The following is an 85,086-nucleotide window of genomic DNA, read 5'->3' as shown; positions in this document are numbered from 1 at the left end:
GTCAGAGCGAGAAAAAGAATTAACAAAACAAAAGAACTAGCATGGAAAATTCTTAGTTATAACATTGAACGATTGGGAAATAGCTTATTTAGGTTATGGGAAGCCATATCTCTCGGGACAGAGCCGATTTAAATGGCTCTGTGAGAATAACCGCGTAGACCACCGCAGGGACAAAACAAATAATCAATGTTATTCCCTTGTTCATCCAATGCCTGCCATTCCCAGCGGTCAGGATTTTCTTTTGATGGCCCCCGAAACACTGCAAGATTGCGGTCAATAATTGCATTGCTTTCTTTTTCAAGTTCAGGTAGTAATTCAGCGCAGCTCTTTTCCATGCAAAAATCAAATCTTCCTTTATCAGCTGCTACATTGCTGCCAATATAATTAGTAATGCCAGTTTTATGCTGAAATAAAAGCATCACAACATGGACTCCAGAATGCAAACACCGGATTTTTTCTCTCCTAATTGGATCAATCGCAACTTCAACCTTATCACCAACCTTTAAACCATGCCCTTCTTCAAGGATATAAATAATATCTTTCTGATCTTCGGAAAGAACTGCAGCAACTACTTTTTTGCCGCCAATAGTTCCTTGATCTGAAGCCTGACCACCAGCAAAAGCAAAGAATACTGTTTGATCTAATAAAATGTCATTGCCATTGACTGAAACAACATTTGCAGTGCAATGAGTCAGATAAGGATTTTCGCGAAACAGTTTTTTAGTTGACATAAAGAAAGAGTAAATAAGAAGGAATATTTAAAAGTAATGAAAAGATCATCCAATAATCACATCATCAGCATTCCTAGCACTCCTACAAAAATCACTAGTGCAAATGATTTCAAAGCTTTCTCAGCAAAACTTTGAGAGCCAAAAAAATAAGGAATAACTGCTTTCATAGCAGTGTTGATCATAACTGCGATGGTAATGCTGGTCGCTGCAACTGATGCAGATATATGAACATTTTTAAGAAGACTAACAATGCTCAGGGTGATGGCATTTAGTTCTGTAGTGCCTGAAATAGCTGATACCACATAAACTCCAATACTGCCATACAAAATTGAGCCTAATTTTGAAAGTAATAATATCACAATAAAAAATAAGGTGAACTTAAGGGCTGGAGCAAGAGCAAAAGGTGTTGATACTGTTAAAGGATATTTTTTAGTGGTATGGTCTTTAAGTGCAAAATAAGCATTGACAAATCCAGCAATCATCATTAATCCTAGAGGTATGATAAGAGTTTTAAATAATGCAGGGGATAAAATAAGAATAATGAATAAGATTCGTAAGAGCATCGTTGAAGATGAAATTAAAATCCCTACTAAAAGCAAATGATCCATTGATGTTCTTTTTTTAGATTGCATACTGAGAGCAAAGGTTACTGATGTGCTTGAAACTAAGCCACCCAGAAAACCAGTAATACCTAATCCTCTGCTTACCCCATATATTTTGATGAGAATATAACCAATAAAACTTATCCCAGTGATAAAAACTACCATCAACCAGATATTATAAGGATTGAATACATTTAATGCGCCAAGGAGCTGGTTTGATAGACCTAGATTAAGAAGCATATTGTTAAGATAAGGAATATCTAAAAGTGAATAGTTAACATTAGGAAGAAAAGGAAGAATTACTAATGAAATCAAAGCAAATTTTAAGGTTGCTGAAAGCTCAGTATACTCTATGCGTTTTGCAAATTGATGTAATGATGGCTTAAGCGCAAGGACAATAACAACAAACACGGTAAATACTACGGCTAACTTAACCATACCAATGGTGCAAAGTAATCCAAGAAAAAAAGAGATAATAGAAGTAAGCTCTGTTGTTGATCCTACACGTTTGAAGTGATAACCGGTGATAATATACCCTACAATAGCTAGGAGAAAAAAACCAAATGAGACAACACCTAATAATAAGACACTGTTAAATACTGTTGTAGTTAAATAACCTGTCAACCCGCCAAAAAAAGAGATAAGAATAAAGGTTCTAAACCCACCAAAATCAGTCAAATGGTTTTTTTGCAGTTCTACTTCGCGTTCTAAACCAATAAGAGCGCCTAAGCCTATGGCTATGACAAAATTAAGCAATACTGATGATTCAAACATATAAACCCTCTTTTTTAGATCGACTTATAATAAAGTATTATCTAAAAAAGAGAGTTTATATATTTTGCTTTATTTTGGGCTTCATCCAAAAATCCCAAAGATATATAAACAAATTATAATAAGCTTAGTAGATGTCATTGCAAAAACAGCAAATCGAAACACTAAGAAAAGCGCTTGAAGATTCAGTAAGGCCTTTGTTCTTTTTTGATGATGATCCTGATGGATTAACGGCATTTCTCTTATTATATCGTTTTAAGAAAGAAGGTCATGGAGTTATTGTAAAAAGTTTGCCATGTATAGATGTAAGCTTTCTTAAAAAAGTTGAAGAATATCAACCAGATACAATATTTGTGTTAGATGTTCCATCTATGGATCAAGATTTTATTGATAAAGTGAAAGTCCCTATATTCTGGATTGATCATCACAAGCCTCAAAATAACACTAAGGTATATTACTGTAATCCCAGAGTCTATGATGATACCGATAATAGGCCAACAAATTATTGGGCATATCAAGTAGTGCAGCAAGATACATGGATTGCATTAGTTGGCTGTATAGCTGATTGGTATCTGCCTGAATTTGCTCAAGAATTTCCAGCGTTAGTTTCCGATAATATTAAAAGAATCGAAGATGCATTATTTACCACAAAAGCAGGCAAATTAGCGAGAATTTTCTCATTTATTCTTAAAGGGAAAAATGATGATGTTATGAAATCAATAAAAGTGTTAACGAGAATTACTGATGCTGAAGAGATACTTGAGCAAAAAACTGCCCAAGGAAAATTTATTTACAAACGATTTGAGAAAATGAACAAGGAGTATGAAGCTTTGCTGGGGGGTATTGGAAAGAATAATATCATTGGTGATTTGCTGTTTTTCAGCTATCAGCAAAATAAGACTTCGATGACATCTGATTTGGCAAATGAACTCCAATATCGTTTTCCTGGCAAGGTGATTTTAATGTGCCGTGAACATGGTGGAGAGATGAAGTGCAGCTTACGTGCGCAATTTCTTGATCTGGCAAAAGTACTTGAAAAATCACTAGTTGGCATTGAAGGATATGGTGGGGGGCATAAACACGCATGTGGTGCTTGTATTAAATCAGAGGATTTCGAACGATTTAAGGAAAGTTTGAAAGAAAATATTACCTATGAATTGAAAAATCAAAAGTAAAAATATTTAAACTACTAAATAAAAAAATACTTCATGCTCTCTGCGTCAAATTCTAAACAAATTTTCTTGATAGCAATAACAGCGATTTTTACTATACTGTTAATGACCTTTATTGGCATTAATTCTACTAATAAAATTATTGATAGTACTGAAGATATAGCTGGCCATGCATTTAAAGCTGAACTATGTTCTAGTGACAATGATTGTAAAAAGCTAGGGACAACTTGCTATGAAAATAAAATTTGTTTAACGCAAGCGCAGATAAAAAGGATTGAAAACAACCCTCTTAAGAATCAAATTTTAGCAAACTTATTTGATCAAAGTATAAAAGCGAGCAAGGAAAAAGTAGGAGAAACAACTCAGCTGGGGTGTCAGGATTCTGATACAAGCAAGGTTAATTATTTTAATTATCCTTTTTCTCTTTATCAATTTATTAATGTGGACATAAAAGGTACTATACAAGGAATAGATCCTTCTACAAAAAAACCTTCGATGTATGAAGACCGGTGTTGGTCATCCACACGTGTCTTGGAATATTTTTGTGATTTGCAAACAGGAATGATTTCATGGAATTCTTTCGACTGCCCTGAGAAGACTGTTTGTGAAGATGGCTTATGTAAAAAAACTGATGAAACAATAACAATCACTGAAAAAGCAATTGAAATAGATAAAGTACTAGAGATTAATGTTAAACAGATTGGTGCAAGAGCAGATGGTATTACCGATGACGGTTCACTTTTTCAAAAAGCTCTTGATGAACTTTCAGAAAAAGGAGGAGGAAAACTCTTTATTCCTCAAGGGACATACCTTATAGATACGAGCTTGATAGTAGATAGTAATATTGAAATATATGGGCAAGGAGAAACATCTCTATTAAGACGTGGACCAACGCCATCTTATGTCCCTTTGTACCTCGGAGAGGATTGTGAAGAGAAATCTGCATTTAAAGGTACACCGCTTTTTTGGAACAGTAAATATAACTGTGGAAATCAAAATATCGTGATTAGAGATCTCCACATAGACGGTAGTTTGGTTGACATTAAGCAATTACCCAAAAACATGTATGCGGGAGGCCCCATGATTGCATTTTCTGCTATAAAAGACACTCATATTAAAAATATTAAGATTACCAATGCTCCCCAAGATGGTATTTTTTTCAGGAATGGAGGGGTAAGAACATCTATTACTGATTCAATTATAGACGGAGCTTTAATGCAATGGGGAAATGGAAGGTATATTAATATTGAAATGCATAGCAATGGGAATTTTCATACAGAAGAAGAGCCAGTTCATATTGAAAATAATCAATTAGTCATAAGAAGCCCTGGATTTTGCCATGAGGGTGGTGATGAAAGTCTTAGAAAACAATGCACGCAGGATAGTGACTGTAAAAGTAATAAATGTTCTTCCCCTTCAGAGATAGCAGGCATCGGTGCAACAGTAACAGCGATAAATGATATTCATGATTTTTATCCATCGTTAATAATAAAAAATAATGAGATTAGTATCTCAAATAAACATACTGCGATCAACTGTTATTCATGTAAAAATAGTATGATTGTTGGAAATAATATTAAAGCAATGAACCCTCTTAAAGATCAGATTAGTGGATTATATACGGGTATAAGCGTCAGTGGTGAACTCGTCATTAAAAATAATGAATTGATTGGAAGCAATAAACCAGATGATGGGAGAGGAATTCTTGTCGATGGAGGATCAAATAGCATAGTCGAAGATAATACTATTATCAACAAAGACATTACCTTTGGCTTAGCACAAATAGAACTACGAGGGCAGACTAATTTCCAAATAAAAAACAATAAGATCATGAATGGTGCTGGGGGGCATGGGATAGTAATAGGAAGTTGCCAAAAAGAGGTCACGACAGAACAAGGGATGATTAGTGGCAATGGAATTGATATGCCAAGAATAAGTGGCACCATCTCTATGCCCCTTGTATTAAGAAGAGCAAAAGATATGACAACTCAAGGAAACATAGTTACACCAAAACAAGAGATACAAATACAATGTTAATAAACTATGAAAACACAACTTATAAAAAGTAGGTTACTTCTAACTACAACATGGTATTCATAGCACCTTCCATTCTAACAGTTCCATTAGCTAACGTAAAAACTGCACTCGAAGAAGTAAAAACTGCAGATTTTATTCATGTTGATGTGATGGACGGTGAATTTGTACCTCAAATAACACATTTCTGGAACATAAAAAACGTGCTTTTTGTAAAAAAGAATACAAAAATACCTCTTATTTGCCATCTTATGGTTGAACATCCTCTAAAAGTGATCAGAGAATATGCAAAAGCAGGAGCTTCATGGTTGTCTCTTCACATTGAATGTAAAGATAATATCAACGATACTATAAAAGAATGCAAAAAATACAACCTTAAAACAGGCATTGCAATAAATCCTGAAACCTCATTAGAAAAAGTATTTCCTTATTTAAAAAAAATAGATTATATATTAGTCATGTCAGTTCACCCAGGTAAAGGCGGACAAGGCTATCTGGATGAAGCAACACAAAAAATTAAAAAACTTAATAATATAAGAATACAACAAAAGTTAGGATTCCTTATTGAAGTTGATGGTGGTATTAAAGAATATAACGCTTTTGCACCGATAAACGCAGGTGCAGATATCATTGTATCAGGAACTGGCATTTTCAATGCTAAAAACAAAGAAGAGGTTATCAAAAATATGAAAAACATTATTTTGCTTGGCGCAGATCATGGTGGTTTTAACTTTAAAGAAAAATTAAAACAGTATTTAACAAAAAAAGGACTGAGGTACAAAGATCTTGGCGCTCATAAAGAAGAAAGCACTGATGACTACCCTGATTTTGCCAAGAAAGTTGCTCAAGGGATTCTCAAAAAAGAAGGCGCCAAAGGAATTCTCATTTGTAGGTCAGGAGAAGGAATGTCAGTAACTGCCAACCGTTATAAGGGAATTTATGCATCACTTTGCTTAAATAAAAAAATGGCTCAACAATCACGGGAGCACGGCAATGCAAATGTTCTTTGTCTTGGTGCTGATCTTAATACTGAAAAAGAATTGCTTGAAATAGCCGATGTTTGGTTACATACTCCTTTTAGTAACGACAAACGACATGTACGAAGGTTGAAAAAGATAGATAAAAAATAATTTAGGTCTAGATTGATAGTTAATTAGTCTAATGCTTAGTATTACAGTTATATTTAAATATAAGTTAGATTCCCAAAAAGAGTATGAAATATATTAATTTCACACCTGAACAACAAATTGAATTCATGATCAAAGTAAAAAATAATAGCGCTCTGACATGGAAAACTATCATACAAGAATTAAAAATGAGTAGAGCTATGGTTTTCTGTTACCTTAATGGATCATCAAAAATTCCCGAACATAATTATTATAAGCTTTGCCAACTGGGTAATATTAAAACAGAAATTTTTCCTTTAATTGAAATTAAAAATAAAACTGAGCCTATTTTATTGCCAGGGAAAATTGATGAAAGACTAGCAGAATTAGTAGGCATTATAGCTGGCGATGGACATGTATCATCTATCAATTATGAGATTTCAATAACGTGCCACAAAATTTTGGATCGTCATTATATATTCGAGCATGTTGCTAAACTATTCAAAGAATTATTTGAAATAACTCCTAAGATACGAGATGCTAAGAAAACAAAAGGAATAAAATGTATAGTCAATTCAAAAATACTTTTTTATTTTATGACTGAGAAATTTAAGCACCCTGCAGGTAAGAAAAAAGGAAGGCTTTTAATTCCAAAAGAAATTGAAGAGAATAATCAATGGTTAAAAGCATATATCAGGGGATTATTTGATACTGATGGAAGTATTTATTTTAGAAGAGAAAAAAGCATGGTTATTTCAATTATTAGTGCGGATGCTATTTTTTTAGATCAGGTTAGACAAGCACTTAAAACATTAGGGTATAGTCCTTCAGTAAGTGGAAAAAATCTTTACATTTATGATCAATCTCAGATCAAGAGATTCTTCAATGAAATAAATCCTGCAAATAAAAAGCATAACGACAAATACATTAACTTTATAAAACAGAATTATGTTCTTACGCCTAACGCGTCGGTGGTCTAATGGCTACAATCTATAACGATTGCCATAAATGACTTCGGCCTTCCAAGCCGACTATCCGGGTTCGAATCCCGGCCGGCGCATACTTTATATATTCAAGGTAACATTCTCATCAAAGTTCATTCGTACAACCGAACGAAGTGAGTGTTGTACTTGCTGTGTTTTCCCGAGGCTTTTCTTAAAAGGCTCTCCGGCTTCGAATCCCGGCCGGTGTATATTATTTCAGTAGATTCGAAAGTAAAATCGAAAGATAAATAAATCATAAGATTCATAGAGAAAGAGTGTGGGATTTTAGCCCCAGCACTCTGTCTATGAATTACCATACCATAGACAAATACCTGAAAAGGTTTCTAAATGATATATTTTGTGGTGTTTCTTGCAAGTACGTATTAAGTCTGTGGTTTAGCGCCTACTTTTGTGAAGCTCTTAACATCAAGTTCTTGAGGATTTTTCGGAGTTCCAGAGAGAAAAATCCAATGTTAAATTACTTTTGAAGCTGAACTGGCGCTAAACCTGAAAAAGACTTAATACGTACGATGTTACTTTCGAATCTACTGTATTTACCGCAAACTTAATTAACTTCAATTCTCTCTAGCCGATGATGATCAAAAAAATTAAGCAAAACCCTAAATCCATTCTTGTTTTCTGTGCCCATAGCGATGACCAGATCATAGGAGTAGGTGGAAGTTTAGCTAAATATGCCCATGAAGGCTACGCTATTTACACCTATATCATGTCATACGGTGAAAAATCACATCCGCATCTCCAGAAAAATATCATTGCCAACATGAGACTAAAAGAATCAGAAGCTGCAAACAAAGTTATTGGAGGCAGAGAAGTATTTTGTTTTGGTGTGAGAGAAGGTAAATTTCCAGAACAATTTCAAAAATATCATGTTAAAGAGCGGATTATGAATGAAATCAAAGAACGAAATCCTGAAAAAGTATTTACCCACTCTATTGATGATCCTTTGCCTGATCATCATGCAACATTCGATTTGATTAAAGAAACAATAACAGAAATGAAATTTAAAGGTGATGCTTATTCATTTGAGATTTGGAATTTATTTACTGCGCGTGATAGAAAAAAACCAAGGCTTGTTGTTGATACCACAGAAACTTTCAAAAAAAAAATAGAAGGATTAAAATGCTTTAAAAGCCAAAAAGTTGCGTTGTTTTGGCTATTACCCGTAAGTTACATTCGAGCAATAATCAATGGTATGAACTACCGGATAAAATATGCTGAAACATTTTATAAAATAAATTAAACATGAAAAAATTATTAATTGCAACCGACTGTTTCCTCCCGCGTTGGGATGGAGTTACAAGATTTCTCATAGAGATATTGCCTTACTTAAAAGCAAAATATCATATTACCATTATTGCACCAGAATTTGAAGGAATATTCCATCAAATAGAGGGAGTGGAAACAATAAGACTGCCAACAATGAAGATGAGTTTTGGTGATATTCAATTCTCATGGTTTCATTATCGTAAAATAAAACACTTAGTAAGGGAGCATGATATTATCTTCAGTCAGACTATTGGCCCTATCGGAATATCAGCTATCAAAGCTGGCAAAAAACACAAGAAACCAGTTATTGCATTTATTCATAGTATTGACTGGGAATTAACGACAAAAAGTATTGATAAATTCAAAAGCATTATTCATGCTGGAACAAAATTTCTTGCAAGGCGAATGTATAACAAATGCAACTTATTAATAGTGCCTTTTGATGAGGTTGGAGATTTATTAAGAAAAAATGGCATTAAAACGCCATATACAACAGTACATCTCGGCACAAATTTGCAGAGATTTATGCCACCAGAGAATAAAGAGCACGCTAAAGAATTGCTTGACCTTCCAAAAGAGGCTATAATTATTGGTTTCCATGGAAGGTTCGGGCGTGAGAAAGATCTCATTACCTTATACCGCGCCTTTAGAAAATTAGAGAAAAAATACAACAAGATTAAACTATTATTAATAGGAAAAGGAGTTAAAAGTATTGAGCGTATGTTCACTTCAGAGAGAAATATCATATTACCTGGTTCAACAAATAACGTTATTCCCTATTTGCAGGCAATGGATATATATGTGCTGCCTTCTTTGACCGAAACAACATCATTAAGTACATTAGAAGCTATGGCATGCTGCTTACCGGTTATTGTTACTCCTGTAGGCTACGTGAAACAATATGTAAAAGAAAAAGAAAATGGGATGTTTTTTCCCTTTAGAAATTCACTTGTTTTAGCAATGAAACTTGAAATGCTGATCAACAACCCAAAACTGCGGGAAGCACTCGGGAGAAATGGGAGAAGAGCTGTTGAAAGATATTTCAGCTGGGAAAAAACAGCCAATGGAATAATGAAAGTGTTGCAACAGTTTTAATATAAATAAGCTAGATCATAAAGCTTAAATAACATAAAATAAACCTTTCTTTATGAGCCTTAATGAATTAGTTGAATATCTTTGTCTTACTGTTGATCAGAAATTAGCTTACCAAAGAGAACATCAAATTTCATTTGGTGATTTATACAGACGAGCGACGCAGATTGATTTAGGTTCAGATGAAGATATTGTAAGCATACCTTATGCATCATTAGCTTCTCTATTAGATGTTACCACAACTGATCTTTATAGGTTAACCGACCAAAAATATCTTAGGTGGATTAGAGGTGTTGAAGGAACAAAATCTGGATATGACGTTGAACAAATCAGAGAATTAGTTAAACAAAGATTCAAAAGTCTCTCATTAGAAGATGCACAATCATACTTTAGAAGGTATACAGAGATCACACCAGAAAAAAAAGCGATTTTTAAAGATTTAACTTTTGAATATTTACCGCAACGAAGAAGAATGAGAATAAGTAATTTCGGAGGCGTACTTTATGCTTTACGTGACCATGGCAATGAAAGTGCGAATTTAAAAAAGCTTGCGCAAAGAAAAAAGAAAAAAAGATCAAAAGGTAGAACAGCACAAAGATCTTTAGGAAATAGCCTTGTTTATTATGAAAAACATTATCCAGGATTAAGCAGGGGAAGAGTACAAATAGTTGATCCTTCACTTTATAAGGCTTTGTCAGATCAACATTATCTCAGATATGTACCTTTTGCAGATGGTAGTATTGAGGTGGCACTTGATCCATATCTATTAATTGAAAATAGGAGCTTACCTCTTGCTCAAGAGTGGCCAACTATTGATGATTATGCTAGAGAAACAAACAGATCAGCCAAAGCAGTAAAGCAATTAGTTAAACAAAGATGCATAACAACGCAGCATGTCATGAAGAGATATGGTCGAATATTTGTAGAAGAGATTGCTTTTGAACCTACAGATTACCAAGCGCACATAGAACGATTTAAATCTGCTGATTTTAAAAAGAAAAATTGGAAAACTGTAAAGGATGTTGCTAGGGAATTAGGCGTTACTAAGCAATATGTGAGTTATTTATTACTTAATGATTTTCTCCCTGGAGAACAAATTAATCGAAAAGCCCCAGAACGAGTGCATTCAACATCACTAAATTATAACAATTGGTATATAGATCCAATTTATCTTAACCATTTTAAAGCAACACGTCGCACAAGAACAAGAACGTCAAAAACTGCTGATTTAGAAATGCTTCGTGTAGAATCTTATGAAACAATAAGAGTAAGAAGATTTGAATCAAAAAGCATCGATACAAGAATTGAATCAATAGATGATATAACTAGGGATAAAGAAGATGAGTTAATTAATGAATATCTTACATCGCAAGATAAAGAAGCTTATGAAGTATTAAGCATATTATATCTTCCAAAAATTCGCGACATTGCTGAAGAAATTTATTTGAACATACCTCTACGAGATAAAATTCATTATGGAACCATTGGATTATTTAATGCTCTTATTACATTAGAAACTGTTGATCCAGCAATGTCAAGAAGAGATTATATCTTAAAATCAATTAAAGAGGGAATAAGCACATTGGTTAGGGAAGATAAATCTGTTTTCGATAAGCGAGTGATAAGTTTGGATCAGCCAAAACATAAAACTGGTGATTCACGGAAAACTCTTGGAGATACTATTTCTAGTACATAACAAAAAATAGTTCAAGTTCTGACTGATAATTATAACAATCTTTTTAAACATTCATCGTATTCTTTACTCTCATGGAACAACTCTTAATGATTAAACAGAAACCTAGAACTATGGGGAAAGAACAAGAGTTATCTCCACAAAAACAACGTGAAGATCTTGCTAAAAAAGCAATGATAAAACAAGGATATGACTTTGTCGGTAATCACGCAGCAGCTAAAGTCTGCTCTTGGACAAAAAATGATCTAATTGGCAAAGGCACTTGTTATAAAAACAAATTTTACGGCATTCAAAGCCATCGTTGCGTACAGATGACACCAACACAAACCTGCAATCACGCATGCACATTCTGCTGGAGGGATTTAAATTCACATACTTCAATCAGCATGGGTAATGACATTGATGATCCTGTACAGATTGTAGATGGCTGTATTAAATCTCAAGTCAGTAAATTAAAGGGTTATGGAGGGCATGAATTAACAGATTGGAAAAAATATCTTGATTCGAAAAAACCATTGCATTTTGCTATTTCATTAAATGGTGAACCAACAATATATCCAAAATTAGGGGAGTTAATCAAAGAATTAAAGCGAAGAAATATAACAAGTTATGTGGTAAGCAACGGAACATTTCCAGAGCGTTTAGAGAAGCTTTATCGAGAAGATGCAATGCCAACACAGTTATATATTTCTGTTGATGCTCCGAATGAAGAACTGTTCAATAAAATTGACCAGCCATTAACAAAAGATTGCTGGAATAAGTTGGTAAAAACCTTGAAGTTTTTACCAAAATTCAGAGAAAAAACAAGAACAACATTACGATTTACCCTGATTAAAAATCATAATATGATGTACCCAGAGCAATGGAGTGAAATAATTAAAATATCAAACCCTATGTTTGTTGAAGTAAAGGGATATATGTGGGTTGGATATTCCAGAGAACGACATGAACTCAGTGATTCTCCTCGTCATGAAGAAGTCAAAGCATTTGCTGAAGAAATTTGCAGATTTGCTGGTTATAAAATTATAGATGAACAAGAAGTTTCACGAGTAGTTCTCATCATGAAAGAAGATTTTGAAGGAAGAATAATGAAGTTTGAATAAATAGTTACAATCAGTTAAGGGCAAAAATCATCTGAGTTTAGATTTTTGTTATGGGGCTCTCTCATCGTTAGAAAGGGTGATAAGTAATTCTGTGTTCTCTCGTCACTTCGAGAATTTCGTAATCTTTAATTTCTGAAACAAAATAATCTCGTAGTATTTTCATTAACTCGTCTAATTCATCGTTGTTTGTTGTTTCTACCTCTAGTTCGATGTCATGGTCTCCGATGGTTTTAATGAAGATAATCACATTCTTATTGATTCTTACCAATGATTCTAATTTTGTATATTTCTGTAAATTCATGTTTTGTAATTTTAAGAATATCAGATGATAATGATTACCCAATTTTTTATAGTCTATTTTTACCCCAAATCCTGTAATAATCCCTCTCTTTTTGAGGTTATTTAGTCTATATTTGATGGTATCTGCGCTTACTTTTAGTTGTTTTGCAATATCAATTAACGATTTTCTTCCCTCTTTGTTGAGGAGTTTGAGAAAATCCTCGTCAGTTTTATCTAATTGAATTTCTTTTTCTTCGCCAATGCTGTAAACAATCTCCTCTGATTTTTGTTTTGGAATGAGATATGCTTTCGTGTATGTAAAAGCCATCTCAAGGACAATAATATTTCTTTCTAAGATATAATCTCCCCACTTCCCGAAAATTTCTTCATATTTTTTACTGAATTCTGCAATATTTTTAACATATATAGAAGCAACCAAATCATATTTTCCTCTCAAAGAAGAAAGCCAGTAAATATTTTTTTGAGAATTAATATCATTCAGCAACTCCTCTTCTTTCTCTTTAGTAATATTATGTAAACGCAAATAAATTTTAATGTGCATATAACCCAAAACAGAATGGTTAGTTTTGACCAAGAAATATTCAATAATCCCTAAATCCTGAAGCCGTCGTATTCTATTCCCCACAACTTGTTCTGATGATCCCACTATCTTAGCTATCTGTTTATTGGATTGGCGACTATTTCTATCCAATTCATAGAGGATTTTCTTGTCTTTCAGGTCAATTTTAATAGTCATCGGAGCAGTTCTTTTTGTAAGTCTTTTAGATCAAAAAGTAGAACATTCTTTTCCTCTATTCTTTTGGTAAAAGATTTAGCGAATAGGCAGAAATATTCTTCTCTTCCATTCTGCTGCCATTGGACATACTTGCTTTTTTCTTGAAGTTCTTTTAAGATTTCAATAGGATTGACGTTCTCTCGCCATTTGCACTCTGTGAAAAGTATTTTCTTTAATTTTTTATTTAATCCGATAAGATCAATTTCTATTTCTTTACGTTCTTCATTCTCTCTTGCAGAACCCCACCAGTTACTTAGATATTCTAGTTGGAAAGGGAGCTTATTCTTTTCATTGAGTTCTATGAGAAAATCTTTACAAGTTTCTTCAAAACGTCTTCCAAAAAAAGTATTAACTTGTTCTTTAATACTGTTCATTATATGTTTGGTGTCTCGTAATGAGTAATGCGAAAATTTATCATAGACAAAAGCAAACCAAAAAGCTATTAAGGGGTGGCTAAGGCAATAACGAGTATTTTTTTTGTTATCAATGGGGCGTAATGATCTAATGAGATTAAATTTGTTCTCTAATTCTAGTAAATGCCTCGTGATTGAACTTTCTTTCATATGAACCGCACTGGCAATTTCATTAAGCTTTGTTTTTCCAACAGCTATGGAATGAAGAATGGAATAATAGAGAGAACTTCGTTTACCAAATTCTTGTTTGAGAATGGTGATTACTTCTGCTTCAAGAGGAGCATTTTCTTGAATAAAGAGATATTCAACTACCTCAAGAGGGCTTTTCTTCTGGAGATCAAACTGCTCCATTGTAGCATAATATTTTGGAAAACCGCCGAAAACACCATAGATTTTAAACATCTCTTCCATTTCTGTGTACAGAAGAAGGCGCAATGTTTCTAAGCTGTAATGAAGCGTGAAAGGTTGCAGATGCAGTTTTCCAGCAATTCTTCCGTATAAAGGTTCTTTCTTATCTTCAAAGATGTTTTTGAACAGTCCGATGAGCGACCCTAAGATCACGATGTTTAATGGTATTGATTTATGCTCATCGCAGTTTTTCTGGAGAATGGAAAACACGCTTTTGTCAATAGTGTAGAAATTTTGGAATTCGTCAAAAATGAGAACATAATCTCTACAGCGTTCAAAAAGAAGATCAAAAAAAACTTTCCAAGACGCAACCATCTCAAGTTCAGTAATGATTTTGTGATGACGTAGTTCTTCAGTAAATTCCCTAAGCAATTCGGTAGAAGTCTTGGAATCGTAAACAAAAAGATAGAGTGCTTTCTTATTTTTGATAAATTCTTTTACTAAGGTAGTTTTACCTACTCTTCTCAGTCCGGAAATAGCAACAGTCATTAGTTGCTTATTTGATAGTCTGTAATATTCTTCCAGTTTTTGCAGTTCTTTATGGCGGTTTATGAATTTCATGGTTGTATTCACCTATTGAATATTCAGTTAGTGAATATTTATTAAGCTTTCGGTTTGTTTAGTTATTAGTTTATGTTTAACAAGCTTTTTTTAGTATAAAAACTTAATATATATTTAAATATTGCGTTTTTAGAAAGATAATTAGTAATAAGTTTTATATTATTATTGTATGGCATTAGCCAATGCCCTAATAAATAGTAATTATAAATATAGCTCTCCTGAAAAGAATCATGGTCTTCAAATTGATGAAGATACTTATCAATCTGTAACTTTGAAGAAAAGAGGAATTTTTCCAAGATTACATAACATTTACTCAGATGATTTAAGTCTTCTGTTGTATATTCTCATTTTTCTTTTGTTGATTTATATTATCTACAAAATATTAAAATTACAATGGAAAAAACCACCTTTGTTTTTATTTTTCTCTTATTGATTACTGCTCCTCTTGTTGCTGCTGAACCTGAGCAAGACGAATGCAGCTTAACAAATCTAGCGTCCTGCATTCCAGAAAAAATGTATAACTATATTCTCACGATAATTAATGCTCCTTTATTGCCGATGTTGATTTCAGTTCAGAAGTTGCTTACTGCTGATGTTTCCATTGCAATTTTTCAGCATGTATGGTCAGTTATTAGATATATTCTGAGTTTCTTTTACATTTTCTTTTTTCTCTATGTGGGTTTTATTTTTCTTACCTCAAACGCCAACCCAATTAAACGATCGTATGCAAAAGACATGCTTACGAATACTTTCATTATGATTGTGCTTATTCAAGGCTCGTATTACATTTATGATTTGATTCTGAACTTGAGCAATGTTATGAACAGCACAATTCTCTCTATGGTTGATCCACAATTCTTTTTATTGACAGCAGATAATCTTGTTAATATTGGTTTAGAATTTATCATGTCATTTGTTTATGCGCTGACATTATTTTTTACTATGCTGATGCTTGTACTACGTTATTTTGTCGTTAGTTTTGGAGTGGTGTTGTTTCCGTTAGGAATATTTCTCTATTTTATTCCGCCTCTAAAAGGCTATGGAAAGTTTATTCTCAATTTACTTGGAATATTCATTTTCACAACTTTTATTGACTTGCTGATTATTTTAGCATGTTCAAAACTGATTGAAGTCCCATTATCTGAAAATATAAAAATTCTTGTGATGATTACTTGTTTTGCTATTGTCAATTACACATTATGGCTTGCGATTAAATTTGCCATGAAAAAGTCAAGCAATGTTTCCATCAAAGATGACATTCAACAGGCAACGAAATATATTGCGTTGCTGGCAGGATGAATATTAGTTTTTTACTGTTACAATGATTGTTTTATCTCTCTCAAACTCTTTCCACGATACGTATTTTCTTTTTTCATATTCTGGAAGAACGCATATTTTCATATGGTTATTGAATAAATCCAAGAACTCTTTCTGTTTCATTGCTAATGTTGGATTCTGAGAAGCAAAATAAGTAAATTTCTGACTGCAAATTTCTCTTTGTTTTTGATTTATGTAACACTTTCTATAACAGTTTGTTATTTTATACCATTTAATGATTTGAAAAATGCTTTTCTTTCTATGTCTTGCTTTAACACTGGCAAGAACACAGTTAATTTCATTGAAAGTAACTGATTTATCGTTTACTTTCTGCATTATTTCTTTAAGCTTATCCTTTTCAGTTCTTATGCAGCGTTTTATCTTTTCTGCTTTTTCTTTCTGAATAACATCATAAACAAACAATTGATTGAACTCAATAAGCTGCGCAATATGCTCCCATACTGTTGCTTCTTTGATATTTCTTCCAAGCGCAATATCTTTGATAGAAACATTCTTTTTCAGTAATTGTAATGTTTTTTGCTGTGAAAATTGAAAGTTACTTTGTTCAACTTTCTTCGCAAAAGATTCATGCTTTTTAAGATTAATGATCTGAACTTTTTTGTCAATTGGAAAATCACGATTTATTATTTTTGTAATGCTACGCTTATATTTGTATGTGTCTGCATGGGAGATATATGCAAGCCATCCTTCAAAACGTTCTATTACTTTTTCTCGTTCGATTAGATTCTTTTCATGTAATCGCTTCATTTCTTTTAACTTGCCATGAAATTTTCTGATGTTTTTCTTTCGTATCAATTTATGATAATAAAAAATACGAAAACCAAGAAAAAGAATGCCAGAATGCAATTTGAGAATCTTTGATTTGTCTGGATGCAATTGCAGCAAAAGATTCTTGCTAAGAAAATAATCAATCTTTTCTCTGTACTTCTCCAATACTTCTTTTGAGCTATCTAAAATTACGAAATCATCAACATATCTTATGTAATATTTCGCTTTTAATGTATGCTTAATAAATTGGTCAAGTTCATTAAGGTATACATTTGCTAAGAATTGAGAAGTAAGATTTCCTAAAGGCATTCCTTTACCTTGTTCTGTTGTGTTGTGATTTGAAAGAATTATTTTAATTAATTGCAAAATCCTTTCATCTTTTATACTCCTCTTAATAATTAACATAAGAATAGAATGATCGACTGTATCAAAATAATGTTTAATGTCTGCTTTGAGAATATATGCAATTCTGTTGTTATTCTTTGATACTTTTCTTTTGAATTCGTCAAACCGTTCAATTGCTTTAAATGCTCCTTTGCCTATTCTGTTTGCATAATTATCAAAGATAAATTGCTTATCAAATAATGGTTCAATAATATTGCAGAATGCATGATGGACAACACGGTCTCTAAAATCAGATTTGCTAATCTTTCGTGTTTTTGGATCTCTAATAATAAAAGTCTCTAATGGTTTTGGTTTATAGGTATGAAACAGAAGTTCATTTCGAAGTAGCATTAAATTTGCTTTGAGACTTTGCTCAAATTCAATAATATAAGGCTTAAGCGTTTTTCCTCTTCTTGCTTTGGAAAAAGCAAGCTCAAGGTTCTCATAAGAGCAAAGAATATCAAAAGAAGGTTGAAAATCCATTGTGTAACTGACACCAAACATCATTATAAATACTTAGTGTCAGTTAAATAGTAAACGTACGTAAAAAATATAGATTATTTGGTACGTTTACTATATCATCAAAAGTAAAGTCCCAGCAATTTGTTAGCTTGCCTATTCCGAGAGAGCCGCCATTATTGTTGAGGTTATTGTTGCCATTAAGACCATTGTCATGATTGTTCAACACAACCAAGCGGCCGCCCGGAGTAGCCCTTCCACTTACGAATTCACTGCCCCTTCAGTGCAGAGCATCAAGTCGGAGCTGTATTTTATAGCAACAAAGTTGCCAACGTGAAAGAGCGTGTAGTTCCAAGCCACTTTCGCAGCTGGGACAAAAGAAAAAGAATAATAAAATATTAAAATGTTTCTATTTTGAAGCGTACGCTGAAAGTCTTCGCATAAGTTCATCAACTTTTGATGCATTATAACCAATGTCTTCAGTTAATAATCTACGAACATTATTTTCAGGAACCATTCTTTGTTGTGCTTCTTGTGCAACAGTTTTTTCTAAATTGATTTGTGGCACTGAACCTACAATTTTTTGCCGCGCGACGAGCGCCTCCGGCGCTACCCCGAGAGAGCCGCCATTACTGCCGAGGTAATCGCTGCCATTAAGACCACCGTCATGATCGTCCAACACAACCAAGCGGCCGCCATTTTCTATAGTAAAACCGTCATGGTATGAACCAAATTGTGTGTAGCCTAATGCTTCTGCTGCATCCATCAATTTTCCTAATTGTTTTTTACCGCCAAAATCAACTACTAAATTTTTATTACCTCTTTGTTGGCTAACTGCGTAACGTCCAGAAGGAACTGTTCTTGCTTCTTCTGCCTTTTCTACAACAACGTATGCAGGCATATCAGCTAAGAATCCGTCCTTACTGGAAGCGTCATTAAATTCATTAAAACCATTTTGTCCTTTGAAAACATATACTGGACTTCCTTCATTCTTCACCCAGTCATGTTGTTTAAATGTTGCTGTTGGATTAGCATCTCTCAGTGCTTCTAAGAATGTATCTACTTCTGGTTGTGTTAATTGTAGTGCATAATCAACTAACTCTCTGTTAACAACAGCATTTCTTATTCGCTGATGATCATTACTAAATAACGCAGCATTCTGCAGTGAAACTACATATAATTGTCTTTTTTGTCCTAATATTCCTTTTTCATCTAAAATAGTTAACCGTTCTGCATAGCTATCTCCAAAATGACCCCAAATTGGATCTTGAAGAGCTAATTGCACATTACCTCGAGCTTGCGCATCTTGAACAGCAGCAATTCTTCCTTCACCTTGCATGTATGTTGGAACACGAAATAATCCTGCTCCTAAAACTGCTCGAATAGAATCAGCAACACCTGTTTGAGCTCCCCTGTAAAAGCGTTCTCCTTTTACTTCAAGAACATTGCCATCTTTATCAACACCTTTACCTAATAATACTGCTTGTGAGTTTTCTGCCATTTTTAATCACATCTCCATAAAGATAATGCCGACTTCATCGACATTATCAGACTTGCCTTCATATTAGTTCGGCAAGTAAAATTGAATGTTTTTTGTATGAGATTACGTCGTTATTTATAAAGCTTTCGCTTTTAGTTACTTTTAAGTAGTACATGATTTAATCATGTATCGTTTTTCCGTAATTCTTGTTAATCCCTTTTTTAACCCTGTTCTGCAATACTAATCTTGTCAACTCGCTATAAAATAGAGCATTTTCATTCATATTCAATGGCATACGATATTCCTCCACCATTACAGCACAAAGAAAAGATCATCTTTGGCTTGACATTCCCGCAGTTAGCGTATGCTTTCCCCGCTTTTTTTCTGGTATTCTTGTTTATTCTTAAAACATCTTTGCCAATCTCAGTCTCTGGCTCACTTTCTATTTTTATTCTCTTTATGCTGCTTTTTTCATGTTCTTTGATGGGTTAAATAAAATAAAGCATTGGTATAATTAACGTTTCTTACTGACTCTTGAAGTTCTTTCAATTTGTCAAAAATGTTCATTTTTCCGTTTACACTCCTTTGTTTCATGCATTTTTGTTGGTTGTTCTAACCTAAAAATGCCATTAACAAAAAACACGAAAGTGCTACGGATTACGACGCTTTAGAAAGCAAGTTTTGTTCGTCTTTTCGGTGTTATGTACAAACACCTTTTCCATAGCCGCTGTATAATTCAATAAAACGACAGATTTGCTGTTCATGCACTGCGCCATACAACCTATTTTTCTCTGGTAATAAAGTATCACAATATCGTTTTTTGCCTGCAACATCGCATTGAATATCAAACAAGGAAATTCCAGGATAATTAGTTAAATCACCCATTAAACTCTTCTTTGTTGGAACAACAACATCACCATAAGGAGGTAATCCCCCACCCATGTTATTACAATTTACTTCCAAATCACCTTCTGGTTTGCCTTCACAATCAATAACGCCATCAGTGCCGCAGCCATCACCAATTAAAGATTTCCACGTTGTCCATTTGCTGCAATCTTTTTGTATTTGCTGATTGGAAGTGCAATAAAATTGGCTGCCAACATTAGAGAATATACAATCATCGCGAGGTCTTGTTTCAAATGAATAATAACTTCCGTAATTGACAAAGGGATCCCTATTGTAATCACGATCATATTTCTTGCTGTATTCTTTGACATCAAGTAGTTTTCCTGAAGTGTATTGCTCAACTAATGCTGCAAATTGATGCCCAAATTCATGAGCAAATATTGCATCATATCTTATAAAGTCAAAGCACTCTTGCTGGCTTTTCTCTGCAACACATGCATCGTAAATATCCCTGCCCGTTTCAATACGGGTAAAACCATCAACGGATTTTACGCCCCATGGTTGTTCTGAGCTCATGATATAAACAATTTGCCTATTAGCTAAGGAGCAGCTTGTTTTAATTTTGTTAGGAATAGGCATAGTATCTGGCTTCATTGACCCTTGTAATAGTTCATAAGCTACTGTTTCTCCAGCAACAAGCTGATTTAGATCTTCAAAACCTTTATCAGCATACCAAAATTGAAAGATATCTTTGTTGGATGCAAAAGGTTCTTGCTTCATAAAACTATATTTGCCAGTTACTAGTTCTTTGGCAAGCTGTTTAAAGAATTCCTCATCTTCACCTATATTAATAAAAAGAAGATTAACTTTATTTTTCATTTTACTGTTTTGACTATCAAATAATGGTTGGCATTCAGCATAATCTGAAGCTGGAACAATCTTAAATACATAACCCATTTTTTCATTCATATAATAAAGAATGTCTTTCTCAGATTCTGGATATTGCTCAGTAGTTCCGTCTTCATAATGAAGATCAAAATAAAGATAATACCCATAATTACCGTTATCATCCCCAACAGGCAAGGATAGAGTAAATCCATTTGGTTTATGTAGTTCAATATCTTTATCATCCAGGGTAAGAATTTTATCGGTTGATGGCTTTTTATCAGAGGTAGTAACAACAAAATGTGCATCAATTGAATCTAAATTTTTTTCAACATCAGGATCAATATCTAATGCATAAACAAAAGTGAACTGTTCTTCAGCAACTTTGGTAGTAATTGCTTCCTTAGTAAGAAGAATTATTTTCTCACGGCTTTTAAGCTCAAATTCTGTCTCGGGAGAAGGTGCAGTATATAAAACCAGGTCTAATTTTGAAGGTTTTTCTCGAGATACAGCATAATTATCAGCATACATAGGAATATGTTTGCTTTCCTCAGCTTTTACCACAAAGTAAAGACTTGATTGATCGCCAAATATATCTGCTGGAATTTCAACCAATGCATTGCCGGTTGTATCAGTTGTTGCAGAAGCAAATGATTTCGCAGTACTACTATAACTAATGCCTTTTGCGATAGAAACTTTCGCGCCTGGAACAGCACGAGCAGATTGATCATGGACATAAACAGCTAACTTTGTTGATTCAGCAGGAACATTTTTAACAAGAACATCAGGTTTATCTGGCTCTTGAGGAAGAGGATCTGGTTGTTGTGCTTCAGAAGAAACTGTTTCATTTTCTTGTTGCTCAACTGAAGGTTCAGATATTGAAGAAGGTTGTACTTCTTGTTGTTGATTTATTTCAGGTTCAGATGAAGGTTGTTGATCCTTTTTACAACCAAAAGTCATCAGTAGCATAAGGATAAATAATAACATCAATATCTTCTTTGCAAATGCCATATATAACTCAGTAATCTTACTCTTTAAATAATTTATTGCAAATGCCCTCAGGTCGAAACTCTTTACAGTACCGGTTTAAAGAGGTCAGAGGGACGGCTCCTTCGGAGCGTGACCGTTTATGCGATTGAAATATGCAAAGTTTCGAAGGCGCTAACCTGGCGGCAGCCATTTTTTGGATGAAGCCTACAAATGAGTTAGTATGTTTTATACTAAATCAACAAGCATGCCATAGGGTCCTGAATTAATTACAATACAATCCTTAATCTTACTAATAGTCCGAGCGCCTTCATGAATATGCCCGCAAAAATGGTAATGAAACCTTACTTTGGAAAGAAACATTCTAATAGATTTACTCCCTACATGTTGGTCAATGACAAGGTCTGCTTTTGTTCCAAAAGGTGGCGGATGAGTAATTAAAACACGTTTTTTATCTTTATATTTTTTAGACCATTGAATAAATTTTGGAGAAAATTGCTCAAAACCTTTGTCACGATATGAAAACCCATCAGTGTTATACCCCATAAATAGGTAACCTCCTATAACTATATGTTTTTTATGGATATAAAACAAATGCTTGTATTTCTCAAGAATTGAGCTAAGAGGCAAAAATTCTTCATGATTGCCTTGAAGAATAAGCACCGGCTTTTTAAAGCTGTTAAAGAAATGGAGCATCCCATGAGTATCATGACCAAATATAGTAAAATCACCGCAATTGACAATAAGATCAGCCTTTTCAGCTAATGTTTTAATACTGAGTAACGCTTTTTTACTTTCATGTATATCCGAACATACAAGCACTTTCATAAGTAATACGACTAAGAAAAGTAATATATAAATGTGCTGTCATTTGAATTTTTTCAAGTACATATTCTTTTCAAGTAATGCATATAAATAAGCGAACATATTATTAAAGAACAAAGGTGATTAGTGATGAAAAAAACTACAAAAAACATTTTAGCGGTGGCTGGAGTAATAAGCACTGTTTTAGGGATTGTGGGTGTTATTCCTGCATTTATCGAAGCAAAATATGGCGCTGCAACAGGAGCAACTTTTCTAATAGTATTAGGATTAGTTTTGTTAGCTATTGCTTTTGGGGATTAGCATGAAAGAAAAAGAAATTTCAAGTGATCTTAAAAAGAATATATTAGATCTTCAATACAATAAATACATGCAATATTTTAATACAGCAATAATTATCTTATTTACCTATTTTATTGGAATTGGAATAGCATTTGTAACTAAACAAGTGGGTTATAATAATCCACCTCAGTTATTAATTGTCGCAGTAATATCACTTGGGATTATAACACCTACTATTCTTCTCATGCTTAAATTTAAAGATCACATGAATAATATACTTGATGAAATTAAAAACCTATAAACAATTAAATTAACCTTTGAAATTATATCGAAGAGTTGATAATGTCCTTTGAAATGTTTCATGATCAGGATACCTTCGCCAATCCCATTGCGCTATTCCTTTATTTCGAGCAATCACTTGACGAAGATATTGAGAAGGCAATGGTGGTAAAGATCGTGGAACTGGAACAAGATAACGTTGCCCATCTTGAGCTTGAATAAAAAGATAAGAAGAATAGTTATCAAAACATTTTTTATGAAAATCATGAATCTCCCCAAAACCAGCGATGGATTGTGGAACTAATTTATCATCTAATCCACGTATAACATCAACATCTGTAGGAACAAGATGAAGATGGCTATGCTCCAAACATCCTCCTCCGCTAACACAACCTATTCTTGGTCCATGTTCAAACACAACAACATCATCTCCATAATGCTGTTTAACAACATCAATGGTTTTTCCAAGAACTATTTCAAGTTCAGGATGTTCTGAAACAGGAATTTCACCAATACCTTGATAATGAAACTTTGAAACAATCAAAAGATACCCTTCAATTCCCATCTGCCCAAGCGCAGGTGTTACAAAGAAGTTGTTGGTCTCATGAACTATTTCTGAGGAGGGTGTTTTACCAAGAACGCAACACTCATTAACAACTGCTCCCAAATCAACCATAACAGAGGTAAGAATGTTAGATTTATAAAAATTATTAAAGCGAATAATAATCCATCAGCACAATTTTATCCAATTCATGTGGTTGATTAACAATATACAATCTTCCTTCACCAATTTCAACCATTTTCTCAGCAAGCTGTTTTCCTTTATCATCAAGGGTAATGCCTATTAAAGAAACAGTTATCCCTGCCTGGCGCGCTAGTCCAATAGCAGATAATGTTTCTTCTTCAGGAAACTGCCCAGCTGTTGGCACTGCATCAGTTAAAATAAGAAGGTGTTTGGTTGCATCAACAGGAGGAAACAAGGCAACTGCTCTTTCGATCATTGTTTTAAAATTCGTTTCAGAAGATGCTTTAATTTGAACGATTGAGCGGAGAAGCAGACCAAAGTCTTGTGTCGGCGCAATTTCAGTAGTAACTTCTTTGCCAAAAACAATTAAGCCAACATGATCTTTTTCATCAAGTGCTTTAAAGGCAAGGGCAACGCCAGCTTTCTTCGACATGGATAATTTGCTGCCGCGCATTGATCCAGAAGCATCTAAAGCATAAATGAGATAATTTGCGCCTTTTGACTGGCGTTGAAAGGTTTTAAGATCTTCAGGTACAAGGTGTTTATGTCCTCGTTTAATAGCAGTAGTGATGGATCGTTTTAATGCAAGATCTCTATATCGATCGTGCTTGCGATAATCTTTAATATCAAGCTTATTGCCATAATGAGAAGGTTTGTCATGTAATTTTTCACCTAATAATCCATGGCTAACAAGATTATCAATTTCTTCAACATACGTTACAAGTGAAGCAAGTTCAAGACCTTTATCAGTAATCACATAATTCTCATCAAGAAGATTTTTTTGCTTCATTTCACGAATTTTTTCATTAATTCTTTTTTTTATATGGCGTTGAAATTCAGGGATAGAAATATTTTTCTCAAGATAGTTTTGATCATAACCAGTTAATGCTGTTAAGATAGTTTCACCATAGATCCGTTTTACTGAGCGATATTCCTTAACCATCTTTTCGAAAAGAAGATCAGGAGTAAATCCACCCATGCCTGCATTAAGCGATTCACTAAGTACTTTACCTTCTTCAATGGTTTGCTGGTCATTTTCTAAAACTGAATGCATAAGTTTATTATCATCAGAAAAGTCAGAGGATAAACTTCCTTCTAATTCTTCAATAGAACTCAGGTCTTTAAATGTTGTTTCACTGGCTTCAGGGTTTTTCGCCTTCTTCTTTTTCAAAATGTTCTTCTGACGTGCCTTGTTTGTAAGGCTTTTTATCCTGATATTGGGTAAAATTTTCTTTGACAAATTGCACAGGATCAGATAAAAATCTTACTGACGGCTTTAGCTTAATTCTATGTGCTATCACTGATTCCATAGCATCTTTAACATCATCAAAATGAACGGTATTTCGCTTATGAAGCAGGGCATTGCTTTGGCTGCGCTCATATAATCCAAGAGAAGCTCTGACACTAGGAATAACTTCCAAGTTTTTATTTTGCCGTAATTCATGAACAAACCCTAAAGCATAATGAAGAAGATGTTCAGGAAATTCTATGCCTAAATCTTCCCCTTTTAATCGGACAATCTTTTGTTCAACAGAAACATTCTCAGGATATCCCATATACACCATATCAAATCGGTCAAGCAGTACTTGAGAAAGTTTTTCAGTATTAGTATCTTTTGGATTCATAGTTGCAATTAAAACAAAATTTGTTTCAAAATCAACCGTATAGCTGCCTATAGTCACTTTGCCTTCTTCTAAAACCTGCAATAAAGCGTTCTGGAGTTTTTCAGGGCAGCGATTTAATTCATCAAAAAACAAAATACCGTGATTTGCTTTGAATATTTTCCCCGGCACAAACGCTTCCTGACTTAAGGGCCCAAATTTCAATGCTTTGATAGGATCTATATCACCTAAGAGATCTTCTGCAGTTAAATCAGGACTTCCTTGAATTCTAATAAAACGTTCAATACCTTTTTTCTTGAACTTCTTGCCATCTTCTTCAAGCTCAAGAGAGGGCAACAATCGAGCAACATTTTTTGCTAAGGTTGTTTTTCCAATCCCTGGTGGCCCAAGAATAATGATATGTCTTCCAGCTAATAATGCTGATTTCAATTGATATTTAGTCTTATGCTGCCCAAGAATATCAGTAAAAGTATCTTCCTGTGCCAATAAAATTGTCCGTAGCTCTTGATGAATCATAACTTAACCACATAAGAGAAAAACAAGTGATATTTTTAAAGTTTTAGGTTGCTTACAGCTCTGGTGAAAATGTAGTTTTAGCGCCTACTTTTGTGAAGCTCTCCCTATATCACTGTGGGGATTTTTCGAGGTTCCAGAGAGAAAAATCCAATTGAAGAACACTTCAAAAGCTGAACCGACGCTAAAACCTGAAAGATTTTCACCAGAGCCGGTTGCTTACAACCTAAAACTTCAGGAACTTCATCAATTTAGGGATATCACAGGATTCAATCACAATAAGGGTGTCATCATGGCAGCTCATAAACTCTTTAATATTAACATCATGCTCAAAAAATAAGCCAGAAATATGATAGACAGCACCAGGGATATTCTCGATACCTGGACTTGAAATTGTTATTAAAGAAAGCTCTTCTTGCTGGTTAAGGATATTATGTTTAAACTTTTGTTCAATAAGCTTTTTATTTTTTTGTTGAATAATAAGAGTAATGGTTTTTATTCCTTCAATGGAAAAAAACAATTCCCGTTCTTTCTTAATAGACTTTTCTATCCCCAATAAAGAGTCAGGATAAATGTTTTTATCAAGAGTATAGCGAACAACATTATTTTTGAGTTCGATATTGCTGTTGTCGAAGAGTTTAAACCTCCAGCAAGAGACGAAGGTGATAGCCAAGGTATAGACTATTTAGATAAAATTGGTGTTCTACCAGGATTTCAAGGAAATGGTGTTGGCAGAGAATTATGGCAGATGCTTGGTGCGCGCTCATCAAGTTTATTTTTAAGAACACGAAGAGATCGCCGAGCAAATAGTTGGTATATACGATCAATGGGAGAACCAATTGCAGAAGGAGAATGGAATATTTATCATCGTGGCATTCAACAAGCAGATCTTAACGATTGCATAAGATATGGATGCAATAAACCAAAAACAATTAATGGGAAATAGAATAAAAATATATAATTTAAACAATTGCTTTAATCTGTTTTTTTAATAAAGGAATCTCAGTAGTTATAACATCCCATGTTTTCCCAAGATCTACACCAAAATATGCATGAATCAAAATATCTCTCATCCCTGCAATTTTTTTCCAAGGAATTTCTGGATGTTTCTGTTTCAGTTCAAGAGATATATTTTTAACAGCTTCGCCAATTATTTCTATCCTTCTAATAACAGCATCCTGTGTTTTGGGATCCTGTTCAAATTCTTTTTTATTGAAAGAACTACAATAATCTTCAATTTGTATGATACTTTGTAAGATATGGGTGAGAAAAATACTATCATCCTTTTCCATAGATGCGCACCTCTTCATTAAGGATTTTTTTTTTTAATAAAGGATGTATTGATTTATAGGTGAGAATATCAACTTTTTTATTAAGAATTTCTTCTAACTCTATTTTTAATCCAGCTAAATCCAATAAACTTCCTTTCATGTCAACAACTAAATCTAAGTCGCTTTTTTTTTTTTGCTCTCCTCTAGCATAACTGCCAAACAAACCTGCTTTTTTAACATGATTTTTTTTAAAGATAGGTATCATCTGCTTAGACAGTTTTGTTTTTGTTTGTGATGAGATCATAGAATGTTTAAAGAAACTAATCTTTAAATAATTATGGTTTGCATAGGCTCTGGTGAAAATGTAGTTTTTGGCATCTTTTTGTGAGGCTCTTCATGTTTGTATGTGGGGATTTTTCGGAGTTCCATAGAGAAAAATCCAATAAAATAAATCCATCAAAAGCCGAACTGATGCCAAAACCGAGGCTATGCCGAGATTTTCACCAGAGCCGTTTGCATACCTATTTACATATATAACATATATATTATAGTGGTAAACATTATTTTCAATATAGTAAATAATGACATAACTAGCACTTAATAGTAGTCACAACAAGAAAGTTTTAAATATAAGCATACTGGCAACAATAGAGAATCATTAGGTGAAAAATGGCAGAATTAGTACAATTAATCAGAAGGCATGAAGAAACAGCAGTTGACAATGAAGGTAAAAAGTTAGACATGCCCACACATGAAGGAAGAGGAAGAGATTATAGGAGAGGAACTCAAATAAGGGAACAATACCCATCTCATCGAATATATGGTGTAGCTTCTGAAAGAGAGAGAACTTATATTGGCTTAGTCGCAATGCTCTTGGGCGCTGGTGTAACTAATGTTGATGATTATGCCGAACGTTCCTCTGATTTAAACGAAGGAAATATTCCAGCAGAATTAAGAAATAATCCTGCAAGACGATTTGTAGGATTATTTGAAGAATGCAGGGATACAACTATGGATTCAGGAAATAATCTTGCAAGGTATGTCGTAGATCAAATAGTAGGTTATACTGAAAGAATAGCTCCTGTCAATAACCTTATTATCGCAAAAACTCATCTCCCACCAATGTTAGCTGCTTACTTACAGTTAATTGGTAAACCATTTACGCTTGAAACAGCAAGAGAACATGATCTTGAAACTAAAATGAAACCAGGAGAGGGTTTTGATGTGAAAGTTGAACGCGTTGGACGAGTATATGGGGTAACAATCACTTTAGATAACACAACACAGCAATATGATCTTCTTGAATTACAAGAAAGAGTAAGAAGATAACTAGTATTATGGGAAAAAATTCACTAGAAAAAATACCATGGACAAAATATTTAGAACGAAAAAACGCCATCACCTATATCTCTATTTTTAATGTTGCTTACGGAAAATTACTCGAAGAAGCAACAGGATTTAGATTTAGAAAACAACTTTACAGATTGGACAATAATATCGTAACATTTTACCGACCATCATCAGAATTAAGACAAGCAAAAACATTTTTCTCAAGATTAATACAAAAAAATGATCATAGAATTTCTGAATGGCTGAATAAAGCAATTGAATATGAAAAAGCAGAGGAAGAATTAATTAAACAATTTGCAGATATTTCAAATAATGAAATCATAAATAAGCATAATAATCTCTTTGATAAATTACAACATATATTTCTCTATCTTACGGTCATACCTTTTATGATGTTAGAAGCAATTCAAAATGAAGATAACAATGATAATGAACATAATAAGCAATTAATCTTATCATTCCAATCATTCAGACAAAAAAGCAGAAATCCGTTGCATGAACAAGTTCTTGAAAAGGTATGGAATATTGCAGGACAAATATCATCATTAAACTACGAAGAATTGCAATATCTTACCATCGATGAAATAAGCAATATTTTCAATCATAAAGAATTTCCAACAAAGGAAGAAATTACCCAAAGAAAACAAGGATGCATTTTTTATGAAGATGAAAAAACAGGGAAAATTATATTCAATTATGATAAGAAGTTTGGAGAGAGTATAGGATTAAAAAAAGAGATAATCCCAAATATTAATGAACTTAATGGAACTATTGCATGTAAAGGAAAAGGGGGAAAGATACAAGGAACTGCAAGAATCATAAACAAACCTTATGACATGGATAAATTCAAAGAAGGGGACATCATCATTTCAATCAATACAACACCGGATTTAATGCCAGTGCTTAAAAAATGCAAAGCAATAGTAACTGATGAAGGAGGATTAACGTGCCATGCTTCAATTGTAAGCAGGGAATTAAACAAACCATGTATTGTAGGAACAAAATACGCAACTAAAATATTCAAAGATAATGATCTTATTGAAGTTGATGTTGATAACGGCACAGTAAGAAGAGTATAGTTTTATCAATAAAAACATAACATTTATAAACGTTATAATGATAGTAACAAATGTTACTAAAATGATAACATTACTAAAGCCAGGATTAATGAAAATAATGAGATTGTTTTACATAAATAAAACTCAAAAGCTCCATTTAAGAGAAATTGCACGTCAAACAAAACTATATGAACCAAGTGCCACAAGATTTCTCAAGGAATTAGAAGAGAATGCTATTCTCAAATCTGAAAAAGAAGCTAATCTGAAAAAATATGGAGTGGTAAAAAATAAGAAAACATACTTAGTCTTTGAAGCATTTGATATGGAAAAAGAAGATAAACTCCCAGTTATAAGAAAAAAAGCGATTAAGTACTATTTAGATACATTACCTGAAAAACCGGTTTTTGCTATTCTTTTTGGTTCAACTGCAAAAGAAACATTCGGAGAAAAATCAGATATAGATATTCTCATAATTGGAAATAAAAAAATAGAAACAACAGAAGCTGAAAAAGAAGCTGATGCATTAACAGGAATAAAAATAAGTTCATTTCAAATAGGTTACAAACATTTTTTAAAAGAGATCATCTTAAAAGAGGATAAAGTAATACAATCTGCAATAAACACTGGATATCCTTTAATAAATCATATAGCTTATTATGAGGTATTATACAATGAAAGAGTATGATATCAATCAATTATTGAATAATAAAGAAATTCTTGAAAAGAAGATAAAAGAGTTTTTAGAACAAAATATCTTGAAAATACAGCTCACAGATCAAGAAGAAATAAAAGGGCATCTTTTGAAAGCAGATCATAATTTGCGGTTCATAGCTGAAAATATTAAAATAGGATTTTTAGATTGGGCAATAGTTGGCTGTTATTATGCATCTTATCATGCAGCATTATCATTGATATTAACAAAAGGATATTTCTCAAAAAATCATCTTGCTACCTTATGTATATTAATAAAAGAATTTTATAAGAAGGGATTACAGGAAGAAGATATTAAAATATTATCGCAGTTTCTGGATTATCAAGATGTTTTATTTTATGTAGAATCTAAAAATAAACGTGAAGATGCTGCGTATTCAACAAAATCAAAATTTGATAAAAAAGAAGTTGAGCAATTGCGTATAAAAAGCGCCCTATTTGTATCTAAAATAAAATCAATACTTAACAAATAATATAAACAGAAACACTTTAAGGTGAAATATGGTCCAACTCAGTGCTGAGCAGCAAAAAGCAATTGAACAGCAAAAAGCTAATTGCCCTTTCTGCAAGATTATCAAAGGCGATATTCCCAGTCAAAAGGTTTATGAAGATGACAAATGTATAGCTATTCTTGACATAAATCCTGCATATAAAGGTCACACATTGTTAGTGCCGAAAGAACATTACCCTATTTTACCTCTTGTTCCAGAAGAAGCATTTGAACATCTTGCTAAAACAATCAAAGAACTATCAGGCTGCATTAAAAAAGGCGCTTTGGTTTTTGGAGATAATGTATTCATTGCTAATGGCGCAGTAGCTGGTCAGCAAAGCCAGCACATGGTTATTCATATTATTCCGCGAGAAAAAGGAGACATGATCAATATTTTCAGTTTAAAGCCTGGCAAAATCGATCAAGAAAAAGAAGCAGAAGTTGCTGGTGTTCTCACTACTAACATGGCAAGATTAATGAGAAAAAGATATGCTAAATATCCTTTACCAAACCAGCCAACGATCGCACCTGGCACGTACACCAAAGAACAAATCATAGGGATCATTGAGCAAAACCCGCCAATAAAGAACATGATCATTGCAGATGCTGACAGGTTCAAAGCAATGATTCCAAAAAACCCTCAGTTTAATGCAATCTTTGGAAAATGCAATATTGATGAGATTATTGCTGAAATAAAACAAAAAGAGCAGGTGAATAAGCCTATTCCCGAAGAAGAAGAAAAACCTTCTCGGTCTAAAGAAGAAGAGCTTTTGAAGCTGATAGAAGAAAATCCAAAAATAAAGGAAATGATGTTGCATGATTTCCCCTTGTTCAAGCAGAAAGTTGCAGATATCCCTCAGTTAAAAGAAATGTTCGAAGGATTTAATCTAGATGAGATTAAGAAAAAACTTGAAGCAAAGGAAGAAGGAAAAACCAAAGAAAAACAAAAAGAAGAACCAGCAGACGACCTTGATTTAATTGCGAGGCTGATGAAATGAGTGATTGCCAGATCTGCAAAATTGCAAAGAATGAAATAAAAGTGAAGAAAATTTATGAGGATAATATAATCTTTGCTCTGATACCAGAAGATGCTGCCATGAGCGGTCATATCAGGGTTTTTCCAAAAGCTCACAAAGAAACTATTGAGGAGCTTGACTACGAACTCATAACACAGATGCTTTTTTGCGCAAATTATGGAGCAACAGCTGTTTTTGAAGGGTTAGGAGCAGAAGGAACAAACATTATTATCAAAAATGGTGAAGTAGCAGACCAAAAAGATAGCCATATTTGTATAGACGTTCTCCCAAGAAAGTCAGAAGATGGTTTAAACTTTCAATGGGAGCCAAAACAGCTTTCACCTGAAGATATGGATAAAGTAAAAGAGCAAATTAAAGATCATACTGCGTTTATTGGAAAGCAAAAACCGCAACCTGAACAGAAAAAAGAAGATTCTATTAAAAAAAAGCACCTTGAAGGATTAAAGAAAGTAGATGAAGAAAACTATTTGACAAGAAAATTGATAAGAATACCTTAAATTAGTACGTATTAAGTCTTCTTCGGGTTTAGCGCCAGTTCAGCTTAAACTTATTGCTTTGATTGGATTTTTCTCTCTGGAACTCCGAAAAATCCACAAGGTAAGATTAAGAAGAGCTTCACAAAAGTAGGCGCTAAACCCCCAGACTTAATACGTACTTAAATTATGTAGAAAAGCATAATAACAAACCCGCTTACGACAGGTATCAAAAGATTGTCATCAAGGATGATATGACGGAATTTTATTTCTAATGCTTCAAAACATAGGCCAAAAAACGCTCCAAAAAAAGCTGCCACAGGCTTGACAAATAATACTGCTCCTAAAAAACCAAAAATAATACCTACAACACTTCCTTCGAGAAGTTTCTTATCATTCAAAGGGTTTTTTATTTTGCCAAAACTTTCTCCAACAAAATGAGAAACAGGATCACCAAGAGTTAAAATCATAATGCCTGCAAGTGCAATTTGTTTATCAAAAAGCAATAAGCTTAATATGCTTCCTGCAAGAAATGTTAATGCTCCCCATCCCGGTAATACACGTTCTCGCTCAAATCTTTCAAGAAACCAATTAATAATAGGAATACGATAAAGAGAAGCAAACACAGAAAGAATAAACCCAAAAATCAGGATGATGGTTAACCAAAATAAAGTAAGTAATTCATAGTACATAATCATAATAATGACTATACCGTAAAAGATATGAAAGATGCTTCTTCTTAATTCAAATTCATTTACCATGCTGTTCTAAAATAACGGTGTTTTATATAGATTACTACTGCGCTACGTAATAATCAACAATAACCTTTTTCTTGTTTCGTGTAATAACATAGTTCATCAAGTACATTAGGTTTTAATCTGCTTAATTCGTTTAACCCGTTCAACAGTATAATTATCTTGGATAAGATCATTGAATAATGCTTGAGGAGTAAGATACTTTCGAGGAATCATTGTATAGAGCCGCTTATGTTTCTCAAACACTTTCTTATATTTTTTACTGAACTCATCACAACCGCGTTTTACAGTAACTGGAGGCCCAATATGTTCGACCAGAGAAGTTAATTTTTCTCGTTTAATAATAAACCAAAAGAGTGCTTTGTTATGTTTATCAAACTCCCAACCTTGAGCAAAAATCTTAAAACCAAACAAATTAAGATGTGTAGTATAATGCTCAAACACTTTTAACATTTTTGTTCCGACAACATCTTCTTTTCCTTCAAAACCAAAAATATCAAAAATAAACAGATGGTTTTTCTTTGCTTTTTTTTTAACTGAAGAAAAAGAAAATGGTTGTTTCTCAAAAAAAACTTCAGACGGTTTCTTAAGAAAACCCTCTGAAGTTTTTTTAAAAAGATTAAATTTTTCTTCTGACAAAGCTGCCGCTGCATTTCGCTCTGGCTGGACAGGATCAATGATGATAAGAGGCGCTCTTTTAGAAGCATTTAATTGTGATGCAGTATTATGTTTTTCAACATCAATAATATGATTTGGCTTCCATCCTTTACTTGCTTTCAAAAGCTTAAGAAAAGAACCATAGTAAACTATAAGAATATCAAGAACATGGCCTGAAAACCCATTAATATATGATTCAGCACCATACAAACCTTGCGCTTTACACAATAATTTAGCTAGAACAATCTCTTTGCAAAGTTTTGGAGTCAAGTGTTTTTTAACCCAAGCAACATGCAAAGGTGACATATCAGTGACGTTCATTGCTTTTTTCGGATCATAGACTTTCAACACTGGAATTATTTCAAAAGGTATTTTTTTAAAGCTAAATTGAAAATAATCCCTTGACCCATGAACACGTGTTGGTTTAAATGGTTGAAGAGCTTTCTCCAGCAAGTCAGATATTGATTGATCTAAATAACTATAATGAAACCGAACAAAGATATCACAATCAAAATCACCTTTAATAAAAGTGCCTTTTGCTGCGCTGCCGCCGAGCATGATTTCAGCATCAATGTTTTTTCTTCGCAATTCGCTTCTGAGTTTAGTAAGAACTTCCCTAATAACAGATTGAAGCCTCTCTAACTCAGCTGATGAAAAAGTATATTGTTTAAGTACTTGATTAAAGAGTTTCATAGGTTTGAGCTATAAAAACATTCTAGTATATTTAATCTTTTTGCCTTTTTATCCCAGTTAAATATTTAAATTCAAAACAATTCCCTACAGAGATGCCATTAGAGATCATAGTTACAAAAGATACAATAAGTATTGGTGAAGAAGAATTTAGAACACCAACAGGAATAGAGTATAAAACAATTGATTTAAGGGGCACTGGTGAGATGGATGGTTATCCTGATGATGAAGGCTATCAATTGACCTATCAAAAACAACATGTCGCTGTGCAAACAGCCCAGCAAAAAGGGATTATTCCACAGGATCTTCAACTTGGAGATGCATTCGATTTAAAAGAGAATCATGGATTAAGTGGTGAATATGTAATAAGATTAACTGATGATAGTAACGGCTTAAAATTCTTTAAAAATGGAACTGAATTAGGTATTGTATATTACAAAGATTGTGATTTCAAAAATGTCTATACCAAACTCCTGACATTAAAACAAAAGAAATATGGGGATGCTGTTCATCAGGAGATGACTCGTCTTTGTAACGCTGTAAACGCAAGAGTTAGTGATGATAGAATAAAAATAATTGATTCAGCAACTGATACTAGACGCCATATTTCTAGAAATAACCCTGGCAATAGCCCTGGCAGAGTTATAGATATTTATGTAACAAGTGATGTGAGCTTAACTCTAAAATATTGATACTATAAATACTTTTTTAAATAATACCTTTACCCCATACAAATAGGGTAAAAGATATATGGTAAAGGTAATTATTTGTGGAACTATTGGCTTAGACACTATTAAGACTCCGTTTGGCGAAGTTAAAGATGCCATTGGCGGATCAGCCACCTACGCTTGTCTAGCAGCATCGCTATTTGTTGAAACAGGGATTGTTAGCATCGCAGGAAAAGACCTGCCAGAGCAGTATCTAATGCTACTCAAAAATAAGAATATTAACACTGAAGGGGTAAGCTATGCTGAAAAGAATTTTAGATGGAGTGGAGAATACACCTTTGACATGAATGAAGCAAAAACCTTGAAAACAGATCTTAATGCCTTGCTTGAGTTCAAAGCTGATCTTCCAGAAAGTTACAAGAAAGAAAAATATCTATTTCTCGCAAACATCGATCCAGAATTGCAACTAAAAGTCCTAGATCAAAGTAAAAACCCGGTTTTTACCATGATGGATACGATGAATTTTTGGATTACAAGCAAGAAAGAGCAGGTTAAACAAGTTATGAAAAAAGTGGATGCAGTCTTGTTAAATGAAGGTGAAGCTCGGCAATTATTTGAAACAGTTAATCTTATTGCAGCAGGAAAAAAAGCATTAGAGCTTGGTCCTGACTATGTTATTATCAAGAAAGGTGAACATGGTGCTTTGCTGTTTACAAGAAAAAGCATTTTCAATGCGCCAAGTTATCCCTTGGAAGTAATTAAGGACCCTACTGGTTGTGGTGATTCATTTGCAGGAGCATTAATCGGCTATCTTGCAAAAAATGAAAATGTTAATGAAGAAACTATGAGAAAAGCAGTAATCTATGGATCAGTAGTAGCTTCATTTACCGCTGAAGATTTCTCTGTTGAAACAGTAAAAGCAATTACAAAATATGACATTGAACAACGATATAAAGAATTTGAACAATTACGAAGTTTTTAAGCTGGATTTGCAGCTTTTTCTTGAGAAACGACTTCTTGTTTTTTAGGCATAATACGCTCAACAGCAAATGGTATCACACCAGCTTCAAACTCTTTTTCTGCAATTTTAAGAACATCATACCCTAAAGACTCTAGTTCCTCTTCAGTTAATGTCAATACTAAAGGTGCTCCCATAGAAAGCTGTAAAGCGCGTGCGCCTATAACTCGTGTTTTCTCATATTTAGTATACTGAGATTTATCTATAATAACGCCAGACATATACTTAAGAACAAACTACCTATTTATAAAGATTACTACCCGTTGGCACAATCCAATTTGTAAGTGATATTGCGAAAAGTGCCACCATAGGATAGCATCTTCCATAACAAACATCTACAGCCGAGCCGATGGTGGTTGCTGAGTGAAACGAACGCAACTAGGAAAATAGTGATTTTCCGTGGCTGCCGAAGGCATTTTCGCAATATCACTCATTTTTTGGATTGTGCCTACCCATTGTACGTAATAAGTCAGAGGTTTTAGCGCCTGCTTTTGTGAAGCTCTTCAGTGTTGTTAGTGAGGATTTTTCGGAGTGCCAGAGAGAAAAATCCAATTGAACTAACTTGAAAAGCTGAACCGGCGCTACCTGAATCCGAAGGATCTCAGGGATTAAAAATAGTAATTTTTAATAAAACCAAAGGAAGACTTATTACGTACAACCCGTTGCTTCGGTGAAAGTAAATCATAATATTTCCAGCAATTGAGATAAAGAGTGAATAATATAACCTGGCTTTCCAGTTTCCTCATTTGGTTCTTCATGACTAAATTTGCCTTTTTTTAACCATACTGTTTTACACTGATGTTTATTTCCCCAAGCAATTCCCCGAACAGTTCTATCATCTACAATAACCATCTCTTCTGGCTTAAGCTTTAATTTTCTCAAAGTAGCTTCATACAAATGATCTTTACCAACATGATCGAACATTATAAAAACAAAATGATTACGTAAATTTTCGTGATCAATAATATCTTGTCTCTGTTGAATATCATGACCGTTTTTTCCTAGTGAAACAATGCAAAGAATATATTTTTTGAATAAATAATCTAGAACAGGTTTAGCCTCATTAAATAAACAATTATTATCATTATCATATAACGTTCTTCCCCAATCAAAGATTATAGCCTTAATCATTCAGCTAAGAGAAATAATTGGATTTATATTAGTGATGATATTTATTTATATGATAATTATAATCAGTTAGATGTTTATGAAAGTCATAATGTAAATTATCTAATTTCTGGGTATGAGTATGCAATGTTTTCTTAATGTATTTAAGATCATGGTTCAAGCCACCAACAAAACTTCCTACTTTGAATGCAAAAAGAACAATAGAGGCAGCAATACTTATTTGAGGTAAAAGTTGAAGCCAGAGAGGAGTTTTAATAACACCAGCGAATTTCAAAATAATCCATAGAAAGAAAATACTCATAAAAAACCAAAATCCAATGTCCGCTAGCAATATTTTTTGTTGGAGTGTCAACTTAAATTTCTTCATAGCACTCATAGTGTATTAACTCCTTAATAAACCTATCGACGAAAAAACACTATTATTTTCAACAAACCCGAAAGATTTCCGACGATAATAAAAAGAATAGTAAAGTTATTTAATAGCCACAAATAAGGATTAAATTTAAAAGAAGTTAGATTGTCCTATTCATAAGTATGCCAAATGATAGCGACCTAACAGATAATGATGATGAAACAATAGGAGCAAAACAACTTCTTGAACATATCGTAACAATAGCACGTGCAAGAACAGACGTTACAGTTACTGAATATGGGATAGTTGCAACAGAACAAAATAGCTTTCCACTATTAGATATAGCTTCTTCTTCAATCAATGGTTCAGATCAACCAATACTGGTAGTTACAACTGGTTTTCATGGTGATGAAACATGTGGCCCTTTAACCATGATGCACCATCTTGACGACATCATCAATTATGCGCATAAGCAGGGAGTTAACATCATGCTTTTCCCTTGCATAAACCCTAGTGGTTTTGACAGGAGAACACGCTACAATCACCTAAACCAAGGAGCAAACAACGACGCAATAAGATATCAATTAGAAGATGGTACGTGGAAAGATGATTTAAAGAGAAGTAATGTCTTTAAGCGATGGGTATGGAGTGATGAATATACTGAAGAACATGGCATTGTTCTGCCAGAAGAAACAGTTGCTCTTCTAGCAAAACTAAAAAAACTGCCGTGGTCAAGAGTAAAAGGCTTCCTCGATATTCATCAAGATAAATTTTCTGCAGTCTATGGAACAAGCTGTACATATGCATATTGTTTTCCTCCCCTAAACCCATATCATGATATTATGAAGAAATTACCGCCAGATATTCCTATTTTGAGAAATAGAACTATTGATGAAAGCCATGAAAGAGATACGGACGGAAACATTCCAGTGACTGATGACTATGGAATTGTTACAAGATATGATGGTTCAGTAACTGATGCTGCACATCGGTTGGGAGTCCCTTATGCTGCTGCCCTTGAAACAACAACAAATATTGATTTAAGAAAATGTTATGGAATAAATCTGATGTGGATTAAAGGATTTGTTGATTTAATATCTCCCGCCTAAATAAACTTCTTTAATTTTTTGATGAGATAATATTTCTTTCCTACCTTCCAAAACAATCTGTCCGTCTTCAAGCAAATAGGTCTTATCAGCAATTTCAATTGCTTTTTTAGCATTTTGTTCAACTAATAATGCAGAAATCCCCATTTTTTTAAACCCTGCAATAGTTTTAAACAATTCTTTCTGGAGGAGAGGGCTTAATCCTAATGAAGGTTCATCAATTAATAATAAAGAAGGATTCTGCATAAGAGCTCTTCCCAAAGCTAGTTGCTGTCGTTGTCCGCCACTTAACTCATAGGCTAATTGATGAGATTGATGTTGCAAAAAAGGGAATTTTTCATAAACTCTAGCCAGATTTTTAGTAATGTTGTCTTGTTCCTGTTCTGGCACTCCAATGATAAGATTTTCATAAACAGTTAAGTTGCCGAAAACTGTTTTTCCTTGGTTAACATAAATAATGCCTAAAGTAACAAGTTCATGAGTTGCAAGATGAGTAATTTCCTTGTTGCGGAAAAATATACTGCCATGAGTGACTTCTGCAAGATTAAAAATAGCATTAATAATAGTGCTTTTCCCAGCGCCATTCGGTCCGATTAAAGCAACGATTTCTCCAGGATGAACATGAAGATTAATCCCTTTCAAAACCTGCAATTCGCCATAACCAGCATGAAGATTGTGTAGTTGAAGCATGATAGAATAATTATGACTAAGAATATAAAATTATCCATTTAATGTACGTAATAAGTCTGGGGTTTTAGCGCCTGCTTTTGTGAAGCTCTTCTTAATTTCAGTGTGGGGATTTTTCGAGGTTCCAGAGAGAAAAATCCAATCAATGTGATACGCTCAAGCTGAACCGGCGCTAAAACTATAGAAGACTTATTACGTACCTTTTAATAATTTTGGTGCAGATGGTAATTCATAACCACGCTGCATGAATTGATGTAATTGCCAAAACATAATTAATGTCTTCGAATCATGAAGTAATGAATTAATATCTAATCCTTCAAAAAATTTCCTTAATACTTCTCGCGCTTTCTCTTCTGCATGTTCAGATGCAAGGAATTGTTCTAATGTTTGTTTCATATAAACCCCATCACTGCCTATATTGTTCACCAGAGCTATTACCCTCAGAATAAGAAAACACCTTTTTACCAACGGCAAGAATCTCTGGCAATAGTTCATTTTTATTTGCTGTTCTTATTAAATTACCTAAGCAACCTGCATATAAAATTAATACATTAAACGTTATTAAAGCAAGTTTATTGAATTGATCTGCTTGTTCAGTTTGAGTATAATATTGCACTTTTTGTCTAGTATTCCCTCCTGCAAAAGCATTTACAAGAAGACTGTAAGCTTGATAAAAACAAGGGTATAACTCTTTTTTAGTCCAATCTGGTATTTCTTGGACTAAAGCGTTTAATTTTATTTCAATTAAAGAAGCTTCTAAATCCCTATCAGGATCAAGGTACTCATAATCATTAAGATCAATTATTGGCATTTAACCGGGAAAAACCTTCTGCTTATAAAATGTATCATTTTTAACACTATGCAGTAACTAATTTATAAAAACAAAACATTTAAATAGATATATAATGTAAATGTATATATGGGAACAATGACCATAAATATTCCTGATGAAATAGAAGCAGGATTTAGAAAAACCGTTGAAAAAGAATACGGCAAGGGAAAAGGTATTTTAGGCAAAGCAATAGCTGAAGCTATGACTAAATGGCAGGAAGAAAAAGAACAAAAAGAAATTGCAGAAAGAATGCTCGCAAGAATGAGAAAAGGATTTAAGTTAGGCATAGGAAAACCATATGGATCAAGAGATGAAATTTATGACCGAAGAATTTTTCCTACTTGATTCCAATATTCTAATCTATGCTTATAATAGATCTGAAGAGTATAAAGGTAAAATTGCAGAAGAAATCATAGAAGATTGTATAGGAAGAGATATTAAAGGCTGCACTTCTTTTCAATGTTTAGGCGAATTTTCCAAAGTAATGATTTCAAAATACCATATTTCATGCAAAGAAGTTAAAGAAATTATCAAAGATTTGTGTTCATTACAACATTTTAGAAAAATACATTATGATAAAACGACCATAATAAGTGCATTAGACCTAAGTGAGAACTACAACCTTCATTTCTGGGATGCATTAATAGTTGCAACAATGTTGGAAAATGGAATATACCAAATTTATACTGAAAACACTAAAGATTTCAAAAAAATCCCGCAGATTAGTGCAGTAAATCCTTTTGAAAAAGAGTTTAAAAAACAAAATAAAACTTAAACACCCAAATAAGCATCCAATACTTTCTTATTATTTCTAATCTGAGAAGGCAATCCTTCTGCAATAACTTTACCGTAGTCCATAACAAAAATATAATCAGCTAAGTCCATAACAAAATTCATGTCATGTTCTATAAGCAAAACTGTTTCACCTTGTTGTTGAAATTTTTTGAGAAGATGCTTAATTTGCTTTCGTAATGCAGGATTAACTCCAGCAACTGGCTCATCTAATAAGAGGATGGAATGTGGTTTTGCAAATGCCAATGCTAAATCCAATAATTTTCTCTGGCCATAGCTTAAGCTATGACCATAAGTAGTTAATGGTTTGTGCAAACCAACAAGTTGCAAGGTTTCATGTATTTGTTGAGAAAAGTTTTCTTGATAGTTCAAAAAATTAGTAAGAAGTTGCTGGTCAGTTGTTGCCAGAGCAATTTTGAGATGTTCTTCAATAGTTAAATTTTTGAATAGTCGAACTTCTTGAAAAGTTCTCGATAATCCTAAAGCGCTAATAACATGAGGCTCCTTTTCAGTAATCTCAATTTTCTTAAGATAGACATGCCCATGATCTGGAACTAAAAGTCCGCTAATGACATTAAACAACGTGCTTTTTCCTGAGCCATTTGGTCCAATAAGAGCAGTGATGCTTCCTTCTTTAACCGTTACACTACAGTGATCTAAAGCTCGTAATCCGCCAAAATTAAGACTAATATTGTTTATATCAAGCATCTTCTAAATCAATCCTCCCAAATAATCCACGTGGATTATATAATAAAATAGCAAGCAAAACTAAAGCATACAAAATTTGTCTTCCAGGACCTATAACAGAACTTGGCAGTGATAGAAACCGTAATGTTTCAGGAATTAAAAGAATAATAAACGTTGCTACAATTGAACCTTTAATGGACGCAATTCCCCCTACAATGAGAATGGTTAACATAAGCACAATTTCAGTTAAGGTAAATGATGAGGGATCAATGTAAGTGATATAATGGGCAAATAAGCTTCCTGCAATACCAGCAAAAAAAGCTGATAACATCATTGCTTTTGCTTTGAGCTTAAAAGTATTTTTACCAAGCACTTGTAAACCAAGAGCATCATCCCTCGTTGCTTGCAAGAGCCTTCCAAAAGGTGATTGGAGTATTCGGTGTATGATAAAAATGGAAATTGTCATAATAACAAAAGCAAGGATAAGATATAATTCTGGTTTAACAAGATGAAATCCTAAAATAGTCGGTTTTGGTATTCCAGGAATTCCTAACGGCCCTCGAGTTAATGCTACCCAATTGAGGAAAAGTGAATGCGCAACAAAAGCAAATCCTAAGGTTGCCAACGCTAGATAATCCCCTTTTAATTTTCGTGTTGCAAGGACAAGAAGATAACCGCAACCGCTTGCTAATAATGCGCCAGAAAGCATTGCTATAAAAAAAGGAACTCCTGATATAGTCAGCAACGCTGACGTATATGCGCCTAGACCAAAAAAAGCAACATGCCCTAAATTTAATAATCCAGTAAAACCAAGAGCTAGATTTAAACTAACGGTAAGGATAATATAGATGCAAACTAAAATCAACATATGAATGAGATAATATCCACCAATCATACAAAGCACCTGTTTTTGTTGATAAGATCATACATTTTTAATACCTTTATTTAATCCAAATAATCCTGTTGGTTTCCAAAGCAGGAAAATAAATAGCAATAAAAACGTAATGCCATTTTTATATCCTGAAGGCAAAAACCATATGCCGAGATTTTCCACAATACCAACAATAAACGATCCTGCAATTGCTCCAGGCACTGAAGTTATACCTCCAACAACTGCGCCAGTAAACCCTTTAATCATTAGTTCTGTGCCCATAGTAGGAACTAAATTCTGCTCTAAACCAATTAAAATTCCTGCTAAACCTGCTAAACCTGAGCCGAGTAAAAAAGAATATGCTTTTACTCGTTGAGCATTAATCCCAATAATATTTGCAAGCTGCTGATTATCTGAAACTGCGCGCATAGTTCTTCCAAGCATTGTTCTTTGCATAAACAAATATAAAACAAGAGATAAAAGAAGGGCTAATGCGATTAATGCTATTTGCAATTTAGTAATAATTGCTCCAAACAAAGTAATTCCTTTGCTAATCGGAATATACCCTATGCTTTTAACACTTGGCCCAAAAATAACTTGAATAATATTTTGGAAAAGAATTAATAACCCTATGCTTGCAATTAATAAAATAATATTTGAGCTATGGCGTTCTTGCAAGGGTTGATAAATCGCATAATATAATCCCCAGCCAAAGACTGCTGTTAAAAGGATAGTGCTTGCACAAGCAAGATAAAAAGGCAATCCAAGGAGAGTAAAAAAACTGTAAAGTAAGTAACCACCGACAACAACACTGCTTCCGTGAGCAAAATGCATGAATTTATTCGTAGAATAAATTAAGGTAAAACCACAGGCAACTAATGCGTATAACGCCCCTGCTATAAACCCATTGATTAAAAGCTGGAACAAAACCATACATAACTGTAAAAGAGCATTATTTATATTAGTTTTGAATCGCTAGGCTCTGGTGAAAATGTATTGCACAGCAATATTTTGGCATCTTTTTGTGAGGCTCTTTAATTTCATAAGTGAGGATTTTTCGGAGTGCCAGAGAGAAAAATCCAATAAAATAAATACATCAAAAGCCGAACTGATGCCAAAACCGAGGCTATGCCGAGATTTTCACCAGAGCAGAATAGGTTATTCTTGAACAACAAACTTTCCGTCTTTGACAACATATACTTCGTAATTACCTGAAACTTCACCTTTACTGTCAAATTTGATATGACCGGAAGCCCCATCAAACTCCATGGTATAAAGTGCTTGCTGTAATGCTTCACTTGTTGCTGCGCCTTGCTTTAATGCTAAACCTATTGCCATCATTGCATCATAAGCCTGTGGAGCAAAAGGACCAGGTTCAGTAGTATATGCTTGTTGATGCCTTGTTTTAAAGTCATTGCTTCCGGTGCTGACAGAGGTCAAATACATGCCTTCTGCTGCACTGCCTGCGCCTTTTAAAACATCATCTGATTTCAATCCTTCTGATGCTACAACAAATATTTCTAAGCCAAGCTCTTTCATCTGCTTTAATGCTGCAACACTTGAATCAACTGAATTACTGATAAGATAAACAGCATCTGGCTTTGCTTCTTTAATTTTAACAAGTTGAGCACGTAGATCTGTTGATTTTGGAGCAAATGCTTCATTGGCAACAATTTTCCCGCCCAATGCTGGAAATTTCTCTCCTAAAACGCTGCTAAATCCTAAACCATAATCCTCATTACCATATAAGACAGCTAAGTTTCGATAACCTTTATCATAAACTAATTTTGCACCAAAATCCCCTTGCAATGCATCGCTGGGAATAGTCCTAAACACATAATCGCCAGCGTCGCTGTATTTTGGCGCTGTTGATGCCGGACTGATCATAACTACTTTCTGCTGTTCTGCAATAGGAGCAGCAGCCAAGCTTGCACTAGAGCAAAGCTCTCCAATAACTGCATAGACTTTGTCAACGGAAGTAAGTTTGCTTAAAGCAGTTGCTGCTTCTTTGCCATCACATTTAGTATCTTCATAAATAAGTTCGACATTATCTAAACTAAGCTCTTTTTTTGCAAGTTCTATTCCACCTTTTACTCCTTCACCATAAGATGCAACATCGCCGCTTAATGGCACCATAACACCAACCTTTACGTTAGTAGTTGGTAAAGCATCTGTTTTTTTATCTTCACCTTGCTGTGAACAACCTATTAAGAGAACGATTAAAACGAGTAAACCCACCACTAAAAATTGTTTAATATTCATAGTCTTACCTCCATAAAATCTTATGAATTGTATCTATGTAAACAAGCATTATTTATAAAAGTTTATGAAAGAATAACGAAAGATATTTATAAAAAGAGAAAACAAGAGAGTATATGAACGAAGCATTGGTCAAAATAAGAAACAATACTGAACAATTTTTCTATAAGAATATAGTTAAAAGAATATTTTTCAGAATCGATCCTGAAAATGTCCATGATCATATTATGAAAACAGGAAAATTTCTTGGCAGAAACTATATAACAAAAAGACTCACCAAGAGTCTTTTTTATTACAAACATCCAATGCTTGAACAGCAAATTCAAGGGATTGCCTTCAAAAATCCTATTGGATTGGCAGCTGGCTTCGATAAAAACGCTGAATTAACTGATATTCTTCCTGCAATAGGTTTTGGTTTTATTGAAGTGGGCTCAATTACCGGTAAACCGTGCGAAGGTAATCCGAAGCCAAGATTATGGCGGTTAAAGAATTCCAAAGCATTGGTTGTTTATTATGGATTAAAAAATGATGGCTGCAAAGCAATCAGCCAACGTTTAAGAGAGAAAAAATTTGAAATCCCAGTAGGAATAAGCATTGCAAAAACCAATAATAAAGAAACCATTAGTGTTGAAGCAGGAATTAAAGATTATGTTGAAGCGTATAAAGAATTTCTTAACATCGGAGCCTATATCACCATCAATATCAGCTGCCCAAATACTTTTGGAGGAGAACCATTTACTGATGCAAAAAAGCTCGACCAACTTCTCACTGAGATTGACAAGCTTCCTCATAAAAAACCAATTTTTTTAAAAATATCCCCTGATCTAACAGAAAAACAAATTAACGCTCTTGTTGAAGTGTGTAATAAACACAGCATTCAAGGATTTATTTGTTCAAACTTAACAAAAAACAGAAAAAATAGCAAAATATGCGACATGAATGTCCCAGAAAAAGGCGGTATAAGTGGCAAAGTAGCAGAAGAATTAGCTAATAATCTTATCAGATATGTTTACCAAAAAACAAAAGGAGATTATATAATTATTGGCTGTGGCGGAGTATTCACCGGTGAAGACGCTTACAAAAAAATAAAAGCAGGCGCTTCATTGATTCAATTGATTACCGGGATGATTTTTGAAGGCCCGCAAACGATTGGGGCTATTAATCAAGAATTAGTAAAACTCCTGGAAAAAGATGGTTATCAAAATATACATGAAGCAGTTGGCGCAGATTATGGCAATAAAAATAATCCTAAGAAAAGTGCAGCTTGAAGAATGTTTGAATATTAACAAATTAATTCCTGAGTTTAACAAAGAAAAATATTCTTATGAATACTTCGCAAGACGTTGTAAAGGAAAAAAACCGTTTCTATTCGCAGCGTATGCAGGGAAAAAACCAGTAGGCTACATGATAAATTATGATAAATATAATGATAGTTCATTCTATTGCTGGATGACAGGTGTTATTCCTCAATATCGAAACAAAGGAGTACTTAAAAAGATGATGGCATTCTTGGAAAAAGAAGCGAAAAGACAAGGTTATACAAGTATTAAATTAACGACAAGGAACATCCGGAGAAATATGTTGGCATATTTGGTGAAATATAATTATAATATTGTTGATTTTGCAGTGCAGCCTAAAATCAATCGCAATAAAAGCATTTGGGAAAAGAAAATAGATTAATGAGAAAGAATTATTAAGAGGCGTATTATTTTTCTTGAACTTCAACTAACCATCCTGGCGCGCCTGTTAAATACAACGTTACTCCATCAATTTCAAAATGAATAAAGTCAGCTAAAGTGTTGTATAACCATCCTGGTTCTTCATCAGTATAAATATATTTGTAGAATAATTTTGCTTTCCAGTCAAGTTCTGCTTGTTTTGCATTAATAGTAAAAGGAAAGAAAGCTCCATCAAATTGATTCATTGATAATGCGCAAACTTCATTTCCTGCAACATCTGCGCAAAGCGTTCCTTGTTCCCAGTATTCTTCATAATTATGGATAAAATATTGCCCTGTTTCTAAGCCAGGACTTTGTTCTGTTTCTGGTTGCGGACCTTGTTCAACAAGAGGTGTTCTTTTTTTCACAACAATAGTTGCCATTTGTTCATTATTGTTAAAATTTAACTCTTGTTTATTGCCAAGGACAAACCAACCATCTTCCATTTTTACTTGATAACCAACAAAACGCAAACCAACTTGACGTTCTCCGATCTGCCCTATATTTTGCCCTCTAAACAGAAATTCACTTTCAAGTTCAACATATTCGCCAGGATTAAGCGCAATTGCAGGAACTCGCTGAGTAAAGGGAAATTCTTGACCCTTTTTTATTTCAACACCTGATAACGCTTGTATTGTTACTTGTTCAATTCTAGTACTACCATCTGAGAGATGTACAACAAATTGAGAAGGTACATTTTCAACTAACTGTTGATCTAAAAGATCAGTTATACTTACACCTTGATAGTTTTCAGGAGTATAAGGCTGGATTCTCAATCGTGTAACAACTGATTTATCACCTGTATTTTTAATCTTAAACTGAAATACAACGGGAGTATATGCTTCAGCGCTCTGAGTAGCTTGCAGATCAACAAGAGCAAGATCTACGACAGCTGAAACTGCTGTTGCTAGGAAAAGTAATAGGAAAATTAAGAACAATGATCGAAATAACTTGACAGTAAACATAGATATGACATAATGAAAGAGATATATAAAAGTATCGAATGAATGTACGTATTAAGTCTGGTGGTTTATTAAGTCTGGTGGTTTAGCGCCTACTTTTGTGAAGCTCTAAGATTCAGTGCATTGGGGATTTTTCGGAGTTCCAGAGAGAAAAATCCAATGTTAAATTACTTTTGAAGCTGAACCGGCGCTAAACCCGAAGAAGACTTAATACGTACGAATGAATGAGCGGTGCGAGAAATAAATAACCTTTAAATATCTCTAGAAAAATACCATAGGTATGAAGTTATATGAATTTGAAGGAAAATTATTGTACCATGAAGCTGGAATTCCTATTCCAAAAGGAGAAGTAATTGAAAATCTCAATCAGATTTCTAACATCGACAAACCTGTTGCAATAAAAGCCCAGACATTGGCAGGAAAAAGGGGCAAAGCAGGCGCAATAAAATTTGCTGCAACAAAACAAGAAGCAAAAAAGTATGCTGAGCAAATGCTCAATAAAGTAATCTTAAATGAAACAGTAAAAAAAGTGCTTATTGAAGAAAAATTAGAAATAGCTGAAGAATATTATCTCGGTATTATTTTCAGCCAGGAAGAACGCTCCCCTGTTTTCTTGCTGAGTAAATTTGGCGGCATTGATATCGAAGATGTTGCTCAAAAAGATATTATCAAACACACGATTAACATGCTAAAAGGCTTCACCGAAGATGAGGCAAAACAAATGCTAAAAAAAGCAGGAATAAAACTTCCTGAACTTCCAGCAATAATGACTAAATTATATCACGCATTTACGAGCAATGATATGAAAATGTGCGAGATTAATCCTTTAATTCTAACAAAAGATAATAAATTAGTAGCAGCTGATGCTGTCGTTGTATTGGATGATTCTAGCCAATTCAGATGGAAGCATCAATTTCCAGAACGAGTAGGCATTGGGAGAGAAAAAACAGAACTGGAAAAAGCAGCAAATGCCATTGACAAAGATGATTATCGAGGAGTTGCCGGCAAAACATTTATTGAGTTGGATGGCGACATAGGAATGCTGTCGATTGGTGGCGGAGCATCAATGGCATGTATTGATGCTTTAATTAGTTATGGCGGCAAGCCAGCTAATTTTACTGAGTTTTCAGGCAATCCTTCAGCAGAAAAAGTGGAAAAATTAACCCGAGTAGTTCTTGCAAAGCCACATTTAAACGGCTTATGGATTGTAGGAGTAACGGCAAACTTCACCAGAATAGATATTACCTTTCAAGGAATTGCCAATGCATTGAAAGACATAAAACCAAAATTCCCCATTGTTGTCAGAAGAGGAGGTCCTTATGAAAAAGAAGGATTCGCCATTTTGAGACAGACGGCAAAAGAGTGCAATTTAGACCTCAGCATTTACGACGATACAACACCAATGACTCTCTCAGGTAAAATAATAGTTGATAAAGTTAATGAATATAAAAACAAAATTAAAAAGTTGAAAAAGTAAAAGAAAAAATAATTGTGAAACCAATGGCAATCTTAATTGATGAAAACACACAAGTTTTGATACAAGGCATTACCGGCAATGAAGGAAGCCGGGCTGCCGATGTAATGTTAAAATACAACACTAAAGTAGTCTGCGGAGTAACACCAGGCAAAGGCGGACAGCAAGTGCAGGGAGTTCCAGTATATAATTCTATTAAAGAAGCTTTAACAAAACATCCTCAAGTAAATGCAAGCGTTATTTTTGTGCCGCCAAAATTTGCAAAAGCAGCCATGCTTGAAGCAATAGAAAACAAAATACCATTGATAGATGTGATTACTGAATTTATTCCGTTGCATGACGTTGCTTATTGCCTGGCAAAAGCAAAAGAAAACAAAGTAACCATTATTGGTCCAGCCAATGTAGGCATCATATCGCCAGGAAAATGCAAGATTGGTTCAATTGGCGGAGAAACAAACAAAGCATACACGCCTGGAACTATTGGTGTTATTTCTAAATCAGGCGGTATGTCATCAGAAACAGCATATATTTTCAAACTAGCTGGCATGGGACAATCAACCGTCATAAGCATTGGCGGAGATGTTCTTAATGGCTTCAGTTTCAAAGATGCCCTTGCACTATTTGAAAAAGATCCAGAAACAAAAGCAGTCGTTATGTTCGGTGAAATTGGTGGAACATACGAAGAAGAAGCTGCCGAATTTATCAACGCAGGCGGTTTTACAAAACCATGCGCAGCATTTATCTCAGGAAAATTCGCAGCAACCTTACCAGACGTCACATTAGGTCATGCAGGAGCAATCATTGAACAAGGCAAAGGCACAAGAGAAGCTAAAATCAAAGCATTGCAGGATGCTGGTGTCATGATTGCCGAAGTCCATCATGAATTGGTTGATTTAGTAAAGAAAGCGTTAAAAATATAAATCAACTTAGATAAAAAGAGATTAATGATTAAAAACTCACCTATTGTTTATGGAATTCTAAGTGTAATCAGTATTGTAATTGTTGAGTTAATATTGTTTTTAGATGATATTTCAATTAAATACATCTGGAAATGGAAAACCTATTTGTTCATTATCACATTTATCGCTGGGATAATATTAGGATTATTAGCAATGAAGCTTTCTAAAACTAAAGAAGAAAAACAATTAATCTCAGCTAAAGTTGGATGGTATTTAGGGATTATTGGTATTTTATTAAACAGTTCTCTGTTACTATTATTTTTTATTGCAAGGAATATACAAATAAAATAAAACAGTAGGATTTATAATAATGATTTTAATTATAGTTTTTTATGAATAGTTATGTCAATCTTTGGCAAATAATAAAAGAGAAGATGTATTCCATAACTAATTCCAATGCATATTAAAACATCTATTACAAAAACAAGTAGACCATATTTGCCACCGATCAAAGCTAAAACATCCTTATCATTGATAATTTGGATGTTAAGAATAGATAATAAAAGATAGAAAGTAAGAAAGCCTAATAACATAGATCTTATGAATTTATCAAATAAAGGTACATCATAAATACGCCCACTTTCACGTCGCCATTCTATAAAGGATAATCCAACGTAACCTACACCAAGAATATGAAGCAGTAAAATTAAAGATTTCCACTCAAGAATAGAAGAAGTAAAAATATCTTCTAAAGCCATTTGGCTACCCTCGGTAAAATAAAATAAACCATTCCAAAAATCATAAGCATTATACCAAAATATGCTGAGTTAAAAAGAGTATTAAAAATAGGGATATATATCCCAAAAAAATAAATAATGACACCAATAACAAAGACAACCAATGCAACTTTATCCGATGATTTTGCCATGTTCTTCTCAAATGAAGAAGATTATTTAAATGTATCTGATTAACTTTATAAATAAGATTAATCTATAAAAGAAAATGCCAGAACAAAAAGAAAAAGTATGGAAAACCAATATATCAGGACAAGTAGACAATGAACTCATCATTCATGGGTACAAATTAACTGATATGATTCAAAAACTGAATTTCACCCAAGCCATATTTCTCATGTTACAGGGAAAACTTCCTTCAAAAAAAGAAGAATTAATTTTCAACACAATCCTTGTTGCCACCATTGATCATGGCATAGGCACTCCTTCAACAACAGTTGCAAGAACAGTTCGTTCATGCGGCAATCCTTTAAACACGAGCATCGCTGCAGGAATACTAGCGCAAGGTGATCTTCATGGAGGAGCATTAGAACAAGCAATGGAAATGATAAAAAGTGCTATAGAACAAAACAAAACAGCAAAAGAAATAGTCGCAGATGCTTTAAAAAATAAAAAACTACTCTATGGTTTTGGACATAAAATATGCAAAGGTTCAGATCCAAGAACAACAGCTATTCTTGAAGTCCTTAAAAAACAAAAAGCAATCAGCAAATATGTTTCATTTGCTGTAGAAATGGAAAAAGAGATAGAAAAACAAAAAGGCATTAAAATTCCCTTGAATATTGATGGTATTAATGCTGCTGTCGCTTTAGACCTTGGCTTTCAGCCTGAAATGGGGAAAGCATTATTCATCATACCACGAGTGGCAGGATTAGCAGCTCATTGTATTGAAGAAGGGAAACAAAAAACATTGAGAAGATTGTCACCTGAAGAATACGAATATACAGGAATGATAAGAAAAAAGTTATAAATATCCCTACTTTCAAAAGAGCATGGATATTGCTGAAACATTAAAAAAAGTACATGATTCTAAAGAATTTAAGCTCTATCAAAAAAACAACCCAAAAGCCTATTTAGTCCATATTTTTTTTATGACAGGCAATGGTATTGATGTAGGTTATTACAATGCTGAAACTGATTTATTAGCAGCATTTAACACAAAAAACGAAGTTAAAAAGGTAGTTGAAGAAAAACCATTTAAGCAGAGCACCACAATACATTTATTAGACTTAAAAAAAGTAAAGCTTAGTATGGATGACGCATTTGATATCGCAATTCAATGTCAAAAAGAAAAGTACAAGAATGAACTGGTTAACAAAGAAATTGTTATTCTCCAAGAATTGGAAGGTTGTGGAATAATATACAACATCACCTTCATTACAGAATCATTCAAAACTTTAAACATAAAGATTGATGCGCAAACAAAAAATATTGTCAGTGAAAATATTGCTCCATTGATTGGGTTTTAACAATATAAATAATAATAATAATATACCAATACAACCTATACATTGAAATGCAACATTCTTTATAAAACAACTTACTGCAGCAATTAATGGGGTGAAAGATATGAAAGTGCTTATCACAAGACTTGACAAAGAGCTGCCTATTCCTCATTATAAGCATGACGGAGACGCAGGCATGGATATTTACAGCAGAGAAGACGTTGTTCTCGAACCTGGTCAATTTAAAATGGTGCCTACGGGATTAAAAATTGCAGTGCCTTTTGGCTATGAAGTCCAAGTTCGCCCGCGGAGTGGATTGGCTGCAAAGCACGGCATTTCTATCGTCAACACGCCAGGAACCGTTGATTGTGGTTATCGGGGAGAAATCGCAGCAATTCTCATTAACCATGGAAAAGAAGCATTTCACGTTAAAAGAGCTGAAAGAATTGCTCAAATAGTTATTAACAAAGTAGAAATTGTTGAAGTAGAAGAATCTGAAATCTTGCCCGATTCAACACGAGGAGAAGGAGGATTCGGCAGTACAGGAAGAAAATAAAAAGAAAACAATAACAAAAAAAGAGGCAACAGCATGGCAATAAGCTACAACGCAAGCAAGAATACAAAAAAACTTGAGACATTTGATGAGGAAAATGTTGAAGAAGAAAAAAAAGAGGAAGAATGAGGGTTTCTTATGCTGGCATATATCAAAGAGATCATTCCTATTAATGTGGAGTGGTCAGAACATATGTGCTTAGCAGTATATTTTTCTGGATCTAATTTTAACGCTGGATGGCTAGCTGACAAGAATTTGAACACTATTAATAATGAGATATTTGCAAAAGATATTAAAGAAATTAAAAGAGAAATTGAAACACAAGCAGTTGGCATGGATACCGTAATACTAACTGGTGGAGAACCATGTTTGCAGAGACTAGCGCTGTTGAGTATTGCTAAAATAATTAAAGAGAAAAATTTAAAATGTGGTTTAGAAACAAATGGAACAAAGCCCGATATCATCAAAGCTCTTTTTGAAGAAAAATTAATTGATTTTTTGATAATTAATCTAAATAGTACTTTTGTACCTGAACTCTTTGAAAAAATAACAAAGTCAAGAAGTTTTTTTATCACTTCTGAAACAATCATACATGATATTAAAAAAACATTAGAGATAACAAAGAGTGCAAATATTCCTCTTGAAATAAGAACAACAATTATTCCAACATTGCTTTATAAAAAAGAAGATGTGCTGGAGATAGCAAAAGAATTAAAGGATATTGACTGCATTTGGAAGTTAAAGAAATTTACAAACGCTGAAAAACTCATGGATAAGCGGTTTCAAGCGCTAAATCCTCCTTCAGATCAATTTCTCGAAGATTTGCGTGAAGTATGTTTACGGAATTATCCGCAATTGAGAATTGAGATTATGCAAGAACTTCAGCAACCAATTGTATAGCTTTGTTGCAGGTTCCTGAGATATCATCAGTATTCGTGTCAAGATAAACGACTTTGCTTCCATGGCTTTCGAACAACTTCTTAAGCCAGTCACTTTGATAGCGTTCAGCAATTTTTCGCTGAAAAACAATTTTTTCAAATATAGCATTATCTTTCTTAGATCGATTATCTAATCGCTTCATGCTAGTATCAGGATCCACAACAGTAACGATTAACAGATGAGGTGCATGTTTTAAAGCTAATTTGTTGCCAGGCAAGTTGATAATTTCCATCAAAGATAATTTTTCATGCTGGACAGGTTGATAAACAAGAGAAGTAATAACACCTCGCTCTTGAATAATTATTTTTCCTGATTGCAAGCTAGGTATGATCAATTTTTTATAGAGAATTTCCCGGTCTAAGGAAAAAGCATGAGCTGTGCTTAAGCCAGAGTACTCTCGTCCATTTTCTTGAATAATTTCTTCACGTATAACCTTGCCAATCATCGAATGCGTTGGCTCTGAGCTAATAATGACTTGATAATCAGCGAGCATTTGTTCTGTAGGAATTTCATTTTTAAGTTGCCAGAACTCGCGCAAGTCAAAGACTGATTTTCCCTGCTGTTCAAGATGCTCTTTTAACGCAGTAACAATAGTGCCTTTACCACTGCCATCCAATCCATCAACCATAATGAATACGCCTTTCATAAGAATAGATAAGTAATGGTACTATATATGGATTGTGATGAATAGGTTCTGTCCCGAATGAAGTTTTTGGTGCCATACTGGTGATTATCTTAAGAATAAATAATCGAGAAAAAAGGAAATTCCAATGGGAATTTTTTCCTTCTTATAAACAAGTGAGATAATCACAGCACCAAAACCGAGGCTATGCCGAGATTCGGGACAGAACCGATGGATAAGCTATTTAAAGCTGGATTGTTTTTCAGAGATATGCAGTACAAAATTGTTGCTATTGTTGGGATGCCAGGTTCAGGAAAAACTGAAGCTTCTCGATTTATTGAATTAGCAGGATTTTACCGAATCAGATTTGGCGATATCACTGATGAACATATCAAAAAAAACAATCTTGAACATAATGAAGAAAATGAAAGACGAATACGAGAATTCTTGAGAAAAAAAGAAGGCAATGCAGGTTATGCAAAATTAAATCTTGAGCGTATTGAAAAATCTATTCAAACAAGCCATGTAGTTATTGATGGCATGTACAGTTGGGAAGAATATCTTTTTTTAAAAGAAAGATTTAATGAACATCTTATCGTGCTTGGACTGTATGCTCCACCAGCAGTGCGGCATGTGAGATTAAACACAAGATCAATACGACCATTAACTCAGGAAGAAGCTATAAGCCGCGATATAAGTCAAATTGAAAAGCTTAATCAAGCCGGACCAATTGTTATGGCAGATCATATGATTATAAATACAAAAACACTGTTTGATTTGCGTGATGAAGTTAACAGATTTTTACAACTTTTTGTTTAGAAGTTATCGTATTTGTTGATGCAATGCTTTAAATGCTTTATCTAAAGCAAAATATAGATTTGGTTCTACAGCATTGGATTTATATTCTTTATCAAGAAGAAGCAATGTTTGCAATTCATAGCTTTTATTATCAAGTGGTTTTAAGCTAACCGTAATATCTTTAAAATCCTGATGAGCATCGCAAATCTCTTTAACATGATTGCCTATAAGCTTCTTTGCAATAACAAGATCAGCTGGTTTTAAGTCAGAAAATCCGTCTAATTTAATGTTTCCACCAAGTTCCATCATCACTATACACCTTCTACTTCAATATGATTACAGAGCAATAACTGCTCTGTAATCCACTTTATAAAAATACTTTATATACTTTGTTCTTATAAATATTATAAAATATGAAAGAGAAAACATATAATCTATATATTATAGCTTAAAAGCTATAATGATAGAAAAATCATTCATAATATTGCCCAAAGTAGGAGCTAAAAAAGAGCAAGAACTATGGAAAGCTCATATTAACACATGGCAGGATTTTATGCGAGCGCAGAAAATTCCTTTAATCAGCAGTGAAAAAAAACAATTTTTTGACAGATTTTTAAAGCAGGCTATTAACCAGTTGCATGAGTATAATGCAGAATTCTTCCGTCCACTATTGCCAACAACAGAAACCTGGCGCTTGTACGAGCATTTTAAAGAGGATGCTTGTTTTTTGGATATTGAAACTTCAGGTCAAAACGGCTACATCACAGTGGTAGGTGTTTATGATGGTTATGAAACAAAAACCCTCATCAAAGGAAAGAGCCTTTATCCTGAATTGATTAAAAAAGTGCTTCAGCCATACAAGCTAATCATTACATTTAATGGCTCAACATTTGATCTTCCAATGCTGGAGAAATTTGCTCCAAATATGATCCCAAATATTCCTCATATAGATCTTCGTCATTGTTGTGCAAAATTAGATTTAACCGGTGGTTTAAAACATATAGAAGAAAAACTCAATATTCACCGGCCATTGCACCTGAAAGGTTATGGAGGAGATCATGCAATTGACCTTTGGCGCGCATACATAGCTTCAGGAAGAGAAGAGTATCTTAACAGACTAGTTGAATACAACAATGAGGATACTATTAATCTCAAGCCACTTGCAGAATACTGTTATAAAGAATTGAAAAAAAAGATATTAATAACCTGTACGTAATAAGTCTGGGGTTTTAGCGCCTACTTTTGTGAAGCTTTTCTTATATTTACTATGAGGATTTTTCGGAGTGCCAGAGAGAAAAATCCAATTGAAATTTGCTTGAAAAGCTGAACCGGCGCTACCTGAATCCGAAGGATCTCAGGGATTAAAAATAGTGATTTTTAATAAAACCATAGAAGACTTATTACGTACAATAACCCAAAACAGTTATTAATAACCAATCATTTTCTTTTAATATGCATGGATTTGTCGTATACCCAACGTATAGAATAATAGAAAATAAAGCATATGTTTATTTATTTGGAAGATTAGAAAATGGAGAGTCTTTCTTAACGATTAATCTTTTCAAGCCTTATTTTTGGATTAAAAAAACCGATCTCAACAAAGCGCAGGAATTAGGCAAGGGTGCAAGTAAATTTGAAGTTGAAGAACCATTGCCTTGTTTCAAAAATTTCCAGGGAGAAGAGGTAGTAAAGATTATTCTTAATATTCCCAAAGAAGTTCCAGAATTAAGAAAACTCTTCAACGAAAATACAATTGTTTGCTACGAAGCTGATATCAGATTTCCGTATAGATTTATGATCGATAAAGGCATTAAAGGAATTATGAACATTGAAGGCAACTTCAAACAAGGCCATTTTGTCAGCAGAATTTATGAAGAACCTGCATTAACTCAGACAGAACATTATGAAGTGAAACTCAAAACATTATCTATTGACATTGAAACAAAAGGCGATGCTTCTGAAATTTATTCGATTGCATGGTATGTAAAAAATGAACTAGCTGAGCTATCCGAAGTATTAATGGTAAGCGCTAAAGAAGTAACATCAACAACAAAAGTAACCGTATGCAAAGATGAGAAGACCTTGCTTGAAACATTTTTTGAAAGAATAAAAACTATTGACCCTGATTTCATCACTGGCTGGAATATTATTGATTTTGATCTCGCAGTAATTAAAAAGCAAGCTGATAAATATAAAATTCCATTTATATTAGGAAGAGCAGAATGGGCTTCAACAATTAAGATATATGATGATTTTTTCAAAAGCTCGGATGCAGATGTTGCAGGAAGACAAGTATTAGATGGAATTGAATTGTTAAAAGGAGCATTTATTAAATTAAATGATTATAAACTCGATACTGCAGCAGGAGAAATTCTTGGAAGAAAAAAAACAGAGCAATTCATTAACAAAAGACTGGAAATAGAAACCATGTATCAGCATGACAAAGAACGGCTTGCTGTTTATAATCAAGAAGATACTCGATTAGTAATAGAAATCCTTGAGAAAAAGAATCTCCTTAATTTGACCATTCAGCGTTCACTATTAACAGGGATGCAGCCTGATCGCGTGAGCTCTTCAATTGCATCATTGGATAATCTCTACCTGCGGGAAACTATGAAGAGACTGCTCGTTTGCCCAACCGCATCGTTCTCTGATAGAGAAGAACGGATTAAAGGTGGTTTTGTCCGTGATCCTGATCCTGGAATTTATGAATTTATTATCGTCCTTGACTTCAAAAGTCTGTATCCAAGTATTATTAGAACATTTAATATTGACCCTTATTCATTTGATAAAAACGGCACCATTCTTGCACCTAATGGTGCGAGATTTAGAAATGAAAATGGTATTTTACCGATGATTATCGAGAGATTATGGCGGATGAGGGATGAAGCAAAAAAGAGAAAAGATGATGTTGCAAGTTATGCTATTAAAATCACGATGAATTCTTTTTTTGGATGCTTAGCCAACCCTCATTGCAGATTTTACAGTATTGAATTAGGCAATGCAATTACTCATTTTGGCCAGCAGATTGTCAAAGAAACAGCTGATCGCGTAGAAGAAATGGGATATAAAGTAGTATATGGGGATACCGATTCCATTTTTGTCCTCTCAAAAGCAGACAACTATCAAGAGGCAGAAACAATTGCGTTAAAGATACAGGATTTTATTAATGAATATTTTGAAGGTAAAGTTAAAGATTTATACGATAGACCTTCGTTTTTAGAACTAGAATTTGACAAAGTATTCAAGAAATTTATTCTTCCAAAAATACGCGGTTCAGAGTTAGGGGCAAAAAAAAGATACGCTGGTCTTGTTCTTGAAGAAGATGGAAAAGAAGAAATGACATTTACTGGATTGGAATTTGTAAGAAGAGATTGGACAGATTTAGCTAAAGAATTTCAAATGGAAATCTTAAAGCGAATTTTCAAGAATGAAGAAATTCAAGAATATGTAAAACAATTTGTTAAAGAAGTTAAAGAAGGAAAGCATGATAAGTTATTAATCTACAGAAAAGCAATCAGAAAAGACGTCAAAGAATACACCAAGACAACACCCCCTCATGTTAAAGCAGCGCGATTATTAGGTACTGAATTAGAATCAACAATTATAGAATATGTTATCACCACTGAAGGCCCTGAACCAATACAAAAACAAAAAAACAAAATTGATTACGATCATTATATTGAAAAACAATTAAAGCCAATAGCAGATTCAGTATTAGTATTTTTTGATACCAATTTCGATGAATTAACAACTAAAAAGAAACAAAAGACATTGTTTAATTATTAAAATTTATAAAGTTAACATTCTTTCCAATAAAAACAAAGGTGATAATATGGGTGATAGGCCTATTCCTCGGGCAGCAGGTCCTAATTGGGTACCTGAAGATACACCAATTGAAGATTATGAAAGACAAGCTTTAGAAGAAGTATTAGACCGAGATGGTGTTGCTCTTGATAGGAAGCTTGGTGAATACGTCAAAAAACAATTGCCTGTTTATCAAGCACAATTAGAAGGAGCAATTAAGATACGATCAGAAAGCGCAGATTCAGAACATAGACAAAATTTACAAAGAATTCTTGATTATATGAACGGCATATTAACAAGTTATGGATTTTCTGTAACAACAGTTCCTAATCATGGTTTTCCTGTGCTTGTTGCTAAACACGCATCTGGTAATCCTAATGCAAAAAAACTTCTTATTTACAATCACATGGATGTTCAACCTCCTGGTGATTTAACTGCATGGACTGATCTTGACAAATACGGAATGAAAGATCCATTTGACGCAAAAACAAAAGAGGGTATTACAAAAGGAAGAGGAGCAACAGATGACAAAGGACCAGCGCTTTGCATAGCACATGCGCTTAACTTTTTAAGAACTCACGAATACACTATACCTGATGTAACATGGGTGCTTGAAACACAGGAAGAAGACGGCAGTAAGACATTTCCAAGATTCATGGCAGAACATGGAGATTTAGTAGGAAAACCTGACGTTCTTTTAGTTTCTGATACAACCTTTGAAGGTCATTTACCTGCAGTAAGTTACGGTTTAAGAGGTTTAGTTGACGGTGATATAACATTAGTCGATACTAATAAAAGTAATAAAAGAAATCTTGTTGAAGTTCTTGATTACAAAGGTGGTGTTGAAGATTTCAATAAATTTAGTACTATTATTCCAGCAAATGGTTTAGTTAAATTAAGAGTTGAATCATCAGTTAAAGATGATTTTTTAACCTATGTAAGAGCGCAAAATCTTCCGATTGAAATCAGAGAAGAAGGAGATTCACTTGAATTAAAACTTGAAATGGGTTCTTCAAATGTGCATTCAGGTATTTTTGGCGGCATTGCAGTTAATCCATTAACAAAATTAGCATACATCGTTGGTTCTTATCTTGAATCTAAAAAAGCAGATACTGATGAAATGAATGCATTAACTAAATTTTCAGTCTTAGTTACAAGAACATTAGAAAATGCAGTTGCTGATAAACCTCAAAGAATTGCTGTTCCTGGTTTTTATGATGGTGTAGAAGAAGTAAGCGCTGTTGAAATGGATTCAATAAGACAACTTGCAGCAGAAGTTGATTTAACAAAAGATCTAGACGCAAATGGTATAAAAGTTGTTTATACAAATGATGGCGTTGACCAAAGAGTATATTCATGGACGAAACCAACATTTGAAGTGCATGGTTTTTCATCAAAAACAGAAGATGGAAAAACACAGCGAAGAATGAAGGTAAGTTTTAGATTAGTTGATCAGCAGGACCCTGCTGCAATAGCTGAAAGTTACGCAAAACTTGCAAAATCTGTTGACAATACAGTAGAAATACAACTTGAAGGAACAAAAGCGTTTAAAACTGACCCAAATAATCCCTATGTTACTTTAGCAAGAGAAGCTTACAAATCTGCTTTTGGAACCAAAGCAGTGTTAAATAGATGTGGCGGTACTATTGGAACAATGGTAGTTTTACAAGAAGCATTTCCAGGACTTCCAGTAGTTTTAGCAGGGTTAAGTTTATTATCTGACGGTTACCATAAACCAAATGAAGAATTCAGACTTGAACAAGCTAGTAACGGAATAGAAACCATGGCACGATTAATTCGTAGTTATGAAAAAATGGAATAATTTTTTGATTAATTATGTTTATTATTCTTATTATTTCACGTACGTAATAAGTCTGGGGTTTTAGCGCCTACTTTTGTGAAGCTCTTGTTAAATTCATTTTGAGGATTTTTCGGAGTGCCAGAGAGAAAAATCCAATCTAAATTCACTTAAAAAGCTGAACCGGCGCTAAAACCATAGAAGACTTATTACGTACTATTTCACATTCCCACTTCTTTCTTAAACCTCTCAACTGTTTTAACTAAGTGTTCTGGCTGTGTTTTCAAAAGTTCGCAGGTTTTCTCAAGAACATTGCCAGAATAAACTTCAGCTGAATTCAATGTTTTGCTTTCAACCTGTTTTTTCTTTTTAACAACATCCTTCCATAAATTAAAGAGTTCAGAAGCGCGGCCAGGGATTTGAGCAATCTCGCAATGAAGCAAATCAGTCAATGTTTCTAAAATAGCAGCCTCACCTTGTACCTGGCTTTGCGCAGCTTTTCCTGCAGTAAAGGTAATTCTGACAACGCCATCACTAATTTTAGTTGATTTCAACAATTTAATCTCTTCTGCCTGGGCAGTATTATCAAGATGCGTTCCACCGCAGCATTCAACATCAATGCCTTTAATATCCACAATACGAAGCATTTTTCCAGGAACAACGCCGCCTTGGTAAATCTCCATACCAAATAACTTCTCTGCTTCATCACGAGGATAAAATTTTTTCACAATGGGAATGCCAGCTTTGATGATGTGGTTAGCTTCCTGCTCGATTTTCTTCATTTCTTCATCAGTTAATGCTTGATAATGAGTAATATCAATAGTGGCTTTCTCAGGAGTTTTTCGCGCGCCAGCTTGGTTAATATGCTTGCCAAGCACTTTTCTGCTTGCATAGTTGATAATATGAGTGGAAGTATGGTGTTGGGCAAGTTGTTTTCTTCGATTAAAATCTACACTTATAGTAACAACGTCACCTGCTTTAAAGCCGTGTGGTTTTTCTTTCATCACATGGATCATAACATTGCCCTGCTTAAATACATCAACCATTTCTTCTCCATTAATAATCCCAATATCATGTAATTGGCCGCCAGACGTTGGATAAGCAACACTTTCATCAAGAATAACATAGGTATCAATGATCTTAAGCACTTTTCCCGTTGATTTTGTCAATAAAAATTCTTGAAAATACAGGCATTTTGTTTCTGGGATTCCTTGAAGATCAAGATGAATATCTTTTTTAGTTTGTGCATCATGTTGCTTTTTTTCATCCTTTTCATGGAGTAAAGCTACATGCGCATAAAAATCATCAGGAACTTTTATCTCTTTGCCAAGATGAAGCCCTTCTTGTTTTACAAGTTCAGGAGAGATGCCTTGAGTATCATATAATTCAAGTAATTTTTTAGTATCAACAACAACATTCTGTTCAAACAATTTCTCAACAATTTGCCGTGATTTTTGCTTGGTATTTTCATATTTGATTTTCTCATATTCCAGTATCTTCGTTACCTCAGGTAAATGTTCTTCCAATTCAGGAAATAACTGGCGTAAATACTGTGCATGTTTTCCCGCTAATTCAGACAAAGAAATTTCCCACCCATATTTATCAATAAACTCTAAAGCACGGCGGAGAATAACACGCAAATTATAACCCCCCCCAACATTGCTCGGCAAGCCGCCATCCGCCAAGGCAAAAAGTAATGACCTTGAATGTTCACCTACTGAGTACAATGCAGCTAAAGGCAGGATTTTCTCTTTAAGTTCATACATATCAATATTCATCTTATGCGCCACAAATTGCCATGTTTTATGTAAGTCTTCAACTTCATCAGCATTCAAATAAGAAGCATAGGGCAAAAATCTTTGCACAATTTCAGGATCAACTACAATCCCTGTTTTTTTATACAATAGTTTACAAACAGTAGGAAAGGTAGTTTCATAACTGGTGGAAGTGCCTTGTGTAAACCAAGCATTCCTTTCATGCCCCATACCCATATCAAGCACATTAATATTCAATTTTTTAGTGCCTGTAGGAGTATTTTCATATTGCATATACACTTGATTACCTAACTCTAATCCACGAGAGAAAAATTCCATGCTTGGCCCAAAATTTCCACCGCCTGCCCAAGCATCTTCATGATAGGTAATTTCATGAAGCGGCAAACCAAGTCCTTTGGTCAGCCATGTATGAATATCAGAAAAATATTTTGCTTGATCAAATTCTTGCGGCGGCATAAATGCATGCTGTCCGATCATAACAAAACCAGTGTAATGTGAACCAGTAATTCCTACATTATCAGTGTCATTAAACCGAAGGCAGAATTGTGGCACAACAAGGGGATTTGCTGGAGGTTTTACTTCTCCGGAAACAACAAACGGCTGAAAATCATAAATGCTTGCCTGAACAAAATCAGTGTCATCCCTCCAGCGAGCAACAACAGGATAACGTTGAATAGGAGTGTATCCTAATTTCCGAAAAAGTTTGCTAAATTCAAGCCATGTTTGAATATAATCCAACCTTTTTTTGGTTGGATTAGACTGAAAAAATCGAAATCCACCAGAACACGCTGGATCACCGCAGGTTTGCTGACTTTCAACAACACTCCAAAAATTGGTGCCGCAACTGCATTTTTTCCTAGTAAAACCATGATTTTTCAACACAGAAGTTGCATAAAACTTGTCAGGTTCTTTGCTTGCAGCAAGCTTAAACTCTTTCTTCACTTCTTTATCTGATTTCATGAAATAAATGATTGTATAGTGATATATAAAGATTTAGTCAATTAGCAGTTTGTCGAAGAATTCCAGATAAGGCTTTTAGCCTTATCTGGAATTCTTCGACAAACTGCAAGAAAACAAAAAACTTAAATATCAGAAAGACATTAAAAAAGCGATGGAGAACATACAATTTATAGGAACTGATGAACTAGACGTTGAAGAAATGATGGTTCTTAACAGACTTGCTAAGAAATACCATGAAAGGGCTGAAAGGCTGATAAACGATGAAGCTGGCATGACCGTGCATATTAAGTCATTAAAAAAAAACAGTCCAACGAAGAAATACTCTGTTACTTGCAAAATAATGGCGCCTTCTCAAATCTTCAGAGCAGCAGGAACAGGCTGGAAATTAAACGACTGCCTCCATAAAGCAGGACTCAAAATTGAACATGAAATTGAGCATAAGCTCAAGAGATATGAAGAAAAGAAACATACTGTGGCAAAGAAAAACCTTAGAGTTAAGAAAAGAGATTAATGTAACATACTTGCACAGTACAAGCATGGTAATAAGTCTTCTTTTGTTTTTAGTAATAGTTTTATTATTATTTTATACATGCGCCATCTTTGCAGCCTTTCTCGCAATAGACATCATTAACCTTTGCATCATGTTCTCCAACGCAATAAAATTCAAAGAGAAGATTCTTAGCATCAGGTTCATCACTATAATAAACTTCAGCGCAGAAATCTTCAGTAGGCAAATCATCTTCAAACAACTCAAGTTCGCCAAATTCATTAATAAAAGTTATTCCGGATTTGGTATATTGATCTAACTGCTCTTTCTGAGGACCTTTGCAAATAGGTTGATCATACATTTTTTTCTTGCAGACTGGATTAGATTTATCATCATAAGTACATGAATATCCTTTATTACAATAAATCTGTTCCTTATCTGGCAGATTACCATTGCAAGTTGCCTGTTGAATAGAATTGCCATCACAATAACTTGAATCAGGATGTTTCATGCCAAATTCATCAGTATATTCTATTTTTTTTTCAGTAATAACTTTGCAGGTTTTTTTGCTTTCATCAGGATACAAACAAGCAACCCATGGTTCTTTTAGTTCAGGTTGTTCGCATACTTGACCTGCAGGACAAGCTTGAGTTGCTTCAGTAGCGATATTTTCTTCTTTGCAAAATGATCCTTCTGGACAAGAAACTTGGCTATTAAATATATCACCAAATACATTAGTGCAAGTAAGTTTATTAACATGAGTATCATCCAAACAAAAACCAGGATTACTATAAACATTGCCAAACTTATTAGTGATTTTATAACCATAATCACCATAAGACTCACATTTTTCTTTGCTAAGATCATAAGGTTCGCATGCATCTGTTTTCCAATTGCAACCAGTGCCTTTTTCACAAGTAATTTTTTTGAAATTTTGATTTTTCCCATCACAATAAGGAACTTTCAAGATTTCATCATCTACGCAATAAGGCAGATTATGATCTTCAACACCAAATATATTTACAAACTTAATTGCATCTTTTCCATAACTTGAATCTGGAGAACACATTTGCAATTCAGGTTGCAATAATTGGCAAATTCCATTTAAACAAGCTTCATTTTTATTGCATGGAATTGTTTCTTTTTTTAGAGCATTACCATCGCAATAATATTCAATAACAGAATTACTTATTCCTAACACTGCTTTTTCATAATTCAAGTATTGACCTGGATGTTCAGGATCCTCGCAATAATCATCATTCCATGATTTGCTTCCATAAGTATCAGTAGATTTAATAAGCGCATTTTGATAAATATTTTTCCCTTGTTCTTGATCATCACACTGCATTTTCGAAGGATCGGCATTTACACATTGTGGTTTATCATCAACATAAACACAATGCTGGTTTTCTCCGCAATCTACATAATCCCAATCCCAATTTGTGTTTCCTTTACAGATTGGATTTCTAATCGTAAGTTCACTGTCACAAGCAGGAGAAAAATCCTGTGTTTGACCAAACTTATCAGTGAAATACATAACACCATCCTGCTTAACTTCACATTTTTCATTATCATAACTATAAGACTGGCAAGTTACAGTCTGCCCATTGCAAGCAGTATTTGCAGGGCATGGTTTATTATCCGATTTCAATTTATTGCCATTGCATACAGGAATTTCTATGCTAAAACCATCACAGTTAGGTCCTTCATAATCTGATTGACCATATTGATCAGTATACCATACATTATTTGTTCCTGCGATTGACTCGCATTTCTCCCATTCTTTTTTCTTTGGAACACATGCTCCTTCCCAACATCCCATGCCAGCTTCGCAAGGAATATTTTGTTGTTCCATAATATTTTCCTTGCAAGAATATTCTTTAATAAGATCTCCTTCTTGGTCACAACCATTAGGATCATTAGGATTAACACAGCAATCTTTACCTTTAAGATTATTGCCAAATTTATCTGTACTTGTAACAATGCTAAAAACTTCAAGTGGCTTTGCTTCTAATTGATCACCATCACTGCATTGCTGCAACTCATCATTAGGTTGCTTGCAAGTTCCGCTTATTTTATCGCAAACCATACCTTGATCTTTGCAGGAATATTCACTCATATAATTCTGATTACCTTCACAATAATATTCAATTAAGATATCATCATTTTTACAAGTATCTTTTTTATCATCTTTTAAACCATATTCATTAGTGTAATGAATTTCGCCTTTTTGTTCATAATCCAAACCATAATCTCCTTCTTCATTGCAAGATTTAAGTTTTTCATCACCATAACTACATTTAGCGCCATTTTCAGTTGGTACGCATAATGCGCCATCTGCTTTGCAGTCATATTCTTTCCAGTCAGGATATTTTCCATTGCAATAAACAAGCTGAATTTTATCATTCCAAGAAGAACAATAATTACTATGCCAATTTTTTTCTCCGAGTAATTTTATTTCTAAAATAGCTGGAAGATCTGCATAAGGATCTTCTGGTGGCTGAGTTTGTGAAGTATACTGCGCAATACAATCTTCATTATCAATATCAGTTACAACGCATTTTCCATCTTCGCAAACATGTCCTTTGCCTTGTGGTGTTTTAAGACGATAACAATTAATCCAGTCACTTTGTTTCATGTCATTTTTACCACAGGTAATATCAATTACAAATTCAGTGTTAAAGCAAGAATCATAAATAATTTCATTATTGCCATCAACATCAGTATAATCAATATCTCCTTTAAATGTTGGATCTTGACCTTCTTCATAATCAATGCAGGAAAGAAAATCCTTAGGTAAAAATACGCATATGCCATTATCGCATTTGCCGCCGCATTCTTTACCTTCAGCTGCGCAGGTTTGTTTGGCTAAATCCCTGCAATTAATGACTTCGCTTTGATAAGGATTAATGAAATTGTCAGTATTTTTATATTTGTTAATCTTCTCAACGCAAGATCGTTCAGCTAATTCAACCTTATTTTCACCAATGCACAAATCCTTATTGACTAAAGAAGGAATTTGATCAGGATCATTATAATTTTCATCAAATACAACATCATTATACTTGTAAATCATTTCTCCATAATGCCAGATATCCTTACCATCATCACTGTCATAACACCACACATTGCACGCTTCTACGCCATCATAATAATAGTAATCGCCTGAATAAACAGAACCTGTTTTGATATTATTAGTCTCATCAATCTCTTCAAGCTGGCCATCAGTATCAACTGAAATAGTAACTTCAGCAGATTCTCCTAATGCTGCCTTGAACTTAATAATATTAAGTTTGTTTGGCTTAAGCACATCAACACATTGCCCGGGATTAATGCTTCCCTGCAATTGAGGATAATCTGCATAATTAAATTCAAATACTGAAGTAACACCATTTGCAGAACCAGTTATGGTAAACGATTCAGTAACAGGCTTTTCCCCATAATTGCAAAGCCTGAACGAATAGGAATTAACGCAATATTCACCATGAGCTTTGCCATAAATCTGCTCAATAACTAAATCAGGATATTTAGCGCACTCAGAACAGCTGCCAGTAACAGCATCACAACCGCAATAGCAATATTGATTGCCATCAAAATAAGCAGGTCCTGCAAAGATTGATTTTTGTTGACCATTATTTGTTTCATCTAATTCGTTAACAACATTTTGAAGATCTAAAGTAACTGCAACATCATACATTTTGTCATATTCAATCTTAAAAGTTTCAAAAGAAAGCTTGTTCTGATTCTGAACAACAACACATTGATTTGGATCTAATTTTCCATTCAATTCAGGGTATTGAGCAAAGCTAAAAGGAAATAATGATTCTTTATTATTTGCCGAAACAAGCATAGAAAATTCTTGAATTAAAGGTGCAGTACCATGATTACAAATTTCATACGTCAAAGAACTTATACACATATTTTGATAAGGTGAATCATGAATATCTTTCACAACAAGATCAGGCAATTTTTCAGGACAGGGCTCTGGCAGACACATTCCATCAAGACAGCCGCAAGCACAATTAATAGGTGGCATTGTTTTTAAAACTTTAAGAACGCCAAATTGCTCAGTTGGCTGAAAACCGCAGGTTTGCTCAATTAATTGAGATCCACCAGAAATAGTTTTACAATAATCTTGATATTGATTGCAAACATAAAATTCCTTATTAGGATCAAAAGAAGTCTCTTTTTGATAAACTTCACCATTATTAGTAAGAATAATAGTATTTGAATTATCAAAATCTTGCTTGGTAGCTTTTTTCCTTACAAAAACTGAACCAGAAATAGAAGGATCAGGAGCGCCTTCAGTATCTACGCACATCTCCTGTACACATGCTTTGTAGAATTTCTTAAGATCTTCAGTAAGCTCAATAATAGGTTTGCTTTGACGTTGATTTTTCTTAGATTCATCATACGCTGGTAAAATCTCGCCCGTATATGTTTCATCTGTAACACAGTTATGTTCTTGATTACATATATATCCATCATTTCCATCTTCGCCATCATCGCAATAAAACAATGCTTGCTGTTCATTAAGAAGCTGACAAACATTATCATCGCAAGAATAAGACGTTGTTTCACAAGGCAAACAATAACCATTAACACCTTCAGGAGTATTTACACCAACGCATAAATGACTTTCACATTGATCATCATGTTTGCACGATGCACCATCAGGAAATTCTAAACCATCTGCCAAGAAAATGTCATCATCAGGAACTTCATCAGAAGGTGATTCTCTGCCTGCACCAGGCTTTGATGCGCCGCGAGAACCTGGTTTTGATGCAGGTTGTGAAGAAGATTCACGAGTTTCAAGCTCAGTTTTTTCAGCCGATGTTTCTCGAGTTCCTTGAGAACCTGAATCACGTTGTGACTGACTTTCAGCTTGATATTTTTTCCATTGTTCAGGATCATACGCTGGAAGCATCTTTTCTCGTCCATCTGAATCGCGCTTCTCTGCTACTGCTTTTCTTGCTTCACCAGCGATATCTGAAATAGAATTCGAATAAGCAAACACTATAACGCCAACAACCAAGATTATAACAAATAGAATAAACTGCTTATGATACGTTCTTTGACGCGGCATAACCTTATTTAAACAGTCATTGTTTTTAAATGTTGCGTATATTATTTTATATTATAAAATAATATTAAATAACATAAAATATATAAACTGTTATACTCAAATTGCATGTGAGTATGATAAATCCATGAAAAAACCAATTTCAGCTACCATAGACAGCGAACTTATTGATTGGCTGGATAAAACCATCAAAAAATCAAGCAATTTTAGAAATAAATCGCACCTGATAGAAACAGCGCTCGAGAAATTAAAAAAGGAGATGAAATAATGCCCTTAGCGCCAAAAAATGATTGGGATTTTGAAGTAATACGAGAAGGTGAAGAAAATATTCTTTTCATTTATGTTGAAAGTTTTCCTATGGCGCCATCGCTGGAAGACTCTGAATTAGTGATGGGAAAAACAGTTGATATTTTAGAGCAGATAAGCGATGTTACCAAAATAGTTTTCACCCAGAACAGGGATTATGAATATGACCTTAGTCAAACAAGCATGATTAAGGAGATAGCAGATTTGCATAAGAAAATACTCCAAGATAAAACAACAATAGGGTATATCAGTTTTAGCACGCTAAATATAAATAATAGGAGATTTGTTGGGGGAAAATACACAGAATTGCAGAATATTCTTTACAAAAATCTGAAAGCTGACCCTATCGGTGCCTATGTGGAACTGACAAGAATAGGAAGAAGGGAGCGAATAGAAGTTGATAAGTTTGTTGACGAAAATATCCGCGAAGTAATTAAAAAATATATAGCGGTGATTCATTACATCTTATCGCTTCTCGATAAAACCCGCGTAATAGAATTAGCAAAGCCTTATTTACCAGGATATAAAGTGGGCGACAGAACAGTATACCGGTATATTTTTGCGCCAACAATTAAGCCAGATTTTATGTTCACAAAATTAATGGCAAACTATCCAAACGATGGCGAGGAGATTGATAGTTATAGCTTAGACGAAGATACAGAAGTAACTATATTCAAATTTCATAATTCTATTAAAATATTATACCATGTTATGCCTCCAGAGTTCAAACTAAGTGAAGACAAATATGAACTGCTTGACACCGCAAGAAAAATGATGGTAGAACATAAGCCAAAGCAGGAAGAGTTCACAAACCCTGAGCGAATGAGGCAAGTATTTGCAAATATCGGTCATGATTTAATTCAAGAGCTTGCAAATAACAAAGGCGTTACTTTAAGGCCAAAAGACATAGACAAAATAACTGAGATTCTTGTTCGCTATACAGTTGGTTTTGGACTGATTGAGGTATTGCTTAAAGATGAGAACATTCAAGACATTGTGATTAACAGCCCTATGGGTAAAACACCTATGTTTGTCGTGCACGCAAAATATGGTGAATGTTATACTAATATTATTCCCACAAAAAACGAAGCTGAAAGTTGGGCTTCAAAATTAAGGTTAATTTCAGGAAGGCCTTTAGATGAAGCTAACCCAATTATTGATACTGAATTAGAATTGCCTGGCGCATTTACGAGAGTTTCAGTTATTGCCCCTCCTCTCGATCCAACAGGCTTAGCATTTGCATTTAGGCGCCATCGAGACAAACCTTGGACTTTGCCATTATTTATCAAATACAAAATGATCAATCCTCTTGCTGCAGGATTGTTGAGTTTTTTTGTTGATGGAACACGAGCTACATTAGTCGCAGGAACAAGAAGTGCAGGTAAATCATCATTGCTTTCAAGTTTGATGGTAGAGATTATGAGAAAATATCGTGTTATAACTATTGAAGATAGTGTAACTGGAGATACAGAAATAGTGGTAAGAATAAAAGGACAATGGAAACGCACAACAGTTGGTAAGTTAATAAATGAAGAAATAGAGAAGTATGGTTACCTTACAACGCACGCAGGCCACGAGATTACTTCTAATTTTGATGGCATTGAAATTATGACTATGGATAAAAAAGGAAAAATAAAGATAGCACAACCTGCAACCTTTATTCGCCATAAGGTGAAGAAACCAATATATAGGGTCACCACTAAAACAGGAAGAACAATTAAAGTTACTGAAGATCATGGGTTATTTATTTTAGGAAAAGAAGCTGCTATTGAAGAGGCAAAAATAACTGATTTAAAGATTGGCTCAAAAATAGCTGTTCCAAGAATGTTACCGCTTATTAACCATAGAATAGATACCTTAAATCTTTTTAATAAAATTATAGAAAGAGAATACTCGTTTATAACAGGTGCAGAAGTAAACAATCTCTTAGAAAAATATTATAATCAGATAGTAAATAGTGGACAAGCAAGAGGATATTCATATTGGACAATCAAGGGTTGGAAACGACGAAAAATACTCCCAGGAGAAATCATTAAAGACTTGATGGCAATAGCTCCTGAACTTGAGTTTAGTAACTGTTCATTTAAATGCGGAGAAAATTCAATCAAAAAGATGCCAAGTAATCTACTATTAACAAATGATTTTCTTACCTTCCTTGGATTATGGATAGCAGATGGTTGTTATGATAAATCATCAGTTATCATTTCGTGCAATGATCAAGAAGATCGAGAAATATTTGATAAAATAGCAAAACAGTTCGGATTTGAAAGAAAAATACATTCAGATAGTATTTCATATATGATTAATTCTAAAACATTAAAAATCGTGTTGCAAGATATGCTTGGCTTTACTGGAAATGCCTATACAAAAAGAATTCCTGAATGGATATTCAATCTGGGACCAGATCAAATCGCAGCATTTTTAAAAGGCATTTTTAGCGGCGACGGTTGTGCAACTGATAAGGAGATTGTTATTCCACTTGCAAGTGAACAACTCCTTAAAGATCTACAAACATTATTATTACTTTTCAAGATTATATTAAGAGTAGGAACAAAAAGAAAAGGCGATAAAACATTAAGAGCAAATATATCTGATTTAGTTTCATTGCAAAATTTTGCGAAGTATATTGGATTCCTTCAAGAATATAAGAGTAATATCTTATTTGATCTATGTCAAAAAGTTTCAACACACGATGTTACTGATACCTTCGATTTTTTGTCAGAAACAAAAAAGCAACTTTCAGAACTCTTTGGAAGCAACTTTAATACCAACGATTATATTAAACGAAATAATACGTTAGGCAGAAAAAAATTATCATCATTGCTTGAGACAAAACAAGGACAACAAGTGCAAATAATAGAAAAACTACACGCATTAGTACAAGCTGATATCTTTTTTGATAGAATCATCTATATTGAACTAGTCACAAATAATGAAACACAGGTGTATGATTTTTCAGTTCCTGATAATGAAAGTTTTATTTGTAATAATATTGTAGCCCATAACACACTCGAACTTCCAACCAAAAATCTGCGTGATCTTGGATTTAATATTCAATCAATGAAAGTTGCATCTGCATTGGCAGCTGAATCAACAGAAGTAAGTGCTGATAAAGGAATTCGGGCAACATTGAGATTAGGTGATTCTGCATTAATTATAGGTGAAGTAAGAAGTAAAGAAGCTATTGCATTGTATGAAGCTATGCGCGTAGGAGCTGCTGCTAATGTAGTAGCAGGCACTATTCATGGTGATTCGCCGTATGGAGTATTTGATCGTGTGGTTAATGATATTGGAATTCCAAAAACCTCTTTCAAAGCAACTGATATAATTATAACGACAAACCCTGTCAAATCTGCAGATGGTTTAAGCAAAAAAAGAAGAGTCACGCAAATCACTGAAGTAAGAAAGCATTGGCAGAATGATCCGTTAACAGAAAATGGTTTTGTTGATTTGATGAAGTATAATGCAGAAAAAGATGAGTTGTTGATTTCAGACGAACTAAAGAATGGCGATTCTGAATCAATCAAAGCAATTGCAGGAAACATCAAAGAGTTTGCTGGTAATTGGGATGCAGTTTGGGACAATATTGTTCTCAGAGCAAAAACAAAAGAAGCCTTAGTCGCTATTGCAGACCAGATCAACGATCCAAATATATTAGAAGCTGGATTTTACATAAAAGCAAATGATCAATTTCATTTGATCTGTCAAAAGATACAGGAAGAAGCGGGAAGTTTAGACAGCAAAAGAATTTTGTTCGAATGGACTGAATGGCTAAAGCGGGAAGTTAAAAAGAAAAAATATGCAGAGCTAAATGAAGAGTACGGATGATAGGGATAATATGGCTGAAAAAGATGTGCGAACTATATTAGAAAAATATCGAGAGAAATTAGAGCAGGAGCTTCCTTCAAATAATCCTGAAGGTTTTTCTAGTGAAAACAGGCGAAGTTCCAGTAATGCTGTTAGTTCCATTGAGTACCAGACATTTAGAAAAGAAAGAATCTCAAAAGCAGTTTCATTATATGAAAAAGCTTGCCTTCTCTCTGAAAAAATACTTAAAGTAAAACCTGACAACAAAGATAGAGAATTGCTTGAAGAGTCTATAAAGATCGCGCATTTAAATTTCTCTCCAGAAGGAGCAACAAGTTTTGCATTGTTAGGTCCTTTGATATTTATTTTCCTTGGAGTCATGCTTGCGATTGCAATCCCAACAATATTTGGAAAACAATATTCTATGTTTTTGATGTTGTTTATTTTAATAGTTGGAATCATATTAATTTTTATTTTAAAAAAAATGCCTGAGTTTCTTGCAGATAGTTACCGTTTAAAGGCAAGCAATGAGATGGTACTCTGTATATTTTACATGGTTACCTACATGCGCCATACATCCAATTTAGAATTAGCAATTAAATTCGCTGCTGACCATTTAACAGGGCCATTGGCGCTTGATTTGAGAAAAGTATTATGGGATATTGAAACCCAGAAATTTTCGAATATAAAAGATTCCATTGATAATTACCTTGAAACATGGCGAAAATGGAATATGGAATTTATTGAAGCATTTCATTTAGTTGAATCGTCGTTATACGAACCTTCAGACACAAGAAGAATTCAGATTTTGGAAAAAGGGCTTGACGTAATGCTCGAAGAAACCTATGAAAAGATGATGCATTACGCCCATAATTTGAAAGGTCCTATTACGATGCTTCACATGATGGGAATTATTTTGCCAATTCTTGGTTTGGTAATTCTTCCTCTCGTCGTAAGTTTTATGAAAGGAGTAAAATGGTATTATATTGCAGCATTGTATAATATCATTATTCCTGTCCTTGTATACTACCTTGGAAAAAGCATCCTCTCGAAACGGCCTACTGGTTATGGCGAGCTTGATCTCGCAGATTATATGCCTGAACTTAAAAAATACAAATATATTCTGATTAAGCTAGGAAGCATAGAACTAAAAATTCAGCCATTAATTATTTCTATTATAGTCGGTGGATTTTGTTTATTGTTAGCGTTGTTGCCTATAATTCTCCATACAACAGGATTTCAAGATATTGGTTTTGGTGGAGAATATGGCGATGATCCAACAACAAGCTGCAAAAAACCTTTTTGCCTGCTTGATTACCGGGAAATTCAGGGAACAACAAAATTCCTCGGCCCATTTGGATTAATAGCCGGATTATTAAGCTTATTTTTTCCCTTGGCATTTGCCTTAAGCATAGGGTTGTATTATAAATATAGAACTGAAAAACTGATAAAGATTAGAGAACAAACAACACAATTAGAACAGGAATTTGCGTCAGGATTATTTCAACTGGGAAATAGATTAGGAGATGAAATTCCTGCAGAAACAGCTTTTGGAAAAGTGGCAAAAGTAATGGAAGGAACTGCAACAGGAGATTTTTTCAGCACGGTAAGTATGAACATAACAAAACTTGGCGCAAGTGTCAATGAAGCCTTGTTTAATCCAAAAATAGGGGCAATTGCCTCGTATCCTTCTAAAATGATACAAAGTTCTATGAAGGTTTTGATTCAAGCGATTAAAAAAGGTCCAAAAACAGCTGCGCAGGCGCTGCTAAATATGGCAAGGTATATTAAAGAAATGCATCGTGTCGATGAACGATTAAAAGATTTGCTGGCAGATGTTATATCATCGATGAAATCGCAGATTTCAGTGATGACACCTGCTATTGCAGGCATAGTTATTGGGATTACTTCAATGATTACAAACATCCTCGGAAAACTTGGCCCTTTAATTGCTCAAAAAGGCGTCACCAATGAGCTTGGTGGATTGCAAGAAGATTTTTTTGGGTTAGGAATTCCAACATATTATTTTCAAACAATTGTTGGCATATATGTTGTTCAAATCACGTATTTGTTGACGATTTTAACCAATGGCATTGAAAATGGCAGCGATAAACTCAATGAAGATTATTTGATTGGAAAAAATTTAATAAGGAGCACGATAGTATATGTGTTGATAGCAGGAGTAATAATACTTACGTTCAATTACATTGGAAATAGTGTTATTGCTAAGATGTTCGAGCAGTAGAGAACTTTGCAAGTATTTTGCAAAGTTCTCAGGAGATTAATACGTGAAGATACTATGAACACAAAGTATAAGTGGATAGCAATTGGAGAATTGATAATTATAATAGCATTAGCATTTATAATCATTAATTCTCAAACTGCTGAGAAACAAAAAGAGAAGAATAGTCGTATTGAAGATAACAATCAAGGACTTTTATCACAAAGGGTTTATAGTCAATTAATTAAGCCGAGAAGCTTATTAATTATTAATTTTGAGCCTTTAAAAGAAGTTTTTACAAAGTATATAAAAGAAAAAACACAGAATAACGGATCAATCTCAGTATATATCGAAAATCTCCGTGATGGTGGTTCATTAGGCATAAATGAAAGAAAAGGATATGATCCGGCAAGTTTAAACAAGCTTCCTACGGCGATGATGATTCTGCATAAGATTGAAAAAGGTGAGTTAAGCGTTGATACAATGATAAGGGTAGATGACGAAGATAGGAGTAATGTATTTGGGGATTTATACAAAACAGATAAAAAAGAACTGCCGTTAAAGATTGTTTTAGAAAAAATGCTGAAAGAGTCTGATAACACTGCATTCAACATGCTTCGAAAAAAAATTGACAAAGAAGATTTAGATTTTTTTCTCCAATATTCAGGTTATTACAACAAAGATGTTTTAGATCAAGGAGATAGAAAGATTGAGCTGATAAATACAAGGTCAATGTATAATCTGTTTAGTAGTTTATATCTTTCAACATTGCTTGATGCTGATAATTCGGAGTATATACTTTCATTGTTGACAACAACCGTATTTGATATCAGAGAATTTGCAGACCTGCCAAAAGAGGTTGTTATTTCCCAAAAATTTGGAATGTTATACCTCAACAACAAACGTTATTTTCATAGTTGTGGCATAATGTATGTAAAAGAATCAAGAATATTCTATTGTATAATGACAGAAAATCTTTCTGAAAAAGAGGGTAAAGAGGTTATTGGCACGATGATCAAAACAATATATCAATATATAAATAAAGTAAAAATACAGCTCGATACTTACAAAGAAACAGAACTTTCTTAAAAGATAATAAATGGATTTGGCACAGCCAAATCCAAAATTTAAACAATTAAACTGCAAGATAGCCTCTCATAAAACCTTGTTCATGGAGATTAAGATCGTCAGTTTCTTCCAGCCATTCATCATCATAGACATCTTGGACAAAATCATGCTCCTCTTCTTCTTCAAACACCATATGATGCCATAAGGCTGAAAGTTTTTCCTCATCAGATATAGTTGGTTTTATAGTTGGTATGCTGGTTATGTTGGTCATATTAGACACCTCCATTTTTCAAAGTAATTTGTTTGATTTGGCTAAAAAAAAGCCGTTGAATAGTTTTATTGGTTAAGTCTATACTCGTAAATGTTGACATGATATTCACCTCTTTTAGGCAATGCTGTTTTCGATGTTGATTTACTTGCACCACCTGTATACTATTTGCATCCACAGCTTTATATACTTCACAATACCATGTCCAGTGAGAACGCTAAAAAAGGCTTAAAACAAAGAAATTAAGGGATTAGGAAGTTTTAAGCCAGTGGACAGAAAGTTATTTAAAAGAATGATAGTTATAGCAACTAAGGTGGTCTACTATAATAGCAATTAGAAGTTTAACCGTTGAAAAAAGTCATTTTTTAGAACTATTTGATAGATTCCTTACCCAAGGTGTTCCTGAAATTCTTAGGTTTTCTTTAGATGAAACACAAAGAAAAGAAGATATTATTGTAGGCATTAATTATAGCGGAGATTTTCGTACTATTGATCATTTGTTTTTACCTAAACCAGAAGCAGTAAAAGGAATTGCACAAAGAGTTATTTTTAATGATAACGATGATTTTCAAGTTCCTAATTTTGTTGTTTATGAAAACAACCAAGGATATGAAGTAATAATTGGAAGTTCAGAAGGTAACTTTAATTCTTCGTTATCTCGTACTCAAGAGTTATTTGCTTATGAACATGTTCAAGGTATTTTTTATAGTATTCCTCCTGATCACACGATTAGTTATGATTATTCTAATGTTAGTCCAAGCTGCCAACGAGATGATAATAAACAGACGTACCATATTGCGCCTGTTTTAAGTGAAGATGTTTCTGCTTCTGTATCAGTTAAGACTCCTCAGATACAATATGTGCAACCTATTGAAAAAGAAGGAACAATTCAAATAACTGATATTCGAAGATATCAATCAAAACAAACAAGCACAGTATCAACAATTTTTCCAGCTTATGTTGGTCCTACCTTATTACCATCTCATAGTCCAGTTATTTCATCAGTTGTTTTAGACAGTACTGTTTCATTAAATTACAGAAAACCTCAAGTAGCTTCAGCAGTAGCTTACACAGTTGATATTCCTATTCTTGCCCAAGGTAAAGAAGTAGAAGTTCCATCACCGCTGATTTATAAAAACGAAAGTTTTGTTGCTGTTGAAGAAACAAAAGAAAATCTAAAAGGAGCTTCTTTAATACAGGGAATTGAATACCAGGTCCAGATCGAACAGAGAGGAGTATCTCCTGTAACAGTAGCTCACAGAGAAACGGCTCTGGTGAAAATTTTTCAGGTTTTAGCGCCAGTTCAGCTCTTGAAGAGTAGTTCGATTGGATTTTTCTCTCTGGCACTCCGAAAAATCCCCAATGTAAGCATGGAAGAGCTTCACAAAATAGGCGCTAAAACTACATTTTCACCAGAGCCCAGAGAAACAGCGAATCTTAATACTACTTCAACAGCAACAATGTTATTATCGTTGATGGGTGCAAAAACATATCATTCTGATGCACAAGATAAAGAAGCAAGGGAAGCTGTTGTTGTTTATACCATTTCAAAAGATTCATTATTAGGAAGAGAAAAAGATCTTGTTACTTGCGATTTGATCAATCTTGAAAGTGTTGTTATTGAAGAAGGTTTTGAAAATCATTTTAGATTGCATGAAGTCAATAAAGGGAGTAAAACTCTTGAAGGTATTTTAACGATGATTGATAATTATAGTGTTAAAAAATCTGATATTTCGTCTTCTTCCCAACCTTATGTTGTTACAGCACTTGTTGATTCTAAAACAGGTCCGAGAAAAGACGTAGAGATTAATGCAAACTCAGCATTAGCAATTATGGATAAATTACTTCATCAATTAGGAGCTAATCCACAATACAAAATAACAGTATTTGCAGCAGGCGGCAAAGTGTACAAGCAAGTTGAATTGCGTGGTATTTCTGAATACGACAATCAAGCTTTGCAGCATTTTGGAGTTAAAACCAATGCTTATATTGGTATGCTTGGATTTATTAATGGTGAAGAACCAGAATTAGGAACAAAGCCATTGGATGAGATTACGGTCAAAGAAGGAGATACATTATCCTTGGCATATATTCATCAAGGTGTTTATAATGGAGGTTACGGCAAATCAACATCGTCATCTGTTTGTTTGGGAGCTACGGTTGCAACACGAGCAGCAGTATTAGGAATGCAGAGGGTGTTTGCTGAACAAGATATGGTTGTTGCCGGAAGAAAAGCTTTAAGTGTTGTTAATCATTATGCTGCCCAAGAACAAGATATTATTTCACGGCAAAATAATTATGCGATTAATGTTATTGTCAATGATAAAACACAACAAGTAACTGTTGCAGGCAATTCTGTTCTTGCTGTTATGGATCAAATGTTGTATAGAAATAAAATTGGTTTGAATTTAGATGCTCGTTTTTCTAATTCTGGAGAAGTATATGTTCGTGGTGTGTTTGAGCGTAATGGAGCAGCACAGCAAAAGTTAGGGAATTATGATGTTAAAGCAGTTGTTGATGGTAAAGTTGTTGATGATCTTGTAAATACTAAAGTTATGGCAGGACAGGATGTTAGTTTGATGTATGTGAAGAGATAGTTATTGCAAAATGTCTAATTCAAAAAATTTCTTGGATGTTATATTAATTATACCTAATATTATTGCTAAACTTCCAAAAGTCGCTATTTCAGATGTTGTTAATATTTGATTTGCTAATCCTATTTTAACGGTTACATTAGTAAGGATGTCAAATATTGTTGCCGTTATTATTAAAAAATAAAGTCCTTCTAAAACTCTTTTTGTAATAATTAATTCTATCATCATTATAATATCTTAAATATTTTCATTATTAAAAATATCAGTAATAAATATACGATCAGTCTAGTGATATTATCAACTAATCTTAACTTTTTATCCATTTCTGTTTCGTGATACTGGCAGGTATTTTGACATTTCATAGATATTATTAATAAGAACTCATTAATAAATTTATCGTCGAAAAAACATCATTATTTTCGAGAATTTCGTAAGATTTCCGAATACAAATTATATTAACATCCATCCCAATATCGTTATTATCGTCATTATGGTTGTTGAAATTAAACAAAAAATGCAGAATTTCTTAAGAATAAATTCTTGTATATAAAGTAAATAATAACTTACTATTAAACTAATCGTTGCAATTAACGCGCCTAATAAAAAATAATTTGTTTTAGCATATATTATTGTTAATAATACGTAGGTAATTATTCCTAACCATGAATTGGGAACAATAAATAATCTTGCATATTTGCTATGGAGAATTTCGTTGCATCCAACACGTTTGAATGTTTTAGTGAAGCAATAGGCAAATAATTGTGAGAATTGCTGTTGGAATGCAGTGTAGAGAGAATCTACAATCCCTATGATGCAAAGCGTTATGATGATTATTTCGAGAGCCATATTATGTATTGTGTTATTATAACTTAAAAATGTTTTTACTTTTTTTCTTTATAGAAAATAGAATAATGTTAAAAAGTATTATGTTCCTTCCTGCCAGCTTGTCAAATATTTCTTTTGTTCTTCAGTGAGGATGTCAATTTCAATATTCATTGTTTGCAACTGAAGTTTTGCAATTCTATCATCAATTTCTGATGGCAATTCAATAACATCGATTGGCATTTTCCCTCTATTTTTTGCAAGGTATTCACATGCTAATGCTTGTCCGCAAAATGAAGTTGCCATGACTGCTGATGGATGACCTTCTGCTGCAGCTAGATTGACTAATCTTCCTTCGCCAAGCAGGAATATTTTTTTACCTCCAATAACAAATTCATCCATAGAGGGACGAATTTTTCTCGTTGCTGAAGCTATTGTTTTTAATCCTGCAACATCAATCTCATGATCAAAATGGCCTGAATTGCAAAGAATAGCGCTGTTTTTCATAGTTTTGATATGCTCTGTTCTGATCACATGCTTATTTCCTGTTACCGTTACAAAAATATCGCCTACTTTTGCAGCATCCTGCATTTTCATAACAGAAAATCCATCATATCTTGCCTGCAATGCTCTGAAATTATCAACTTCAGTTACAATAACATTTGCTCCTTGACCATCTGCAGATTTCGCAACGCCTTTGCCGCAGCTTCCATAACCAACGACAACTACATTTTTGCCTGCTAATAGAATGTTAGTCGCCCGCAAAATACCATCGATAGTTGATTGCGCAGTACCATAATAATTATCAAGAAGATGTTTTGTTTTGTTGTCGTTGACTGCAATAACAGGATATTTTAATGCCTGGTCTCTCACCATGGATTTTAATCTGATAATGCCGGTTGTTGTTTCTTCACAACCTCCTACGATGCTGGGAATTAATTCTTTATGTTTCATATGAATTTCAGACACTAAATCGCAGCCATCGTCAATAGTAATATGCGGTTTCTGGCTGATGACGTGATTTAAGTAGCGATAGTAATCTTCTTTGGTTTCTCCTTTGTAAGCCCACACTTTAACGCCTTCTTTTGCTAAGGCAGCAGCAACGTCGTCTTGTGTTGATAATGGATTGCAACCAGTAATTGCAACGTCTGCTCCACCAGTTTGTAATGTTCTCACTAAAACAGCAGTTTCTTTGGTAACGTGCAATGCCATACCAATCCTTAATCCATGGAATGGTTTTTCTTTGGAGAATTTTGCTTTAATATGCATTAAAGCACCCATTTCCATTTCTGCCAATTCGATATTTTTGAAACCTTGATCTGCTAATTTAAGATCTTTAACTTCGTAATGTTGGGATGAATCCATGTTTATACCACCTAAAAACATAGAAAAATGGAGGATTTATATATGTTTGGAATTGCCTCTTATACTTTCGTAAATAAGTGGCTTAAAGAATTTAAACCAAGTCTTTTTATATACTTTATAATATAATTTTAACAAGGACGTATAATTATTATAATTAATTGCTTTTACTAATGATGATCTGTATGCCTGAGCATTTGTTTTTTTTAGTATAGGAGGTGGATAGCCTTCTTTGAAGAAATCCATTGCCACTAATAATCTCCCTAATCTACTATTTCCATCTCTAAAAGGATGAATTGCTTCATAAGTAGTATGAAATCTTAAAATATTTTCAAAGAGATACTTGTTTTTCTTATCTTTTTTGAAATTATGTATCGCCAGTACTAACCTTTTTCTTATATCCCTGCTGTCTGAGGTTATAGCATTCTCAGTCACGCCAAAGGTTACTTCTATTTTTCTGAATTTTCCAGCAAAAGTATAGATATTCTGATACATCATCTTATGGACATTTGCAATATCGTGGGCGCTTCTTAATCTTAATTCTGACATCTTCTTATAAGTATCCTGAACATTTTTATAGAGCGTAATATCTACTTCATTTACTTCATCAGGTTTTTTAATCAATCTTTTCAAATCTATTTTTTTTGCAGTTTCGTATGTTACTGTTCCGCCTTCCATTTCTAAGCTATTAACGATGAATGTCCTTATAAATTCATCATAGACTCTCTTTTTACCTGCTTCATCTAAAAGATCCATCATCACTTGGAAGCTTGTTCTTATAGACTCTATATTTTGAAGAATATTTGTATAGACAAAAAATTTGTTTAAATCATATGTTTTCTTAATGAAATTAACCCTTTCCTGAGCAATTTTTTTAATTTCATGTTCATTTCTTTTTTCAAATTCCTCTAAACTTATTGTTTTCTTAAGCGGTAGATAGATACTTATTTTCTTTACAGTGTGACCTATTCTAAAACTATGTTCAAGATATTTAAATTCCTGATGGTTTCTTATTCTTTTATTGACAAACATAATGCACCTACATTTTAACATTTTAGCTTATATATAAATGTTTCGTAATGCACCTACAAAATGACAGAATTTTAAGCTTTTTGTTTAAAGTTCCTTATACATTCGACGTGATAGGTAAACTACCTTTTGACAACCTTAATCTATTTAAAATATACTAATGCACCTACAAAATAACGTTTTATTTTAAAAACAGCAAATTATTTAAACTCTTAACTTCAAAATTTGTGCATGAAAGAACTTCTCGATGCCCTGTCAAAGATCAATTTAGCTAAAGCAAAAAATCTAGTACTGATTGATACCTGCTTTTTAGTGCATTGCATGGATAAAGGATTTAATAAAAAATTAACAGGCATTCCTAATTTAGCTTTAACTTCTTTTAATGCTGAAGAGTTATTACATATTCACCATCATCTACATCATAACATCAATAAATCATTACGGAGTTTTTTAAAACAAGCAAAATTTCAATTTGTTGATCTGCCAGTACATCCTGGCAACAGGCTTGAGGAAATTTCGTTTGTGGGCGATATTGATCGGCAATTATTGATGCATGTGCATGATCCCAGTGACGCAGTGCTGATTGCTGCAGCGATTGCAACAAAGTCAGATGTTTTAACCCGTGATAAACATCATTTGTTTACGGTTGAGTTAGAGAACTTTCTTGATAAATACGGAATAAGTGTGTATAACGAACTTAAACATTTAGCTTATTGACAGGCACTGTAGAAAATCTCGGCATAGCCTCGGTTTTGGCATCAGTTCGGCTTTTGATGACTAGATTTCATTGGATTTTTCTCTCTGGCACCCCGAAAAATCCCCGATAAAGAGGTAAGAAGAGCTTCACAGAAGTAGGCGCTAAAATACTAGACTTATTACGTACTAAGTGAGGCAATTATTTATATATACAAGTATATTTCTTCAGGTAATGTATTTATCTAAATCTAAAAGTTTCAATGCAGTTGTTGAAGGTAGTTATGTTAATCCTTGGATGGTATCATTTTGGAGAATTGGTTGTTTAGATATTCCCACTTCTGTTAAAGTTGTTCGTGAGAGGTATAAATCTAATACATATCGATTTTCTCCTCATAGTAAGGTATCTGTGGTTGTTGATGATGGGGAAGGTCCATTAGAACTTGAAGTAAAATCATTAGGTTCACTTGGTGTTGGTTTAGCTACTGAGGGAGAATATACTGCAGATTTTATTAGTCATCCTCGCGCGTTATTTTTGCGTGATGGAAGAATATATGTTGAAGAATCTGTTCGCATGCAGGATTGGTATAGGAAAGCTTTTCCTGATATAAAAAAGATTGCAGAGATTATCTTTTCTGATCCATATTATCAGGACGCCTATCGACAAGCGCTCCCTATTTGGCGAAGAGTTTTGGGATTATAAAAAAGGCACAAAGTTCTCTCAAGATAATTTATCCACAAGTCCATACCCTAAACCAGCCAGGCTTATACCTGCAGTTAAACCAGTATAACCAATTGCATCCATGAACAATTCTTTTGGTGAAGGTTTATGTGCAATACCATCTGTTTTACTTAATCCTGGAATAAGACAAGCAATACCTGTTGGAATACCGATAACAAGCGCTTGCTCTAAGGTTATATCACCTGACGCAGATAATTCATTGCCAAGAACATACCCAAGAAAAAATCCAGCAGTACTGAGAAATGCTAATCCATACGCTTTTGCCCCTGAAGAATGTGAAGTAGGTGTTGTTGTATTCATTCGTCGAATATATGCAGCATTAAGCCTATCATACACAACTGAGGTATTTCCTCGTTGTACTCTCCTATCTCTCCCTGAAGAACGAAGGTTATAAGGAGATGGAAATCGTGCTTCAGCCCCAAGTGCAGATTGAGGAAGCAAGTTAGTCATATAATAGAGATGTGTTGCAGTCATATATTTTCAACAGCAAGAAAAATATATAAGACTATTGACTAAATTATTTGTAGATTTGTACTTAAAAGCATGGAGAGTACTAAAAGAGCTAAAAATAATTTATTTCCGATTTATGACTAATCAATTCTCTTAAGAAGTTTTTCAAGAAACTTTCTCGTGTCATTATTCAAATCCAAGGCTAATGCTTCTTCTGGTTTAATCCATTGGTATTCTTGTAATTCTTCATTTAATATGATTTTGTTGCCGTTGTTTA

General features: G+C 33.8%; 84 protein-coding genes and 1 tRNA gene (1 of these 85 only partly in view). 45 read left to right on the top strand and 40 right to left on the bottom strand.

Annotation, left to right across the window (positions count from 1 at the left end):
- Window positions 1–128: 128 nt before the first annotated feature.
- Window positions 129–731: an alanyl-tRNA editing protein gene (locus tag HYY69_06645; GenBank protein ID MBI3033127.1), complete on the bottom strand. Its 603-nt coding sequence runs from the start codon at window positions 729–731 to the stop codon at window positions 129–131.
- A gap of 56 nt (window positions 732–787) precedes the next feature.
- Window positions 788–2,107: an MgtC/SapB family protein gene (locus tag HYY69_06640; GenBank protein ID MBI3033126.1), complete on the bottom strand. Its 1,320-nt coding sequence runs from the start codon at window positions 2,105–2,107 to the stop codon at window positions 788–790.
- Window positions 2,108–2,238: 131 nt separating this feature from the next.
- On the opposite strand from HYY69_06640, the gene HYY69_06635 reads away from it, so the two are divergent.
- From HYY69_06635 to HYY69_06595, 9 genes are all read left to right on the top strand, one after another.
- Window positions 2,239–3,279, top strand: coding sequence for a DHH family phosphoesterase (locus HYY69_06635; protein ID MBI3033125.1), 1,041 nt, complete (start codon window positions 2,239–2,241; stop codon window positions 3,277–3,279).
- 33 nt (window positions 3,280–3,312) lie between these two features.
- Window positions 3,313–5,313: a right-handed parallel beta-helix repeat-containing protein gene (locus HYY69_06630; protein MBI3033124.1), complete on the top strand. Its 2,001-nt coding sequence runs from the start codon at window positions 3,313–3,315 to the stop codon at window positions 5,311–5,313.
- Window positions 5,314–5,363: 50 nt separating this feature from the next.
- The gene (rpiB, locus tag HYY69_06625) at window positions 5,364–6,440 is read left to right on the top strand and encodes a ribose 5-phosphate isomerase B (protein MBI3033123.1); all 1,077 of its coding nucleotides are present in this window, start codon (window positions 5,364–5,366) and stop codon (window positions 6,438–6,440) included.
- Between the two features lie 83 nt (window positions 6,441–6,523).
- Entirely contained in the window at window positions 6,524–7,396 is an 873-nt protein-coding gene (locus HYY69_06620) for a hypothetical protein (protein ID MBI3033122.1), read from the top strand.
- Window positions 7,382–7,476 (top strand) — tRNA-Gly (locus HYY69_06615). The genes HYY69_06620 and HYY69_06615 overlap by 15 nt, the downstream gene beginning before the upstream one ends.
- A gap of 518 nt (window positions 7,477–7,994) precedes the next feature.
- Entirely contained in the window at window positions 7,995–8,660 is a 666-nt protein-coding gene (locus HYY69_06610) for a PIG-L family deacetylase (GenBank protein ID MBI3033121.1), read from the top strand.
- 2 nt (window positions 8,661–8,662) lie between these two features.
- Complete coding sequence (locus HYY69_06605; protein ID MBI3033120.1) at window positions 8,663–9,781, top strand: glycosyltransferase family 4 protein; 1,119 nt, start codon at window positions 8,663–8,665, stop codon at window positions 9,779–9,781.
- 52 nt (window positions 9,782–9,833) lie between these two features.
- Window positions 9,834–11,474, top strand: a complete 1,641-nt coding sequence (locus tag HYY69_06600; protein MBI3033119.1) for a hypothetical protein — start codon at window positions 9,834–9,836, stop codon at window positions 11,472–11,474.
- 110 nt (window positions 11,475–11,584) lie between these two features.
- Window positions 11,585–12,574 carry a 4-demethylwyosine synthase TYW1 gene (locus HYY69_06595; protein ID MBI3033118.1) on the top strand — a complete coding sequence of 330 codons (990 nt, stop codon included), beginning with the start codon at window positions 11,585–11,587 and terminating at the stop codon, window positions 12,572–12,574.
- A 67-nt stretch (window positions 12,575–12,641) separates the two neighbouring features.
- Here HYY69_06595 and HYY69_06590 read toward each other — a convergent pair whose 3' ends face one another.
- Both HYY69_06590 and HYY69_06585 read right to left on the bottom strand, forming a co-directional pair.
- The gene (locus HYY69_06590; GenBank protein MBI3033117.1) at window positions 12,642–13,610 is read right to left on the bottom strand and encodes an Lrp/AsnC family transcriptional regulator; all 969 of its coding nucleotides are present in this window, start codon (window positions 13,608–13,610) and stop codon (window positions 12,642–12,644) included.
- A complete protein-coding gene (locus HYY69_06585) occupies window positions 13,607–15,031 on the bottom strand; it encodes an ATP-binding protein (protein ID MBI3033116.1) in 1,425 nt (474 codons plus the stop codon). The genes HYY69_06590 and HYY69_06585 overlap by 4 nt, the downstream gene beginning before the upstream one ends.
- Window positions 15,032–15,424: 393 nt before the next feature.
- Between HYY69_06585 and HYY69_06580 the strand changes: the two genes are divergently transcribed.
- Window positions 15,425–16,330 (top strand): hypothetical protein, encoded by a 906-nt coding sequence (locus tag HYY69_06580; protein MBI3033115.1) that lies wholly within the window; start codon window positions 15,425–15,427, stop codon window positions 16,328–16,330.
- 3 nt (window positions 16,331–16,333) lie between these two features.
- Here HYY69_06580 and HYY69_06575 read toward each other — a convergent pair whose 3' ends face one another.
- The 4 genes from HYY69_06575 to HYY69_06560 all read right to left on the bottom strand — a co-directional run bounded on the left by HYY69_06575 (window position 16,334) and on the right by HYY69_06560 (window position 23,006).
- Window positions 16,334–18,004: a helix-turn-helix domain-containing protein gene (locus HYY69_06575; protein MBI3033114.1), complete on the bottom strand. Its 1,671-nt coding sequence runs from the start codon at window positions 18,002–18,004 to the stop codon at window positions 16,334–16,336.
- A 385-nt stretch (window positions 18,005–18,389) separates the two neighbouring features.
- Window positions 18,390–19,481 carry a hypothetical protein gene (locus tag HYY69_06570; protein ID MBI3033113.1) on the bottom strand — a complete coding sequence of 364 codons (1,092 nt, stop codon included), beginning with the start codon at window positions 19,479–19,481 and terminating at the stop codon, window positions 18,390–18,392.
- A 678-nt stretch (window positions 19,482–20,159) separates the two neighbouring features.
- Entirely contained in the window at window positions 20,160–22,202 is a 2,043-nt protein-coding gene (locus HYY69_06565; GenBank protein MBI3033112.1) for a hypothetical protein, read from the bottom strand.
- A gap of 204 nt (window positions 22,203–22,406) precedes the next feature.
- Window positions 22,407–23,006 carry a metallophosphoesterase gene (locus HYY69_06560; protein MBI3033111.1) on the bottom strand — a complete coding sequence of 200 codons (600 nt, stop codon included), beginning with the start codon at window positions 23,004–23,006 and terminating at the stop codon, window positions 22,407–22,409.
- A gap of 126 nt (window positions 23,007–23,132) precedes the next feature.
- Between HYY69_06560 and HYY69_06555 the strand changes: the two genes are divergently transcribed.
- Window positions 23,133–23,303, top strand: coding sequence for a hypothetical protein (locus HYY69_06555; GenBank protein ID MBI3033110.1), 171 nt, complete (start codon window positions 23,133–23,135; stop codon window positions 23,301–23,303).
- Between the two features lies 1 nt (window position 23,304).
- Window positions 23,305–23,583, top strand: coding sequence for a hypothetical protein (locus tag HYY69_06550; protein ID MBI3033109.1), 279 nt, complete (start codon window positions 23,305–23,307; stop codon window positions 23,581–23,583).
- A gap of 9 nt (window positions 23,584–23,592) precedes the next feature.
- On the opposite strand, the gene HYY69_06545 is transcribed toward HYY69_06550, so the two are convergent.
- The 4 genes from HYY69_06545 to HYY69_06530 all read right to left on the bottom strand — a co-directional run bounded on the left by HYY69_06545 (window position 23,593) and on the right by HYY69_06530 (window position 26,997).
- Window positions 23,593–24,237: a hypothetical protein gene (locus tag HYY69_06545; GenBank protein MBI3033108.1), complete on the bottom strand. Its 645-nt coding sequence runs from the start codon at window positions 24,235–24,237 to the stop codon at window positions 23,593–23,595.
- 34 nt (window positions 24,238–24,271) lie between these two features.
- Complete coding sequence (locus tag HYY69_06540) at window positions 24,272–25,477, bottom strand: VWA domain-containing protein (protein ID MBI3033107.1); 1,206 nt, start codon at window positions 25,475–25,477, stop codon at window positions 24,272–24,274.
- The gene (locus HYY69_06535; GenBank protein MBI3033106.1) at window positions 25,449–26,444 is read right to left on the bottom strand and encodes an ATP-binding protein; all 996 of its coding nucleotides are present in this window, start codon (window positions 26,442–26,444) and stop codon (window positions 25,449–25,451) included. Before HYY69_06535 ends, HYY69_06540 begins: the two co-directional genes overlap by 29 nt.
- Before the next feature lie 223 nt (window positions 26,445–26,667).
- Window positions 26,668–26,997 carry a hypothetical protein gene (locus HYY69_06530; protein MBI3033105.1) on the bottom strand — a complete coding sequence of 110 codons (330 nt, stop codon included), beginning with the start codon at window positions 26,995–26,997 and terminating at the stop codon, window positions 26,668–26,670.
- A gap of 12 nt (window positions 26,998–27,009) precedes the next feature.
- Between HYY69_06530 and HYY69_06525 the strand changes: the two genes are divergently transcribed.
- On the top strand, window positions 27,010–27,387 hold the full coding sequence (locus HYY69_06525; GenBank protein MBI3033104.1) for a hypothetical protein: 378 nt from the start codon (window positions 27,010–27,012) through the stop codon (window positions 27,385–27,387).
- A gap of 16 nt (window positions 27,388–27,403) precedes the next feature.
- Here the strand turns inward: HYY69_06525 and HYY69_06520 are convergent, their stop codons facing one another.
- The gene (locus HYY69_06520; GenBank protein ID MBI3033103.1) at window positions 27,404–27,733 is read right to left on the bottom strand and encodes a DUF86 domain-containing protein; all 330 of its coding nucleotides are present in this window, start codon (window positions 27,731–27,733) and stop codon (window positions 27,404–27,406) included.
- Window positions 27,720–28,016: a nucleotidyltransferase family protein gene (locus HYY69_06515; GenBank protein MBI3033102.1), complete on the bottom strand. Its 297-nt coding sequence runs from the start codon at window positions 28,014–28,016 to the stop codon at window positions 27,720–27,722. The genes HYY69_06520 and HYY69_06515 overlap by 14 nt, the downstream gene beginning before the upstream one ends.
- Before the next feature lie 365 nt (window positions 28,017–28,381).
- Here HYY69_06515 and HYY69_06510 point away from each other — a divergent pair, with 365 nt between their 5' ends.
- Genes HYY69_06510 through HYY69_06485 form a run of 6 tightly spaced genes read left to right on the top strand, consistent with a single transcriptional unit; the run spans window position 28,382 to window position 32,855 of the window.
- Window positions 28,382–29,041: a hypothetical protein gene (locus HYY69_06510; protein MBI3033101.1), complete on the top strand. Its 660-nt coding sequence runs from the start codon at window positions 28,382–28,384 to the stop codon at window positions 29,039–29,041.
- Between the two features lie 8 nt (window positions 29,042–29,049).
- Window positions 29,050–30,141 (top strand): hypothetical protein, encoded by a 1,092-nt coding sequence (locus HYY69_06505; protein ID MBI3033100.1) that lies wholly within the window; start codon window positions 29,050–29,052, stop codon window positions 30,139–30,141.
- 37 nt (window positions 30,142–30,178) lie between these two features.
- Entirely contained in the window at window positions 30,179–30,805 is a 627-nt protein-coding gene (locus HYY69_06500) for a nucleotidyltransferase domain-containing protein (GenBank protein MBI3033099.1), read from the top strand.
- On the top strand, window positions 30,792–31,304 hold the full coding sequence (locus tag HYY69_06495) for a HEPN domain-containing protein (protein MBI3033098.1): 513 nt from the start codon (window positions 30,792–30,794) through the stop codon (window positions 31,302–31,304). Before HYY69_06500 ends, HYY69_06495 begins: the two co-directional genes overlap by 14 nt.
- A gap of 28 nt (window positions 31,305–31,332) precedes the next feature.
- Window positions 31,333–32,319, top strand: a complete 987-nt coding sequence (locus tag HYY69_06490) for an HIT domain-containing protein (GenBank protein ID MBI3033097.1) — start codon at window positions 31,333–31,335, stop codon at window positions 32,317–32,319.
- A complete protein-coding gene (locus HYY69_06485; protein ID MBI3033096.1) occupies window positions 32,316–32,855 on the top strand; it encodes an HIT family protein in 540 nt (179 codons plus the stop codon). Before HYY69_06490 ends, HYY69_06485 begins: the two co-directional genes overlap by 4 nt.
- A gap of 158 nt (window positions 32,856–33,013) precedes the next feature.
- Here HYY69_06485 and HYY69_06480 read toward each other — a convergent pair whose 3' ends face one another.
- Window positions 33,014–33,592 carry a hypothetical protein gene (locus HYY69_06480; protein MBI3033095.1) on the bottom strand — a complete coding sequence of 193 codons (579 nt, stop codon included), beginning with the start codon at window positions 33,590–33,592 and terminating at the stop codon, window positions 33,014–33,016.
- Window positions 33,593–33,697: 105 nt separating this feature from the next.
- Window positions 33,698–34,936 (bottom strand): CCA tRNA nucleotidyltransferase, encoded by a 1,239-nt coding sequence (gene cca, locus HYY69_06475; protein MBI3033094.1) that lies wholly within the window; start codon window positions 34,934–34,936, stop codon window positions 33,698–33,700.
- A 92-nt stretch (window positions 34,937–35,028) separates the two neighbouring features.
- On the opposite strand from cca, the gene HYY69_06470 reads away from it, so the two are divergent.
- Both HYY69_06470 and HYY69_06465 read left to right on the top strand, forming a co-directional pair.
- Window positions 35,029–35,625 (top strand): hypothetical protein, encoded by a 597-nt coding sequence (locus HYY69_06470; GenBank protein ID MBI3033093.1) that lies wholly within the window; start codon window positions 35,029–35,031, stop codon window positions 35,623–35,625.
- Window positions 35,626–35,683: 58 nt separating this feature from the next.
- Entirely contained in the window at window positions 35,684–36,583 is a 900-nt protein-coding gene (locus HYY69_06465) for a bifunctional hydroxymethylpyrimidine kinase/phosphomethylpyrimidine kinase (protein ID MBI3033092.1), read from the top strand.
- On the opposite strand, the gene HYY69_06460 is transcribed toward HYY69_06465, so the two are convergent.
- From HYY69_06460 to HYY69_06450, 3 genes are all read right to left on the bottom strand, one after another.
- Window positions 36,580–36,840, bottom strand: coding sequence for a DNA-directed RNA polymerase subunit K (locus tag HYY69_06460; protein ID MBI3033091.1), 261 nt, complete (start codon window positions 36,838–36,840; stop codon window positions 36,580–36,582). The genes HYY69_06465 and HYY69_06460 overlap by 4 nt on opposite strands.
- Window positions 36,841–37,300: 460 nt before the next feature.
- Window positions 37,301–37,750 (bottom strand): HAD hydrolase-like protein, encoded by a 450-nt coding sequence (locus tag HYY69_06455; GenBank protein MBI3033090.1) that lies wholly within the window; start codon window positions 37,748–37,750, stop codon window positions 37,301–37,303.
- Window positions 37,751–37,778: 28 nt separating this feature from the next.
- Window positions 37,779–38,114, bottom strand: coding sequence for a hypothetical protein (locus tag HYY69_06450; GenBank protein MBI3033089.1), 336 nt, complete (start codon window positions 38,112–38,114; stop codon window positions 37,779–37,781).
- Between the two features lie 167 nt (window positions 38,115–38,281).
- On the opposite strand from HYY69_06450, the gene HYY69_06445 reads away from it, so the two are divergent.
- The gene (locus tag HYY69_06445) at window positions 38,282–39,208 is read left to right on the top strand and encodes a DUF2817 domain-containing protein (GenBank protein ID MBI3033088.1); all 927 of its coding nucleotides are present in this window, start codon (window positions 38,282–38,284) and stop codon (window positions 39,206–39,208) included.
- On the opposite strand, the gene HYY69_06440 is transcribed toward HYY69_06445, so the two are convergent.
- The 3 genes from HYY69_06440 to HYY69_06430 all read right to left on the bottom strand — a co-directional run bounded on the left by HYY69_06440 (window position 39,191) and on the right by HYY69_06430 (window position 40,703).
- Window positions 39,191–39,895: an ABC transporter ATP-binding protein gene (locus tag HYY69_06440; GenBank protein ID MBI3033087.1), complete on the bottom strand. Its 705-nt coding sequence runs from the start codon at window positions 39,893–39,895 to the stop codon at window positions 39,191–39,193. The genes HYY69_06445 and HYY69_06440 overlap by 18 nt on opposite strands.
- Window positions 39,896–40,084: 189 nt before the next feature.
- Window positions 40,085–40,288, bottom strand: coding sequence for a hypothetical protein (locus HYY69_06435; GenBank protein MBI3033086.1), 204 nt, complete (start codon window positions 40,286–40,288; stop codon window positions 40,085–40,087).
- 10 nt (window positions 40,289–40,298) lie between these two features.
- Window positions 40,299–40,703, bottom strand: a complete 405-nt coding sequence (locus HYY69_06430; GenBank protein ID MBI3033085.1) for a hypothetical protein — start codon at window positions 40,701–40,703, stop codon at window positions 40,299–40,301.
- Between the two features lie 108 nt (window positions 40,704–40,811).
- Between HYY69_06430 and HYY69_06425 the strand changes: the two genes are divergently transcribed.
- Together HYY69_06425 and HYY69_06420 are read left to right on the top strand one after the other, a co-directional pair.
- Window positions 40,812–41,069 carry a hypothetical protein gene (locus tag HYY69_06425; protein MBI3033084.1) on the top strand — a complete coding sequence of 86 codons (258 nt, stop codon included), beginning with the start codon at window positions 40,812–40,814 and terminating at the stop codon, window positions 41,067–41,069.
- Complete coding sequence (locus HYY69_06420; protein ID MBI3033083.1) at window positions 41,023–41,499, top strand: PIN domain-containing protein; 477 nt, start codon at window positions 41,023–41,025, stop codon at window positions 41,497–41,499. The genes HYY69_06425 and HYY69_06420 overlap by 47 nt, the downstream gene beginning before the upstream one ends.
- On the opposite strand, the gene HYY69_06415 is transcribed toward HYY69_06420, so the two are convergent.
- The 4 genes from HYY69_06415 to HYY69_06400 form a co-directional block, all read right to left on the bottom strand.
- The gene (locus tag HYY69_06415; GenBank protein ID MBI3033082.1) at window positions 41,496–42,224 is read right to left on the bottom strand and encodes an ABC transporter ATP-binding protein; all 729 of its coding nucleotides are present in this window, start codon (window positions 42,222–42,224) and stop codon (window positions 41,496–41,498) included. The two genes, HYY69_06420 and HYY69_06415, sit on opposite strands and share 4 nt — an antisense overlap.
- On the bottom strand, window positions 42,217–43,098 hold the full coding sequence (locus HYY69_06410; GenBank protein MBI3033081.1) for a branched-chain amino acid ABC transporter permease: 882 nt from the start codon (window positions 43,096–43,098) through the stop codon (window positions 42,217–42,219). The genes HYY69_06415 and HYY69_06410 overlap by 8 nt, the downstream gene beginning before the upstream one ends.
- A gap of 27 nt (window positions 43,099–43,125) precedes the next feature.
- On the bottom strand, window positions 43,126–44,007 hold the full coding sequence (locus tag HYY69_06405; GenBank protein MBI3033080.1) for a branched-chain amino acid ABC transporter permease: 882 nt from the start codon (window positions 44,005–44,007) through the stop codon (window positions 43,126–43,128).
- 225 nt (window positions 44,008–44,232) lie between these two features.
- Window positions 44,233–45,336, bottom strand: a complete 1,104-nt coding sequence (locus HYY69_06400) for a penicillin-binding protein activator (GenBank protein MBI3033079.1) — start codon at window positions 45,334–45,336, stop codon at window positions 44,233–44,235.
- A 113-nt stretch (window positions 45,337–45,449) separates the two neighbouring features.
- On the opposite strand from HYY69_06400, the gene HYY69_06395 reads away from it, so the two are divergent.
- Window positions 45,450–46,601, top strand: coding sequence for a quinone-dependent dihydroorotate dehydrogenase (locus tag HYY69_06395; GenBank protein ID MBI3033078.1), 1,152 nt, complete (start codon window positions 45,450–45,452; stop codon window positions 46,599–46,601).
- Complete coding sequence (locus HYY69_06390) at window positions 46,564–47,013, top strand: GNAT family N-acetyltransferase (protein ID MBI3033077.1); 450 nt, start codon at window positions 46,564–46,566, stop codon at window positions 47,011–47,013. The genes HYY69_06395 and HYY69_06390 overlap by 38 nt, the downstream gene beginning before the upstream one ends.
- A gap of 25 nt (window positions 47,014–47,038) precedes the next feature.
- Here HYY69_06390 and HYY69_06385 read toward each other — a convergent pair whose 3' ends face one another.
- Window positions 47,039–48,016: a hypothetical protein gene (locus HYY69_06385; GenBank protein MBI3033076.1), complete on the bottom strand. Its 978-nt coding sequence runs from the start codon at window positions 48,014–48,016 to the stop codon at window positions 47,039–47,041.
- Between the two features lie 277 nt (window positions 48,017–48,293).
- Between HYY69_06385 and HYY69_06380 the strand changes: the two genes are divergently transcribed.
- Genes HYY69_06380 through HYY69_06370 form a run of 3 tightly spaced genes read left to right on the top strand, consistent with a single transcriptional unit; the run spans window position 48,294 to window position 50,737 of the window.
- Window positions 48,294–49,490, top strand: coding sequence for a succinate--CoA ligase subunit beta (locus HYY69_06380; GenBank protein MBI3033075.1), 1,197 nt, complete (start codon window positions 48,294–48,296; stop codon window positions 49,488–49,490).
- Between the two features lie 23 nt (window positions 49,491–49,513).
- Window positions 49,514–50,407 carry a CoA-binding protein gene (locus HYY69_06375; GenBank protein MBI3033074.1) on the top strand — a complete coding sequence of 298 codons (894 nt, stop codon included), beginning with the start codon at window positions 49,514–49,516 and terminating at the stop codon, window positions 50,405–50,407.
- A 24-nt stretch (window positions 50,408–50,431) separates the two neighbouring features.
- A complete protein-coding gene (locus HYY69_06370) occupies window positions 50,432–50,737 on the top strand; it encodes a hypothetical protein (GenBank protein ID MBI3033073.1) in 306 nt (101 codons plus the stop codon).
- 29 nt (window positions 50,738–50,766) lie between these two features.
- Here the strand turns inward: HYY69_06370 and HYY69_06365 are convergent, their stop codons facing one another.
- Both HYY69_06365 and HYY69_06360 read right to left on the bottom strand, forming a co-directional pair.
- The gene (locus tag HYY69_06365; protein MBI3033072.1) at window positions 50,767–51,144 is read right to left on the bottom strand and encodes a hypothetical protein; all 378 of its coding nucleotides are present in this window, start codon (window positions 51,142–51,144) and stop codon (window positions 50,767–50,769) included.
- The gene (locus tag HYY69_06360) at window positions 51,135–51,314 is read right to left on the bottom strand and encodes a hypothetical protein (GenBank protein MBI3033071.1); all 180 of its coding nucleotides are present in this window, start codon (window positions 51,312–51,314) and stop codon (window positions 51,135–51,137) included. Before HYY69_06360 ends, HYY69_06365 begins: the two co-directional genes overlap by 10 nt.
- Window positions 51,315–51,388: 74 nt before the next feature.
- Between HYY69_06360 and HYY69_06355 the strand changes: the two genes are divergently transcribed.
- From HYY69_06355 to HYY69_06340, 4 genes are all read left to right on the top strand, one after another.
- Complete coding sequence (locus HYY69_06355; GenBank protein MBI3033070.1) at window positions 51,389–52,150, top strand: citryl-CoA lyase; 762 nt, start codon at window positions 51,389–51,391, stop codon at window positions 52,148–52,150.
- 22 nt (window positions 52,151–52,172) lie between these two features.
- Window positions 52,173–52,649, top strand: coding sequence for a hypothetical protein (locus HYY69_06350; GenBank protein ID MBI3033069.1), 477 nt, complete (start codon window positions 52,173–52,175; stop codon window positions 52,647–52,649).
- A 100-nt stretch (window positions 52,650–52,749) separates the two neighbouring features.
- Window positions 52,750–53,181 (top strand): dUTP diphosphatase, encoded by a 432-nt coding sequence (gene dut, locus HYY69_06345; protein ID MBI3033068.1) that lies wholly within the window; start codon window positions 52,750–52,752, stop codon window positions 53,179–53,181.
- Between the two features lie 135 nt (window positions 53,182–53,316).
- Complete coding sequence (locus HYY69_06340; protein MBI3033067.1) at window positions 53,317–54,078, top strand: radical SAM protein; 762 nt, start codon at window positions 53,317–53,319, stop codon at window positions 54,076–54,078.
- Here HYY69_06340 and HYY69_06335 read toward each other — a convergent pair.
- Complete coding sequence (locus HYY69_06335) at window positions 54,047–54,763, bottom strand: deoxynucleoside kinase (protein ID MBI3033066.1); 717 nt, start codon at window positions 54,761–54,763, stop codon at window positions 54,047–54,049. The two genes, HYY69_06340 and HYY69_06335, sit on opposite strands and share 32 nt — an antisense overlap.
- A 246-nt stretch (window positions 54,764–55,009) precedes the next feature.
- Between HYY69_06335 and HYY69_06330 the strand changes: the two genes are divergently transcribed.
- Window positions 55,010–55,558 (top strand): AAA family ATPase, encoded by a 549-nt coding sequence (locus HYY69_06330; GenBank protein MBI3033065.1) that lies wholly within the window; start codon window positions 55,010–55,012, stop codon window positions 55,556–55,558.
- Window positions 55,559–55,561: 3 nt separating this feature from the next.
- Here HYY69_06330 and HYY69_06325 read toward each other — a convergent pair whose 3' ends face one another.
- On the bottom strand, window positions 55,562–55,846 hold the full coding sequence (locus tag HYY69_06325) for a hypothetical protein (protein MBI3033064.1): 285 nt from the start codon (window positions 55,844–55,846) through the stop codon (window positions 55,562–55,564).
- Between the two features lie 151 nt (window positions 55,847–55,997).
- Between HYY69_06325 and HYY69_06320 the strand changes: the two genes are divergently transcribed.
- From HYY69_06320 to HYY69_06310, 3 genes are all read left to right on the top strand, one after another.
- Window positions 55,998–56,753, top strand: a complete 756-nt coding sequence (locus HYY69_06320) for a ribonuclease H-like domain-containing protein (protein ID MBI3033063.1) — start codon at window positions 55,998–56,000, stop codon at window positions 56,751–56,753.
- Window positions 56,754–56,989: 236 nt separating this feature from the next.
- Window positions 56,990–59,326 carry a DNA polymerase II gene (locus HYY69_06315; GenBank protein ID MBI3033062.1) on the top strand — a complete coding sequence of 779 codons (2,337 nt, stop codon included), beginning with the start codon at window positions 56,990–56,992 and terminating at the stop codon, window positions 59,324–59,326.
- Window positions 59,327–59,372: 46 nt separating this feature from the next.
- Complete coding sequence (locus tag HYY69_06310; protein MBI3033061.1) at window positions 59,373–61,166, top strand: M20/M25/M40 family metallo-hydrolase; 1,794 nt, start codon at window positions 59,373–59,375, stop codon at window positions 61,164–61,166.
- Window positions 61,167–61,363: 197 nt separating this feature from the next.
- Here the strand turns inward: HYY69_06310 and alaS are convergent, their stop codons facing one another.
- Window positions 61,364–63,877 carry an alanine--tRNA ligase gene (alaS, locus tag HYY69_06305; protein MBI3033060.1) on the bottom strand — a complete coding sequence of 838 codons (2,514 nt, stop codon included), beginning with the start codon at window positions 63,875–63,877 and terminating at the stop codon, window positions 61,364–61,366.
- Between the two features lie 151 nt (window positions 63,878–64,028).
- Between alaS and HYY69_06300 the strand changes: the two genes are divergently transcribed.
- Window positions 64,029–64,388, top strand: a complete 360-nt coding sequence (locus tag HYY69_06300) for a hypothetical protein (GenBank protein MBI3033059.1) — start codon at window positions 64,029–64,031, stop codon at window positions 64,386–64,388.
- Window positions 64,389–64,455: 67 nt separating this feature from the next.
- Here HYY69_06300 and HYY69_06295 read toward each other — a convergent pair whose 3' ends face one another.
- The gene (locus HYY69_06295) at window positions 64,456–69,450 is read right to left on the bottom strand and encodes a hypothetical protein (protein ID MBI3033058.1); all 4,995 of its coding nucleotides are present in this window, start codon (window positions 69,448–69,450) and stop codon (window positions 64,456–64,458) included.
- 124 nt (window positions 69,451–69,574) lie between these two features.
- Here HYY69_06295 and HYY69_06290 point away from each other — a divergent pair, with 124 nt between their 5' ends.
- The 4 genes from HYY69_06290 to HYY69_06275 are packed head-to-tail and all read left to right on the top strand — an operon-like array spanning window position 69,575 to window position 76,870.
- Window positions 69,575–69,715: a hypothetical protein gene (locus HYY69_06290; GenBank protein MBI3033057.1), complete on the top strand. Its 141-nt coding sequence runs from the start codon at window positions 69,575–69,577 to the stop codon at window positions 69,713–69,715.
- The gene (gene tadA / locus HYY69_06285; GenBank protein MBI3033056.1) at window positions 69,715–73,581 is read left to right on the top strand and encodes a Flp pilus assembly complex ATPase component TadA; all 3,867 of its coding nucleotides are present in this window, start codon (window positions 69,715–69,717) and stop codon (window positions 73,579–73,581) included. The genes HYY69_06290 and tadA overlap by 1 nt, the downstream gene beginning before the upstream one ends.
- 10 nt (window positions 73,582–73,591) lie before the next feature.
- Window positions 73,592–75,805, top strand: coding sequence for a hypothetical protein (locus HYY69_06280; GenBank protein ID MBI3033055.1), 2,214 nt, complete (start codon window positions 73,592–73,594; stop codon window positions 75,803–75,805).
- A gap of 54 nt (window positions 75,806–75,859) precedes the next feature.
- Window positions 75,860–76,870: a serine hydrolase gene (locus HYY69_06275; protein MBI3033054.1), complete on the top strand. Its 1,011-nt coding sequence runs from the start codon at window positions 75,860–75,862 to the stop codon at window positions 76,868–76,870.
- Between the two features lie 46 nt (window positions 76,871–76,916).
- On the opposite strand, the gene HYY69_06270 is transcribed toward HYY69_06275, so the two are convergent.
- Window positions 76,917–77,120, bottom strand: coding sequence for a hypothetical protein (locus HYY69_06270; protein MBI3033053.1), 204 nt, complete (start codon window positions 77,118–77,120; stop codon window positions 76,917–76,919).
- Window positions 77,121–77,614: 494 nt separating this feature from the next.
- On the opposite strand from HYY69_06270, the gene HYY69_06265 reads away from it, so the two are divergent.
- On the top strand, window positions 77,615–79,714 hold the full coding sequence (locus HYY69_06265; protein MBI3033052.1) for a hypothetical protein: 2,100 nt from the start codon (window positions 77,615–77,617) through the stop codon (window positions 79,712–79,714).
- On the opposite strand, the gene HYY69_06260 is transcribed toward HYY69_06265, so the two are convergent.
- The 4 genes from HYY69_06260 to HYY69_06245 form a co-directional block, all read right to left on the bottom strand.
- On the bottom strand, window positions 79,715–79,939 hold the full coding sequence (locus HYY69_06260; GenBank protein MBI3033051.1) for a hypothetical protein: 225 nt from the start codon (window positions 79,937–79,939) through the stop codon (window positions 79,715–79,717). It abuts the gene before it with no gap.
- A 222-nt stretch (window positions 79,940–80,161) separates the two neighbouring features.
- Window positions 80,162–80,557, bottom strand: a complete 396-nt coding sequence (locus tag HYY69_06255) for a vitamin K epoxide reductase family protein (protein ID MBI3033050.1) — start codon at window positions 80,555–80,557, stop codon at window positions 80,162–80,164.
- A 78-nt stretch (window positions 80,558–80,635) separates the two neighbouring features.
- Entirely contained in the window at window positions 80,636–81,898 is a 1,263-nt protein-coding gene (locus HYY69_06250; GenBank protein ID MBI3033049.1) for an adenosylhomocysteinase, read from the bottom strand.
- Window positions 81,899–81,934: 36 nt separating this feature from the next.
- The gene (locus tag HYY69_06245) at window positions 81,935–82,927 is read right to left on the bottom strand and encodes a Fic family protein (GenBank protein ID MBI3033048.1); all 993 of its coding nucleotides are present in this window, start codon (window positions 82,925–82,927) and stop codon (window positions 81,935–81,937) included.
- A 228-nt stretch (window positions 82,928–83,155) separates the two neighbouring features.
- Here HYY69_06245 and HYY69_06240 point away from each other — a divergent pair, with 228 nt between their 5' ends.
- Both HYY69_06240 and HYY69_06235 read left to right on the top strand, forming a co-directional pair.
- Entirely contained in the window at window positions 83,156–83,641 is a 486-nt protein-coding gene (locus tag HYY69_06240; protein ID MBI3033047.1) for a hypothetical protein, read from the top strand.
- 211 nt (window positions 83,642–83,852) lie between these two features.
- Window positions 83,853–84,320 (top strand): hypothetical protein, encoded by a 468-nt coding sequence (locus HYY69_06235; GenBank protein ID MBI3033046.1) that lies wholly within the window; start codon window positions 83,853–83,855, stop codon window positions 84,318–84,320.
- Window positions 84,321–84,338: 18 nt separating this feature from the next.
- On the opposite strand, the gene HYY69_06230 is transcribed toward HYY69_06235, so the two are convergent.
- The gene (locus tag HYY69_06230) at window positions 84,339–84,833 is read right to left on the bottom strand and encodes a hypothetical protein (protein ID MBI3033045.1); all 495 of its coding nucleotides are present in this window, start codon (window positions 84,831–84,833) and stop codon (window positions 84,339–84,341) included.
- 116 nt (window positions 84,834–84,949) lie between these two features.
- Window positions 84,950–85,086 carry the final stretch of an NUDIX domain-containing protein gene (locus HYY69_06225; GenBank protein ID MBI3033044.1) on the bottom strand. Its footprint extends 289 nt past the window's final position, so 137 of the gene's 426 nt are visible here — the last part of the coding sequence; its start codon lies beyond the right edge, outside the window — the gene reads right to left on this strand; it ends in the stop codon at window positions 84,950–84,952.

Source organism: Candidatus Woesearchaeota archaeon (assembly GCA_016192995.1).
In the GTDB taxonomy this organism is placed as follows: domain Archaea; phylum Nanobdellota; class Nanobdellia; order Woesearchaeales; family DSVV01; genus JACPTB01.
This window is presented reverse-complemented; position numbering and strand designations above follow the sequence as displayed.

Coding starts and splice junctions, on each gene's coding strand:
- HYY69_06250 (MBI3033049.1), bottom strand. CDS start 81,898: ATGGATTCATCCCAACATTACGAAGTTAAAGATCTTAAATTAGCAGAT.
- HYY69_06410 (MBI3033081.1), bottom strand. CDS start 43,098: ATGATTGGTGGATATTATCTCATTCATATGTTGATTTTAGTTTGCATC.
- HYY69_06240 (MBI3033047.1), top strand. CDS start 83,156: ATGAAAGAACTTCTCGATGCCCTGTCAAAGATCAATTTAGCTAAAGCA.
- HYY69_06575 (MBI3033114.1), bottom strand. CDS start 18,004: ATGGATTTTCAACCTTCTTTTGATATTCTTTGCTCTTATGAGAACCTT.
- HYY69_06565 (MBI3033112.1), bottom strand. CDS start 22,202: ATGGCATTTGCAAAGAAGATATTGATGTTATTATTTATCCTTATGCTA.
- HYY69_06315 (MBI3033062.1), top strand. CDS start 56,990: ATGCATGGATTTGTCGTATACCCAACGTATAGAATAATAGAAAATAAA.
- tadA (MBI3033056.1), top strand. CDS start 69,715: ATGCCCTTAGCGCCAAAAAATGATTGGGATTTTGAAGTAATACGAGAA.
- HYY69_06365 (MBI3033072.1), bottom strand. CDS start 51,144: ATGGCTTTAGAAGATATTTTTACTTCTTCTATTCTTGAGTGGAAATCT.
- HYY69_06280 (MBI3033055.1), top strand. CDS start 73,592: ATGGCTGAAAAAGATGTGCGAACTATATTAGAAAAATATCGAGAGAAA.
- HYY69_06550 (MBI3033109.1), top strand. CDS start 23,305: ATGAAAGAAAAAGAAATTTCAAGTGATCTTAAAAAGAATATATTAGAT.
- HYY69_06380 (MBI3033075.1), top strand. CDS start 48,294: ATGAAGTTATATGAATTTGAAGGAAAATTATTGTACCATGAAGCTGGA.
- HYY69_06425 (MBI3033084.1), top strand. CDS start 40,812: ATGGGAACAATGACCATAAATATTCCTGATGAAATAGAAGCAGGATTT.
- HYY69_06400 (MBI3033079.1), bottom strand. CDS start 45,336: ATGAATATTAAACAATTTTTAGTGGTGGGTTTACTCGTTTTAATCGTT.
- HYY69_06460 (MBI3033091.1), bottom strand. CDS start 36,840: ATGTCTGGCGTTATTATAGATAAATCTCAGTATACTAAATATGAGAAA.
- HYY69_06555 (MBI3033110.1), top strand. CDS start 23,133: ATGAAAAAAACTACAAAAAACATTTTAGCGGTGGCTGGAGTAATAAGC.
- HYY69_06275 (MBI3033054.1), top strand. CDS start 75,860: ATGAACACAAAGTATAAGTGGATAGCAATTGGAGAATTGATAATTATA.
- HYY69_06590 (MBI3033117.1), bottom strand. CDS start 13,610: ATGACTATTAAAATTGACCTGAAAGACAAGAAAATCCTCTATGAATTG.
- HYY69_06330 (MBI3033065.1), top strand. CDS start 55,010: ATGCAGTACAAAATTGTTGCTATTGTTGGGATGCCAGGTTCAGGAAAA.
- HYY69_06445 (MBI3033088.1), top strand. CDS start 38,282: ATGCCAAATGATAGCGACCTAACAGATAATGATGATGAAACAATAGGA.
- HYY69_06600 (MBI3033119.1), top strand. CDS start 9,834: ATGAGCCTTAATGAATTAGTTGAATATCTTTGTCTTACTGTTGATCAG.
- HYY69_06230 (MBI3033045.1), bottom strand. CDS start 84,833: ATGACTGCAACACATCTCTATTATATGACTAACTTGCTTCCTCAATCT.
- cca (MBI3033094.1), bottom strand. CDS start 34,936: ATGAAACTCTTTAATCAAGTACTTAAACAATATACTTTTTCATCAGCT.
- HYY69_06490 (MBI3033097.1), top strand. CDS start 31,333: ATGGTCCAACTCAGTGCTGAGCAGCAAAAAGCAATTGAACAGCAAAAA.
- HYY69_06360 (MBI3033071.1), bottom strand. CDS start 51,314: ATGGCAAAATCATCGGATAAAGTTGCATTGGTTGTCTTTGTTATTGGT.
- HYY69_06505 (MBI3033100.1), top strand. CDS start 29,050: ATGGGAAAAAATTCACTAGAAAAAATACCATGGACAAAATATTTAGAA.
- HYY69_06420 (MBI3033083.1), top strand. CDS start 41,023: ATGGATCAAGAGATGAAATTTATGACCGAAGAATTTTTCCTACTTGAT.
- alaS (MBI3033060.1), bottom strand. CDS start 63,877: ATGAAATCAGATAAAGAAGTGAAGAAAGAGTTTAAGCTTGCTGCAAGC.
- HYY69_06235 (MBI3033046.1), top strand. CDS start 83,853: ATGTATTTATCTAAATCTAAAAGTTTCAATGCAGTTGTTGAAGGTAGT.
- HYY69_06440 (MBI3033087.1), bottom strand. CDS start 39,895: ATGCTTCAACTACACAATCTTCATGCTGGTTATGGCGAATTGCAGGTT.
- HYY69_06270 (MBI3033053.1), bottom strand. CDS start 77,120: ATGACCAACATAACCAGCATACCAACTATAAAACCAACTATATCTGAT.
- HYY69_06375 (MBI3033074.1), top strand. CDS start 49,514: ATGGCAATCTTAATTGATGAAAACACACAAGTTTTGATACAAGGCATT.
- HYY69_06485 (MBI3033096.1), top strand. CDS start 32,316: ATGAGTGATTGCCAGATCTGCAAAATTGCAAAGAATGAAATAAAAGTG.
- HYY69_06260 (MBI3033051.1), bottom strand. CDS start 79,939: ATGATGATAGAATTAATTATTACAAAAAGAGTTTTAGAAGGACTTTAT.
- HYY69_06620 (MBI3033122.1), top strand. CDS start 6,524: ATGAAATATATTAATTTCACACCTGAACAACAAATTGAATTCATGATC.
- HYY69_06390 (MBI3033077.1), top strand. CDS start 46,564: ATGGCAATAAAAATAATCCTAAGAAAAGTGCAGCTTGAAGAATGTTTG.
- HYY69_06595 (MBI3033118.1), top strand. CDS start 11,585: ATGGGGAAAGAACAAGAGTTATCTCCACAAAAACAACGTGAAGATCTT.
- HYY69_06325 (MBI3033064.1), bottom strand. CDS start 55,846: ATGATGGAACTTGGTGGAAACATTAAATTAGACGGATTTTCTGACTTA.
- HYY69_06300 (MBI3033059.1), top strand. CDS start 64,029: ATGGAGAACATACAATTTATAGGAACTGATGAACTAGACGTTGAAGAA.
- HYY69_06585 (MBI3033116.1), bottom strand. CDS start 15,031: ATGAAATTCATAAACCGCCATAAAGAACTGCAAAAACTGGAAGAATAT.
- HYY69_06355 (MBI3033070.1), top strand. CDS start 51,389: ATGCCAGAACAAAAAGAAAAAGTATGGAAAACCAATATATCAGGACAA.
- HYY69_06535 (MBI3033106.1), bottom strand. CDS start 26,444: ATGATTCATCAAGAGCTACGGACAATTTTATTGGCACAGGAAGATACT.
- HYY69_06640 (MBI3033126.1), bottom strand. CDS start 2,107: ATGTTTGAATCATCAGTATTGCTTAATTTTGTCATAGCCATAGGCTTA.
- HYY69_06570 (MBI3033113.1), bottom strand. CDS start 19,481: ATGGCAGAAAACTCACAAGCAGTATTATTAGGTAAAGGTGTTGATAAA.
- HYY69_06385 (MBI3033076.1), bottom strand. CDS start 48,016: ATGTTTACTGTCAAGTTATTTCGATCATTGTTCTTAATTTTCCTATTA.
- HYY69_06495 (MBI3033098.1), top strand. CDS start 30,792: ATGAAAGAGTATGATATCAATCAATTATTGAATAATAAAGAAATTCTT.
- HYY69_06545 (MBI3033108.1), bottom strand. CDS start 24,237: ATGGTTGATTTGGGAGCAGTTGTTAATGAGTGTTGCGTTCTTGGTAAA.
- HYY69_06245 (MBI3033048.1), bottom strand. CDS start 82,927: ATGTTTGTCAATAAAAGAATAAGAAACCATCAGGAATTTAAATATCTT.
- HYY69_06560 (MBI3033111.1), bottom strand. CDS start 23,006: ATGAAAGTGCTTGTATGTTCGGATATACATGAAAGTAAAAAAGCGTTA.
- HYY69_06580 (MBI3033115.1), top strand. CDS start 15,425: ATGGAAAAAACCACCTTTGTTTTTATTTTTCTCTTATTGATTACTGCT.
- HYY69_06520 (MBI3033103.1), bottom strand. CDS start 27,733: ATGGAAAAGGATGATAGTATTTTTCTCACCCATATCTTACAAAGTATC.
- HYY69_06465 (MBI3033092.1), top strand. CDS start 35,684: ATGGTAAAGGTAATTATTTGTGGAACTATTGGCTTAGACACTATTAAG.
- HYY69_06335 (MBI3033066.1), bottom strand. CDS start 54,763: ATGAAAGGCGTATTCATTATGGTTGATGGATTGGATGGCAGTGGTAAA.
- dut (MBI3033068.1), top strand. CDS start 52,750: ATGAAAGTGCTTATCACAAGACTTGACAAAGAGCTGCCTATTCCTCAT.
- HYY69_06645 (MBI3033127.1), bottom strand. CDS start 731: ATGTCAACTAAAAAACTGTTTCGCGAAAATCCTTATCTGACTCATTGC.
- rpiB (MBI3033123.1), top strand. CDS start 5,364: ATGGTATTCATAGCACCTTCCATTCTAACAGTTCCATTAGCTAACGTA.
- HYY69_06605 (MBI3033120.1), top strand. CDS start 8,663: ATGAAAAAATTATTAATTGCAACCGACTGTTTCCTCCCGCGTTGGGAT.
- HYY69_06255 (MBI3033050.1), bottom strand. CDS start 80,557: ATGGCTCTCGAAATAATCATCATAACGCTTTGCATCATAGGGATTGTA.
- HYY69_06610 (MBI3033121.1), top strand. CDS start 7,995: ATGATCAAAAAAATTAAGCAAAACCCTAAATCCATTCTTGTTTTCTGT.
- HYY69_06320 (MBI3033063.1), top strand. CDS start 55,998: ATGATAGAAAAATCATTCATAATATTGCCCAAAGTAGGAGCTAAAAAA.
- HYY69_06455 (MBI3033090.1), bottom strand. CDS start 37,750: ATGATTAAGGCTATAATCTTTGATTGGGGAAGAACGTTATATGATAAT.
- HYY69_06430 (MBI3033085.1), bottom strand. CDS start 40,703: ATGCCAATAATTGATCTTAATGATTATGAGTACCTTGATCCTGATAGG.
- HYY69_06630 (MBI3033124.1), top strand. CDS start 3,313: ATGCTCTCTGCGTCAAATTCTAAACAAATTTTCTTGATAGCAATAACA.
- HYY69_06480 (MBI3033095.1), bottom strand. CDS start 33,592: ATGGTAAATGAATTTGAATTAAGAAGAAGCATCTTTCATATCTTTTAC.
- HYY69_06500 (MBI3033099.1), top strand. CDS start 30,179: ATGATAGTAACAAATGTTACTAAAATGATAACATTACTAAAGCCAGGA.
- HYY69_06450 (MBI3033089.1), bottom strand. CDS start 38,114: ATGAAGAAATTTAAGTTGACACTCCAACAAAAAATATTGCTAGCGGAC.
- HYY69_06290 (MBI3033057.1), top strand. CDS start 69,575: ATGAAAAAACCAATTTCAGCTACCATAGACAGCGAACTTATTGATTGG.
- HYY69_06350 (MBI3033069.1), top strand. CDS start 52,173: ATGGATATTGCTGAAACATTAAAAAAAGTACATGATTCTAAAGAATTT.
- HYY69_06310 (MBI3033061.1), top strand. CDS start 59,373: ATGGGTGATAGGCCTATTCCTCGGGCAGCAGGTCCTAATTGGGTACCT.
- HYY69_06295 (MBI3033058.1), bottom strand. CDS start 69,450: ATGCCGCGTCAAAGAACGTATCATAAGCAGTTTATTCTATTTGTTATA.
- HYY69_06510 (MBI3033101.1), top strand. CDS start 28,382: ATGGCAGAATTAGTACAATTAATCAGAAGGCATGAAGAAACAGCAGTT.
- HYY69_06470 (MBI3033093.1), top strand. CDS start 35,029: ATGCCATTAGAGATCATAGTTACAAAAGATACAATAAGTATTGGTGAA.
- HYY69_06340 (MBI3033067.1), top strand. CDS start 53,317: ATGCTGGCATATATCAAAGAGATCATTCCTATTAATGTGGAGTGGTCA.
- HYY69_06635 (MBI3033125.1), top strand. CDS start 2,239: ATGTCATTGCAAAAACAGCAAATCGAAACACTAAGAAAAGCGCTTGAA.
- HYY69_06395 (MBI3033078.1), top strand. CDS start 45,450: ATGAACGAAGCATTGGTCAAAATAAGAAACAATACTGAACAATTTTTC.
- HYY69_06370 (MBI3033073.1), top strand. CDS start 50,432: ATGATTAAAAACTCACCTATTGTTTATGGAATTCTAAGTGTAATCAGT.
- HYY69_06405 (MBI3033080.1), bottom strand. CDS start 44,007: ATGGTTTTGTTCCAGCTTTTAATCAATGGGTTTATAGCAGGGGCGTTA.
- HYY69_06435 (MBI3033086.1), bottom strand. CDS start 40,288: ATGAAACAAACATTAGAACAATTCCTTGCATCTGAACATGCAGAAGAG.
- HYY69_06515 (MBI3033102.1), bottom strand. CDS start 28,016: ATGATCTCATCACAAACAAAAACAAAACTGTCTAAGCAGATGATACCT.
- HYY69_06415 (MBI3033082.1), bottom strand. CDS start 42,224: ATGCTTGATATAAACAATATTAGTCTTAATTTTGGCGGATTACGAGCT.